General features: G+C 43.2%; 94 protein-coding genes, 7 tRNA genes, 3 rRNA genes and 3 pseudogenes (1 of these 107 running past the window's edge). 51 read left to right on the top strand and 56 right to left on the bottom strand.

The window, feature by feature from the left end; all coding sequences use genetic code 11:
* Positions 1-2,165: the 3' portion of a miniconductance mechanosensitive channel MscM gene (mscM, locus tag PluTT01m_RS23600; RefSeq protein WP_011148671.1), read on the top strand. It extends 1,171 nt beyond the left edge of the window; the window shows 2,165 of its 3,336 coding nt (coding positions 1,172-3,336); its start codon lies beyond the left edge, outside the window; it ends in the stop codon at positions 2,163-2,165.
* Positions 2,166-2,232: 67 nt separating this feature from the next.
* On the opposite strand, the gene PluTT01m_RS23605 is transcribed toward mscM, so the two are convergent.
* Positions 2,233-2,505 (bottom strand): PAAR domain-containing protein, encoded by a 273-nt coding sequence (locus PluTT01m_RS23605; protein WP_011148672.1) that lies wholly within the window; start codon positions 2,503-2,505, stop codon positions 2,233-2,235.
* 268 nt (positions 2,506-2,773) lie between these two features.
* On the opposite strand from PluTT01m_RS23605, the gene PluTT01m_RS23610 reads away from it, so the two are divergent.
* The 12 genes from PluTT01m_RS23610 to PluTT01m_RS23665 all read left to right on the top strand — a co-directional run bounded on the left by PluTT01m_RS23610 (position 2,774) and on the right by PluTT01m_RS23665 (position 12,351).
* On the top strand, positions 2,774-4,507 hold the full coding sequence (locus PluTT01m_RS23610; protein WP_109791898.1) for a type VI secretion system baseplate subunit TssF: 1,734 nt from the start codon (positions 2,774-2,776) through the stop codon (positions 4,505-4,507).
* A gap of 14 nt (positions 4,508-4,521) precedes the next feature.
* Positions 4,522-6,498 (top strand): type VI secretion system Vgr family protein, encoded by a 1,977-nt coding sequence (locus tag PluTT01m_RS23615; RefSeq protein ID WP_011148674.1) that lies wholly within the window; start codon positions 4,522-4,524, stop codon positions 6,496-6,498.
* Positions 6,495-6,986, top strand: a complete 492-nt coding sequence (locus PluTT01m_RS23620) for a DUF4123 domain-containing protein (protein ID WP_011148675.1) — start codon at positions 6,495-6,497, stop codon at positions 6,984-6,986. The genes PluTT01m_RS23615 and PluTT01m_RS23620 overlap by 4 nt, the downstream gene beginning before the upstream one ends.
* A gap of 2 nt (positions 6,987-6,988) precedes the next feature.
* Complete coding sequence (locus PluTT01m_RS23625) at positions 6,989-7,333, top strand: hypothetical protein (protein ID WP_011148676.1); 345 nt, start codon at positions 6,989-6,991, stop codon at positions 7,331-7,333.
* 1 nt (position 7,334) lies between these two features.
* On the top strand, positions 7,335-7,943 hold the full coding sequence (locus PluTT01m_RS23630; protein ID WP_011148677.1) for a restriction endonuclease fold toxin 5 domain-containing protein: 609 nt from the start codon (positions 7,335-7,337) through the stop codon (positions 7,941-7,943).
* Positions 7,944-7,966: 23 nt separating this feature from the next.
* On the top strand, positions 7,967-8,689 hold the full coding sequence (locus PluTT01m_RS23635; RefSeq protein ID WP_011148678.1) for an immunity 52 family protein: 723 nt from the start codon (positions 7,967-7,969) through the stop codon (positions 8,687-8,689).
* A gap of 2 nt (positions 8,690-8,691) precedes the next feature.
* Positions 8,692-8,955, top strand: coding sequence for a PAAR domain-containing protein (locus PluTT01m_RS23640; protein ID WP_011148679.1), 264 nt, complete (start codon positions 8,692-8,694; stop codon positions 8,953-8,955).
* A gap of 163 nt (positions 8,956-9,118) precedes the next feature.
* The gene (locus PluTT01m_RS23645; RefSeq protein WP_011148680.1) at positions 9,119-9,751 is read left to right on the top strand and encodes a restriction endonuclease fold toxin 5 domain-containing protein; all 633 of its coding nucleotides are present in this window, start codon (positions 9,119-9,121) and stop codon (positions 9,749-9,751) included.
* Between the two features lie 48 nt (positions 9,752-9,799).
* A complete protein-coding gene (locus tag PluTT01m_RS23650; protein WP_011148681.1) occupies positions 9,800-10,534 on the top strand; it encodes an immunity 52 family protein in 735 nt (244 codons plus the stop codon).
* A gap of 2 nt (positions 10,535-10,536) precedes the next feature.
* Entirely contained in the window at positions 10,537-10,800 is a 264-nt protein-coding gene (locus PluTT01m_RS23655; RefSeq protein ID WP_011148682.1) for a PAAR domain-containing protein, read from the top strand.
* A 163-nt stretch (positions 10,801-10,963) separates the two neighbouring features.
* A complete protein-coding gene (locus tag PluTT01m_RS23660; RefSeq protein ID WP_011148683.1) occupies positions 10,964-11,590 on the top strand; it encodes a restriction endonuclease fold toxin 5 domain-containing protein in 627 nt (208 codons plus the stop codon).
* A gap of 26 nt (positions 11,591-11,616) precedes the next feature.
* Positions 11,617-12,351 carry an immunity 52 family protein gene (locus tag PluTT01m_RS23665; RefSeq protein ID WP_011148684.1) on the top strand — a complete coding sequence of 245 codons (735 nt, stop codon included), beginning with the start codon at positions 11,617-11,619 and terminating at the stop codon, positions 12,349-12,351.
* 51 nt (positions 12,352-12,402) lie between these two features.
* Here PluTT01m_RS23665 and PluTT01m_RS23670 read toward each other — a convergent pair.
* A pseudogene (locus PluTT01m_RS23670) lies at positions 12,403-13,670 on the bottom strand (IS4 family transposase).
* A gap of 387 nt (positions 13,671-14,057) precedes the next feature.
* Here PluTT01m_RS23670 and ati1 point away from each other — a divergent pair.
* From ati1 to PluTT01m_RS23685, 3 genes and pseudogenes are all read left to right on the top strand, one after another.
* Positions 14,058-14,507 (top strand): Ati1 family type III secretion system chaperone, encoded by a 450-nt coding sequence (gene ati1 / locus PluTT01m_RS23675; RefSeq protein WP_011148685.1) that lies wholly within the window; start codon positions 14,058-14,060, stop codon positions 14,505-14,507.
* 42 nt (positions 14,508-14,549) lie between these two features.
* Positions 14,550-16,043 carry a VPA0450 family T3SS effector inositol phosphatase gene (locus PluTT01m_RS23680; protein ID WP_011148686.1) on the top strand — a complete coding sequence of 498 codons (1,494 nt, stop codon included), beginning with the start codon at positions 14,550-14,552 and terminating at the stop codon, positions 16,041-16,043.
* Positions 16,044-16,223: 180 nt separating this feature from the next.
* Positions 16,224-16,517, top strand: a pseudogene (locus PluTT01m_RS23685) (IS1-like element transposase); the annotation flags it as partial.
* 198 nt (positions 16,518-16,715) lie between these two features.
* Here the strand turns inward: PluTT01m_RS23685 and tnpA are convergent.
* The 4 genes from tnpA to recQ form a co-directional block, all read right to left on the bottom strand.
* A complete protein-coding gene (gene tnpA, locus PluTT01m_RS23690) occupies positions 16,716-17,171 on the bottom strand; it encodes an IS200/IS605-like element ISPlu5 family transposase (RefSeq protein ID WP_011148688.1) in 456 nt (151 codons plus the stop codon).
* 200 nt (positions 17,172-17,371) lie between these two features.
* The gene (gene yigL / locus PluTT01m_RS23695) at positions 17,372-18,172 is read right to left on the bottom strand and encodes a sugar/pyridoxal phosphate phosphatase YigL (protein ID WP_011148689.1); all 801 of its coding nucleotides are present in this window, start codon (positions 18,170-18,172) and stop codon (positions 17,372-17,374) included.
* Between the two features lie 22 nt (positions 18,173-18,194).
* Positions 18,195-19,193: a lysophospholipase L2 gene (gene pldB / locus PluTT01m_RS23700; protein ID WP_011148690.1), complete on the bottom strand. Its 999-nt coding sequence runs from the start codon at positions 19,191-19,193 to the stop codon at positions 18,195-18,197.
* A gap of 14 nt (positions 19,194-19,207) precedes the next feature.
* Positions 19,208-21,034 carry an ATP-dependent DNA helicase RecQ gene (gene recQ / locus PluTT01m_RS23705; RefSeq protein ID WP_011148691.1) on the bottom strand — a complete coding sequence of 609 codons (1,827 nt, stop codon included), beginning with the start codon at positions 21,032-21,034 and terminating at the stop codon, positions 19,208-19,210.
* Positions 21,035-21,482: 448 nt separating this feature from the next.
* Here recQ and PluTT01m_RS23710 point away from each other — a divergent pair, with 448 nt between their 5' ends.
* From PluTT01m_RS23710 to PluTT01m_RS27060, 14 genes are all read left to right on the top strand, one after another.
* The gene (locus tag PluTT01m_RS23710) at positions 21,483-23,306 is read left to right on the top strand and encodes an IucA/IucC family protein (RefSeq protein ID WP_011148692.1); all 1,824 of its coding nucleotides are present in this window, start codon (positions 21,483-21,485) and stop codon (positions 23,304-23,306) included.
* A gap of 50 nt (positions 23,307-23,356) precedes the next feature.
* Entirely contained in the window at positions 23,357-25,600 is a 2,244-nt protein-coding gene (locus PluTT01m_RS23715; RefSeq protein WP_011148693.1) for a TonB-dependent siderophore receptor, read from the top strand.
* A gap of 68 nt (positions 25,601-25,668) precedes the next feature.
* Positions 25,669-26,685, top strand: a complete 1,017-nt coding sequence (locus PluTT01m_RS23720; protein WP_011148694.1) for an iron-siderophore ABC transporter substrate-binding protein — start codon at positions 25,669-25,671, stop codon at positions 26,683-26,685.
* Positions 26,682-27,695, top strand: coding sequence for a FecCD family ABC transporter permease (locus PluTT01m_RS23725; protein WP_011148695.1), 1,014 nt, complete (start codon positions 26,682-26,684; stop codon positions 27,693-27,695). Before PluTT01m_RS23720 ends, PluTT01m_RS23725 begins: the two co-directional genes overlap by 4 nt.
* Complete coding sequence (locus PluTT01m_RS23730) at positions 27,682-28,740, top strand: FecCD family ABC transporter permease (protein WP_011148696.1); 1,059 nt, start codon at positions 27,682-27,684, stop codon at positions 28,738-28,740. The genes PluTT01m_RS23725 and PluTT01m_RS23730 overlap by 14 nt, the downstream gene beginning before the upstream one ends.
* Positions 28,725-29,537 (top strand): ABC transporter ATP-binding protein, encoded by an 813-nt coding sequence (locus PluTT01m_RS23735; RefSeq protein WP_011148697.1) that lies wholly within the window; start codon positions 28,725-28,727, stop codon positions 29,535-29,537. Before PluTT01m_RS23730 ends, PluTT01m_RS23735 begins: the two co-directional genes overlap by 16 nt.
* Before the next feature lie 177 nt (positions 29,538-29,714).
* The gene (fhuF, locus tag PluTT01m_RS23740; RefSeq protein WP_041381229.1) at positions 29,715-30,491 is read left to right on the top strand and encodes a siderophore-iron reductase FhuF; all 777 of its coding nucleotides are present in this window, start codon (positions 29,715-29,717) and stop codon (positions 30,489-30,491) included.
* A gap of 358 nt (positions 30,492-30,849) precedes the next feature.
* Positions 30,850-32,394, top strand: a complete 1,545-nt coding sequence (locus PluTT01m_RS23745) for a pyridoxal phosphate-dependent decarboxylase family protein (RefSeq protein WP_011148699.1) — start codon at positions 30,850-30,852, stop codon at positions 32,392-32,394.
* A 30-nt stretch (positions 32,395-32,424) separates the two neighbouring features.
* Positions 32,425-33,726, top strand: coding sequence for a lysine N(6)-hydroxylase/L-ornithine N(5)-oxygenase family protein (locus PluTT01m_RS23750; RefSeq protein WP_011148700.1), 1,302 nt, complete (start codon positions 32,425-32,427; stop codon positions 33,724-33,726).
* Complete coding sequence (locus PluTT01m_RS23755; RefSeq protein ID WP_011148701.1) at positions 33,726-36,143, top strand: GNAT family N-acetyltransferase; 2,418 nt, start codon at positions 33,726-33,728, stop codon at positions 36,141-36,143. Before PluTT01m_RS23750 ends, PluTT01m_RS23755 begins: the two co-directional genes overlap by 1 nt.
* A 295-nt stretch (positions 36,144-36,438) precedes the next feature.
* The gene (locus PluTT01m_RS23760; protein ID WP_011148702.1) at positions 36,439-36,909 is read left to right on the top strand and encodes a thioesterase family protein; all 471 of its coding nucleotides are present in this window, start codon (positions 36,439-36,441) and stop codon (positions 36,907-36,909) included.
* Positions 36,910-37,020: 111 nt separating this feature from the next.
* Complete coding sequence (gene rarD / locus PluTT01m_RS23765) at positions 37,021-37,911, top strand: EamA family transporter RarD (RefSeq protein WP_011148703.1); 891 nt, start codon at positions 37,021-37,023, stop codon at positions 37,909-37,911.
* Positions 37,912-37,918: 7 nt separating this feature from the next.
* Positions 37,919-38,299: a GNAT family N-acetyltransferase gene (locus PluTT01m_RS23770; RefSeq protein WP_011148704.1), complete on the top strand. Its 381-nt coding sequence runs from the start codon at positions 37,919-37,921 to the stop codon at positions 38,297-38,299.
* A gap of 50 nt (positions 38,300-38,349) precedes the next feature.
* On the top strand, positions 38,350-38,499 hold the full coding sequence (locus PluTT01m_RS27060) for a hypothetical protein (RefSeq protein WP_011148705.1): 150 nt from the start codon (positions 38,350-38,352) through the stop codon (positions 38,497-38,499).
* A 565-nt stretch (positions 38,500-39,064) separates the two neighbouring features.
* Here PluTT01m_RS27060 and corA read toward each other — a convergent pair.
* The 7 genes from corA to lptM all read right to left on the bottom strand — a co-directional run bounded on the left by corA (position 39,065) and on the right by lptM (position 45,759).
* Positions 39,065-40,015, bottom strand: coding sequence for a magnesium/cobalt transporter CorA (gene corA / locus PluTT01m_RS23775; protein WP_011148706.1), 951 nt, complete (start codon positions 40,013-40,015; stop codon positions 39,065-39,067).
* A gap of 95 nt (positions 40,016-40,110) precedes the next feature.
* Positions 40,111-42,273, bottom strand: a complete 2,163-nt coding sequence (uvrD, locus tag PluTT01m_RS23780) for a DNA helicase II (RefSeq protein WP_011148707.1) — start codon at positions 42,271-42,273, stop codon at positions 40,111-40,113.
* Positions 42,274-42,339: 66 nt separating this feature from the next.
* Positions 42,340-43,056 (bottom strand): 5-amino-6-(5-phospho-D-ribitylamino)uracil phosphatase YigB, encoded by a 717-nt coding sequence (gene yigB / locus PluTT01m_RS23785; protein WP_011148708.1) that lies wholly within the window; start codon positions 43,054-43,056, stop codon positions 42,340-42,342.
* Positions 43,056-43,967, bottom strand: a complete 912-nt coding sequence (gene xerC / locus PluTT01m_RS23790; protein ID WP_011148709.1) for a tyrosine recombinase XerC — start codon at positions 43,965-43,967, stop codon at positions 43,056-43,058. Before xerC ends, yigB begins: the two co-directional genes overlap by 1 nt.
* On the bottom strand, positions 43,964-44,668 hold the full coding sequence (locus PluTT01m_RS23795) for a DUF484 domain-containing protein (RefSeq protein WP_011148710.1): 705 nt from the start codon (positions 44,666-44,668) through the stop codon (positions 43,964-43,966). The genes xerC and PluTT01m_RS23795 overlap by 4 nt, the downstream gene beginning before the upstream one ends.
* Before the next feature lie 32 nt (positions 44,669-44,700).
* Positions 44,701-45,525 (bottom strand): diaminopimelate epimerase, encoded by an 825-nt coding sequence (gene dapF, locus PluTT01m_RS23800; RefSeq protein WP_011148711.1) that lies wholly within the window; start codon positions 45,523-45,525, stop codon positions 44,701-44,703.
* A 48-nt stretch (positions 45,526-45,573) separates the two neighbouring features.
* The gene (gene lptM / locus PluTT01m_RS23805; protein ID WP_011148712.1) at positions 45,574-45,759 is read right to left on the bottom strand and encodes an LPS translocon maturation chaperone LptM; all 186 of its coding nucleotides are present in this window, start codon (positions 45,757-45,759) and stop codon (positions 45,574-45,576) included.
* A gap of 78 nt (positions 45,760-45,837) precedes the next feature.
* Here lptM and cyaY point away from each other — a divergent pair, with 78 nt between their 5' ends.
* Complete coding sequence (gene cyaY / locus PluTT01m_RS23810; protein ID WP_011148713.1) at positions 45,838-46,158, top strand: iron donor protein CyaY; 321 nt, start codon at positions 45,838-45,840, stop codon at positions 46,156-46,158.
* A gap of 28 nt (positions 46,159-46,186) precedes the next feature.
* Here cyaY and PluTT01m_RS23815 read toward each other — a convergent pair whose 3' ends face one another.
* Positions 46,187-48,757, bottom strand: coding sequence for a class I adenylate cyclase (locus PluTT01m_RS23815; RefSeq protein ID WP_011148714.1), 2,571 nt, complete (start codon positions 48,755-48,757; stop codon positions 46,187-46,189).
* A 598-nt stretch (positions 48,758-49,355) separates the two neighbouring features.
* On the opposite strand from PluTT01m_RS23815, the gene hemC reads away from it, so the two are divergent.
* Genes hemC through hemY form a run of 4 tightly spaced genes read left to right on the top strand, consistent with a single transcriptional unit; the run spans position 49,356 to position 53,421 of the window.
* On the top strand, positions 49,356-50,297 hold the full coding sequence (gene hemC, locus PluTT01m_RS23820) for a hydroxymethylbilane synthase (protein WP_011148715.1): 942 nt from the start codon (positions 49,356-49,358) through the stop codon (positions 50,295-50,297).
* Complete coding sequence (gene hemD, locus PluTT01m_RS23825) at positions 50,294-51,034, top strand: uroporphyrinogen-III synthase (RefSeq protein ID WP_011148716.1); 741 nt, start codon at positions 50,294-50,296, stop codon at positions 51,032-51,034. The genes hemC and hemD overlap by 4 nt, the downstream gene beginning before the upstream one ends.
* Positions 51,035-51,054: 20 nt before the next feature.
* Positions 51,055-52,179, top strand: a complete 1,125-nt coding sequence (hemX, locus tag PluTT01m_RS23830; RefSeq protein WP_011148717.1) for a uroporphyrinogen-III C-methyltransferase — start codon at positions 51,055-51,057, stop codon at positions 52,177-52,179.
* A gap of 3 nt (positions 52,180-52,182) precedes the next feature.
* Positions 52,183-53,421 (top strand): protoheme IX biogenesis protein HemY, encoded by a 1,239-nt coding sequence (gene hemY, locus PluTT01m_RS23835; RefSeq protein ID WP_011148718.1) that lies wholly within the window; start codon positions 52,183-52,185, stop codon positions 53,419-53,421.
* A 65-nt stretch (positions 53,422-53,486) separates the two neighbouring features.
* Here the strand turns inward: hemY and PluTT01m_RS23840 are convergent.
* The 21 genes and pseudogenes from PluTT01m_RS23840 to trxA form a co-directional block, all read right to left on the bottom strand.
* Positions 53,487-53,690: pseudogene (locus tag PluTT01m_RS23840) on the bottom strand (TM2 domain-containing protein); the annotation flags it as partial.
* A 37-nt stretch (positions 53,691-53,727) separates the two neighbouring features.
* A complete protein-coding gene (locus tag PluTT01m_RS23845) occupies positions 53,728-55,344 on the bottom strand; it encodes an IS1634-like element ISPlu4 family transposase (RefSeq protein WP_011144714.1) in 1,617 nt (538 codons plus the stop codon).
* A gap of 987 nt (positions 55,345-56,331) precedes the next feature.
* A tRNA-Pro gene (locus tag PluTT01m_RS23850) sits at positions 56,332-56,408 on the bottom strand.
* Between the two features lie 42 nt (positions 56,409-56,450).
* Positions 56,451-56,537: transfer RNA gene (locus tag PluTT01m_RS23855), tRNA-Leu, on the bottom strand.
* 15 nt (positions 56,538-56,552) lie between these two features.
* A tRNA-His gene (locus PluTT01m_RS23860) sits at positions 56,553-56,628 on the bottom strand.
* Positions 56,629-56,704: 76 nt separating this feature from the next.
* Positions 56,705-56,781: transfer RNA gene (locus PluTT01m_RS23865), tRNA-Arg, on the bottom strand.
* A gap of 283 nt (positions 56,782-57,064) precedes the next feature.
* Entirely contained in the window at positions 57,065-58,441 is a 1,377-nt protein-coding gene (gene thrP, locus PluTT01m_RS23870) for a bifunctional threonine/serine APC transporter ThrP (protein ID WP_041380423.1), read from the bottom strand.
* Positions 58,442-58,699: 258 nt separating this feature from the next.
* Positions 58,700-59,437 (bottom strand): lipopolysaccharide N-acetylmannosaminouronosyltransferase, encoded by a 738-nt coding sequence (wecG, locus tag PluTT01m_RS23875; protein ID WP_011148721.1) that lies wholly within the window; start codon positions 59,435-59,437, stop codon positions 58,700-58,702.
* The gene (gene wzyE / locus PluTT01m_RS23880; RefSeq protein ID WP_011148722.1) at positions 59,428-60,807 is read right to left on the bottom strand and encodes an ECA oligosaccharide polymerase; all 1,380 of its coding nucleotides are present in this window, start codon (positions 60,805-60,807) and stop codon (positions 59,428-59,430) included. Before wzyE ends, wecG begins: the two co-directional genes overlap by 10 nt.
* Positions 60,804-61,889: a TDP-N-acetylfucosamine:lipid II N-acetylfucosaminyltransferase gene (locus PluTT01m_RS23885; RefSeq protein WP_011148723.1), complete on the bottom strand. Its 1,086-nt coding sequence runs from the start codon at positions 61,887-61,889 to the stop codon at positions 60,804-60,806. The genes wzyE and PluTT01m_RS23885 overlap by 4 nt, the downstream gene beginning before the upstream one ends.
* Positions 61,886-63,136, bottom strand: coding sequence for a lipid III flippase WzxE (wzxE, locus tag PluTT01m_RS23890; RefSeq protein ID WP_011148724.1), 1,251 nt, complete (start codon positions 63,134-63,136; stop codon positions 61,886-61,888). The genes PluTT01m_RS23885 and wzxE overlap by 4 nt, the downstream gene beginning before the upstream one ends.
* 1 nt (position 63,137) lies before the next feature.
* The gene (rffA, locus tag PluTT01m_RS23895) at positions 63,138-64,268 is read right to left on the bottom strand and encodes a dTDP-4-amino-4,6-dideoxygalactose transaminase (RefSeq protein ID WP_011148725.1); all 1,131 of its coding nucleotides are present in this window, start codon (positions 64,266-64,268) and stop codon (positions 63,138-63,140) included.
* Between the two features lies 1 nt (position 64,269).
* The gene (rffC, locus tag PluTT01m_RS23900; RefSeq protein ID WP_041380424.1) at positions 64,270-64,989 is read right to left on the bottom strand and encodes a dTDP-4-amino-4,6-dideoxy-D-galactose acyltransferase; all 720 of its coding nucleotides are present in this window, start codon (positions 64,987-64,989) and stop codon (positions 64,270-64,272) included.
* Entirely contained in the window at positions 64,967-65,848 is an 882-nt protein-coding gene (gene rfbA, locus PluTT01m_RS23905) for a glucose-1-phosphate thymidylyltransferase RfbA (RefSeq protein WP_011148727.1), read from the bottom strand. The genes rffC and rfbA overlap by 23 nt, the downstream gene beginning before the upstream one ends.
* Before the next feature lie 21 nt (positions 65,849-65,869).
* On the bottom strand, positions 65,870-66,940 hold the full coding sequence (rffG, locus tag PluTT01m_RS23910) for a dTDP-glucose 4,6-dehydratase (RefSeq protein ID WP_011148728.1): 1,071 nt from the start codon (positions 66,938-66,940) through the stop codon (positions 65,870-65,872).
* Positions 66,937-68,199, bottom strand: a complete 1,263-nt coding sequence (gene wecC, locus PluTT01m_RS23915; RefSeq protein WP_011148729.1) for a UDP-N-acetyl-D-mannosamine dehydrogenase — start codon at positions 68,197-68,199, stop codon at positions 66,937-66,939. The genes rffG and wecC overlap by 4 nt, the downstream gene beginning before the upstream one ends.
* Positions 68,200-68,218: 19 nt before the next feature.
* A complete protein-coding gene (gene wecB, locus PluTT01m_RS23920) occupies positions 68,219-69,340 on the bottom strand; it encodes a non-hydrolyzing UDP-N-acetylglucosamine 2-epimerase (protein WP_011148730.1) in 1,122 nt (373 codons plus the stop codon).
* A 126-nt stretch (positions 69,341-69,466) separates the two neighbouring features.
* Complete coding sequence (gene wzzE, locus PluTT01m_RS23925; RefSeq protein ID WP_011148731.1) at positions 69,467-70,522, bottom strand: ECA polysaccharide chain length modulation protein; 1,056 nt, start codon at positions 70,520-70,522, stop codon at positions 69,467-69,469.
* A 29-nt stretch (positions 70,523-70,551) separates the two neighbouring features.
* Positions 70,552-71,637, bottom strand: coding sequence for a UDP-N-acetylglucosamine--undecaprenyl-phosphate N-acetylglucosaminephosphotransferase (wecA, locus tag PluTT01m_RS23930; protein WP_011148732.1), 1,086 nt, complete (start codon positions 71,635-71,637; stop codon positions 70,552-70,554).
* A gap of 420 nt (positions 71,638-72,057) precedes the next feature.
* Positions 72,058-73,317 carry a transcription termination factor Rho gene (gene rho, locus PluTT01m_RS23935; protein WP_011148733.1) on the bottom strand — a complete coding sequence of 420 codons (1,260 nt, stop codon included), beginning with the start codon at positions 73,315-73,317 and terminating at the stop codon, positions 72,058-72,060.
* 476 nt (positions 73,318-73,793) lie between these two features.
* Positions 73,794-74,120, bottom strand: a complete 327-nt coding sequence (trxA, locus tag PluTT01m_RS23940) for a thioredoxin TrxA (RefSeq protein ID WP_011148734.1) — start codon at positions 74,118-74,120, stop codon at positions 73,794-73,796.
* A gap of 118 nt (positions 74,121-74,238) precedes the next feature.
* Here trxA and rhlB point away from each other — a divergent pair, with 118 nt between their 5' ends.
* The gene (rhlB, locus tag PluTT01m_RS23945) at positions 74,239-75,525 is read left to right on the top strand and encodes an ATP-dependent RNA helicase RhlB (protein ID WP_011148735.1); all 1,287 of its coding nucleotides are present in this window, start codon (positions 74,239-74,241) and stop codon (positions 75,523-75,525) included.
* Positions 75,526-75,530: 5 nt separating this feature from the next.
* Positions 75,531-77,033 (top strand): guanosine-5'-triphosphate,3'-diphosphate diphosphatase, encoded by a 1,503-nt coding sequence (gene gppA, locus PluTT01m_RS23950; RefSeq protein WP_011148736.1) that lies wholly within the window; start codon positions 75,531-75,533, stop codon positions 77,031-77,033.
* A 50-nt stretch (positions 77,034-77,083) separates the two neighbouring features.
* Here gppA and rep read toward each other — a convergent pair whose 3' ends face one another.
* Positions 77,084-79,111, bottom strand: coding sequence for a DNA helicase Rep (gene rep, locus PluTT01m_RS23955; RefSeq protein WP_011148737.1), 2,028 nt, complete (start codon positions 79,109-79,111; stop codon positions 77,084-77,086).
* Positions 79,112-79,320: 209 nt separating this feature from the next.
* Positions 79,321-80,799, bottom strand: a complete 1,479-nt coding sequence (gene ilvC, locus PluTT01m_RS23960; RefSeq protein WP_011148738.1) for a ketol-acid reductoisomerase — start codon at positions 80,797-80,799, stop codon at positions 79,321-79,323.
* 189 nt (positions 80,800-80,988) lie between these two features.
* Between ilvC and ilvY the strand changes: the two genes are divergently transcribed.
* The gene (gene ilvY / locus PluTT01m_RS23965) at positions 80,989-81,870 is read left to right on the top strand and encodes an HTH-type transcriptional activator IlvY (RefSeq protein ID WP_011148739.1); all 882 of its coding nucleotides are present in this window, start codon (positions 80,989-80,991) and stop codon (positions 81,868-81,870) included.
* A gap of 580 nt (positions 81,871-82,450) precedes the next feature.
* Positions 82,451-83,305 (top strand): AraC family transcriptional regulator, encoded by an 855-nt coding sequence (locus tag PluTT01m_RS23970; protein WP_011148740.1) that lies wholly within the window; start codon positions 82,451-82,453, stop codon positions 83,303-83,305.
* Between the two features lie 380 nt (positions 83,306-83,685).
* Here PluTT01m_RS23970 and PluTT01m_RS23975 read toward each other — a convergent pair whose 3' ends face one another.
* On the bottom strand, positions 83,686-84,804 hold the full coding sequence (locus tag PluTT01m_RS23975; protein ID WP_324251819.1) for a flavin-containing monooxygenase: 1,119 nt from the start codon (positions 84,802-84,804) through the stop codon (positions 83,686-83,688).
* 360 nt (positions 84,805-85,164) lie between these two features.
* On the opposite strand from PluTT01m_RS23975, the gene PluTT01m_RS23980 reads away from it, so the two are divergent.
* From PluTT01m_RS23980 to PluTT01m_RS24020, 9 genes are all read left to right on the top strand, one after another.
* Complete coding sequence (locus PluTT01m_RS23980) at positions 85,165-86,343, top strand: LuxE/PaaK family acyltransferase (protein ID WP_011148742.1); 1,179 nt, start codon at positions 85,165-85,167, stop codon at positions 86,341-86,343.
* A gap of 16 nt (positions 86,344-86,359) precedes the next feature.
* Positions 86,360-86,716, top strand: coding sequence for an iron-sulfur cluster assembly scaffold protein (locus tag PluTT01m_RS23985; protein ID WP_011148743.1), 357 nt, complete (start codon positions 86,360-86,362; stop codon positions 86,714-86,716).
* Entirely contained in the window at positions 86,713-87,903 is a 1,191-nt protein-coding gene (locus PluTT01m_RS23990; RefSeq protein WP_011148744.1) for a cysteine desulfurase family protein, read from the top strand. The genes PluTT01m_RS23985 and PluTT01m_RS23990 overlap by 4 nt, the downstream gene beginning before the upstream one ends.
* A gap of 32 nt (positions 87,904-87,935) precedes the next feature.
* On the top strand, positions 87,936-88,172 hold the full coding sequence (locus PluTT01m_RS23995; RefSeq protein WP_011148745.1) for an acyl carrier protein: 237 nt from the start codon (positions 87,936-87,938) through the stop codon (positions 88,170-88,172).
* A 155-nt stretch (positions 88,173-88,327) separates the two neighbouring features.
* Entirely contained in the window at positions 88,328-89,593 is a 1,266-nt protein-coding gene (locus PluTT01m_RS24000) for a beta-ketoacyl-[acyl-carrier-protein] synthase family protein (protein ID WP_011148746.1), read from the top strand.
* Positions 89,590-90,405: a MaoC/PaaZ C-terminal domain-containing protein gene (locus PluTT01m_RS24005; protein ID WP_011148747.1), complete on the top strand. Its 816-nt coding sequence runs from the start codon at positions 89,590-89,592 to the stop codon at positions 90,403-90,405. The genes PluTT01m_RS24000 and PluTT01m_RS24005 overlap by 4 nt, the downstream gene beginning before the upstream one ends.
* A 56-nt stretch (positions 90,406-90,461) precedes the next feature.
* On the top strand, positions 90,462-91,205 hold the full coding sequence (gene fabG / locus PluTT01m_RS24010) for a 3-oxoacyl-ACP reductase FabG (RefSeq protein ID WP_011148748.1): 744 nt from the start codon (positions 90,462-90,464) through the stop codon (positions 91,203-91,205).
* A 322-nt stretch (positions 91,206-91,527) separates the two neighbouring features.
* A complete protein-coding gene (gene emrA, locus PluTT01m_RS24015; RefSeq protein ID WP_011148749.1) occupies positions 91,528-92,700 on the top strand; it encodes a multidrug efflux MFS transporter periplasmic adaptor subunit EmrA in 1,173 nt (390 codons plus the stop codon).
* A 7-nt stretch (positions 92,701-92,707) separates the two neighbouring features.
* On the top strand, positions 92,708-94,225 hold the full coding sequence (locus PluTT01m_RS24020; RefSeq protein ID WP_011148750.1) for a DHA2 family efflux MFS transporter permease subunit: 1,518 nt from the start codon (positions 92,708-92,710) through the stop codon (positions 94,223-94,225).
* A 179-nt stretch (positions 94,226-94,404) separates the two neighbouring features.
* Here PluTT01m_RS24020 and ilvA read toward each other — a convergent pair whose 3' ends face one another.
* The 6 genes from ilvA to ilvL form a co-directional block, all read right to left on the bottom strand.
* The gene (gene ilvA / locus PluTT01m_RS24025; RefSeq protein WP_011148751.1) at positions 94,405-95,964 is read right to left on the bottom strand and encodes a threonine ammonia-lyase, biosynthetic; all 1,560 of its coding nucleotides are present in this window, start codon (positions 95,962-95,964) and stop codon (positions 94,405-94,407) included.
* A 4-nt stretch (positions 95,965-95,968) separates the two neighbouring features.
* Positions 95,969-97,819, bottom strand: a complete 1,851-nt coding sequence (gene ilvD / locus PluTT01m_RS24030; protein ID WP_011148752.1) for a dihydroxy-acid dehydratase — start codon at positions 97,817-97,819, stop codon at positions 95,969-95,971.
* Between the two features lie 192 nt (positions 97,820-98,011).
* Positions 98,012-98,938, bottom strand: coding sequence for a branched-chain amino acid transaminase (locus tag PluTT01m_RS24035; RefSeq protein ID WP_011148753.1), 927 nt, complete (start codon positions 98,936-98,938; stop codon positions 98,012-98,014).
* Between the two features lie 23 nt (positions 98,939-98,961).
* The gene (ilvM, locus tag PluTT01m_RS24040; protein ID WP_011148754.1) at positions 98,962-99,219 is read right to left on the bottom strand and encodes an acetolactate synthase 2 small subunit; all 258 of its coding nucleotides are present in this window, start codon (positions 99,217-99,219) and stop codon (positions 98,962-98,964) included.
* Positions 99,216-100,862, bottom strand: a complete 1,647-nt coding sequence (ilvG, locus tag PluTT01m_RS24045; RefSeq protein WP_011148755.1) for an acetolactate synthase 2 catalytic subunit — start codon at positions 100,860-100,862, stop codon at positions 99,216-99,218. Before ilvG ends, ilvM begins: the two co-directional genes overlap by 4 nt.
* 138 nt (positions 100,863-101,000) lie before the next feature.
* Entirely contained in the window at positions 101,001-101,099 is a 99-nt protein-coding gene (ilvL, locus tag PluTT01m_RS24050; protein ID WP_109792007.1) for an ilv operon leader peptide, read from the bottom strand.
* Positions 101,100-101,884: 785 nt separating this feature from the next.
* Here ilvL and PluTT01m_RS24055 point away from each other — a divergent pair.
* On the top strand, positions 101,885-103,408 hold the full coding sequence (locus PluTT01m_RS24055) for a YifB family Mg chelatase-like AAA ATPase (RefSeq protein WP_011148756.1): 1,524 nt from the start codon (positions 101,885-101,887) through the stop codon (positions 103,406-103,408).
* Between the two features lie 46 nt (positions 103,409-103,454).
* Here the strand turns inward: PluTT01m_RS24055 and PluTT01m_RS24060 are convergent, their stop codons facing one another.
* Positions 103,455-103,793 (bottom strand): MaoP family protein, encoded by a 339-nt coding sequence (locus PluTT01m_RS24060; RefSeq protein WP_011148757.1) that lies wholly within the window; start codon positions 103,791-103,793, stop codon positions 103,455-103,457.
* A gap of 125 nt (positions 103,794-103,918) precedes the next feature.
* Here PluTT01m_RS24060 and hdfR point away from each other — a divergent pair, with 125 nt between their 5' ends.
* Positions 103,919-104,755 (top strand): HTH-type transcriptional regulator HdfR, encoded by an 837-nt coding sequence (hdfR, locus tag PluTT01m_RS24065; protein WP_011148758.1) that lies wholly within the window; start codon positions 103,919-103,921, stop codon positions 104,753-104,755.
* 686 nt (positions 104,756-105,441) lie between these two features.
* Here the strand turns inward: hdfR and PluTT01m_RS24070 are convergent.
* The 6 genes from PluTT01m_RS24070 to PluTT01m_RS24095 all read right to left on the bottom strand — a co-directional run bounded on the left by PluTT01m_RS24070 (position 105,442) and on the right by PluTT01m_RS24095 (position 110,863).
* Positions 105,442-105,517 (bottom strand) — tRNA-Trp (locus tag PluTT01m_RS24070).
* Positions 105,518-105,526: 9 nt separating this feature from the next.
* Positions 105,527-105,603 (bottom strand) — tRNA-Asp (locus PluTT01m_RS24075).
* Between the two features lie 202 nt (positions 105,604-105,805).
* Positions 105,806-105,921: ribosomal RNA gene (rrf, locus tag PluTT01m_RS24080) — 5S ribosomal RNA — on the bottom strand.
* A gap of 143 nt (positions 105,922-106,064) precedes the next feature.
* A 23S ribosomal RNA gene (locus PluTT01m_RS24085) occupies positions 106,065-108,973 on the bottom strand.
* A 187-nt stretch (positions 108,974-109,160) separates the two neighbouring features.
* Positions 109,161-109,236 (bottom strand) — tRNA-Glu (locus tag PluTT01m_RS24090).
* Between the two features lie 82 nt (positions 109,237-109,318).
* Positions 109,319-110,863: ribosomal RNA gene (locus PluTT01m_RS24095) — 16S ribosomal RNA — on the bottom strand.
* The 16S, 23S and 5S rRNA genes sit together here with 3 tRNA genes alongside, the layout of an rRNA operon.
* Before the next feature lie 479 nt (positions 110,864-111,342).
* Here PluTT01m_RS24095 and PluTT01m_RS24100 point away from each other — a divergent pair.
* A complete protein-coding gene (locus PluTT01m_RS24100; protein WP_011148759.1) occupies positions 111,343-111,888 on the top strand; it encodes a gamma carbonic anhydrase family protein in 546 nt (181 codons plus the stop codon).
* Here PluTT01m_RS24100 and PluTT01m_RS24105 read toward each other — a convergent pair.
* The 5 genes from PluTT01m_RS24105 to dprA all read right to left on the bottom strand — a co-directional run bounded on the left by PluTT01m_RS24105 (position 111,864) and on the right by dprA (position 115,227).
* Entirely contained in the window at positions 111,864-112,127 is a 264-nt protein-coding gene (locus tag PluTT01m_RS24105; protein ID WP_011148760.1) for a DUF1488 family protein, read from the bottom strand. The genes PluTT01m_RS24100 and PluTT01m_RS24105 overlap by 25 nt on opposite strands.
* Positions 112,124-112,942, bottom strand: coding sequence for a shikimate dehydrogenase (gene aroE / locus PluTT01m_RS24110; protein ID WP_011148761.1), 819 nt, complete (start codon positions 112,940-112,942; stop codon positions 112,124-112,126). The genes PluTT01m_RS24105 and aroE overlap by 4 nt, the downstream gene beginning before the upstream one ends.
* Positions 112,943-112,954: 12 nt before the next feature.
* A complete protein-coding gene (gene tsaC / locus PluTT01m_RS24115; RefSeq protein ID WP_011148762.1) occupies positions 112,955-113,524 on the bottom strand; it encodes an L-threonylcarbamoyladenylate synthase type 1 TsaC in 570 nt (189 codons plus the stop codon).
* Positions 113,525-113,537: 13 nt separating this feature from the next.
* A complete protein-coding gene (locus PluTT01m_RS24120) occupies positions 113,538-114,077 on the bottom strand; it encodes a topoisomerase DNA-binding C4 zinc finger domain-containing protein (RefSeq protein WP_041380425.1) in 540 nt (179 codons plus the stop codon).
* Positions 114,078-114,141: 64 nt separating this feature from the next.
* The gene (dprA, locus tag PluTT01m_RS24125) at positions 114,142-115,227 is read right to left on the bottom strand and encodes a DNA-protecting protein DprA (protein WP_011148764.1); all 1,086 of its coding nucleotides are present in this window, start codon (positions 115,225-115,227) and stop codon (positions 114,142-114,144) included.
* Between the last annotated feature and the right edge of the window lie 116 nt (positions 115,228-115,343).

Genomic DNA, 115,343 nt, shown 5'->3' on the forward strand with positions numbered 1-115,343 from the left:
TACTCAATTCATTATTATCTGGTTACGACAGTGAAATCCTTGAATTGACCAAATTGAAAGTCGCTACCAGCCAGCTAAATGATGCACTAACAGAAGTCAAAGAGGCCACACACCGTTACCTTTTCTGGGTCGCGGATGTTAACCCTGTTTCGCTCAATTACCCGATCAATGTTGTGCAGGATCTGACTCGTCTATTATCGCTGGATACTTTCTCTCAATTAAGCGGTGCCCTGATAGTCATGCTGACCACTCAGGATACGCTTCTATATCTGTTTGGCACGCTATTCCTGGTTATATTCAGCATCGGTTCTCTTCGCCATTATCATGCATTCCTTGAACGCGCGAGTAACCGTATTGGCAAAGTTACCCATGATCACTTTTCCCTCACTTTACGTACCGTATTCTGGTCGGTTGTTGTCGCGTTACCTTTGCCCATGCTCTGGTCGGCAATTGGCTATGGGCTACAAAGCGCTTGGCAGTACCCTATGGCAACGGCTATCGGTTATGGCGTCAGTGCTACGACGCCCGTTCTATGGATATTCATGCTGAGTGCCACTTTCGCCCATCCAAACGGATTATTCATTGCCCACTTCCGTTGGCCGGAAGAGCGTGTTAAACGGGCCTTACGATTCTACCAGCTATCTATCTTTGCCATTGTACCGTTGGTCATGGCATTGATAACGTTTGAACATTACAGTGATCGAGAATTTGCTTCCACACTCGGCAGGCTCTGCTTCCTCATCCTGTGCGTCTCCTTAAGCCTGATCACTAACAGCTTGAAACGGGCAAAAGTCCCGCTCTATCTGGATAAAAATGGCTACGGTGAAAATGTTATCAATACCGCTCTCTGGTGGATTTTACTCTCTGCACCGATAGTCGCAGCGCTAGCTTCCATACTCGGGTACTTCAGCACATCACAAGCATTGCTAGGGCGTTTAGAAACTTCCGTTGCTATCTGGTTCTTCCTGCTGGTTATTTACCATATTATCCGTCGTTGGATGCTAATTCAGCGACGCCGTATTGCCTTTGACCGGGCAAAACAACGGCGGGCAGAAATTCTGGCTCAACGAGCCAAAGGCGAAGATGACTCGACGGGTTCAAGCAGTATCGAAGGTGCCATCGAAGTTGAGGAACCCATTATTGATCTAGATGCGATCAGCGCTCAGTCATTGGGATTGGTCCGTTCAATTCTAACTCTGCTTGCCTTGGTTTCACTCATTTGGCTCTGGTCAGAACTTCATTCCGCTTTCTCATTTCTAGAAAATATCCGACTGTGGGATGTCACCACCACAATAAACAATGTAGAAACTGTTCAACCCATCACCGTAGGTTCTGTCTTGATTGCTATCTTGGTGATTATTATCACCGCTCAACTGGTACGTAACCTACCCGCATTACTTGAGTTAGCCTTACTACAGCATTTAGAACTTACACCCGGTACCGGCTTCGCCATTACCACACTCACCAAATACACCATTACTTTGATTGGTGGTTTAGTAGGTTTCTCCCTGATTGGTCTTGAATGGTCAAAATTGCAATGGCTTGTCGCTGCGTTAGGGGTTGGATTAGGTTTTGGCTTACAGGAAATCTTCGCCAACATCGTTTCTGGCCTGATGATATTGTTTGAAAAACCCATTCGTATCGGTGATACCGTGACTATCCGCAACCTGACCGGTAGCATCACCAAGATCAATACACGAGCAACAACCCTGTCAGACTGGGACAGAAAAGAGATCATTGTTCCTAACAAAGCCTTTATTACCGAGCAGTTTATTAACTGGTCATTATCTGACACCATCACTCGTGTTGTACTGACAATCCCTGCACCGGCAGAAGCTAGCTGTGAAGAGGTTACCCAAATCCTGTTAACCGCGGCTAAACGCAGCACTCTTATCCTTGATAACCCGGCACCTGAAGCCTATCTGGTTGATCTTCAACATGGTATTCAGATATTTGAATTACGTATTTATGCCGCGGAAATGGGGCATCGCATGCCTGTTCGTCACGAAGTCCACCAGCTTATTTTGCAAGGATTCCGCGAACACGGCATTACTCTGCCATTCCCACCATTTCAAGCGAGTATCGATGTTATTGGTCGGGATATTCGCAGTGCGACAACAAATAGATCAGGCCGTAATCCACCACGTCAACCGGGTAGTTTGTAAAAAGATAATGAAGCACGGAGCACCCGTACTTGAATCAACTAACCCTATTTCAGGCAGATATGGCCTTTTACCGCCATCCTATGCTTGAAATAGGTTTTGCGAAGCAATCAATGTCGCGCCACAAGAGGTTTTCATTCCCTCCAGTGCATATTTGTCCATTAGAGCTGATTATTCTAGGCGTCCCTTCCACAATGGTTTGATTACCACCATATTTTGGACAGGATACAGCATCCCCAACCCGAGCCGCTTTCTTCCCTAACACATCAAAGCTTCCATCACCGGCTAACACCTTGCCGCCATGCGAAGTCGAATCACCGACCAAAATAATGGGACGTGACATATTTCCCTCCATTAACTAATGATTAAATATTAATTTCAGCTTCCAACATCTGGCTATCATGACGCCATAACTTGATTAAAGAAAACTTATCTAAATAAAACTCATTGAAATAAATTACATAATTATGTTAATCAAACACCTAAAAAATTTACATCATTAACTGTTTGAAACAAAAAATTATACATATTTAAATTATCAACCTTGATATCCATCAGCTCAAAATATAAATTTACATTAATATTTGATCATAAAGAGAGCAAAGGTAAATATGAAAAATTTTGAAGATTTCTATCGGGAAGCACTTTCACAAATAAAGCATGATCTGAGCAACGCAGCGCAAGAGCATCCACACCTTGCTCCATTTACCTCCGAATCCGGTGACCCTGATGTTCTCCGATTACTGGAAGGTTTTGCGCTTACAACTGCCGGTATTAAGCAGAAAATTGATGATGGCTTCCCAGAAGTCATTAACCCTCTTCTACGAAAAGTATGGCCGATACCTTTACATCCGATCCCTTCAACCAGCATTGTCCAGCTAGATATGCAACCGGGCAGCATGACTGAAACCACAAGCATTGCCAAAGGCAGTGAAATTTCCGCCATACAGCAGAATCAATCCATTACATTCAGAACCACTCAAGATATCAGTATTGAGCCTATTACCTTGATCCATAAAACGCTGACACACAGCGGAGACAAAAGCCTGATATCACTGACCTTTCAATATCATGGCCCAACTACCCACTGGAAGACAGGACCAGTCACGCTTTTTCTCGGAGAAGATCAAAAACTGGCGTCTTTATTGACCAAATACATAGATCAGTCGCTGAACAACACTTATCTGAAAACATCCCTGAAAGAGCAAGAAATGTGGCTATCTATTGAGATCGCTCCACGCCTGAAAGAAAATTTGGTCCTGCCGAGACCACATGACTATTTCTGGCCGTTGCAGGTGTTATACGAATACCTCTATCTGCCACATGTTAATGACTTTATGTCATTTGATTTATCGGAAGAAATCGCTGAGCTCCCTTTGGGAGAAGATAAGCAATTTACCATTATTCTAGAATTTGACTGTAATATTCCCATCGAGGACATTACACCCGCATTTATTCCCCATTGCATACCCGTTATTAACCTGGCTCCGGCAAGAACAAAACCGATAACATTTGAAAAGGGCAAATCGCGTTATGTATTAGAAGCGAATGAAATCTTTAGTATTGATAACATTAAACTCCAATCCGATCCTGATGGAACATCTGAAGGATCTGCTCACAGTGTTCCTCTTATCAATAGCGCGCAACTGGCCGCCTGCCATTTTGCCGAACCCGGTGACAACATATTACTTTTTAACCATATACGGGAAGAATCGCCATTTGGTGGCAATCAAATTAATCTCACGTTTTATGATCATCAGGCAAAACCCGTAACAGAACACCACTATCGCGAATTTTACTGCCAATATCACAGATATCATACGCAGGCACGGACATTGGGCATCGGACAAATCTGTATACCCAGCGAGCAGATACCCAGCCATATTCAGGCCAGGAATATCGTGGCGGCGTCAAAAGATCTTCCTGCCGTCGTAAACAGTCACCAGCATTGGCCGATACTATCTTTGTTGTCGATTGGGCCATTTTTTCTCAGTCATATTGAATCAGTCAGATCTCTGGTCAAACAACTTGATACCTTCGCGCATCTGGACGCCCCGCGTAGCCGGCATATTCAGCGCATGGCCGATGGCCTCAGCGCTATCTACCTTGAGCCATACTACCATTTTGACAAAGGCATTCCTGTGAGAGGCCAAGCCATCACACTGCGCATGACACCAGAAAATTATGAACATGAAGGAGAAATGTATGCTTTTGCCAAAACACTACACACCGCTTTTTCCCTCTGTTTTGTTGAAACCAGCTTTCACAGATTAACCGTTATCAATAACGGCACCAATGAATGCTGGGAATTTTACAATATGCCTGGGCATCAGAAGATCATGTAATTGAAGGAAGCATTATGAAAACCGGACTCCGCTTTTCCTGCACCATCGGCAATCTGCCGCCCATGACTTTTGCGGTAGTTAATTTTACATTAGATGAAGCGCTTTCATCGTTATTTACCCTGTCTCTAACACTAGCGGCACACCGTTCAGATATTGATACAGACACCCTGCTGCTCCAAACCGGGCTGTTCACCGTTACCCGTGACGATATTCTGCAACGTGAAGTGAAAGGATTAGTTGAAAGTGCGGTAGTTGGCACCACAAACCGGCATCAAACTCAATATCACCTGACAATCAGACCAGAAATGTGGCTGCTGACACTCGATCAGGACAGCCGTATTTATCACCAGCTCAGTGTCCCCGATATTTTACACAGCATACTGAAACAGAAGAAACTCCGGGCCAATATGCATTTGAATAACCCACACTCAACGCGGGAATACGTCACCATGAAAAGGGAATCATCCTACGATTTCTTTACCCGCCTGGCGGCTGAGGAGGGGATTTTCTTCTGGTTCGCCGATGACGGGCTCTATCTGAGTGATAGCTACCTGAACATGAGAGCGCCGGATACGTTGATTTATAACCCGGACGTCACCAGCGCTGTAGAAGAAAATGTTATCTACAAATGGTCTCTTGGCTCCTACATGCGCCCGGAATCTACCGACCAAAAAGACAGAAATTATCACAACCCCAATTACGCTTTACAGCATAACGCCACGGATTTTGAAGCGGAGAACGGCACGCCATTTCATATTTTCGAAAGTTACGGCCGTTTTCAGAAAGACAAAGAGGGCATTCCGTTGACCCAATATCGGCTGGAAGCTTTGCGTGTTGACAGCAAATCAGGGCAAGCGGACAGTAATTGTATTCGATTAATGCCCGGCAGAATCTTTACACTAACCAACCACCCGATTGACGCCATGAATGACCGCTGGCAAGTCGTCTCTTCCCAACACATAGGGTATGTCCCCGCCGTTTTAGGCGATAACGGAACCGGCACCACTCTGAATTCACACACCCAGTTCATTCCAGGCCGCAACGATTGGCGTCCGCCATACCGCTATAAACCATTGGCCGACGGCGATGAAATTGCAACGGTTGTCGGGCCCGGCACTGAAGAAATTTACGTTAATAAAGATGGCGCGGTTCGCGTTCACTTTCACTGGAACCGTTATGATGCGCCTGATGATCAGGCTTCTTGCTGGGTACGGGTTGCACAAGGGTGGAATGGCAACGGATTTGGTTTTCTGGCAACACCGCGAGTGGGTCAGGAAGTGATTATCTCCTATCTCAACGGCGATATTGACCGGCCTATTATTACCGGATGTACTTACAACGGCCTTAACCGCCCGCCGCTGAATTTACCCGCGGAAAAGACGCGCACCACGTTCAGAACCAAAACGCATAAAGGTAACGGCTTTAACGAATTACGTTTTGAGGACGCAAACGGCAGTGAAGAAGTGTTTATTCATGCTCAACGGGATATGAATACGCAGGTTCTGAATGATGAAACCCATAATATTGGGCATAACCGGACAGATCATATTAAACATGATGCCCATTTACGCATTGATAATGAGTACCGCGTACAGACGGGAAATGACATTTCCCTATCTACGGGGCAAAAACTCCATATCAAAGCAGATGACGCCCTGTTAACTCAAAGTGGCAATGAAATTCACCTAAGTTCCGGTGCTAAAGTCGTGATTGATGCCAGCAGTGAACTGACCCTACAGGCCGCCGGGCACTTCCTTAAAATCGATGCTGGCGGTATTACCAGCAGTGCGAGTATTAACTTTGGCAGTGGAGCACCCGGCAGCGGCTCAGGTTGGGGTGGCAAGCTACCGGATAGGCTGGATAAACTGAAACAGACGAGTGTCGTACAGGTAGAAAAAGCCCTGACGACACCGTTGAAAGAAATCTGTCTGACCTGTCTGCTGAAAGCAGAACAGAATGGCACAGCAATGGTTATCAGGGGGCAGTCATGACACCGGAATTACAGAAAAAATGGAGTGAATACAGAGAAATGCATCCCGAAATGAAATGGTATGCCTTAGTCAGCGGCCTACAGTATGAACGTCATTTTGCTGAGGAGATTAAGTATATCGTCGGCACGAATAATCCCCTGTTCCGGCAATACCCGGATGCCAAAATTGCGTTCGCGGGGCCGTGGTTGTTTGATATGGCTTATGCGAAATCATGGGAAGAAAAGTTATCTGCGCTGGAAAAGGTTGCACCTTCGGTGTCCTGGCTACACACCACGCTATCTTTGGACAAACTAACCCGTCACCTTGAAAACTACCTGAATGTTGAGCTGGAAACGGGGGAAACGGCATTGCTGCGTTTTTACGATCCCCGCATCTTGCATCAAATCCGGGATATTTTCAGCCCAGAGCAATTGTCAGCATTCACTGACGGTATTCATGAGTGGGTGTATTCTTTTGATAATAATGATCATTTCGTAAAAGGGGCCTAACGATGATAAAACTCAGCAAGGAACAGGTCGCTAAATTTATTGATGCGGAAGATGAGGCTTATGTGACCCAGATCCGACAACGTATTCTGGCTGAGCACAGTGGATTAGTCGAAAATGAAAGCGAACATAGCCTGCACGAACGATTAAAGAAGGCTTATCTGGACTTGGTTGAGATGGGGTTCAAGGATGAAGCATTGATCCGCTCTTACTTATATTTCGTTGCGTTTAACCGTGATTTTCACGGCTCGCCAGCAATCCAAAATATGTTGAACGCCGGAGATAACCCGGAACAACAATACCGTGATTATTTGCGGGTTATGGATAATTTATTGAAAAGGAGAAATTAACATGCCATTACCACTTCTTGCGCCAGCGGCTCCCGCTCTTTTAGCTGCGGCTGAATGGACACTGGCTGCTTGTGCAACAGGATTAGCCGCCGTTGGTGTGATGGAAAGCACCAAAGATAAAGAAGGTGAACAAGACAAGGCAAAAGCGGATACACAAACAATTGCTTCGTCCAGTACCGAATGTGAGAAATGTCCGGCAATTGGCAACGTTACAATGGCTTGGGAAAAAACCACATCGTATTCAGAAATAACCATTGCCTACCAAACAAAAATTGCCGGGACGATATACAATCCTGAATTAAACCTAATTGAAACTTGGTTATGCATGGATACAAATTTTGATGGTTGGAAACCTGCACAATGCTTATTTCTTGAAGCTAAAGCTAAATATGATCAATTTTTCAAAGATGGAATGCCTATAAGTTGGTGGAAAATAAGTAAAAGCGGGGATAGATCCATGACGACTCAAGTAGAAAAACAGCAAGAAGTATGCACTACATTAAATGGAACCCCAAATTCTCACTGGCATTTTATGCAACCTATAAGCTATGCCTATTATTTAGAGAAATTTTCTATTTATCCCAACATTAAAGTATTTCACACTATTTAACATCTAAGTAAAGGTGAAAATAAATGACTACATTATCATTAAACATGAAATTATATACAGATTGGAAAGAACCATTAACTCCAACAATAGTTATTACCGATTTATATAAAATCACACAACAAGTAGATATATTTTTTAGACGCCATAAAACTTGGTATTTACCAGGAGATACTCGTCAAGAATCTTTACAACATATTGCTTTTGATCAGCAAGGAGCAACAAAAGAAGCAATAAAAGAGTTTGAAGAAGATTATACAGAAGAAAATCCTATAATTATTAAAGGGATTTGGGATGGTGAAGATGATGACCATTCATGTTCAATTTGTTATATGAATTATCGTCGAGATCGGTTAGGACAAACCCAAATAGATTTTCATATATCTATTGAAGAAAATGAATTTCAGCTATCACGATTAATCAACTTTATTAATTTTCTGATTTCTACTCATAATGCACCTTACATTATGGCAGAAAACAATACATATAGAATAAAAAGAAAACACGTTTTCCCAGATCGTTTAAGTGCTGGCTGGATGCTCTATTTACCAATAGAAATAGACCCGGCTTTAGTTCCAATGGCAGAAGAAATAATATCTATTTCTGATAAAAATAACAAAAAAGGCTCATTAATTATTACAACAAAAGATATCTTTGATATTGAAAACCAGGAGCATATCAATAAAACCAATGATATTGAAATATGTTTACGGGATTTACAAATACTACCATTGATGACAGAGTTATAAATATGACAAACAGAGCCGTAATCCGATTAAACGATCTAACCGATCATGGTGGTAAAGTCATTACCGCCATTGATAATTACGTGTATCAAGGCGTACCTGTTGCCGCTAAAGGTGATTTAGTAAACTGCCCTAAGTGCAAAGGGGTTTTCCCTATTGTAGAAGGGAGCAATGACTTAAAGCATCAGGGAAAACCTATTGCATTGGAAGGTATGCAAACAGCCTGTGGCGCAAAACTGATTGCCAGTCAGAAAGATTTTCTCGCTTAATGAGACGACAATCATTTTGGCCTATTTAAGGCAACACTGACGCGCTGCGCTTGTCTTCTCCATTGTACCGGGCTAATACATTAATCCGGTAAAATAGAGAGCCGAGAAAAATACCGTGATTATTTGCAAGTTATGGATAATTTATTGAAAAGGAAAAATTAATATGCCATTACCACTTCTTGCGCCAGCGGCTCCCGCTCTTTTAGCTGCCGCTGAATGGACACTGGCTGCTTGTGCAGCGGGATTAGCCGCCGTTGGTGTGATGGAAAGCACCAAAGATAAAGAAGGTGAACAAGACAAGGCAAAAGCGGATACACAAACAATTGCTTCGTCCCGTACCGAATGTGAGAAATGTCCGGCAATTGGCAACGTTACGATGGTTTGGGAAAAGACTACATCGTATTCAGAAATAACTATTGCTTATCAAACAAAAATTGCCGGGACAATATACAACCCTGAATTAAACCTAATTGAAACTTGGTTATGCATGGATACAAATTTTGATGGTTGGAAACCTGCACAATGCTTATTTCTTGAGGCCAAAGCTAAATATGATCAGTTTTTTAAGAATGGTGAACCAGATTGGATTTTTGGTGAGTTTAGAAAAACACCTACCAGCAAAACAGGGGCAGAAAGTACAATTTGGCAAGCAGAAAGACAAAATAGGGTATGCATAGGATTGAATAATATTCCAAAGTCTCATTGGCATTTTTTGCAGCCTATATCTTATGAATATTTTTCTGAAATGTTTGTTCCTTTTACTAACATTAAAACATTTCATACGCCAATGAGTTGATCAAAAGCCTATAACTATTGCTGAAAATTTCAAACAGGATTAATGATTATGAGTTTAATACATCCAAGAATAAAATTGTTTCACGACCTTAATGAGCCAATAACACCTGAATTGGCGTTAAGGGATGCATATCAGATAATGCAGAAAATAAATAATATTAGTAGTAACCCAAGTTATTGGCATTTACCAGGATATAGTTTAGAGGAAATAGAGGAAAATAATGTATTTACTGATGCTGGTTTTACTGAATATGCTATAAGCCAGCTTACAGAAAATTATGATAAAGATGCAAAATATCTTATAGCTACTTTATTTGACATCCCAGGTGACATTGAACTTAAAAATAGAATTTTTTATCAAAGCAGTGATGTAATTTACAATAATAGACTAGGAAAAACAAATATATCCATTGATCTTAACTTAGTGAAAGAAAAATTTAAGATTCAAACTATTATAGAGTTTGTTAAAGCTTTAGCATCTACTCGTAATTCTCCAATCGTTATGACTGAAACACGAGGATATAGATTGAAAAAAAAGCAAGTATTCCCAGACCGAATAAGTGCAGGTTGGATGCTCTATTTACCAATAGAAATAGATCCGACTTTAGTTCCAATGGCAGAAGAAATAATATCTATTTCTGATAAAAATAACAAAAAAGGCTCATTGATTATTACGACAAAAGATATTTTTGATATTGAAAATCAAGATCATATCAATAAAGCCAATGATATTGAAATATGTTTACGGGATTTACAAATACTACCATTGATGACAGAGTTATAAATATGACAAACAGAGCCGTAATCCGATTAAACGACCTAACCGATCATGGTGGTAAAGTCATTACCGCCATTGATAATTACATGTATCAAGGCGTGCCTGTTGCCGCTAAAGGTGATTTAGTAAACTGCCCTAAGTGCAAAGAGGTTTTCCCTATTGTAGAAGGTAGCAATGACTTAAAGCATCAGGGAAAACCTATTGCATTGGAAGGTATGCAAACAGCCTGTGGCGCAAAACTGATTGCCAGTCAGAAAGATTTTCTCGCTTAATGAGACGACAATCATTTTGGCCTATTTAAGGCAACACTGACGCGCTGCGCTTATCTTCTCCATTGTACCGGGCTAATACATTAATCCGGTAAAATGGAGAGCCGAGAAAAATACCGTGATTATTTGCGAGTCATGGATCATTTATTGAAAAGGAGAAATTGACATGCCATTACCACTTCTTGCGCCAGCGGCTCCTGCTCTTTTAGCTGCTGCTGAATGGACACTAGCTGCTTGTGCAACAGGATTAGCCGCCGTTGGTGTGATGGAAAGCGCCAAAGATAAAGAAGGTGAACAAGACAAGGCAAAAGCGGATACACAAACAATTGCTTCGTCCCGTACCGAATGTGAGAAATGTCCGGCAATTGGCAACGTTACAATGGTTTGGGAAAAAACCACATCGTATTCAGAAATAACCATTGCCTACCAAACAAAAATTGCCGGGACGATATACAATCCTGAATTAAACATAATTGAAACTTGGTTATGCATGGATACAAATTTCGATGGTTGGAAACCTGCACAATGCTTATTTCTTGAGGCCAAAGCTAAATATGATCAATTTTTCAAAGATGGAGAACCTAATGACTTTTATAAAAATATAAAGTTAAAGGGAAAAATGTCTGGATATGACAGTATGATTAATCAGGCTAGGAGGCAGAACTTAGTGTGCGAGACATTAGATAATATTCCAAAATCCCATTGGCACTTTCTAGAACCAATATCTTATGAATACTTTCTTACGGCATTTTCTATGTTTCCTAACATTACGGTATTTAACACTAAACTTTAATCATTCTCACAAAAGGAGAATTAAAAATGTCAATGATCTTTTCAAGAATAAAATTATTCCATGACTTAAATGAGGCTTTAACTCCTGAAAATGCATTACTTGATTTATATCAAATTACATGCAAGATAAATAAGTTAACAACTAGAAAAAGTGGTTGGTATTTACCTGGTTATACTCAAGAAGAGAGATTAAAAAATAATGCATTTGATGAAAATGGACCTACTAAATATGCTATAGAAGATTTTAAAGAAACTTATGATGAAAACTCTGGATTTATTGTGAAATCATTATCTGATGGAGTAGATGAGAACAACAACAGTATTCTATATATGGGTGAAGATAAAATCCATGTTAATCCTGTTAGATTAGGTAAAACTAATATATCTATAAGCATCAATTTAGATAAAGATAAATTTAATTTTCAAGATATTATTGAGCTTTTAAAAAATTCAATATCGATTCGAAACTCTCCATTTATGTTAGTAGATACAAGAGGTTACTCGTTAAAACAAAAACAAGTTTTTCCAGATAGGGTTTACGCCGGTTGGATGCTCTACTTACCAATTGAAATAGATCCGACTTTAGTTCCAATGGCGGAAGAAATAATATCTATTTCTGATAAAAATAACAAAAAAGGCTCATTGATTATTACGACAAAAGATATTTTTGATATTGAAAATCAAGAACATATCAATAAAGCCAATGATATTGAAATCTGCTTGCGGGATCTACAAATATTACCTCTGATAACAGAGATATAAATATAACAAGCAAAGCAGCTATCCGATTAAAACGACCTCATACACTGAACCTTAAGCATTAAGCCTCTCGACAATACCCTCCAACGTATTGTCTTTATTGGATTTTCTTTGAGGCAACTTCAACGCGTTTTTGGAGAGATATTTCAGGGCCCAATCCAGATGGTGTTCTATTTCCGACCCGGCATGATGAATAATCGCGCCCAATATCGGCAACAACCAGACATCAACATTTTTGGCTGCCTTGAGAAAGGAGACTGAAGGCAAAAACCGTCTCGCCAGACTGCGCCGGACTATCAACGCCAGCAGACTTGCCCAGATGAGTCCTTCCGCTATCGCTTTCTGACCGGTCGCAAAGCCTGTCCGGTTGGTGTGGGATTTTAATTCCTTGAACAGCAGTTCGACCTGCCAGCGACAGCGATAGAGCGCCATGATGTCATCTGCGGTAAAGTCGGATGGCGGCAGGTTGGTGAGCCAAAAACAGAAGCGCTTTTCCTGCGCGAACCAACGCCGGATGACCCGAAATTCGAATCGGCCACGCCGACAGGTGAAATCCAGTACCTCATCGCGGTTATTTTTGCGGCTGATGTCCCTGAGTTTTTTGCCGCCAGTGTCGGTAATTGTCGCCCCTGTCCATTGCGGGCACTGACAATCAGGGGATTAAGCGATTGGCTTCCCCGCACGATAAATGAACCACTGGACAAGGAAAGTTGTTCAAAGTACCCGAAATCCACATAACCGGCATCCGCCAGCAGCAATTTATTGCGTAAGGTATGGGGAGCTGGTAGATAAGCCCGCTCAGATGCCGTGTCTGCGGTCACCGTCATGGCGATGGGTGATTGGCTGAACAAAGACAGGGTCATATGGCACTCAACCGCTGCCTTCAATGGGCTGAAGCGGCAGGGAAAAACCCCCGCTAAATCGGGATGAACGTTGAATGAGCCGCCATCCTGCAAGAGGATATCGTCAAACTGCTCAAATTTTTTGGGTAAGGGCGGCAGAACGTTTTCAATCAATTGAACCATGGCGAATGTCACCAGTTTCTTCATAAAATCGGCGAAGGTGCTTTTACGCAACTGATTATGGAAGGGTTTATAGGCGACAGTGTGTTTTTCACTCAGGCACATGCCGTTAAACTGCCGGTGCAAGTCAGCGATGGAAGTGCAGTTTCCTTTGCTCAACGCGGCTATCAAACTGAGAACCAGAGACTGTGGCCCAATATTTCTGAACCGCTCCATAAAGCCACATCTGCGGGCCGTTTTTTCAAGAAAAGTGTCACTGAAGAATTGCATTAACTGAGGTTTTGTGGAGATAATTGTCATCGGCTTTATTCTCTGATCTCGGTATTTTGTTTGGCGACAATTATCAGATCATAAATAAAGCCTTTTTTCTATCTAAAATAACAGGTTGCCGCTAAAGATCCTGTTTATGAAGATGGCTTATTAAAGCCGAGTGGTTTTTTAGGAACATCAGGCGCGGAACTCATCGAGGCGCGGGCATCCTTGCCTATAGTGACGCCGGATAGATTTAAGCAAGCTCAAAATTCATCAAAATTAGTGTTGCAAAAACGAGGGTGACCATAGATTTAACCTTTCATATGGAAGAATAAAAAAATCCGCCTGTACTTAATATCATACAATTCCCTCGTCTTTATAATCCTTCTTACTAAGAAGAATAACCATCAAAAAATAATATATAGAAGGAACACAATGGATATCTATCAGGAAAGTATCAGATTTTTAGGTAACGGTGCCGATTTCGATGAAAATGGATTATTTCAATGTGAGTTATCATTCGATACTAATGACCATGGTGAGGCGCTTTTCTTAACCATATTTAAGAATGAAACAACCATTAATTTACACATATCTCTGACCAGTCCAGTTGAATTACCAACGCCTCTTCCAGAAGCGATTGCAGTCGCGATCGGTGAACACGCGCTAGAACCTTTTAGAGGTGGCTTTGGTATTGGCTTAATGCCTGATAGCCGTAGATTAACGATTTATAAGATTATTTCTCTATCAAATAAGCCTCAAAATTATGTGCAAAACATCTTTCAGCAACTGTTAGAAAAAATGGAGCAATGGCACCATTTTATTGAACAAACGAATAACGCAGAAACGATCCCAGAAAAACTACCTGTCGGGATTTTTATTTAATCCCTGCAGCGAACACCCCTATTTATAATATGAGGTTAATTTATGTCAACAATTCAAATTAATAGTCAGCACAGAGGTAGTTTAGACTTCGCGGATATTCAAAATATCAAAACCAATGCGAAAGAAGGTGATACGGTTAAGTTTGGCTCTGTATTTGGTAAAGAATACCGCGTTACTAAAAACAGTGATGGTGAAGTTAGCCTAAAACAAAAAGAGAATCGCAGCTTTTTTAACCGCTTCTTTAGCAATACAGATTCATCGAAAAACAGTGATTTAAAACTGAATCTGATGAACCAACAGCTGCACAAAAAAGAGAACAGCGGCAACGTTAAGGTCTTAACATTAACCTACAACCAGGCTAACCAAAAGATGCCGGAAGAGACTAAGAACTACTTCCAGAATCTGATCCAAAAAGGTGATTATGATGTGGTCTTGTTTGCTGAACAAGAGTCTAAATTGCTTGCTAACGACCTAGAACTCGATGGCATGAACCTCCTTAGCCAAAACAAAATGAAAGTAATGACCAAAGGTCTTGGTGAAGGTGTTAGTTATACTTCTATGTCTGTTTTTGCTAAAGATGGCGTCGATATTAACGTGAAAAAAGAGTCTGAGTATCGTCACGGTATCGGTGGACGAAACATGGCATTCTTCATGGGTATCACTGGTAACAAAGGCGGGGTGAAAACCGCTTTAGAGATCAATGGCCAAGCTTTAAACGTGATTTCCGCGCACTTGGATTCTAACAAAGAAGTAAAGCGTGAATTCGAAGGAAACAAGTTGATGGAGGGGATCAAACCGAATGAAGAGGTTCTGATCACCGGCGATCTCAATGAACGTGAGAAGCGTGTTGCTGAAGGCTCTGATGTGCTGTACGACCCAATTGCACACGATGATACGCATTTAGCAAAACATGGCTTTAAGTTCAAACCACTCGATAGCCATACTTACATGCAGCTTGATAAGCACACTGGCAATATTAAACAGAAAGAAGGTCGAGATCGCCCTGATTTCGGTGAGCTCGATAATACTGGTTTAACCAACAAAACGGGTAACTTACAGAACCATGAAACCAGTGTGATCACTGATGGATTTGTGAATGTCAGTGACCACAAACCAGTGCAGTCTACGTTTGAGGTAAGAAGTTTCTCTCAAAAACTCATAGAAAACGCGATGACTCAAAATGCTGGTGACTTCAAAAATGACGCGGCGTACCTAAAGCCTGGTACTGATCCAGCTAACGCGACGTTTGACGATGTCACTTCCGCTAACCAGGCACGTCTGGGTTTAGAAAGCTTAAGTCCCAATGAACAAGAGTTCGTAAAAGAGAACTTTTCGAGTTTTATTATCGGTAAAGATGCACTCTTCAGTCAGTTAACTAGCGGCTTTATGGAAGAGATGGGTCAACTTCACGCATCTGATCTTGTTAAAAACCCAGCTCAACTACAAACGCAGCAAATTGCATTAAGTGAAAAGTACGAACTTCTCAGTGATAAAGTGAATGCTGAATTTAATAAACAATTCGTTGCCAACCTCTAATAGCAATCTAACAATTGCTCTCTGTTAGATATTAAAAGCAAAGAGTGGTCAGTTTTTGAAAGGGCGTTTATCCCGAAAAAAGTATGCTAAATTGAAAAATTGGCATACTAATCAGCTCGAACATAACGAAGGCGATTCTACCTTAATCGGGTGATGCCTCCGATCGGTTGAAGCGGTATGATGGGTGCTTTTGAGACTCAGCACTTCATAGCATCCATCACCGTTCACTGTCCTCGTTGCCACTCCGACCGCGCATATCGCCACGGTAAGACCCCTGCCGGTCACGTTCGCTATCGTTGCCCAGCCTGTCCCCATGTTTTTCAGCTCACCTACACCTATGAAGCTCGCAAACCTGGCGTCAAAGAGAAGATTGTCGATATAGCGTTCAACGGCTCGGGTGTCCGTGACACCGCTCGTGTCCTCAAGATTGGCATTAACACCGTCCTGCACGCCTTAAAAAAATCGCACCAAGGCAAGTAACTACCGATTGGAATGAAGATTTTACGAGCAGCTTTGAGCGATAAAATTTCTATGAATAACATACATCAAACAGCAAATCATAACCACCCGCATAGCGGGTGGTTTGCTCTAGCCCTATAAGGGCATATTACCGACTGCGCCTAAATGACGCCCTTTCTCTTCGTTCAAGCTAAGTGTCTTTGCTTCTTTGGCTTACCCCTTGAAGGGGTCTTCATGCTCTCGTGTACTTAACTTATCCTGCATTAAATCTGACTTTTCTTGCTCTCTGATGTATTTTCGGATTGTGGCTTCATTTAGCCCTACCGTACTCACGTAGTATCCTTCTGACCAAAACTTCCTATTGCCAAACTTGTATTTTAAATTGGCGTGCTTATCAAATATCATTAATGCGCTTTTACCTTTTAGATATCCCATAAAACTTGAAACACTTATTTTAGGTGGGATACTCACCAGTATATGGACGTGATCTGGCATGAGATGCCCTTCGATGATTTCTACTCCTTTATACTGACAAAGGTCTCGTAAAATCTCACCTATCCTCGAACGGATACGGGTAAAAATGACTTTTCGTCTGTATTTCGGCGAAAAGACGATGTGGTATTTGCACAGCCACTTTGTATGTGCTGAGCTTTGTGCTTTAATTCCCATAAACACCTTTCCTTATTTGAGTTACGTATATTAGCTTGAACATCTATATCGTAACGGAAAGGTGTTTTTCTTGGTATAACCCTTGATTTCCACCCGCATAGCGGGTGGTTTTATGTTTAAGAAGCTGACGCTACTTAAACTGGCTAAAGCCATAATAATCTGACAGCGCCAATAGCGCTGCAATTACCGTGGATAATAAATTAAACCCGATACATTTCGCACAAATAGTGGGGAACCGCATCATCAGCGTTTGAGCCAATCACTTCCATATCCGGCAAGATATCTTTCAAACGCTGGTGAGCATCCTGCATAATGCAGCCCTTACCTGCTACCGTCAGCATTTCAAAGTCATTCATGCCATCACCAAAAGCAATACAATCACTCAGTTTATAACCCATAGCTTGGGCTACCTGCTCAAGTGCATGACCTTTCGAAACACCACCCGCCATAACTTCCAGACAATTGCGCAACGAGAAACTTACATTAACGCTATCACCCCAACGCGCTTTGATTTTCTCTTCCAACGCAACCAATAGATCATGATCTTGGCAGGTAAAATAAACTTTACATACGTCATCGGTTTTAAAGTTGTCACGCTCAAAAAGTTGATAATGAAACACCGATTCCTGAAAAAACTCTTTCTGCTCAGGGCATTCACGATTCATATACCAGTGATCATGGCAATAATAATTCGTCAGAATATCAACGTTATCAAACTCCATTAGACACAAGTCATGCACAATCTCAGGATCAACATTGTGACTGAAAACCAGTTCTCCCATAGCATTGTGCACCCGCGCACCATTGGAAGTAATCATGTAGGCATCAATACCAAGAACATCTCGGATTTGCGCAACATCTACATGATGACGACCAGTAGCAAAAATAAAATGAATGCCTTTATTGGTCAGTAAATTAAGAGTTTCCTTGGTGTAAGAAGTTAATTTGTGATCAGGAGACAGCAAAGTGCCATCTAAATCTGAAGCAACAATGTGATACATAGTTATCATTCCTATAATTGAATCAATTCTGGTCAAAAAAATCACAAATGGCGTTGAGTGCCTGGCTACGTAATTTATCTTTTTCAAACAGGATCTCATGATGCGCCCCTTGAATAATCAAAGGTGAACGTTCTTTGATGAAAGCCCTCACTTTATTACGTGATTCACAAAAAGCCCGTAATCGGCAATTATTAACAACCTTATCTTCACTGGCTTTTAAAATTATCAATGGCGTCTCAATTTCTCCGGCTTTTTCTATCAGCATATCGCCAATCCAGATACTTTCCCGCACCCAACGATATGTCGGTCCCCCGATATGTAATTCCGGATAATCCGCGTAATAACGGAGGTAACGGCTATAACGTTCATAACTGTGTGTCAGAAGGTTTATCAAATAAGGCAACGGACGCCATTTCCCAGTAAATACCGCATAATGGTTGCGCATATCCGGCCGCTTTTCAGCCCGATTTACCAGGAAAGTTGCCAACCAACGTGGCATAGGAAAGTTAATACCAAACATAGGAGCACAAAGGGCTGCTGCATCAAATACCTGGCTGTGACGTAATAAAAATCCCCCTAATATTGCCGCTCCCATTGAATGAGCTAACGCATAACAATGAGAATAATGACGAGGAAGAATTTCTCTTTCTATTAATATTTCAACGTCATCAATATAATCATCAAATTTTTCTACATGCCCTTTTTGTGGATCTGCAAGTATCCTGCTGGATCGCCCCTGCCCACGATGATCAATAATAAAAATGTCGTAACCAAGGTGATAAAAATCAAATGCTACTTCCGAGTATTTGACATAACTTTCACTACGGCCAGGAAAGATAACAACCGCTCTATCATTTTTTATTGTTGTGCAAAAACGAACATAACGTATCAGTACATTATCGACGCCGATAAATTCACACTCTTCCCTAGCTTGCCAAAAATCTAACAGAGGCCCATTGGCAAAAACAGAGAACTGCACCTCACGATTGAACCAACTTTCTTTCAACATTTCTGGCGTCATAAGTTGCCCTCTGACTATCCAAACTCCTCTAGATGTTCACGAATTAAGGCCATAAAGACATTACCAAAACGTTCAAGTTTCCGTTGCCCTACCCCGTTGATTAATAACATTTCACCCTCCGTAACCGGGCATTGCTCTGCCATTTCAATCAGCGTGACATCGTTAAATACAACAAAAGGCGGGATATTTTCTTCGTCAGCAATAGATTTCCGTAATTTACGTAGCTTGGCAAATAGTTTGCGATCATAATTACCACTATACGATTTACTTTGCTGACTACGCCCTTTTAGATTCTGTATTCGTGGAACAGCCAGTTTTAGCGAAACTTCACCACGCAATATCGGACGTGCCGCTTCTGTTAATTGTAATGCAGAATAATTGGCAATGTTTTGACTGATAAAGCCTAAATGAATAAGCTGCCGCAATACACTCACCCAGTGTTCCTGACTTTGATCTTTACCAATACCATAAACCGGCAAATGATCATGTCTCATATCACGGATACGCTGATTATTCGCACCTCTGAGCACTTCAACAATATAGCCGATACCAAAGCGCTGCCCAACCCGGTAAATAGAAGAAAGCGCTTTTTGGGCATCCACCAAGCCATCATAATTTTTTGGTGGATCAAGGCAGATATCACAGTTACCGCAAGGGGTTTGTTTGCTTTCACCAAAATAGTTCAATAACACCAGACGGCGGCAAGTTTGCGCTTCGGCAAAAGCCCCCATTGCATTGAGCTTATGTCGCTCAATATCCTGCTGTGTGCCCACCTCTTTCTCTTCCAGACAACGGCGAAGCCATACCATATCCGCGGGATCATAAAACAGCACCGCTTCCGCCGGCAGACCATCACGCCCGGCACGCCCGGTCTCCTGATAATAGGATTCGATATTACGAGGAATATTAAAATGAACCACAAACCGAACATTGGGTTTATTAATTCCCATACCAAATGCCACGGTTGCCACCACCACCTGTAAATCATCACGTTGAAATGCATCCTGCACCCGCGCACGTTGACTGTTATCCAACCCGGCATGGTATGGCGCAACACTCAAGCCACGTTTTTGTAAACGCTCTGATATCTCTTCAACTCTGCTGCGGCTGTTGCAGTACACAATGCCACTTTTACCTTTCTGACCGCGAATAAATAGCCACAGTTGATCTAATGGTTTGTATTTTTCTATCAAGGTATAACGGATATTGGGACGGTCAAAACTGCTGATATGGATAAGTGGATTATTAAGATTCAGTAGTCGGACAATATCATTGCGAGTCGTTTCATCAGCGGTGGCCGTCAACGCAATGACAGGTAATGTCGGAAAGCGTTGCCTGAGCTGCCCCAATGCCCGGTATTCCGGCCGGAAATCATGGCCCCATTGTGAAATACAGTGGGCTTCATCCACAGCCAACATGGCTGGTTGCCATTCCAGAAGTTGCTCAAGGAAGTTATCCATCATCAAACGCTCAGGGGCGATATACAGCAATTTAATCATGCCCTGACGGCAACGCCGGATCACATCAATCTGTTGTTCACGGGCCTGAGTTGAATTCAAGCAATCTGCCGCAACGCCATTTGCCCGCAGTTGATCCACCTGATCTTTCATTAAAGAGATCAACGGGGAAACAACCAAAGTTACCCCTTCCTGTACCAGTGCCGGAATTTGGTAACATAATGATTTACCGCCACCAGTCGGCATAATGACCAGACAGTCACGCCCTTCAAGAATGGTATCGATAACTTGTTGCTGACCAGAACGGAATTGCAAGTAACCAAAGGTTTTCCGCAATACCTGTTCTGCCAGTGATATCGTATTAATGACCTCTGCGGTAGACACGCTTTTCCTCAACCATATTAAAAAATCATAGACGCCATGCAAAACGCCTGAGCATTATGCTATCTCACTCTCGAAATAATTACAGCATGTCATTGAACATCATCTCGGTATAAACGCAGATTTTGTTAAACGTTATAGCCGCTCAAAAATTCTTCCCCAATTCATCTTACTCATCCCAATGCAGCGCCATAACACCACATTTTTGCCTGCTATTTAAACAAAACTAGAGTAAATCCTTACACTTACACAGTTGTTAATGATAATAATTTGTATTAATGTTATCAAAATTGAATACCCCAAAAGTCACCTGTCTAAGAGAACCGGAATGAATACCTGGAAAAGGATGCTTATATTCGAAAATTTCAGAATTAAGCGTACCGATTTGTTTCCAGTGTATAACGACTATGTTGGATGTGATTTTTGATTATGAATAGGGATTGTTATCACCATGAGTTCACTGCATATTAACTCCGATAATCACACTCTGCATCTCAACGCAGAGAACTGGCTCTATGCCAATCGCCATCTGGTGACAAAAATATTACGTGAGCTATGTCACGAAAAATTAATTAACCCTACCTATCATGGACAACAGCAATATTCTCTGACAATAGGTGACTACCAATACCATTTTCAAGCAGAAACTTATCAGCTCGATCATATTGATATTGATGCCGCTTCCGTAACCAAACTCAGGGATAATCAATCTCAGCCACTTGATGCTATTCAACTGATTATTGAGTTGCATCCGCTGTTGGAAATCCCGGAAAAAATGCTGCCGATTTATCTCGACGAGATATCCAGTACGCTCTACGGTCACGCTTTTAAATATCAGTACAACCGACTTACAGCCCAAGATTTAGCTTATGCCGATTATCAAGTCGTTGAAACGACAATGAGTGAAGGCCATCCAGTCTTTATTGCCAATAATGGCCGAATTGGTTTTGATGCCGATGATTATCAGCGTTATGCACCTGAAAGCGCTAGCCCCGTGACTTTAATCTGGATTGCGGTACATAAGGATAAAGCTATTTTCTCTGCACTATCCGATCTTTCATACCAACAATTAATAGAAGAAGAATTGGGGAAATATCTGCCAGCCCAATTTGAACGCCACCTTAATATGTTGGGATTATGCCCGTCAGATTATTATCTGATGCCTCTCCACCCTTGGCAGTGGCAGCACCGTATTGCGATCAGCTTTGCAGCAGATATTGCCAATAATCATATTGTTTATCTTGGAGAAGGGCATGATCGTTACCTTGCTCAGCAATCTATCCGCACTTTCTTCAACATTACTCAACCGAAGAAGAACTACGTTAAGACCGCCCTATCCGTGCTCAACATGGGCTTTATGCGTGGGCTCGATCCACACAGCATGGTCACAACCCCATCAGTCAATGAGTGGCTCAGCAACTTAGTCCATAATGACAGTTTCTTCCAACAGAAGGGTTTTACCGTATTACGGGAACGTGCTGCTCTCGGTTATTTCAATAACTACTTTGAATCAGCCATTAAGAAGGACAGCCCACATAAGAAAATGTTGTCAGCACTGTGGCGCGAAAGCCCAATGACGCTGTTGCAGGATAACCAACGCTTGATGACAATGGCTTCGTTGCTGCATGTCGATTATCAAGGTCATTCCGTCGTCGCAGCTTTGGTAAAGAGTTCTGGTTTAGATGCAGAAGAGTGGATATCACGTTATCTCGATGCTTACCTCTCGCCATTACTGCGCTCTTTCTTCACCTATGATCTGGTATTTATGCCACATGGCGAAAATCTGATGTTGGTATTGGATAATAACAGCCCAACAAACATGTTGATGAAAGATATTGGTGAAGAAATCGCTATTTTGAATGGTGATCTCCAATTGCCTGAAGAGATTAATTTCCTGCACGTCACTATCGAAGACGATATGAAAATTAACTATATCTTCCTTGATATTTTCGATTGTTTCTTCCGCTACCTGATTCCGCTGTTGCAAAAAGATCTTAATCTACCCGAAGAGCGTTTCTGGCTACTGGTTGCACGCTGTGTCCATAATTACCAATCACAACATCTGCATCAGATTGAAAAATTCCGCCAGTTCGATCTGTTTAAGCGGGAATTTATTCGTACCTGTCTGAACCGTCTGCAAATGGCAAACAATCAACAGATGATCGACCTCGACGATCGCGAAAAGAATCTCAAATTCGCCGGAACCTTAGTTAACCCGCTGTACGCTTTACGCCATGAATACTCGGTTATTCTTCATCAAGCCGAACAGCAATAAATAAAAATATCAACATAGATAAATACCAAAAGATTTAATTTGGGGATGGAATGAATAATAAGAAAGTGATGTATCCGTTTTTGCAAAAGGATTCCATGATTAAAAAAACAACTCTTGCAATGACTATACAGTTAGTATTAATGGGAAATAGCTATGCAATCGCGGAAAGTGCACAGAATAAGAGCGATAAAACCGCTGCCCAAAATGACAAGATACTCGTCACCGCTTCACGACCAGAACATGAAGGGGTGACCGAAGACACCGGCATGTACAATACCACGTCGATGGTCACCGCCACCGGTCTAAACCTCTCGGCGCGTGAAACGCCACAGACCGTCAGTGTCGTGACCAAACAACGGATGCTTGACGAAAATCTGGACAGTGTTAATCGCGTCATCGATAGCACAACGGGTATGAACGTACGCCAGTTTGATAGTGATCGTTTCGGGTTTACTTCTCGTGGCATGTCTATCAATAACATCCTGCGTGATGGGGTTGCGACCTACTACGACACTCGCTTTAACTATGGTGACAATCTTTTGGATGCTGACCTGCTTGATCGTATCGAAGTGGTACGTGGAGCAGCCGGTTTGATGGTTGGCCCAGGCAATCCTTCGGCAGCCGTTAACCTGATTCGTAAACGTCCAACCCGCGATTTCCGTGGTGAATTCTCTGCCGGAGCAGGTTCTTGGGATAAATGGCGCACTGGCCTTGATCTCTCTGGCCCATTAAATGACAGCGGCAACCTACGTGGACGTTTCGTTACAGCCTATCAAGCGGCTAACTCTTTTATTGATCGCAATAACAACGAAAGATACCCGTTCTATGGCGTTCTTGAAGCGGATTTGACAGAAAATACCTTGCTGACTATAGGCGTGGATTATCAACGTAATCACACCCGTGGCGGTATGTTTGGTGGTTTGCCGATCTACTTTGCAAACGGCAGCAAAACAGACTATAAACGCAGCGACAGCTATGCACCTGATTGGGCTTTTTCAAAAGTTCGGACCTTCTCTACCTTTACCAGCCTGCAACATAACTTTGACAACGGCTGGAGTGTAAAAGGCACCTTTACTTATGATAATAGCGCTCTGGACCAAAAAGTCCTGTGGGCAACAAGTTTTCCTAACCGTAGCACCAATATTGGTATGGTGCCAGGTAACATGACACTCATCGATGGCAGCCGTCGCCAGAAGAACTACGATCTACAAGTGAACGGTGACTACCGGTTGTTTAACCGTACACATCATGTCAGCTTCGGCTTAAACCATCAGCAACAGGATTTCCAAAACGATTACTTCAACGCAACCTGTATGCTTACACGTCCAAATAGCTGTCCAGGAATAGGTGACTTCACCTCTCCTGGCTGGCAATATCCTGAACCAGAGTGGAGTAATACGCGAACTTATGGCTCGAAAGGCCGTAATGAACAGACCTCAGGTTATGCAGTCACTCAGATTTCTCTGGCAGATCCATTGACCTTGATCCTTGGTGGTCGAGTAACCAGTTGGCAAACACGTGGTGATAATTTCAATACTCCACAAAATGCCAGCTACAGTGACGAATTTGTTCCTTACGGTGGACTTATCTACAACATTACTCAAGACTTGTCGGTTTACACCAGTTATACCGAAATATTCAACCCGGAAAACCAACGTGACCGCAATAACAAATTACTTGCCCCAGTGTCTGGACAAAACTATGAAGTGGGCCTAAAAGGTGTTGCCTTCGATAACAGTCTCGATTATTCACTGGCAGTCTTTGAAATCCGTCAAGATAACCTGCCATTAGTGGATAACAATGCCCCGAGACTACCAGATCTCTCCATTCCTCGTTATACAGTGGATGGCACCAAAACTCGCGGGTTCGAAGCAGAAATCAGTGGTCAACTGACAGATAACTGGCGTCTTTATACTGGTTACACGCAATTCCGGGCAACAGATCCTAATGGTGTGCGAATCAATGCCAATACGCCAAACAGGCTGTTTAAGCTGTTTACCACCTACACCTTGCCAGGTGCGATGAGCAATCTGACCATTGGTGGTGGTGTTAACTGGCAGGATAAAACCTGGTTGACCGTTGATGGGCCTGGAAAAACATCAATGCAAGCGGAACAAAACAGCTTTGCTGTGGTGAACCTGATGAGCCGTTATCAATTCACACCGGATCTCTCTTTGACGGTTAACCTGAATAACGTCTTTGATAAGACCTACTACACCCAGTTCGGCCAATATTCTCAGTATTACTATGGCGCACCTCGCAACATTGAAGCGATCTTGCGTTATAAGTTCTGAGTTTAAAGTCATAATGACACTGCGGACGGCAAACCTTATGTTTCTATTTATTTGAAGGAAAGCAAACAATGAAATTGAAGCGTTGCAAAGGGTTTGCCGTACCGTTGATGCTGTTGGTCAGCCTGTTGGCTGGCTGTGATAAGCCAGCCAGCACAAACAATGCACCGTCAGATAAGCCCGGCTATCCTAAAGAAATAACTACCGCCTTGGGTACCGCGGTGATTCCACATCAACCCCAACGTGTTGTTGCCTTGGGTGCAGGAGCGGAAGATATCGTACTGGATCTTGGCATCGTCCCTGTCGGTATCGAATCCCACCGTTGGGGCGGGGATGAACAGGGCTATCTACCGTGGTTTAAACAAGCGATACAACAGCGTGGCGAGACTTTGCCAACTGTGATAGAGATGTACCCTGAATTAGACATTGAGAAGGTTATTAGTCTTAAGCCTGATCTGATTGTGGCAACCCAATCAGGCCTCACCCAAGAAATTTATGACCATTTATCATATTTCGCCCCAGTGATCGCTTATCCATCTGCCCCTTGGCTCACGACACCACAACAGCAGATTGAATTAATTGCTCGTGCGCTAGATAAACAGCCGCAAGGAGAGCAACTCGCTACTGAACTGAATGTCATATTGCGCGAATCAGGTAATACCATCCCGCATATCAGTGGCTACACTTTCGCCTATATCAAAGCGGGTATCAGCAGTAACATGCTATCGGTATACGTTAGAGGTGATCCTCGTGTCGATACTTTAATACACCTCGGTTTGACGCTACTGCCATCAGTCAGCACATTAGCCGATCCCTTCGGCAGTTTCGCCGCTAATATAGGACTGGAAAATGCCGATTATCTTAATGGCGCGGATATCTTAGTAACTTGGTTCAATAATGAACAAGAACGTAAGGCAGTGGAAGCACAACCACTGTTTCAATCTATCCGTGCCGTACACCTGGGAGGTTATATCCCACTAACTGACCAATCATTGGTCGTTGCCATGTCTTACGGTACACCGCTCAGCTTACGCTGGGGTTTATCACAATTTATGCCCGTGCTGGCAGAGGCAATTAAATCATCATGACAAATCCTAAACGGCGGTTTGTACTGCTACTTGGCTTAGGTCTCATGATACTGCTGACCTTCATTTGTATTATTGCCAGCCTGAGTCTGGGCGCAAAAATGTTACCATTATCAACTATATGGCATCACTATTGGTTAGGTGACAGTGGTAGCTATAGCGATCTGGTCATCAATGCCCGCAAACCACGTACGTTAATTGGCATCATGGCCGGCGCAGCACTCGCGCTTTCCGGTGCTGTAACTCAAGGATTGCTACGTAATCCATTAGCCGAACCGGGTTTACTGGGCGTTAACGCCGGCGCTGCTGCGGTGGTCGTCAGTTTCTCTTTCATACCCATACTGAATGAACTTCCACGTTTCTGGACAGCATTTATTGGCGCAAGTCTAGCTACATTGCTGTTCTACCTGCTCAGTGGAGGACAACGTAATAGCAATCCAGCACGCATGGTATTGACCGGCGCTGCCATTAACGCCTGCCTATTTGCTTTTGTGCAAGGCATTGTATTAATGAATGCCCATGTATTGGATAGCTACCGCTTCTGGACCATTGGATCGCTTAGCGCAATGTCTCTGGCAGAAGCGAGTTCGCTGATACCCTATCTGTTATTTGCCTTAATATTGACCCTTTCACTCAGCTCCTCCCTGAATGTGATGGTGTTTGGTGAAGACATTGCCACCTCACTTGGTGCCAATGTTGCCCGCACCCGCGTGTTGTCGCTTATTACTGCGACCATGCTGGCGGCAGTGGCTACCGCTATGGCAGGCCCTATTGCCTTTATTGGCTTAGCGGCCCCCCACTTGATGCGGGCTTTAGTTGGCAGCGATTTCCGCTGGCTACTACCCTATTGCCTGTTCGCCGGGCCTTGCCTGTTGCTCACTTCCGATATACTGGCACGGTTGGTGATAGCCCCCGGGGAGATCATGGTGGGGATTATCACCGCAGGAATCGGTGGACCGTTGCTCTATCTGGTTATTAAAACCTATCGTGGAGTTAATTATGTCGCAGATTAACCTATCCAGACCGGCAAAAATTCGAACCTTCATGTTGGGAACTGCTGTCTTTCTTGTACCTCCACAACGGACCCAAAGAGCCATCTTATTGATATTGTTACTGCTCTCAGTGCTGTTTTATCTCTCTCTCGCACTGGGTAAGCAAGGTATCGATAATCCCTGGCTAGCAACCTCAACTCCTTATCAAGAATTTATTCTCATACAGCTACGTTTACCCCGCGCATTAGTGGCTATCGGAGCGGGCGCAACACTGGCACTCTCAGGTTCACTTTTTCAACTGACAACCCGTAACGCACTCGGTAGCCCCGATATTATCGGCGTTAATGCCGGCGCTGCTGCTGGCATAGTCGCCACACTGATCATCTGGCCTGGCGTACTGCCGATCCCTTTAGGTGCGCTGCTAGGAGCCAGCTTTGCCGTGCTGTTGGTATACACCGGAAACATTAGTCGCTCTGGGCAGATGCAGACAACCAGAATTGTCATCTCCGGGATTGCTATCGCCGCCCTCTGTATGGCATTTGTTAATTTCGCTATCTCGAATGTGCGTCTTGAGCAAGCACAGCAACTCGCTTCGCTGCTGCACGGTAGCCTCGCCAGCCGAGGTTGGCAAGATGTTGGGTTAATTTATGGAACGTCACTGTTCATCCCCTTTCTACTCTGGTTAGGACGGCAATTAAACTACGTCAATCTGGGCTATGAAGTTGCTAATACGCTCGGTGTACCAGTACGTATCATTCAGCTTATGAGTTTGTCACTGGCGGTCATACTGGCCTCAATGGCGGTACTGGTTGTCGGGCCAGTGGCTTTTATCGCACTTTCTGCTCCACAAATCGCCCGCCGCTTGGTACGGGCCAAAGGCACTGCGCTGTTCTGCTCAGCACTGGTGGGAGCATTACTACTGCTCGCTTCCGATTTAATTACTTTGCTACTTCCTACTTCGGCACGTCTGCCAATAGGCGTTATCACCGCAGGGGTAGGCGGTGTCTATTTGATGTATTTGCTGTACGCTGAATTAAGGAGAACAAAGTCATGTCATCCGATGTGAATTCCTCAACCACCACCTCACGACTAACAGCCCAAGCACTTTCGCTAGCATACGGCAAGAAAACGATTGTTGAGTGTCTGAATATTTCTATTCGTGATGGTGAATTCAGCGTCATCATTGGCCCAAATGGTTGTGGAAAATCGACACTACTACGCGCCATTAGCCGAGGTATAACGCCACAGCACGGTGAAATTCTGCTTGATGGGAACAATATTCAACATTACAAACCGAAAACGGTAGCACGTGAGCTATCTCTGCTAACACAAGGGGCAATCATCACCGAAGCGTTGACCGTATACGATTTGGTTTCACGTGGACGTTACGCTCATCAATCCTTTTTACGACAGTGGTCAGCAGAAGATGAACGAGCAGTTAACGACGCGTTACATGCGGTCGAACTCCAGGAGATGTCGCAACAGTTAGTGAGTGAACTTTCCGGTGGTCAGCGCCAACGCGCCTGGTTTGCTATGACATTGGCACAACAAACACCCATTGTACTGTTAGATGAGCCAACCACTTATCTGGACATCACTCATCAGATTGAAATGCTCGATCTTTGCCAACGTTTACATTTACAGGGAAAAACGTTGGTGCTGGTACTGCACGATATTAACCTGGCACTACGTTACGCTTCACATTTAATTATGATGAAGAATGGCAAAATTTACGCCGAAGGTGTGCCAGAAGAGATTATCAACGAACAGAGTATCGCCGATGTGTTTGGTCTCCCTTGCCGTATTATTTGCGATCCAGAATCAGGTAAGCCATTGATTATTCCAAAATATAATCCCATCTGAATCGTGAATGAGCGGCTTATGATGCTGTATTGACAAGCAATTATAGGTGGCCAAAAGATTTACCACTTGATAATGACAATGATAATAATAATAATTATCATAATTATATTTACAATGATTAGTCATATGTAAGATACTACAATCAGGTAGTAGGAACATGTAAACAGGGAGTTGATGGTGTCAAATACAAACGATTCGGTTACCCCTTTAACCACCGTGGTAATTGAAGATATCATCCAGTTATTTGAACAAACGTTTAGCCATTTTACTGCCACCATGAGAGTAAATGCAGACAATATCCCTGCTACTAGCATGAGTTTTCCTCAATGGTCAGATACAAGAGAATTTCCGGTATTAATTCAACGCTATCAGGATGAATACTACGGTGACAATGATATAAAACCTAACCAAAAAGCGCTGTATTCTTTATGGGCTCAATGGTATTTTGGTTTGGTTATTCCCCCGATGATATTAATGTTGCTGGAATATCCACAAGCAGTGGATACTCATTACAATCTTTTTCGGCTTGAATTCCATGACAGTGGCAGACCAGATATTGTTTACTATCATTTAACCTGGCTAAATGAATCACCTTTATCACTACTTCATCGTCATTATTCTCTGTTGGATCGCCATATTATTCCTGTATGTGAAAAGATCGAATCATATCAGGGGATAAATGGACGGCTTCTATGGAATAATATCGGTTATATTATGCATTGGTATCTTGCTGAGTTCAGCACAAGAATAAATAGCAAGTCATATCAAGAAATTATAAATGGTCTTTTTATGGAACCACAATTACCTAATGGTAGAGATAACCCCCTTTACCGTACTGTTATTTTACGGCATAACAATATGCAACGTCGCAGTTGTTGTCAGAGAAATAAACTACCTGGCGTCGGTAATTGCCATGATTGCCCTTTGGAATCTAAGGTAGAAAGCAAACACTAACATTCTATTCTATAATTTTTAATTCTTATCTGCTTAGGTAGAAATATATTATTTTGATTTAATCGCGCTATTATTCAACAGTTATACCCTATGGATTTCAAAATGGATCGCGACGGCAAGGGAGCGAATCCCCGGGAGCATATACCCTACGGATTTCAAGATGCATCACGACGGCAAGGGAGTGAATCCCCGGGAGCATAGGTAACTATGTGACCGGGGTGAGCGAGTGCAGCCAACAAAGAGGCAACTTGAAAGATAACGGGTATATTTAATCTAACCAAATACTACACATAATAAAATCAATGATGTTGGGCAATAACCAAATCACAACCTATATATGAAATAACAAGGACATATAATGTACGGAGACGCTCTGCTATTAGACAATTCACTCACACAAGATAGTCATATAACGGACGAAGATTTTTCCAGATATTTCTTAAATATGCATAGTGCTGGAGACTATCTTGATGACGCTTATAATGTCATTACCAGAATAAAGAAAATATTACAGCAGGTGGATAAGCCTTTCAGTGGGATATTACCCAATGAGTTATCCCCACTATTTTCTAAAGTGAATTTAGATCTTCCACTCACCTCTTTAAACCAAGCTTTAGATGAGTTACAGCAACTTTATATTAAAGATGCTGTTTATTTTCATCATCCAAAGTATGTGGCGCATCTTAATTGTCCATTAGTATTACCCGCCGTTCTGGCTGAAACCATTATTGGAGCGATTAATTCTTCACTGGATACTTGGGATCAAAGCGCTGGCGGGACACTAATAGAGCAAAAAGTTCTCGACTGGACACGAGATAAAATGGCATTAGGTACAAATGCCGATGGTATCTTTACTAGTGGCGGCACCCAATCAAATCTGATGGCAATGCTACTTGCGCGGGATCATTTTTGTCACCAGCGCAATCCTGAACATAAAAATCAGCTACATGGTCTGCCAGCAGATTTTCATAAACTGCGTATTTTTACCTCGACAGTCAGCCATTTCAGTACACAAAAAGCCGCCGCTATCCTGGGTTTGGGGTACAACGCTGTTGTATCTGTTCCTCACGACAGTGAGTTCCGTATGGACCCTCAAGCATTGGAACAAAGCATTAACCAATGCATCGAACAGGGCAACATTCCTTTTGCCATTGTTGCTACGACGGGTACCACAGATTTCGGCAGTATTGACCCACTTCATCCTATCGCGGCTATCGCCAAGCAATATAGTATCTGGCTACATGTGGATGCGGCATACGGATGCGGTTTACTGGTTTCACCTCGTCGCGCTTATCTACTGGAAGGCATTAATTTAGCGGATTCTGTCACGGTGGATTACCATAAGTCATTTTTCCAGCCAGTCAGTTGCAGTGCTTTCTTCGTCAAAAATAAGAAGCACTTATCCCATTTGACTTATCATGCCGAATATTTAAATCCACTCAGTGCCTCACAAGAGGGTACACCCAATCTGGTCAATAAAAGTATCCAGACAACTCGTCGTTTTGATGCATTGAAAATGTGGCTGACATTACGAATTATGGGTGCAAAACGACTCGGACAAGCTTTTGATAAAGTGGTCGATACTGCTCAGGATGCCTATCGATTAATGGCACAGAATCCCTATTTTGAACTTATTCATTATCCAGAATTAAGTACTTTGGTTTTCCGTTTTATTCCTAAACAAAAATTACCTGATGCGGATATTGATGCCATCAATGCGGCCATTCGTAAGGCACTATTCCGTGAAGGTAATACCGTTATTGCGGGTACCAAAGTCAATGGCAGACAATATCTGAAATTCACTTTCCTCAACCCGGCAACAAGCCAACAACATCTACAAGAAATTGTGCATAGCATCGTAATGCACGGAAACGATTTTCTGGCAACACATAATAACAACTAATGAGATTAATATTATTCACCAGGAGAAATTATGATAACTCGCCCTTATGATTTTATTGCCATTGGAATAGGTCCTTTTAATCTCGGACTGGCTTGTTTAACTCAGCCATTAAAAGATGTTCATAGCCTGTTCATTGATCAAAAACCGGGCTTTGATTGGCATCCGGGAATGATGCTAGAAAATTCCACCATGCAGACCCCTTTTATGTCAGATCTGGTGACCTTAGCATCTCCCACTCATCCACTTAGCTTCCTTAATTACATCAAGCAGAAAGGGAGAATATACTCTTTTTATATCCGGGAAAGTTTTTTCCTGATGCGTAAGGAATATAACCAATATTGTCAGTGGGCGGCAGAACAGTTATCTAATTTACGCTTTAACACACGCGTTGACAGTATCAGCTATGATGAAGACGCTTCGCTATATACACTACATTGTTCAGATACGTTAACTGGGCAGCAACACCAATTTGTTTGTAAAAAATTGGTATTGGGTACCGGACCTGCACCTTATATTCCAAAGTGTTGCCAACCGTTCTCTGAACGGATGGTGACATCTGGTGATTATTTAAATAACAAAGCGACCTTGCAACAAAAACGATCTATTACTGTTCTGGGTAGTGGACAAAGTGCCGCAGAGATTTTCTACGATTTGCTCAGTGATATTGATAAATTCGATTATCAACTTAATTGGCTGACCCGTTCGCCACGTTTTTTCCCGCTGGAATATACCAAGCTGACACTAGAAATGACGTCACCAGAATATATAGATTATTTCTATAGTCTCCCGGGCGACAAGCGTGATGCATTAAATTTGTCCCACAAGCAGCTTTATAAAGGTATCAATAGTTCATTAATCAACGATATTTTCGATTTAATGTACACCAAACGATTAAATGGCAAGTTAAACGTCAACTTATATACCAATAGTGAATTACGACAAGTTAGCCATGCTAATAATGGCCGCGACCTAACATTGGCGTTATTCCAACACGAGCAAGAGCAATCATTTTCTCTCGACACCGAAGGAGTCGTTCTGGCAACCGGCTATCAGTATCAAATCCCGACTTTTATTGAAGGCATACATCACCTTATCCATTGGGATGAAAAAGGACGTTATGGTGTACAGCGTAATTACAGTATCGATCAGAACAATACCATTTTCATACAGAACGTAGAATTACATACCCACGGTTTCGTCACGCCGGATCTGGGAATGGCCTGTTATCGCAACTCTTGTTTGATTTATGAAATTACCGGTATTGAACATTATCCGATTGAGAAAAGTATCGCTTTCCAGCAGTTCAGCGTTGACACCGAAGGAGCATGCTAATGTCCGTCTTTAATCCTACGCTGTTTGAAAAATCCTTGCCTGAAATAGGTACCTTTACATTACGTCCACTGGATCTAGAACGGGATATTCCCATATTAACTGACTGGGTTAACCGGGATTACGCCCATTATTGGGGAATGATAAATAATACCAAACAACAAGTATGGGAATTTTATCAGGACTTAGAATCCCGCCACCCGGGCAGTGTATTTATTGGAATCTATCGGGAGCAACCTGCTTTTCTATTAGAGTGTTATCGTGCACAAGATGATCTGATTGGAAAATATTATCCAGCACACCCAGATGATATGGGAATGCATATTCTGGTTGCACCACCGCAAGCAAAAATAAGGCATTTCACCTGGGGAATTTTCCAAACCATCATGGCCTTTCTGTTTAGTGATCCTACTGTGGCTCGTATTGTGGTTGAGCCCGATATACGTAATGAGAAAATTCACAAACTTAATCTGCGGGCCGGTTTTGTTTATCAGAAGGCATTGGTATTACCAAATAAAACAGCCAAGTTAGCCTTTTGCACCAGAGAACAGCATCAGATTGCGTTACAGCGGGAACATCACGCGACAACACCAACCCACTTAGGTTCATTGATGACAAATGCCATGCACTTGCAACCAGCGGTCTGGCAGAAAGTTAATCGTCTGCACTTGTGTAAAGCTATTGCTGAATTTTCACACGAATGTTTACTCGTGCCTCAACAGTTAACTGAAAAAGCAGATAGTGATGGATATCACCATTACCGTTTGGACAGTTACCGTTTGAATAGTGCTGACCATCTGGTCAGCTATACTTTTCGGGCACGGCGTATGGCACTGGATCACTGGCTGATTGATGCCGATTCGTTACAGAAAAATGCCAACGGAGAAGAAAAAGCACTCGATTCCTTGCTATTCATTATTGAGTTCAAACAACAACTTGGCATCAGCGATGTCGTAATGACTACCTATCTGGAAGAAATTACCAGTACTCTCTATAGCAGTGCTTTTAAGCATAACAGAATCGGTATCAGTGCAATGGATCTCGTGAATACTGATTTTCAGGCGCTGGAAGGGGAGATGATGGAAGGACACCCCTCCTTCGTCGCCAACAATGGCCGGATTGGTTTTGATATTGGTGATTTCCAGAACTTTAGTCCCGAAGCGGCCTCTGCTATACATTTAGTATGGCTGGCCGCACATAAGAGCAAGGCACACTTTGCTTGCATCGAGCAACTCAATTATCAACAGTTGCTGGAACAAGAACTAGGCACCACCACAATGGCTGAATTTGATCAGCGGTTGATCGCGCTTAACCTTAATCCAAAGGATTACTTCCTGATGCCTGTTCACCCCTGGCAATGGCAGAACAAACTGGCATCGGTGTTTGCGCCTGATATTGCTAATCAGAAATTGGTCTACCTTGGTATTGGTGCTGATACCTATCAGGCACAACAGTCAATCCGCACCCTATTCAATCGCAGTCACCCTCAGCGATATTATGTAAAAATGGCGTTGTCTATTCTCAATATGGGATTCATGCGCGGTTTATCACCTTATTACATGGCGACGACACCGGGCATTAACGACTGGTTATTTGATTTGGTAACACAAGATCCCATCCTGCAACGTTATCGTTTTAAAATTTTACGAGAAGTCGCCAGTGTTGGCTTCAAAAACAGCTATTACGAGCAAGCAATCAGTAGTGATACGCCTTATAAAAAAATGATGGCGGCACTATGGCGAGAAAACCCACTGCAACTCATTGAACCTGGGCAACAAGTGATGACTATGGCTGCGTTACTGCACAGTGATCAGCAAGGGAATGCCCTATTGCCCGCATTAATTTCCGCATCCGGCCTGCCTACTCAGGAATGGTTACGTCGCTATTTAGAGAGTTATCTTGCGCCACTGTTACACTGTTTGTACGCTTATGATCTAATGTTTATGCCACACGGCGAAAACATCATTCTGGTATTGGAAAACCATATTCCACAGCACATCTTCATGAAAGATTTAGCGGAAGAGATTCTGGTCATGAATCCCGACGCCGATTTACCGGAAAAAGCGAGTCGAGTCAAAGTAGACATGCCAGAAGATATGAAAACACTCACTATCTTATCTGATGTATTTGACGGTATATTCCGATATCTGGCTGCAATACTGGATGAACAGGGTGACTATTCACAGGATCTTTTCTGGCAGGCTGTAGCAGAGTGTATTTTAAGCTATCAGCACAACCATCCTGAATTGAGTGAGCAATTTGTACGTTATGAGCTGTTTACACCGGAGATTAAACGCTGCTGTCTAAATCGTCTGCAAATAGCGAATAACCGTCAGATGCTTGATTTAGCTGATCCGGCTCAAAGTTTACAGTTTGCTGATAACCTGATTAACCCAATTGCCAAATTTGGTCATTCGTAACAATGAGCATGGAAAACGGTGCCTCATCAGTAATATAGTGACTATTTTATATAAGGCGGTGCTGCTACAGTACCGCCTTCTTTATTTACATATACACATAATTTCAGTAGATTAAATTCCAGCACCAATATTATTTTCCATTTCAACTTACCTATACTGATGTTATTCAGATTATTGCCAAGCATTCCTTAAAGCTGGCAAGATTAGCAATAAAAGCACAACATTAACAAGTCATTAACTATATAAAGTCATATTGATAACACATACCTTTATTTAGATTTAGGAATAAAATTAAATGTCTACAACGCTATTAACCTTGGAAGAAGCCCGGCAAGTGATTGGTCATGCTTTTGTTCACAATATGCCTTTTAACCAATTATTAGGACTTGAACTGATTCGGTTTGAACAAGATTACGTAGAAATACAATTCCGTAATCAAAGTAAATTAGTAGGTAATATCGCACAAAAAATTTTACATGGTGGTGTAATTGCCTCAGTGCTTGACGTATGTGGTGGATTGGTCTGTATCGGTAACGCCTTGACCCGTCTGGTACCCGCATCATTAGAAGAATTAGAAAAACGATTATCCATAATGGGAACGATTGATTTACGGGTGGATTATCTACGCCCCGGTCGTGGTGAATTATTCACCGCCACCAGTAGCATTATCCGCAATGGCAACAAAGTTTCCGTCGCCAGAGCAGAACTACATAATGAGCAGAGAGCCCATATCGCCAGTGTAACGGCGACCTATCTGGTAGGATGACAATATAATTTTAATCGCTTGCGTAATATTCAGCCCGGTGACATATTATTTTCACGTTAACGGGCTAAAAACTCATGACACTCTTTCCACCTTTATTAACATCAGGACAATATGAACAAGCCACAAACTACCAAAGGAGTACTGTACGCCTTCGGTGCCTGTTTTATCTGGGGAATCGCACCAATTTATTTTAAACATATCCAGCAAGTACCTGCTGACGAAATCCTGACCCATCGTATTATTTGGTCATTTTTCTTTATGTTGCTACTGCTAACATTGACTCGTCACTGGTCACAGGTAGTCAAAGTTTTTCATCAACCTAAAAAAGTGCTATTACTGGCAGTGACGGCCACTGTCGTTGCCTGTAACTGGCTGATTTACATCTGGGCGGTAAATCACGGCCATATGCTGGAAGCCAGCCTGGGTTATTTCATTAGTCCACTGGTTAATGTTTTGTTTGGTATGCTGTTTTTGAGTGAGCGTTTCCGCCGCATGCAATGGGCGGCGGTTATTCTGGCCTTCACCGGCGTGTTAATCCAATTATGGCAATTTGGTTCTATACCGGTTATTGGATTAAGTTTGGCTGTTACTTTCGCCCTGTATGCCCTGCTGCGAAAGAAGATGAATGTTGATGCTCAAACAGGCATGACGATTGAAACACTGTGGTTACTGCCGGTTGCCGCCATTTACCTATTTGGTTTTGCCAACAGCCCAACCAGTGATTTAACTGCTAACCCAATGACACTGAATCTATGGCTGATTGCTGCGGGTATTATCACTACTGTACCATTGCTGTTATACACAGAAGCCGCTGCTCACCTGCGCCTATCCACACTAGGGTTCTTTCAGTATGTCGGCCCAACGCTGATGTTCCTGCTAGCAACTTTGGTTTATGGTGAACAAATAGGCATTGACCGTCTGATTACTTTCGGCTTTATCTGGGCTGCATTAGTGCTGTTTACATTGGATGCAGTGTATACACAGCGTAGATCGCAGAGATAGCAAAACAATGAAAATAACCATCAGATTAGCCGGTACAACCGAACAACTCGCCCTTGAAGCTCTGCAATTACGTGCATCTCTTATGTGGGAAGAAGATAGGGAATTACTACTAGCAAATCCCCATATGATAGAACTGCCGATAGAATATATTACAGCAGGATATGTTTATATTGCGGAACAAGCTAATGTAATCTTGGGATTTTGTGTTGTATTACCGCTATCTGATGGAAATGCAGAACTTGATGGAATATTTATTGAACCGGGCTTTTGGCATCAAGGTATTGGCAAGCAATTGGTGCAAATCACATTGAATGATCTTCATATATACCCTATGGATTTCAAGATGCATCGCGGCGGCAAGGGAGCGAATCCCCGGGAGCATAGGTAACTATGTGACCGGGGTGAGTGAGTGCAGCCAACAAAGAGGCAACTTGAAAGATGACGGGTATAAAAGGCAAAGTCTCATTGCAGGTGCTAGCTAATCCTCCGCAAGCAGAAGGGTTTTATATTGCCCTTGGCTTTAAACACTTTGGAAAAGAATATACTCAATTAGGAACAGCGATTCGTATGATTAAGTACATCCTGTAAAATAAGCTAATTCTATTTTATATATTAATGCCTTTCTCGTTACATCTACTTTATCTTTAATAATCAAATACTTTTTTCAAAAAATATTTTTATTTAATTCATCCTGCTTTCAAATTTAATATAAAACTGTAGAATTAAGGTTGATAATATTTCAATTAAACAAATTAAAACTTATATTAAAGATAGAAAACAATAATAAAAACTTCTTTTAAAACGAAAATTACTCCAAGTTATATATTCAATCATAGATTATATAAATCATATAGAACTAGCATTTAAGCATTTTATAATAATGTCAAGGTTGTTTCCATTCAATAATCAATATTTTAAATAATAATAATAAAACCTAATGCCGCACAAAAAGATGATTAAACTATTAATGTACTGTTTTTATGTCTCTATTATAGCCGCCATAATAAAACTATTACGGCGGTCATATATACCCGTCATCTTTCAAGTTGCTTCTTTGTTGGCTGCACTCACTCACCCCGGTCACATCGTTATCTATGCTCCCGGGGATTCGTTCCCTTGCCGCCGCGATGCATCTTGAAATCCATAGGGTATATTAAAGCCAATTCTTCCGCTTAAAATAGAGATACGGTGCAAGACCGGCAGCAATCATTAAACCAATTGCGCCCGGATAACCAAATGTCCAGTGTAACTCCGGCATAAACTCAAAGTTCATACCATAACTGGAAGCCACCAGCGTTGGCGGCAGGAATACCACAGAGACAACCGAGAAGATTTTGATAATTCTGCTCTGCTCAATATTGATAAAACCCATTGCCGCCTGCATCAAGAAATTAACTTTCTGAAACAGAGATTCATTATGTGGCAACAGCGATTCAATATCCCGCAAGATTTCACGGGCCTGCTCTAGTTGAGCCCCCGGCAAACGGGCCCGTCGCACCAAGAAGTTAAGCGCACGCTGAGTATCCATAAGACATAAGCGAACCTTCCAGCTAATATCTTCCTGTTCAGCAAGACTGGACAAGGCAATATCAAACTCATCACCCTGTTTCCCTTCCATAATGACCCGGCTCAGGGATTCCAACACGCTGTAAATATTTTCGATAACATCAGCCAACTGTTCGATCTTGGTTTCAAACAGATCCATCAGCACTTCATAAGCATTACCATCAACTAATGTCTGATTACGAGCACGCATACGATACAATCGAAACGCAGGGAGCTCCCGCTCTCGCAACGTATAGAGACGACCATCACGAATAGTAAATGCAACTGTTGCGTTGCCAGCATGGTCTTCCGCGTCTTCAAAGTAGAAAAATGAGTGGACGTGTATCCCGTCTTCATCTTCAAAAAAACGCGCCGACGCCTCAATGTCATCCAGTTCCGGTCGGGTTGCCAGAATTTGGCCCAATTCATTTTGAACTTGCAGTCTGTCTTGCTCTGCCGGTTCAACCAAATCTACCCATAAGGAATCAGATAACTTTTCTCCCTCTTCAAACTCAAGACGGAGCAGGCGATTATTCTCTAACTTAAATGCGCTCAGCATGTATCATAAGTCTCCTTTACTCCCTACGTGATCGTAAGGCGCGAATGTTACGCTTAGAAGAAAAAGCCTGTCAACATTCAACCTGGATATTATTTTCAGACCATTTCAAGTCTGGCATAAGCAGCAACCAGCCACTTAATCCCTTCTCCTTGAAACGCGATTTGCAATCGGCTATGTTCACCACTTCCCTCCATATTGACAATGGTTCCTTCACCAAATTTAGGATGACGAACACGTTGCCCAAGAGCATAACCGCTATCATTGGCGCTAATTGGTGTACCTAACCGACTATGACTAACCGGACGAGATACTGTCGCACGTAACCGAACTTCTTCAATACATTCTGACGGCAGTTCCCCAATAAAACGAGATGGCCGATGATAAACCTCTTTGCCATATAAACGACGACTTTCGGCATAAGTGATGGTCAGCTTTTCCATTGCACGTGTCAGACCCACATAAGCCAAGCGACGCTCCTCTTCCAAACGTCCACCTTCTTCAATCGACATCTGACTTGGGAACATGCCTTCTTCCATACCAACAATAAATACCTGTGGGAATTCCAGTCCCTTCGCCGAATGTAATGTCATCAGTTGCACCGAATCCTGATAGGCATCGGCCTGCCCTTCTCCCGATTCCAGCGCAGCATGGGAAAGAAACGCCTGCAATGGCGTGAAATTTTCATCCTCATCCTGATAACTAAACTGGCGAGTCGCCGTGACAAGTTCTTCAAGGTTTTCAATACGCGCCTGCGCTTTTTCACCTTTTTCCTGCTGATACATTGCTCGCAGGCCAGAATCACGGATAATCCTGTCAGTCTGAACATGCAATGGCATATCTTCAGTTTCTGTCGATAATGCGTCAATTAGTTCAATAAAACGCTGTAAGGAAGCAGCGGCACGCCCAGCCAACACTTTCTCTTGCAGCAATATCTGACAACAATCCCACAACGTTTGCTGCCGTTCACGCGCCGCCTGGCGCACAATATCTAACGTTCTGTCACCAATACCACGGGTAGGCGTATTCACCACACGTTCAAACGCCGCGTCATCATGACGATTGGCAATCAAACGCAGGTAAGCCAGTGCATCTTTAATTTCCTGACGTTCAAAGAATCGTTGACCACCATAAATACGGTATGGCATTGATGCCTGTAACAGCGCCTCTTCCAGTACACGGGACTGCGCGTTGCTGCGGTAAAGTATGGCACAGTTTTTCAGGGCACCACCATTTTCAAGCCAGTTTTTTATCCGGCTGACCACATAACGGGCTTCATCCAGTTCATTAAATGCACAATAAAGGGAGATGGGCTCACCCTCTACCCCATCAGTCCACAAATTTTTACCCAGACGATCACTGTTATTGGCAATCAGTGTATTGGCAACTTTCAGAATATTACTGGTGGAACGGTAATTCTGCTCCAAACGGATAGTTTCAGCACCGGGAAAATCTTTCAGGAAACGCTGAATATTCTCAACTTGAGCCCCACGCCAACCATAAATAGATTGATCATCATCCCCAACAATCATCACTTTGCCTGTTTCTCCTGCCAACAGATGGATCCAAGCATATTGAATACTGTTAGTGTCCTGAAACTCATCCACTAGAATATTAGTAAAGCGGCCACGGTAATGTTGCAGGATCTGAGGTTTATTCAGCCACAACTCATGAGCTCGCAGTAAAAGCTCAGCAAAATCCACTAGCCCGGCCCGATCACAAGCCTCCTGGTAAGCCTGATAAATTTTCTGCCATGTCGCCTCAACAGGATTGCCATAACTTTCAATATGCTGTGGCCGCAATCCTTCATCTTTTTTACCATTGATGTACCACATGCCTTGACGAGCTGGCCATTGTTTATCATCCAGATTCATCGCTTTGATAATGCGTTTAAGCAGGCGATTTTGATCTTCACTGTCAAGAATCTGAAAATCCTGTGGCAAATTAGCATCCAGATGATGGGCTCGTAATAAACGATGAGCCAAACCGTGAAACGTACCAATCCACATTCCACCTTGACTGGTACCGATCAAGTTTTCAATCCGATGACGCATCTCCGCAGCCGCTTTATTGGTGAAGGTCACAGCCATAACAGAAAATGGCGAAGCCTTCTCCACCGATAGCAACCAAGCAATTCGGTGTACTAGAACCCGGGTTTTACCACTCCCCGCGCCAGCTAATACCAACATATTAGTCCGCGGAGCAGCTACAGCTTCCCGTTGTTTGTCATTCAGACTTTCGAGCAGATAGGAGACGTCCATAGTTACCATCAATTGATTAGACAGCACCCAGAGGTTGCTGTGTTTTTATACAGAATAATTTCTTGATTATATCAATGCTGTCAAAGAAGCCAAATCGTAAATCTCAATGTGAGGCAGTAGGCGGCTTTCCATCGTCTGCAATAATTTTTTATTCTTAGTATTCATCCAGCAAGCTTGCATACCACTACCCAGCGCTCCTGCCACATCAGTATTCAAGTCATCACCAATATGTAAGATTTGCCCAAGCGCTAAACCCAGACGATCCGCGGCCAAACAGTACATATCGCTGCAAGGTTTTGCGCGTCCATCAGGGCCAGCTTGCAGCACAAATTTAAAATAAGGGGCAAGACCACAGGCGGCTGGTTCTGCATTGCCATTAGTAATGGCTACCAGTGGCATTTGTTCAGCAAGTGCCGCCAGAGTTTTATGTGTTGATTCAGGGATATCAATTCGATTACGCCAAAGTGTGAAATGCGCCATGACATCATCTGCCCCCCGATCAGCGTCTTCACGGCTAAAACCGTAATGGCAAAACATCAACTTTGAGGAGTACCAGCGCCATAAAGTCATGTCATGATAAATTTCAGGATGCTGCTCAAGTGTCAATTCACGGAAAGCACATAGATCCTGATGATTAAGGTGGCTGAACCTAGGATCATACTGCCGTACAAAGTTCAGTACTTCCTCTTCTGCCTTATCCATGACTGGATGATTATCATACAGCGTATCATCCAGATCAAATGTCATCGCTAACACTGGCGCAAGAGGCCGGTAAAAACGCATTACGATTTCCCCCGTTTGGCTCTGGGATGGGCGACATCATACACTTTTGTCAAATGCTGGAAATCTAAATGAGTATAGATTTGTGTGGAGGATAGGCTGGCATGACCCAGTAATTCCTGAACTGCGCGCAAATCACCACTGGATTCCAGAATATGAGTGGCAAAAGAGTGACGCAATTTATGAGGATGAATATGACTGCTCATTCCCTGGCGTATTCCCCACTGCGCAAATCGTTTTTGTACATTACGGGTTGATATCCGCCGCCCACGCTTTGAGACAAAAACAGCATTATCCTCCGGCTCGAATAGCTCCCGCATCGCCAACCAACGATTAAGCCATTCAACCGCGGTATGTCCCAAAGGCACCTTCCGCTCTTTACTGCCTTTACCTGAAACCCATACTTCCCCACTTTCAAGATCCAGATGCTGGCAATCAAGACCCACCAACTCCGACAAACGTAATCCAGCACCATACATCACTTCCAACATCGTCCGGTCACGCACCGATAATGGATCATTAAAATTGATATTCAGCAGTTGGTTCACTTCATCCACATCGATATTTTTCGGCAAATGACGCTTGGTTCCCGGCGTGCTGACGGTTTTACTCGGATTAACGGAAATTTCTCCTTGAATTACCTGCCAATCAAGAAAACTGCGCAAGGAAGATAAACGCAACGCCAAGTTAGCTGATTGCAAACCAGCCCGACGACTACGTGTTACCAACATTCTCACTTTCGCGGGATCAAGATCTTGCCATTGGCTGACACCCATTTCTAAAACCATCTCAGCCAATGTAGCAAGATGGCGACGATAATGGGTGATAGTCACGGGACTTAATCGACGCTCTACCCTGAGGTAGCGCAAAAATGCCTCAATCGGCTCCAGTAACTGGTCAATTTCCTGCATCATATGCGTTTAATCCAACGAGACAATATATCCGGCAATAACTTAGCCAGATGCTCAAGCATGTCAGTTCCCATGCCTTCTTGATAATGTTGATGATTCCGACTGTTAAATATCACCATACCCAGTTCGCCCCTCGTTCCCAATAGAGAGACGGCAACCGAACCGACCTGCCGAACTTGCGGCAACAACAATAGAATTTCCGGCCCATTTAGCATACCGAGATAGTGGTTTTTATTACCAAAACGCTGAATACGGATTGGTTCAAAAGCATTGCGAGAAAGCGCTAAATCAGGCGCATCAAGTGGTGCACCAATATGCCATTTATCACTGAAAAGACGGATACTGGCACTATTTAGTCCCATATTCTTAGCCCATAAACTTAACCGACTAAGCATATCTTGCAAACTCTCTGCCGCAACCAAATTAACAAGTAATTTAAGCAACTGCTCAAACAGTTGTTCGTTCACTCTCGCCTGTTCCATGAGCAGAGTTATATCTTCTTCCAGATAAGCAATACGCGTTCTCTGGCGGCTCATATACCATTCAACCAAAGAAATCGTTTCTCTCACCGGGTGAGGAACCCGCATCTGTTCAACGACACATGCATTACGGATAAAGAAATTGGGGTTTTCCAATAAATAATCCACAACAGTCTGATCATCAAGTATGTCATTGATGCTTAACTGCTCTTCTTTTTTCTCCATCTCCGATGCCCCGCAGCTCAAAACAGAATCGATTACAGATGAATTGTGCCATCATAAACGTGCATCGCCGGTCCCGTCATATAGAGCGGTTTTCCCGGCCCATCCCAACAGATAAACAGTGAACCTCCCGGCAAATCTACCCGAACATGGTTGTCGAGCAATTGCTGCTGAATACCTACTGCTACCGCTGCACAAGCACCACTGCCACAAGCTTGGGTTTCCCCAACACCACGTTCATAAACCCGTAAGCGAATATGACCACGGTTTAAAATTTGCATGAAACCAATATTCGCCCGTTCAGGAAATCTTTCGTGGCTTTCCAAAGCTGGCCCCAAAATGTCTACTTCGGCCGTTTCCACATCTGGCACTTGAATCACACAATGAGGATTCCCCATAGAGACAACACCACAAAGAACAGTTCTCTCTGCTACCCGTAAAATATAGGTTTTTTCCGCCCTTAACGCACGAAATGGCACATGATGCGGCTCAAATTCAGGCTCCCCCATATTAACGCAAACCTGATCATCATTGGTGATACTCAACACCATCCGTCCCGATTGCGTGCTGACTTTAATATCACGCTTATTAATTAATCCCTTAAGGCGGACAAAACGGGCAAAACAACGCGCTCCATTGCCACATTGTGCAACTTCACTGCCGTCAGCATTAAAAATACGATAGTGAAAATCCATATCCGGATCATAAGGTGCTTCAACAATTAATAATTGATCAAAGCCCACACCGGTATGCCTATCTGCCAAACGACAGATCAGCTCTGGTGAGAAATAAACATTTTGGGTCACAGCATCAACGACCATAAAGTCATTACCCAGACCATGCATTTTGGAGAACTGCATATCATGCTCCACCGTAAACCGTAGCGACTAACTATCGGCTTATCTCGCTTATTTCTGAGAGGTACTATCCACTTGCTGCCCTTGCTGCTCAGTATTCGCGGGAATCTGAGATGCAGTTGTTGCCTTCTCGGTCGATGGTTGTTCTGGAGGAAAATAGAGAGGACCTTTCAGTCCACAGCCGGAAAGTACAAATAAGGTTATGATAGCCAGAAATCCACGTAATTTTTTCTTCATTGCATTAATGCCTGTAATTCATACGTCAATATTCTCTATAATCGCAGTTAGACCTCGAAAAGCAAATAGGAAATGAAGATGAACGACAGTGAATTTCACCAGTTAGCTGACCAACTGATACTTTATATCGAAGGGCAGTTAGATAATTATGATGGCAATGCTGATATCGACTGTGAAACCAATGGCGGTGTCATGACCCTGAGCTTTGATAATGACAGCAAAATTATTATCAATCGCCAGGAACCTTTCCATCAAATCTGGCTGGCAACAAAAGGCGGTGGTTATCATTTTGACTACAAAGAAGGTCAGTGGATTTGTGACCGCAGCGGGGACAATTTTTTAACCATGCTAGCATACGCCATCACCGAACAAAGTGGCGAACAGTTCAGTTTCCCATAATTGAACCTACCCCGCATCGCGGGGTAAATCAGTAATGTGACACAGAACGATAAAGTTCTGGCTGCTCTTCATTTTCCCCATCATGAGCCACACACAAATGTGAAAAAGATGATCCACTAAATGGAATCACCTGAATCTGGCCTTTCATTTGCACAATCTGATAAAACTGTGGCAAGTTAAAGTTGATAAAACTTGATCCATAGGTAAACCGATCATGAGATGAAGAATAAAACCGACTGACGTCGCGTACCAATTCTTCCTTACTTCCCTCGCAATGAGAATAAATTTCTACCCGGTTGGTTTCATCCAGAATATAAATATTAAAACTTTGATTATCTTGCGTATTTTCGAAGAAAAATTGAATAATACCCTCACTGGCAAAGCCATCAACCACCGCGGGTAAATGTGTCTCTTTGGTATTAATTTTCACCGGCAACCCATGCAATTTGTTATTAGAGATTGCCCCATAGAATTCCACGGCATTTTCCAATTTCTGCACAGATACGTTAAGACGTTCAAAGAACAGCCCCCAAGTCTGGCCGGCAATACGTAATGCTTTAAAACGACCTGGGTCCTGACGATTGCTGGATAAACGTAATTCAATACATTCAGATACCAGTTGCTGGATCCGAGTTCGAATAAGCCCTCGTAAATGTTCGCTGTAACAGAACACTTCAACCGCCGCTGGCGGCGCAGCATCTTGATGCATTTTGCCCAGTATGGTCTTCAACGCTTCCAGCACAGATTGCCCACCACTAAAGTGTAAGGTCCTCACTTCATTCCATGAATTACGATAAAGTAAGTCAATGCTTTCCACCAAACACTGTTGCGATTCACCAAAACTGAATACATCAAGCTTACGGAAATCAAAATGTACAACCTGATTGGAGAACTCAGCGGTCGGATCTTTCTCCAGATTGACAATTATTGCCAAATGACGAATTTCACACGGGCTATAGAGTGCTTTCGGTGTCGGTGATGGCAGGCGGATAGGAAAATGAGTAGAAATATCATTAATCAATTCATGCAGCTTCAGCTCATCACATTGAGTTTCGCCATGATGAATATGGATACACGATTTTTCTGTTAACAAGCCGTTAAAGTAGGTCCACGACACCAGTTTATTGAGATAACGATTATATTCCAGAGGTTGATGACCAATGATCGATCCAATAGCCGGAGCCTGATTGTAGAGATACCAACCGCTACGGTTTGCACGCCCTTGAGGAACATAAATAAATGTTAAATTTTTCTCTGATAGATCTGGCGAAATTTGCGGATTAACCAGCGTTACTTTCCCTGGCAATGCTTCAAATGCAGCATAAAGTTTACGCGTCAGCACACCAATATCCTGTGGACTGGCACTGACACTCAGATTATTACGGCGGGCAAAACGGATAAGATTACGATAGCTCTGCATCATGGTATCGAGCAGTTCATTATGCGCATCACGAACCTGTTCAATTTTCCATAAGTTGCGGTTATCCAAAATTTTCAACCGCTCTGGATCCCACTTCCACTCATAGATCAGTTGGGTCAAAACCTGGCGTCGCCAGCCAATGCAGCCTTTATCATCTTGATTTAGAGAGAGTTTTTCACAAACTTTTAAATAAAAACATCGACGTATTAGATCTAAACGGGTCGTATCATTAATTTCAATCAGATAACGGGTAACACGCTCAAGCATCATGCTGTATGCGTCAAGGCCAAAGGAAACTATTTCACCTGCATGTAGGCGCTGTTTCATCTCCATTGCCAGTAACTTACCATTGGGATATTCCCAAGAATACGCTTCCAGTAACAAGCTTTTTAATACGGCTTTATAAGGGGAATCGATACTTTTGTAGAGTTGCCATAAGCTAGCACCAAAGTACTCTTCAGCAGATAGCTCACCCAATCCACCGAGATCAAGCCACTCATTTGGCGTCAGAACACCTTGCGCATAAAGCGATAAAACATATTCATCATAATGGCGTTCTTCTTCTACAGGCACCATTTCCCATAACAAACGCTTACCCGCCATACGTACAGCGGTACGATAAAATTCATCAAGTAACAGAATATGCTGAGTAGAGCCGCAATCCTCACCACCGAGGCTACCACTCGCATTGTGGCGAAAGCGGTTTTCATCAATAAGAAAAAAATTGACTTCAATACCAAGCGCTGCCGCCCACTGCTCAATAAGCGTACACTTACGTTGCAGCAAAAGGCGCTCATCATTATCAAGCCATGACTGATGACATACCCAGATATCCAAATCAGAACAACCGCTCTGCCCGATTGATGAAGTACTGCCCATTGAGTAAATACCGGTAATAGGAAGTTCACCATTGGCAGGCTGTTCTATGAAGTGATCTAATTTATTTTCTAAATCATTAAGATAAGATTTTTGTGCTTCATCATGCACGAAAAAACATACGCCATAGGGAACATTACCGTTAATGTAACCTGGCATCATCGAATGATGATAGTGCAATAATACTGGCAGTAAACTGTATACCTGTTTAAATTCCGCACTCATGGCGGTAGAGGCGCGTTCTAACCTGAGTTGGTTTATCGCATCCAGTCTCTGCTTCAGTGTTTCGATATAAAGGTACAAGACGTCTCGCCCGATTGAGTTCCAGTGCCCAGATAAATCCCCCGTTTCCGGCTGTTATAGCTCTATGGAATTATTTAGAATGATTTTTACCAATTTATTACCGGAAACGTGATCAATTTAACACCTTGTCGATAAACCGTAAAGTCAGTAAAGCAATTGAATTCGATGTCTTATCGTACGAAAAATCAAATAATACATTGTTATATATAGAAATAATCAAAAAACCCATACCATTTATACCCTCATTATATGAAAGAAATTTTCTCTGCCCATTTTTTCAAGTTAATGTGCGTAATATCTTGTTATCATCAACCCTACAGAAATGACTCCGTTGGCTATATTTTAATTAATGATTTTTTCCATTCGGGATTCTTTAATTACAGAAATAATTTACTGGAAAAGTTAATTCATAATTAAATCAATTTACTTTCATCAATATCAAAATAATTTAAAAAATTAAAATTTATTTTATGCTTTAACATAACCGGCATCTCTTCTTCTCAGCTCCTAACTGGAAAAAAAACAGCCGAAGTGTTAAAACGAGTGTTATGTTTTTTCATTTATTGACGGCTGAAAAGCCTGAGAAATACAACCAGCTATGTCAACTAAAACCATCCGTATCGCAACCCGCCAAAGCCCTTTAGCTATGTGGCAAGCGCTGTATGTTCAGCAAAAACTGCAACAATGTCACCCAGATCTGGAAGTTCAACTGGTTCCAATGGTAACCCAGGGCGATGTCATTCTGGACACGCCTCTGGCAAAAATCGGAGGAAAAGGGCTGTTTGTCAAAGAGTTAGAGTTAGCTCTACTTGAAGGCCGAGCCGATATCGCCGTCCATTCAATGAAAGACGTCCCGATCTCTTTTCCTGAGGGGCTAGGTCTGGTCACTATTTGTGAACGTGATGATCCTCGTGATGCTTTCGTCTCTGTGAAATATCACTCTCTGGATGAATTGCCAACAGGCAGCATCGTTGGCACATCAAGTTTACGCCGCCAGTGTCAACTCCGTGAATTACGTCCTGATCTGATTGTCCGTGACCTTCGGGGCAATGTTGGAACCCGCCTGAACAAGTTGGATAATGGTCACTATGATGCAATCATCCTTGCCGTCGCAGGATTGAAAAGGTTAAAACTGCATGAGCGTATCCGTACGCCGTTGACGGCAGAACAATCATTACCTGCCGTTGGTCAAGGCGCGGTAGGAATTGAATGCCGCCTAGACGACCAACAAACACAAACTCTGTTAGCACCATTAAACCACTATGATACAGAAGTTTGTGTTCTTGCCGAACGTGCGATGAATACCCGACTGGAAGGAGGCTGCCAAGTACCAATAGGTAGCTATGCTATCTGGCAGGACGGGAAAATCTGGTTACGGGCATTAGTTGGCGCACCTGATGGTAGCGTTATTATTCGCGGTGAGAGAACAGCTTTACCAAAAGATGCCTGCCAGGCAGGGGTTGAATTGGCAGAAGAGTTGTTGGAACGGGGAGCACGGGAAATTCTAACCCAAGTTTATCGAGGAAATCCCTCCACATGAGTATTCTGGTGACTCGCCCTGCTCCTGCCGGAGAGGAACTAGTCAGAAGGTTACAGGCTGCGGGAAAAACAGCTTTCAGCGCACCTTTAATCAATATTCACCCAGGTTCAGAGCTGCCACAGCTAGCTGAGAAGCTTAACCCTCTAAATACCCGTGATATGGTATTTCTATTGTCAAAAAATGCAGTTTATTATGCAAACAATCAGTTAAATAAAATTAATCTGTCATGGCCCGACAAGCTGATTTATTATGCTATCGGCAGATCAACCGCTCTGGCTTTTCATCAACTAACAGGTATGAATGTTATCTGGTCATCAGAGGGTGAGACCAGCGAAATCTTGCTAAAACTACCATCGCTACATCAGGTTGAAAATAAACAAGCTTTGCTGCTCAGAGGAAATGGCGGGCGTGAACTTATTGCCCGGACGCTGACAGAAAGAGGTGCCACAGTTGACTATTGTGAATGTTATTTCCGCCAGCCCGTAGACTACCCGGCAGCAGAATTCAGTGCCCACTGGCAAAAGTATGGAGTACAAACTTTAGTTGTAACCAGTGGCGAAATACTGCAACTGTTATATAACTTAATACCCGAAAGTGATCGAAACAGGTGGTTATTGCATTGCCGCCTGATTGTGGTAAGCGAACGTCTTGCACATGCCGCCCGAAATTTGGGCTGGCAGGATGTTAAAGTTGCAAAAAGTGCAGATAACGACGCCTTAATTCAGGCACTAGAATAAACTGACATGGGATGCCCACTATGACGGAGCAAAAACAGTCCTCCGAGACAGTTGAACAAACAAAAACTACGGTTGAAAACTCGCAACAGCTCGAAACCGCGCCTCAAAAGCAAGAACGTTCTGGCACGCTAAAAAACATAATTGCTATTGCAATCATGCTGGCAATCGGTGGCGGTCTTTATTATTACGGACAGCAACAAAGCCATTTACTGAGTACAGAGAACCACGAGCTACGCCAACAACTGGAATCATTGAAACAACAACAATCACAGGATAAACAGCATATTGAAGCGCTGTTTAAAGAACAATCACAGACTTTAAGCCATTTTTCCGCACAAAATGAGCAACTGGGTCATAGTCTACAAGAGTTACAGGCCAAAATCTCTGCGTTATCCAGTTCTGATGTAAAAAGCTGGCTACTAGCACAAGCTGATTTTCTGGTCAAAATGGCAGGCCGGAAATTATGGAATGATCAAGATATAGTCACCGCCGCTGCTCTGCTGAAAAATGCAGATGCCAGTCTCTCTGAAATGAATGATCCAAGCCTGATTGAAATCCGTCGTGCAATTACACAAGACATCAGTACATTATCTGCCATTAGTCAGATTGATTTTGACGGCATTATCCTGCGAGTTAATCAGCTTTCTAACCAAGTAGATAACCTGCGTCTGGCTGACAATACAACCGATGGTTCGCCAATGGACGAAGATAATGATGAATTAACCGGTACATTATCTGAATGGCGCCAGAATCTGAGCAAAAGCTGGAAGAGTTTCATGGATAATTTCATTACCATCCGTCGCCGGGATACCGCAGCAGAGCCATTACTGGCACCAAATCAAGATATCTATCTACGAGAAAATATCCGAGCCCGTCTGTTGATTGCCGCCCAAGCAATACCCCGTCATCAAGGTGAAGTTTTTAAACAATCATTAGAAACAGTTTCAACTTGGGTTAGAGCTTACTTTGATATCAATGATCCCAATACCAAAGCATTCCTGGAAGAAATTGATTCATTAAGCCAGCAGCCTGTTTCCATAACTGCGCCAGACCACCTTTCAAGCCAGCCTTTACTGGAAAAACTGATGCAAACCCGGGTTCGCAGCTTACTTTCCCAATCTTCTGAAACTAATCAGGAGGGTTAAGTTATGCTGAAAGTTCTATTACTGTTTGTGGTACTCATTGTTGGTATTGTGCTCGGTCCGATAATTGCTGGCCATCAGGGATATGTGCTGATTCAAACTGACAATTACAACATTGAAACCAGTGTTACCGGCCTGTTCATTATATTTGTTCTTTTACAACTGGTACTCTGCCTCTTTGGTTGGTGCTACCGCAGAGTTATACGCACAGGCTCACGTACCCGTGGCTGGTTCCTTGGACGCAAACGCAGCCGTGCCCATGCCCAAACAAAAGCAGCGTTGCTCAAACTGGCAGAAGGCGATTTCAAACAAGTTGAGCAATTACTGACCCGTAATGCTGATCATGCGGAACAACCTGTAGTCAACTACTTACTGGCGGCTGAAGCAGCCCAACAACGCGGAGATGAATTTCGTACCAATCAGTATCTGGAACGTGCAGCAGAAGTCGCAGACAATAATCAGTTGCCTGTGGATATTACCCGTGTACGTATTCAACTCACTCAAGGTGAAATTCATGCAGCCCGTCATGGTGTAGATAAGCTACTAAATCAAGCTTCACGCCATCCAGAAGTCTTACGCCTGGCTGAACAAGCCTATATGAAGTCAGGAGCTTACCAGTCACTGATTGATATACTGCCGGTAATGGAAAAAATCCATCTACATGATGAGTTACAAATTCACAAATTGCGCCAGCAAGCCTATATCGGTCTGATGAATCAGTACATGGCAGAACAAGGCAGCGAAGGCTTAAAACGTTGGTGGCATGATCAAAGCCGAAAAATTCGCCATGATGTGGCTTTACAAGTTGCAATATCTGAACATTTAATTGAATGTGATGACCATGAAACTGCACAAAAGATCATCTTGGAAAGTTTAAAACGTCAATACGACGAACGTTTACTCTTATTGATCCCTCGCTTAAAAAGCGAAGATCCAAAGCCGATACAAAACGCATTGGACCATCAGTTAAAACAACATGGTTCGACCCCTCTGTTAAACAGTACACTTGGACAAGTTGCTTTGCGCCACGGAGAATGGGAAAAAGCAGTAAAAGACTTTAAAACTGCATTAGCCCAACGTCCTGATGCACATGATTATGCTTGGTTAGCCGATGCATTGGACAAACTACGTAAACCAGAAGAGGCCGCACAAGTTCGTCGCGAGGGATTAGTACTCACTTTAAAGCGTGAAAGTAATGTCGTGAAGAGTGATCTCGTTAATAGTAATAGTGCTGTAATGTCGTGATCGCTCATCCATTATTAGCAAGTCTTCATGCCGATGATTAAAAATGCCCCGCACGGGGCATTTTTCTAACCATATTTTTTGGCAAAATCTTCATCGGAAGTGCAAAGATAAATAATAAATTCAATAAATGCGATAAGTGCAGGGATAAATGTCCAGCAAAATAACAGATATAAAATCCCCATACCGATTTTGCTCAGATAAAATTTATGAGCGCCAAAGGAACCAAGAAAAAATGCCAACAGTGCAGCAACAATGCGGCTTTTACTACCAGAAGAATAAGCCCTTATCCTTCATTCCGCACCTAATTCAGGAATAAACCGCTTTATATTGTGCACCTAATAAACTCAAAAGCTCATGGTGGTAAGATTGCATTCCTGTCACCATTTTATGTTCTTGAAATTCAAAGGTGCTGATCCCTTCAAAGGCCAGAAATACCCAACGCGCGGTGGGGGATTGTGTCGGTTTGTTCTTCATATCGGGGAAAAACGGCACATTTTGTTTCAATTCATGGCGAATTTTATGTTCCAGCGCCGCATAAACCATGAGACAACATGTCATCACCATTAACAGCGCTTCTATCCGCTCCGGTTTTTTCAGGAAAATGGCAGACGTCAGGAATTCCGGACTTTTCAGGAAGCGAAAACCCCGCTCCACCTTTTGTTGTGCCTTATAATTAGCCAGTAACGCCGCCATATCAAGCCGTCCTTCATCCCGTTCATTGGTCGCTAAAATAAACCTCCCGACCCGCAATCTGGCCTGCTTCACCTTGTCTAACCGGGTATAAGCCTGACCGGCTAATTGATAATGAACCGATTTGGGGGGTTGATGCTTGCCGGGTTTCCCGCGCCCCGCATACGCGGTAATCGCCTGAATTTCCGGCGAGGCGATGCCGATAAACTGGCATTGAGACTCAAAATCATGCAGTGCCTGTAAGGCATCCTCCCGGCAGGCAAAGGGCTTTTTGCCCAGTTTGTCGAACTGTTTAGACTCGTTTTCTGTTTCCCTGAGTGTGTTTTTCCGGAAAGTCTGGTTTTCACGTTTTTCTGCCGCCGTACTGTTCACCAGTAACCAACGCTGAGGAACGCCGCCATATGATGACGTCACCCAGCAGCCTGAATAGCCCTCACTGATGGGGCTGAATTGCTCCGCTGTCACGTTCAGGAGAGACTGTTTAGCTTCCTTGATCGTCAGGGGAACACGCGTAATAAATCGTTGTTTTTGCTGATGAAGCGAAGCGATCGCGGCTTCAGTATAAAGGGCGGCATCGGCCACAAAGTAGCGGCTGTTTTGTGCTGCTTTCAGGCATTGAATATGGGTTTTGATCGTCTGGGCAAAGGCTTTGGCATCATTCGTATTCCCGCTCATAGCCTGCATATAGACAGGGATACCTGCCTGATTTTCGCAAATCAGTTCAAGGACAACCTGGTTCAGTTCAGGCCGGTGATCCCGGCTATAACCCGGCACCAGTGCAATGCGTTTTGTGTCATCTCCCAACGCGCTGTCATAGTCACCATCGACATGAAAACTCGTGATATCCAAATGAACGGAATCGGGATTTAACCCTAATTTATCAACTACTTGCTCAGCAAGCACCTGATAAACTTCCGACACCCCCGCTTCATATAAGGCATCCAGTGTTCGGCCGAGCACATCATCATTAAGGTGTTCAGCTTCAATGTCAGCGCCAATTAAACGCGCAATCGGCTTATGTTGAAAAAAGCCGGAAAACATGTGCAATGTCCGGCTGTGAAACCCCAGCCCGTTAAGGATCATCGCCAGAAAAGCGTCGCCGTGAGAGACGGTATGCGATGAATATTTTGGGATAATGGCATCAATCATGCGGGGTAAACCGGCTTCATGACAAAAAGCGGCGATAAGGCCAAGATGATCGAGACGTTTAATGGCAGGTATAGGTGTGGACATATTCGCTTTCCGGCAAATAAAAGTAATAGATCAAAATTGGCGATTACCGTCAACCCCACCGATGTCATCAATACAAAAAACCTGTGTAAGATCACATTATTTTTAAATCAGAAATACGGTGCGGAATGACGGCCTTATCATCGCACCACAATGTGGGCACGATTGTGCGGATTCATGTAACATTCGGCTACAACCAGGGCATCCCATCATTTTTGACATCAATATTCCCCTTAAGATAAGTTTAGAAATGAAATAACTAAATTAATTTTACAGTAAAAAACTACCTATCATATTTTCAGTTCTGTTTATATTAGACAGTAATACCTAAACAGTATATAAACCTACCAAATATATCTCTTAGAAATAAAAAAACACCTACCTTAAAAATAAAGATAGGTGTACAAATACAATCAGGTCTACAGACGGATAGTGCCTCACTCAACGTTGAGTCCGGTCGGCGATGAAAAGAGGGTTATATCTTACTCATCTGTGACATGGACAATAGGCACCGATAATCGGCTCTGCATCATCCCTGGGTTTATGAAGCATATGCAATCATAAGAAATAGGATGAGCATCTACGTTTATAATAATGCATTTAGTGTGCCAACTTTTATTCAAATGAAAGCTGCCTCGCTTCATCAGCTATTTCTCTATTTATTACAACAACAAATCGAATCATCACAAAATCCATCTCATGCACTGTCTCTTATTTGAGACAAAACATAAGGTATTTATTATTCTCATTATAATTCAATTTGTTATAAGTCTCTTATTTGAGACAGCTAGTATATCGATTGTCGTCAAAATACAAAAAATAAAAAATTATCATATAAAACAAATAGTTATTTTAAAAAAATAATCCACTAAATTTGAATCAACAGAGCACAACTTGAAGGTATATGGATTAGGAAAGGGAACAAAAAGCCAAGGAGATAAAAAGGGATAAAACGTAAAAAGCCCTGCATTGCAGGGTTCTTTTGGAATTTGGTCGGCGAGAGAGGATTCGAACCTCCGACCCACTGGTCCCAAACCAGTTGCGCTACCAAGCTGCGCTACTCGCCGAAATTTTCTACTCTTCGATCTCTAATTCTTTTCTCTTTTTTATGGTGCGAAAGGGGGGACTTGAACCCCCACGTCCGTAAGGACACTAACACCTGAAGCTAGCGCGTCTACCAATTCCGCCACCCTCGCGTGTCACAAAAAAGATGGGGTGGCTAATGGGACTCGAACCCACGACAACTGGAATCACAATCCAGGGCTCTACCAACTGAGCTATAGCCACCATAACAGCTATTTACTGCTAAATACTTAACTTACCAACAGCGTAATACATCACCGCAGCTCTTGCACGCAAATAATGGCGCGCCCGACAGGATTCGAACCTGAGACCTCTGCCTCCGGAGGGCAGCGCTCTATCCAGCTGAGCTACGGGCGCTTAACGCCGTTTCGGGTGGGGATAGTACGGATTTAATGATATACTGTCCAGTGCTTTTTTAAAGAAATGATGCGTTTGATTACACCTTGCTCATTTCGTAGATAAAGCCAGCTCTTAACTTTCCTACTTATCTACTACCATGACAGTAAATCAATCTATACCCGTCATCTTTCAAGTTGCTTCTTTGTTGGCTGCACTCGCTCACCCCGGTCACATAGTTTGCTATGCTCCCGGGGATTCACTCCCTTGCCGCCGCGATGCATCTTGAAATCCATAAGGTATATCAGGCTTTTGGTTTTTTACCGTTAAAAAGCTTCACCAACCAATAAATCAGCGACACTATCAACAAAAATCCCCCACCTACCAGCAATGAAAAACGGGTATCCGGGTTAATTGCCATCCCTACCAACACACAACATAAAAATGCCAATGTCAGGTAATTTACATAGGGGAACAGGATAGATTTAAAACTATGTTGTTTCAGTGCTTGTTGATGATACTGACGAAAACGCAATTGGCTCATCAGAATAACAAACCACGGTACCATTCCTGGTAGCACACTGGCACTGTAAACATAAACAAAAACCGCCTGCGGATTTGGGATCAAATAATTCAAACTAGAGCCCACAATCAAACACAAGATAGTGATAGCAATACCAATTACCGGTACCCCATTCTTTGACAATTTAGTCAATGATGAAGGTAGCTGACGGTTTTGCGCCAGCGCATAAAGCATCCGCCCACCACTGTACATACCGCTGTTACAGCCGGAAAGCGCGGCCGTCAATACCACAAAGTTAATCACGGCTGCCGCTGAGGTGATCCCCACTTTGGTAAATGTCATGACAAACGGGCTGCCCTGTGCACCCACTTCTGTCCATGGAAATAATGTCACTACAATGAAAATCGCACCCACGTAGAAAATCAGGATACGCCAGAGAATATTGTTAATCGCTTTTTTCAATGTCACCTGAGGGTTCTTCGCTTCCCCCGCAGTGATACCAACCAGCTCCACCCCCTGATAAGATGCAACCACAATACAGAGCGCAAACAGAAACCCTTGCCAATCACCCGCAAAGAAACCACCATGCACAGTCAGATTATCCAATCCAATAGGCTGCCATTGATTACCAATACCGAAAAATATCAATCCCAAGCCAATCAGGATCATGACAATAATTGTGGTCACCTTAATCATGGCAAACCAAAATTCCAGCTCACCATAAAGACGTACCGCCGCAAGGTTCGCCAAAGCGACCAACGCCACCGCAATTAATGCTGATACCCACTGAGGAAGTTCAGGGAACCAGAACTCAGCATAAACACCAATAGCCGTTATTTCTGATATCCCTACCGCCACCCACATAAACCAATAGCCCCAAGCGGTGAGGCATCCCCAGTATGGGCTGAGATATTTATGTCCAAAAGAGGCGAAAGAACCCGTGACAGGTTCAAGAAACAGCATTTCTCCCATCGATCGCATAATGAAAAAAACAAAAATTCCGGCAATAATGTAAGCCAGCAAAACGGAAGGACCAGCCCATTTCAGTGTGCTGGCCGAGCCCATAAACAGACCGACACCAATTGTGCCGCCTAGTGCGATCAGCTCTATATGACGGGCTTCTAAACCCCGTTGCAAGCTATGTTGTTGATCTGCCATAAATTCCCTGTCCATTGTTATATGTTGTAATGTGCAATAATAAAAACATACAAGACTGATGTTGATCAGCCATAAAAAGGTCAGGGATCAAAACATGTTTTTCCACTGAGTGGAATAAAAAATTATCCAATAACTAACTATAAATAGTGAAAATCTGGCAGGATCAAACTGTTAGATAAATATTGTGGAATAAATTCATTGTATCGCCTGACGAAAGTATCGCCTGACGAAAATTCACACGACAGGCAAAAAGCGAGTTTACAGACGACCACTGTAATAATATCCAATAAATTTCAATAACTTAAATTGGCGACGAATACGGCTTGGTTGTGATAACAGGCGATAAAGCCATTCAAGCCCCAAATTCTGCCATGCTTTTGGCGCACGTTTCACATGGCCGGTAAATACGTCATAAGTACCGCCAACGCCCATATACAACGCATTCGAATGAATTTTTCGACAGTCACGCATAAAAATCTCCTGTTTAGGCGATCCCATTGCAACTGTCACAATCACCGCACCGCTGGCATGAATCCGTTCAAAAACAGCATTACGTTCTTCTGGCGTGAAATAACCGTTCTGGCTGCCAACAATATTGACGTTCCACTGAGCCCGCAGTTTGCTTTCAGTCTGTTTCAATATCTCTGGTTTACCTCCAACCAGAAAAATAGGTGTGCCTTCTTTACCGGCACGCTCCATGATAGCTTCCCATAAATCAGCACCCGCTACACGAGAAACTTCAGTGTCAGGGTATTTACGGCGAATAGCACGTACAATACTGATACCATCAGCATACAGATATTCTGCGTCACTCAGCAGTGTACTTAAAGCTGTATCTTCCTCTGCCGTCAGAACTTTTTCCGCATTAATCGCCACCATAGTACCCGTCTTTACCTGTTCGCGTTGAAAAATATGGTCAAGAAAGTGCGCCATATCGCGGAAGCCCCAAATATTCAGACCACGAATACTGTATTTAGGAATATTGTTTAGCTCCATTTTCTTTCCTCACATTGCAGCGGACATTTTTGTGATACCACTCGGTTGCCAGTCAGATACATTCTAATAAGCCCTGCACTCTCAAATAGCCAATACAACAACTTAGCAATTACCAGACATAAGCCAAAAATAATACAGAAAAATACCACTCGGGAAACAAATGAATCCACGCCTTCACGAGCTAACACAATCATGTTGAAGATCGCGCCAAAGCAAAATGCCTGCAAGATAGCGGCCTTATAACGATTAGTCTCCTGTTTTCCTAATTCATAAATCCAGTCAAACCACTTAATTATCAATCCAACAACAATCGCACCAACCGGAATAAACAGCACGCCTCCCATCACAACCAGAGAGCCTATCAGAGTCGGAGAAATTGCCAGACCAGAGTGGTTATCCAGTACTTCCCAAGTAAAATAATTCGCAGAATTCAACACAGCATCAGGACGTCCTGGCCAAAGCCAACTTGGAATAAAGACATAGAAATCACGGATAATAGGTGCCAACCCCTGAAAATCAATTTTGTCGTAGTTATTCAGCAGTAATGCAAAATTTTCCCACGGGGAAAAAGTATCCCTCGTAAGGTAGAGAAAAGTATAAAACGCCTCTGCGCCGCTGACATCCAAACTATAGCGTTTGAGTGCCAACCAAAACATGCCAACAATCCCTATTGCGCCCGCCGTTACCAACATCCACAAGGTTATCCAGCCACGCACAATGCCAATAAACAGAAACAACGCGAACGCAATGATAATATTAGCCCGTGTTCCGCCAACAACGACATAAGTCAGTATCCCAAAAGCAACCGTACTAATCAGAAAAAACAGCCAGCGTAACTGGGTCGGCTTCAAGAAATAAACCACCAACATGGCAGGAATAAAGAAGTAAAAGAACCGTTTCAGGGCAACACCGGAAACCTGACTGGAAAAAATTTGACTGTATGACTGTAATTTAAACAGTAGAAAACCGTTTTGCATAAAGAACAGCCCCACTGTCACCACCGCAACTGATGCCAGTAGTAACCATGTAAAGTTAGTTTCTACCCGGTTCATGGTGAATACCGGTGCTTTAGGCTGCATAGATGGCTTTCTTAGCCGTGTTTTATAACTGACGTAATAAATACCATAAAAGCAGGTCGAAGCCAGTAGAGCGTGTAGTAAGGCGTCCACAGGTACCACTTCAACATCAAATTGGAAAACCAACAAACATGTCAGTGGAAAACCAAAATAGAATGTCAGCAAATAAAGCAATGAGAAGAATATATTAAAATTAAAGCGTACACGCCGGAATTCCTGATAAGTCAACGTCAGGATGAAAACCAGTGATATTAAATAAACAACAAATAATCCGCCAAACTGCGTTAAAGTCATTGCTGCTCTCCCGCCGCTTTTGCCAACGCCTGCCGCCAGCCATCAATAAAGTTCGGGCTAAAAAAAGCTATCACATTTCTATCCAAGGAGAGCATCTGCCGTTGTGCTTCTGCAATCAGTTGGCTATCTAAAGGATTACCGGCGAAAAATACCGGCACCTGTTGTTCTATTAAATCTCGCCAAAAAAGATTCTGACGACTAAGTACAAATGGCACACCAAATTGTATCAACAGACAAATTGTTCCAATCCCCTGCTGGCGATTAAACATGAAATACCCTAAATCACAACGGCGCAATAATGCCAGATAATCATCAAACGCCATATTTTGCTTAATAATGTTCAAATTTTCTGGCCGGAACAATGATAAAGCAGCTTGTTCTACCTGATTAATATAAACCTGATTGTTTTCAGGATAACCCATTGGGATAATGATTCGCACCTTATCGCCAAACTGCTTATGAATTACTTTCAATGCCGTAATATGGCGGTTCGATCGATCACCAGAATTCCCCAACAAAATTGTCATCTTGCCATCTTCAACAGGTACTCTTTCTGCAATTGTCAAAGCAGGTTCCATTCTGGTTGGAAAATAGAGCAATGATGTTGGTACGTTTGGATGATGTTGAGAATAAAAATAGAGATCTCCACGAACCGCAAACACATGCCCTACCCGACGCTGCGCCAAACGGCGCAAGAAATAGAATAGACGGAATTTTAACTGCTGGGAGTCTTCATACAGATCAGCTCCCCAAGCATGCCACCAAAACTGATGACGTTTGATTTTTCCTGACAACAGCGCCAACCACAAACTCACATTAAATTGACCATGAAAAAAGAACCGGCAATCTCTATCTGAACACGCTTGAGCAATAACCGCCTGAGCCAGAGATTTTTTACTGTCGAAGAATGCCATATCTAATGCCGGGCAATCATCCAATAAAGCGCGATTCTTCGTCACCACCATAAACTTCGGTTTGGCTAAAAAACCAATTTCTTGTACTAAGACGTCATTAAAAAAGCGCAGTACTGTTCGATTGTGATGTGGGATATCAGATCCCAAAACGTGAATAAGGGTTGTCATGCTCGCCTACGATAAATAAGAAATGCACCACAACAAAGGGTGAAATAAATAATGTAAGTTGCCATATAGGCTTGTGCTGCACCTAACGCTCCATTTACAGGAATAAGCCAGTGGGCAAAACCAGTAAGCAATAAAAACTGGCTAACTTCCGTCAACACATAAAAACGCAACGCAGCCTTGGCAATCACCAGATAACCAAAAACATAAGCGCCTACCTTCAAGACATCACCCACCAACTGCCAGGCAAATAGATCACGCATAGCAGTAAATTTGTCAGAAAACAGTAACCAAATGGCAAAATCACGCAGCAGCCATACAGTAAAACTTGCAATAGCCACCGCAGGCAAAACAAATTTCAGCGCCTTAATTATCTCATTTGATATTTCATTCTTACCCTGCAATCGTGAAAGCGTAGGCAACAGATAAACAGTAAAAGATGCTGTGATAAATTGCAGGTAAGCATCGGAAATACTGCTTACACCTTGCCAGATACCCACATCGCGCCAACTATAATGCGCTGCCAGCAGATTTCGCATCATAATGTAGGCAACCGGTAAGGTAATAGAAGTCAGCAAAGCCATAAGGGTAAACTTGCCAAGCTGGCCAGCCAGTACTTTATCCCACATGGGCTTAAAGCTTGAAATTGATACCGCTTTGAGACGCCAAACCATCAATCCCGCAGGAAATATGATTAATGCTGGCACTAAAGCCAAACCCGCCAAAGCGCCTTCATACCCACCAAGAACAAAACAGAGATAATAGGCCATCACGCCAATCACGCTACCAAAAATAATCGCCAGCGCATTCCTCTGTGCATCTCGGTATCCTTTCAAAATAGCCAAAAAATAGTTGGCAAAAGCAATCCCCATTTGAATAAAGGCGAGTGCCTGCACAACTGACTCATAATCTTGATGGCCGAATAATCCCGTACTGATAGACCCGCTAAACAGCAAAAAAATCACCGCCAACAGCGTGGAAAACCCAAGGATAATGGCAGAAGATGTTCCCAATACCGCACGCAATCTTTCTGGCTGCTGCTGATACTCAGCAACATATTTCGTCACACCATTAAAAATACCGGCACCAGCCAATACCCCAAGCACAGTAATAAGCTGACGGAAATTACCCGCCTGCCCAACCCCGCTGGGGCCAAAAGCAACCGCCAGTAATTTAACGATTAAAAGCCCTACACCGATTTTTATCAGTGTAGAGCCCGCAGTCCATATTGATGCTTTAGCCAACGACATATCAGGCGAAGTATTCCCGAATATGTTTGATGACAATCTGCTGTTCAGCGTCTGTTATGTTGTAAAACATCGGCAAGCGCACTAGACGATCACTTTCACAAGTAGTAAAACAATCTTCCCCATGAAAACGGCCAAATTTTTCACCACCGGGGCTGGTGTGCAGAGAAACATAATGGAATACTGTTAGTACACCTGCGTCCTTCATATAGCTATTGAATGCTGAGCGTTCTTCAACATCTTTCAGCTTGATATAGAACATGTGAGCATTATGCTCCAGCTCTTCCGGTATGACCGGCAATGTCAGGAGACCAGCATCAACCAGCGGTTTTAATGCTTGATAATAGGTATTCCACAAGGCAAGACGACGCTCATTGATTTTCTCAGCCTCTTCCAATTGTGCCCACAAATAAGCAGCCTGAAGTTCCGACATAAGATAACTCGAACCGATATCGCGCCAAGTATATTTATCAACTTGACCACGGAAAAACTGACTACGATTAGTCCCTTTTTCACGGACAATTTCCGCACGAGAAATCAATGATTGATCATTGATAAGTGCTGCACCACCTTCACCACCAGAGGAGTAGTTTTTGGTTTCGTGGAAACTGTAGCAACCAATGTGTCCGATAGTTCCCAATGCACGCCCTTTATAAGTAGACATTACTCCCTGTGCAGCATCTTCCACGACAAACAGATTATATTTCTCTGCCAAGGCCATAATGGTATCCATTTCACAGGCTACACCGGCATAATGCACTGGAACAATCACGCGTGTTTTAGCTGTAATTGCTGCTTCGATTTTGGTTTCATCAATATTCATGGTATCTGGACGGATATCCACAAATACAACAGTTGCTCCACGCAGTACAAACGCGTTAGAACTGGAAACGAAAGTGAAACTCGGCATAATAACTTCATCACCGGGTTGGATATTCAGCAAAATAGCCGCCATTTCCAGTGCAGCGGTACAGGATGGTGTCAATAGAACTTTCGGGCAATTGAAATGTTGTTCCATCCACTCTTCACAACGCTTGGTGAAACCACCATCCCCGCAAAGCTTACCGCTTTCCATGGCTTGCTTCATGTAATCTAATTCAGTGCCAACTACTGGTGGTTTGTTAAATGGAATCATTTCATCCCCTATATAACCAATACGCGGTGCTTTCAACAAACGCACCACTGCGTGTATAAAGGCGCAAAGCAGCAATGTTGCTGGTTTGTGTCGCAATCCTTAACTGATGTATTTGGTGGTGCTGACACCACTGCTGCGCCGCCAACATTAATTTTGAGCCAATCCCACAGCCAATATTTCCTGGGAATACGGCTAGCAAACCTATACGAGCCTCTCCTGCGCCTATATCCCGTAAGGTAACAAACCCTGCGGGTTGCTCATTATCTCCGTTTACCAGTAAACACTGATGATCAAATGTCCCTAATACCGCTTTTTCAACCCAAGTCGCGTAAAAACGACCACTATCCTGTGGTTGATACCACGGGGTTCGGAAACGACTCAAAGGAAATACGTTGGAAGCCACCTCCTTCAACATCGGGATATCTCGCCTCTCAGCCAAAAGTAGGTTACTCTCAGGATTGTCTTTAGCATTTTCAGCATTTTCTATGCCAATCATTAAGGAAAGGTCTACTTCCCCTTCTACTAACGAAAAGCCCAACGCGGATAATCCATCAATAAGATCCAATCGCTGCGCAGGTACTTTAGCCTGCACTAAAGCATACTGATCTAACTGAGATGAGGTTAGCAGACCGGCATCAGGTGTGAAATCAAGGCGAGCGGTGGACAACCCAAAATAGTGGCTATCCCACTCTAATGGTTCAATATTGGCGCGCACGGACATGGAGCAAATCCAGCAGATATTGGCCATAGCCAGTTTTTGACAAGGATTTTACTGTTTCTCTTAACTGTGCATCATCCAGCCAACCATTACGCCAGGCGATCTCTTCAAGACAAGCGATTTTAAAACCTTGACGCTTCTCTACGGTCTGCACAAAAGTGCTGGCTTCAATCAGGCTGTCATGAGTGCCAGTATCCAACCAGGCAAAACCACGCCCTAACAACTCAATGTTTAGTTCACCACGTTCCAAATACATCTGGTTAATACTGGTAATCTCTAGTTCACCCCTGGCAGAAGGCTTGACCTGCTTAGCAAAATCTACCACTTGATTATCGTAGAAATAGAGACCCGTTACCGCCCAGTTGGATTTTGGCTTTTCTGGTTTTTCTTCAATGGAAAGAACGCGGAACACGTCATCAAATTCCACCACCCCAAACCGTTCAGGATCCATCACTTGATAACCAAAAACAGTCGCCCCTTTGCCACGAGAAACAACATTCTTCAGTTTTGGGCTAAATCCTTGTCCAAAGTAGATATTGTCTCCCAATACCAAACAGCAAGGCCCGCCGTTAATGAACTCCTCACCAATCAAAAATGCCTGAGCTAAACCATCCGGTGATGGCTGTTCTTTATAGCTCAAGTGAATACCAAATCTGTTACCATCACCTAACAGCCGGCGGAAAGAAGGTAAATCTTCTGGCGTAGAGATAATTAGAATATCACGTATCCCTGCTAGCATGAGTACTGACAAAGGATAGTAAATCATCGGCTTATCATAAATTGGCAGTAGTTGTTTGGAAACACCTTGTGTTATCGGATGCAACCGAGTTCCCGATCCACCTGCCAGAATGATCCCTTTCATATTTACTGCCCCCATCGTCATTCAGTTTTTACCTAATCCAAGGCGTTCACCGGCATAAGAACCATCTTGAACCTTACGCCACCAGTTTTCATTTTCCAAATACCATTGAACTGTTTTACGAATACCTGATTCAAATGTCTCTTGTGGTCTCCAGCCTAGCTCACGCTCAACTTTCGCCGCATCAATGGCATAGCGCATATCATGGCCTGGGCGATCCGCAACATAAGTAATCAAGTCTCGATAATAAGCAATCCCCACGGGTTTCTCAGGACAAAATTCTTCCAGAAGTTCACAAATCGCACAAACCACATCAATATTTTTGCGTTCATTATGACCTCCAATATTGTAGGTTTTGCCCGGTTCAGCTTCTGTCACAACCAAATAGAGCGCTCTGGCGTGGTCTTCCACATACAACCAATCGCGAATTTGTTTCCCTTCACCATATACCGGTAAAGATTTTCCTGCTAATGCATTTAAGATCATCAGTGGGATCAGTTTTTCCGGGAAATGGTAAGGACCATAGTTATTTGAACAATTAGTGATAATGACCGGTAAACCATAAGTCCGGTGCCATGCTCTTACCAAATGATCGCTGGACGCTTTAGACGCCGAATATGGGCTACTTGGCGCATAAGGTGTTGTTTCGGTAAAGAAGCCCTCCTCACCATGTAAATCACCATACACTTCATCTGTTGAAATGTGGTGAAACCGGAAAACAGCTTGCTTCTCTTCATTGAGTTTCTGCCAGAAAGCACGTGCAGCTTCCAACAAAGTATAAGTACCCACAATGTTGGTTTCGATAAATGCCGTAGGGCCATCAATAGAGCGATCCACATGGCTTTCTGCCGCCAAATGCATCACACAATCCGGCTGATATTGTTCAAAGACCCGATCCAGCGCTCCACGTTGACAGATATCAACCTGTTCAAACGCATAACGAGGGCTATCCGCAACCGGGGCAAGAGACGCCAGATTACCGGCATAAGTCAGGCTATCAACTACAACCACGCTGTCTTCTGTATTATTAATGATATGCCGCACAACCGCGGAGCCAATAAAACCTGCACCACCTGTGATTAGAATACGTCTCAACGCCAGACTCCTTTTGTATCCACAATCCACTTCTGTTTAATTTCATGACTGTTTACAGCTTTAAACTGATTATGATCTACCAGCATCAACAGAATATCTGCTTCTTCCAGCGCTTTTTCCAGATTAACTAATTGAGTTATTTCCTTCAAAGGTGCAGATAATTCATGAATATGAGGTTCTACAGCCAACGTTTCACCTGTATGCCATTGTGCAATCATACCGGTGATATGTGCCGCTGGACTCTCACGCAAATCGTCAATATTTGGTTTAAATGCCAACCCAAAACAGGCAATTTTCACTTCGCTTGCACGTTTTCCACTTTCAGCCAAACAATCCGCAACAGCCGCTTTTACTTGATTCACAACCCACAATGGTTTGTCATCATTAATCATACGTGCTGTATGAATAAGACGTGATTGTTTCGGGTTTTGAGAAACAATGAACCACGGATCAACAGCAATACAATGACCACCCACGCCAGGGCCTGGTTGGAGAATATTTACACGCGGGTGGCGATTTGCCAAACTGATCAGTTCCCACACGTTGATACCTTGATCAGCACAAATCAGAGAAAGTTCGTTGGCAAATGCAATGTTTACATCTCGGAAACTGTTTTCTGTCAGCTTACACATTTCAGCAGTCCTTGAATTAGTGACAACACATTCACCTTCAAGGAAAATTTTATACAACTCGCTAGCTCTGGCCGAAGATTTTAATGTCATACCGCCAACAACGCGGTCATTCTTAATTAATTCAACCATAACTTGTCCTGGCAACACACGTTCAGGACAGTAAGCGATATCAATATCGGACTCTTCTCCAACCTGTTGTGGGAAAGTTAAATCAGGACGCGCTGCGGCCAGCCATTCTGCCATCTGCTCCGTCGCGCCTACTGGTGAGGTAGATTCCAGAATAACCAGATCACCTTTTTTCAGCACCGGCGCCACAGATTCGGCTGCGGAACGGACATACGTCATATCCGGCTCATGATCGCCTTTAAAAGGCGTCGGAACCGCTATCAGAAAAGCATCTGCGGGTAACGGGGCAATCACTGCCTTCAGGTAACCACCTTCTACGGCAACTTTTACCACTTTGTCTAGATCCGGTTCTACAATATGAATTGCACCACGGTTGATGGTTTCTACCGCATGCTGATTAACATCCACGCCAATGACTTTCTTATTACGGGATGCAAACGCTGCTGCCGTTGGCAAGCCAATATAACCAAGACCAATAACAGAAATAGTTTCAAAGCTCACAGTTTCAAAGCTCATAGTGTCACCTGATTTTTTTCAAAGCGTCGAGAATACGTTGACAGGCATCGCCATCCCCGTAAGGATTGTGAGCGCGGCTCATTCGCTGATAGGCAGCATCGTCTGTCAACAATCGAGTCACCTCTTCCACGATAGTTTTTGTTTCTGTCCCAACCAAACGTACTGTTCCAGCATCAACCGCCTCTGGCCGTTCAGTAGTATTACGCATTACCAATACCGGCTTTCCTAAAGAAGGCGCTTCTTCCTGAATACCACCGGAATCTGTCAGGATCATATAGGCATGGTTCATTAGATAAACAAATGGCAAATAATCCTGGGGCTTAATGAGAATAACGTTATCAATATCATGCAAAATGCGCTTTACTGGCTCACTGACATTCGGGTTTAGATGAACCGGATAGACTACTTGCACATCTGGATGAGCGCGGGCTATCTGTGCCAAAGCTTCACAAATTCGCTCAAACCCACCACCAAAACTTTCACGACGATGCCCCGTCACCAGAATCATTTTTTTATTAGTATCAATAAACGGGTAATGCTTCGCTAGCTTACTCCGCATAGCCTCATCATTCATTATTCGATCGCGTACCCACAGCAACGCATCAATTACTGTATTTCCGGTAACAAAAACCCGATTATCTGCAATGGATTCTTTCAATAAATTATTGTGGGAATTTTCCGTCGGAGCGAAATGATACATTGCCAGATGCCCTGCAATCTTACGGTTTGCCTCTTCCGGCCAAGGGGAATAAAGATCACCCGTTCTTAATCCAGCTTCAATGTGACCAACAGGGATACGTTGATAGAACGCTGCCAAACTGGTTGCCATTGTTGTTGTCGTATCTCCGTGAACCAATACAACATCAGGTTTAAATTCTGCTAAAACAGGTTTCAATCCTGCCAAAATACGACAGGTAATATCCGTTAGATCTTGCCCTGATTTCATAATATTGAGATCAAAATCGGGAGTGATCTCAAAAAGGTGTAACACCTGATCCAACATTTCCCGATGTTGGGCGGTGACACATACTTTCGCTTCGAAGGCTTCATCCCTTGCCAACGCGTGTACTAACGGAGCCATCTTGATAGCCTCCGGCCGAGTACCAAACACAGTCAACACTTTCACAGTGACTCTCTTATAGTCAGTAACTTGCAGATTTTCCTGCAAACAATACTCTTAATGCTATTTACTCCTGCTGCTGGAGTTGCAGAAGAGATCCCTCAGAAGCAGTTATCCCTAATAATTATCTGATTACTTACGTGAGCATCTAACCAATGCCACGCCGGCTCCCACTAAAGCGCCAACTGCACCCCACATGATCATCAAAAACATTCTGCGAGGGCTGTCTCTGGTAACAGGCTCCTCTGGTGTTCTCAAATAGCGGTAAGCCTGGAATTGATCCTGTAACGTCGGGTGAACATTCCATGCTGCTAACATTGCAATATTCCGGTCATAGTCCACATCATACTTAGGCCCTATTGCTTCCAAAGTCTCAAGTTGAGCCTGTAACAACGGCGCCCCTAACATAAACATTTTTGAATCGGGCAACTGATCCACCGGTGTATCCGTTTGATTGCGCCGAATCCCTTGTTTTTCCGCAATTTTCAGGGACTGTTGTAATACATTCATTTCGCGGCTATAAACCGCTTTAGCGACCATTTCTTGACGCTTAACCAATGCATCCATAGATTGGGCACGGGTAATCCATGCACCTTTTACTTCATCATTTAAATGAGTACTGGCACGACTATTGGCAAAAGCAATGTACTGGCGCAGGAGTTGATTTGCTTGTCCAGAAGACTCAGCGGTCAGTTTAATGCTGTCATTCAGCACTTTTTTATCATCATGAGGAATAAACTGAATATTATTGACTAATTCATCTAATAAGGCCGCATCAGCTCTGGCATCGCCTTCCTGCTGCTGCTTGTAATAATCAGATTTCAACCAGAATTCACGGCGAGTATCATATGCGGCAACCTGAGTGATGAACTCCTTATAGGCTTCTTCTGAAATAGACGGTAACTGAGTTTCCAATGAAATATTAATGTGAGTATCCAGATTGCGCAAAAACTGCTGCTGAGAGTAATAACTTCCCAACTGATTAGTCGTAGGCAGATCAGTGATTGCGGTGGCACTCCATTTTTGTTGCATCAGATAAGATGCTCCTAGCGCCGCGGTTGCGAAAATTATTGCCAGTACAATGATCCATACCTTTCCATGCCATAGCGCACTGCACAAAGCTCTGATATCCAGCTCATGCTCCAGAGCTTGTTTATCCTGAATAGATTTCGTTTCTGATTTTATCACTGCACAGAACCTCTGCTGATAATAGATGCTTAATGGTTAGCTGAACGGCGCATACGACGCTTTTGCCGTTTAATGAAACGAGCTACCTTCCATACACGCTTGAGGCAATAGCCATACAACACAAATGCAAGCAAGAACAGTGCCAACATTATCCACTCAGGCACAAATTCCAGCCATTCTCCAGTAATGCCGACAGCGGCTAATAAAGTGGCTGCAACAGTGATTAAAATAAAAGCCTGACGTGATGAGAATCCAGACCGCATAACTAGGTGGTGAATATGTTGCCTGTCAGGAGAAAATGGGCTCATTCCCTTCCGTAACCGGCGGTACATAATAGCAACCATATCCATTAATGGAATGGCAACAATCCACAACGCAGTAACTGGATTAACAGGGCGCTCATTCCCCTGAGTAGATTCAATGAGCAACCAGATAATGGTAAAACCAATCAGTGTACTGCCCGCATCCCCCATAAACACTTTGAAACGTTGGCTTAATAAACCAAGATTAAGAACAATATAAGGGAGAATGGCAGCAATAAATGCAAAACACCATAATGCTAGTGCCGTATTACCACTTTGATACAGTAAGATCCCCAAAGCACCGAAGGAGACACAAGATAATCCGCCTAATAATCCATCTATCCCATCAACCATATTAAATGCATTGATAGCAGCCCAGACAGCAAATAGTGTCACAACATAACTAAACGGTCCAAGTGTCATGTCCCAAGGGCCAAAAGCATAACCAAGACTATCTAACTTCAGGCCAGCAAAATACATCATCGCAATACCAACCAGAGCTTGGATGGTTGCCCGGACCTTAACGCTGATATCAAAACGGTCATCCAATGCACCGACAAATACCAATACACCAGCACAAACCAAATATAACCACTTGTGAGGAATAAATTCTTTTGTGATAACAAAAGCAAAACAGATGCCAACAAATATTGATATTCCTCCAACCAGAGGCACTAACCCCTGATGACACTTACGATAATTGGGCTTATCAACAAGGCCAACTTTCTTTGCTATTTTGCGAGCCATAAACAAAAACGCAAAAGAAAACAGAAAAACATAAAAAATTTCAATATTCATGCTGAGAATATTCACGATGATAACTCTCTGTAAAAAGTAAACACACCCTGGTCATTTATCAACCGAAAGCATATGATTTTCTAGCCAGAATCTACCCTCACGAGCGCCTTAGCTTACGAAAACACTGCTTATATGAAAAAATTAATGGCCCTTATGCTCTTACATCATTCTTTTAATATTTATTTCAAATATACCCGTCATCTTTCAAGTTGCCTCTTTGTTGGCTGCACTCACCCACCCCGGTCACATAGTTTGCTATGCTCCCGGGGATTCGCTCCCTTGCCGTCGCGATGCATCTTGAAATCCATAAGGTATATATAGCAGCATATACAGCCTGCAAAATACATGCCATATATAGCTATAACAGCGCGGTGAATACAAAAAACGCCACGAAACTGTGGCGCTAATTAAAATGATCATGAACTGAGTTAAAAACTATGAACGTTTCATCATGTCAAAGAAATCGTCGTTCGTTTTGCTCATAGCCAGTTTGTTGATAAGGAATTCCATCGCATCAATTTCGCCCATCGGATGAATAATTTTGCGCAGAATCCACATTTTCTGTAGCTCTTCAGAGGTGGTGAGTAGTTCTTCTTTACGTGTACCAGAACGGTTGTAATCAATAGCTGGGAAAACACGTTTTTCAGCAATTTTACGGGAGAGATGCAGCTCCATGTTACCAGTGCCTTTGAACTCTTCGTAAATCACTTCATCCATCTTAGAACCCGTATCCACCAACGCAGTCGCAATAATGGTCAGGCTTCCGCCCTCTTCCACATTACGCGCAGCCCCGAAGAAACGTTTCGGACGATGTAACGCGTTAGCATCCACACCACCAGTCAATACCTTACCGGATGCGGGAACAACAGTATTATAGGCACGTGCTAAGCGAGTAATAGAGTCAAGCAGAATAATCACATCTTTTTTGTGTTCAACCAGACGTTTTGCTTTCTCAATAACCATCTCTGCCACCTGAACGTGACGAGAAGCGGGTTCATCAAAAGTAGAAGCAATAACCTCACCTTTTACCAGGCGTTGCATTTCAGTGACTTCTTCTGGACGTTCATCAATCAGAAGTACCATCAATACACAATCTGGATGATTGTGAGCTATGTTAGCGGCAATATTTTGCAGCAACATCGTTTTACCCGCTTTTGGTGGCGCGACGATCAGACCACGTTGTCCACGGCCAATCGGTGCAGCCAGATCCAGAACACGGGCAGTCAGATCCTCAGTGGAACCATTACCACGTTCCATACGCAGGCGGCTATTAGCATGCAGCGGGGTTAAGTTTTCAAAAAGAATTTTACTGCGGGCATTTTCTGGTTTGTCAAAATTAACTTCGTTAACCTTCAACAGGGCAAAATAGCGTTCACCTTCTTTAGGTGGACGAATTTTACCTGAAATTGTGTCACCGGTGCGGAGGTTAAAACGACGGATTTGGCTGGGAGAAACGTAGATATCATCGGGGCCGGCAAGGTAGGAGCTGTCTGCTGAACGGAGGAATCCAAAGCCATCCTGCAATATCTCCAACACGCCATCACCGAAGATATCTTCCCCACTTTTCGCATGCTGCTTAAGGATAGAGAAGATAATATCTTGTTTACGCATACGGGCTAGATTTTCCAGCCCCATATTTTCGCCAAGTGTAATCAGTTCAGATACCGGCGTATTCTTTAATTCGGTAAGATTCATAATGGTGGGTTCTTAAACTCGGGGTATATCTCGAACTATGAACGTGAATAGTATGGCAGCGTCATCGATCGGTGCCTGTTTATTTTGTACAAAAACAAATCAGACCTTTAATACATTATGCATATAAAAAGGTAATAATTTGAAGTACTAAGATTGAGCTCAAATAAGACTGACAGGCTGTCAAAAACGCTGTTGAGATAATGCTGAAACATTACTGATTTCGATAAAAACTATCTCAACGTAACGAGCTATACGCCAGATTATTCCCGTATAACCCATTGGATATTTTAGACTATCCAGAGATAACAGACTTATCAGACACTACAGATTATTCAGTATGCAACATACTTCTAACATGATGTATGTGATACAAGCAGTGGCGCTAACTTATCACGCTTCTTTACGGACGTCTAGCGGTCAATGAAATAAATAATAATATACGCTAAACGCCCGGCATTAATGTGAGCTCACTTCAATCAGAGATTAGCATCCAAAAATTCTTTCAATTGAGTTTTTGACAGTGCTCCCACTTTTGTAGCAGCAACCTGACCATCTTTAAACAGCAACAGTGTAGGAATACCACGGATACCATACTTAGGAGCAGTTGCCGGGTTGTCATCAATGTTCAATTTAGTAATAGTCAGTTTGCCTGAATATTCTGGGGCAATTTCATCTAAAATAGGTGCAATCATTTTACATGGTCCACACCAGGCAGCCCAAAAATCGACAAGAACTGGACCTGCTGCGTTAAGAACGTCAGTATCAAAGCTAGCGTCACTCAAATGAATAATTTTGTCGCTCATTTTTTACTCCAAAGAATAATTTTTTACCATGCTAGTGTAACATTACTGATATAAGGTTGCCTTTATTTCAGCGGATACACTTTCGTAAGACAATGGTTAACTGATATTCTACCACACTATGAGTAAAACACACTTGACAGAAAAGAAGTTTTCCGACTTCGCCTTGCACCCCAAGGTTATAGAAGCTCTTGATAATAAGGGCTTTTCTAATTGTACACCGATACAAGCACTGACATTGCCTTTCACTGTCGAAGGTCGTGATGTCGCGGGGCAAGCGCAAACCGGTACGGGGAAGACGCTAGCATTTTTAGCGTCTGCTTTTCATTATTTACTAACTCATCCCGCAGCGGAGGAGCGTCAAACCAATCAGCCAAGAGCGCTGATTATGGCTCCTACCCGCGAGCTCGCTGTACAGATTTACTCTGACGCAGAAGATCTGGCACAGGCAACAGGTCTAAAGATGGGTCTTGCCTACGGCGGTGATGGTTACGACAAGCAGCTGAAAATACTGGAATCCGGAGTTGACATCCTTATCGGCACTACCGGACGTCTAATCGACTATACCAAACAGGGGCACATTAATCTGAATGCGGTCCAAGTTGTGGTTCTTGATGAAGCTGATCGCATGTACGATCTCGGTTTTATCAAAGATATCCGCTGGCTATTCCGTCGGATGCCACCAGTAAACGAACGCATGAACCTACTGTTTTCTGCCACACTCTCTTACCGAGTCCGAGAACTGGCATTTGAGCAAATGAATCATGCAGAGTATATCGAGGTAGAACCGTTACAGAAAACAGGACACCGCATCCGCGAAGAGCTGTTTTATCCTTCTAATGAAGAAAAGATGCGCCTGCTTCAAACGTTGTTGGAAGAAGAGTGGCCTGATCGATGCATTATTTTCGCCAATACAAAACATCGTTGTGAAGATATCTGGGCGCATCTGGCTGCTGACGGACATCGAGTTGGGTTACTAACCGGTGATGTAGCACAAAAAAAACGGTTACGCATTCTGGAAGAATTCAGCAACGGCAATATTGATATTCTGGTTGCAACTGATGTCGCAGCCCGTGGGTTGCACATTCCTTTAGTCACTCATGTTTTTAATTATGACTTACCAGACGACTGCGAGGATTATGTTCACCGCATTGGCCGTACTGGTCGTGCAGGTGAAAGTGGTCATTCGATCAGCCTGGCCTGTGAAGAATATGCACTAAACCTGCCAGCGATTGAAGATTATATTCAACACTCTATCCCGGTCAGCAAATATAACAGTCAAGCCTTGCTGAAAGATTTACCGGCACCTAAACGCCGATACCGTTCGCGTTCAGGAAATCATCAGCGCCGTAACAATTTGTCGCATCGTAATAATACACCACGTAATAACCGTAAACGTTCAGGCTGAAAATGATGCTGAGTTCTTCTTCGCTCTATGCGGCTATCGACCTGGGTTCAAACAGTTTTCATATGCTGGTTGTGCGTGAAGTATCCGGCAGTATGCAAATACTGGCACGAATCAAACGTAAAGTCAGGCTGGCCGCCGGATTAGATAAAAATAACCGCTTATCTCAACAGGCAATGGAGAGAGGTTGGCAATGTCTCAGGATTTTTTCTGAACGCTTACAAGATATACCACCATCACAAATCCGCGTTGTTGCTACAGCAACTTTACGTATCGCTGAAAATTCAGACGAATTTGTGGGAAAAGCATCAGAAATCCTTGATTGCCCGGTTAAAGTAATCAGTGGCGAAGATGAAGCTCGGCTTATTTATCAAGGCGTTGCCCATACAACTGGCGGCCCTGAAAAACGTCTGGTTGTAGATATTGGTGGTGCAAGTACAGAACTGGTTACGGGGAATGGGGCAAAAGCCTCTCAGTTATCCAGCCTAAGTATGGGTTGTGTTACCTGGCTTGAAGGCTACTTTAATGACCGTAGCCTGACGGAAGAAAATTTCGCCAGAGCCGAAGCTGCCGCACATGAAACGTTGAAACTCATTGCCCCAAAACTGATCGAACAAGGCTGGCAGATTTGTGTAGGCGCTTCCGGTACCGTTCAGGCTCTGCAAGAAATCATGATTGCTCAGGGTATGGATGAACTGATCACTTTGCCGAAACTTCAAGAGCTCAAACATAAAGCGATTGAATGCGGTAAGCTGGAAGAGCTGGAAATAGAAGGATTGACGCTGGAACGGGCTTTAGTTTTCCCAAGTGGCCTTGCTATCCTGATAGCGATTTTCCAGGCATTAAATATTGAAAGTATGATCCTTGCGGGCGGCGCCTTACGGGAAGGTCTTGTTTACGGCATGCTGGATTTACCAATAGAACCAGATATTCGTACCAGAACACTACGTAATATACAGCGACGTTTTCAGCTAGACGTTGAACAGTCTCAACGGGTCAAACAATTGGCTGAACACTTCCTACAACAGGTTGCTAAACCTTGGGAACTTGATAGCCGATGTCATGAATTATTACAAAGTGCCTGTTTGATACATGAAATTGGCCTAAGTATTGATTTCCATCAAGCTCCATCACATGCAGCCTATCTGATCAATTATCTCGCTCTCCCCGGCTATACGCCTGCACAGAAAAAACTCTTAGCCACATTGCTAAAGAACCAGAGCGGCCCTATTGATTTGTTTTCCTTTAATCAACAAAACGCCTTACCTCTGATACAAGCTCAACGTTTATGTCGTCTGTTGCGGTTAGCTATCATCTTCGCCAACCGTCGTCGAAATGACACGCTCCCTGCTCTACGTTTAAAAGTGAGTGATGAAGCGTTAACAATAACGTTACCTCATGGCTGGCTAATGCAACACCCTCTGAGGGCAGAGTCTTTACAGCAGGAAATTCAGTGGCAAAACCATGCTCAATGGTCACTTGTTTTAGGCGAGCAGGATGCTCAAACCTGAATAAAATCACTTTCCCTGTATCTCTGTGATACAGGGAATCTCCAACATATTTATGACTTATTTTTTTGTCCAAGCCCTAAACGCGATTTGATATCCGCAATACGCGATTGCCCTTTTTGCATTCTTTCTTCGGCAGTCACTATTTTTTTATCTTGTGGCCAATGTAAGTCATCCTGTGGCAACTCATGCAAAAAACGGCTTGGTTCTGGACGGATTAACTCGCCATATTGACGACGTTCTTTACATAAAGTAAAGAATAACTCCCGTTGAGCTCGGGTGATCCCTACATAAGCCAATCGTCGCTCTTCATCAATATTTTCTTCATCAATACTGCTCTGATGAGGCAACAGCCCTTCTTCCATGCCAACCAGAAATACATAGGGAAACTCTAACCCTTTGGAAGCATGTAAAGTCATCAATTGCACCTGATCAAACTCCTCACCATCTTCGTCTCGCTCCAGCATATCCCGTAATGTGAAACGCGCGACCACCTGAGATAAAGTCATTGCTTCGTTCAGTTCATCACCTTCCAGCATTTCACTCATCCAAGTGAATAACTGATTAATATTTTTCATCCGCATTTCAGCCGCTTTCGGACTCGGTGATGTTTCGTACAGCCAGCTTTCATAATCCATACCATGAAGTAGATCACGCACCGCTAGCAAAGGATCTCGTTCAACCTGACGAGTTATCTCATCCATCCAGTGAATAAAACGCTGTAATGCCGCCAAACCGCGGCCAGTTAGACTTTGTTCCAAACCGAGATCGAAACTAGCCTGATAGAGACTTTTATTGCGCTGATTCGCCCACTCACCCAGTTTTTGAATGGTAGCAGCACCAATTTCACGTCTTGGCGTATTGACAATTCTTAGGAATGCGCTGTCATCTTCGGGATTAGTCAGCACCCGCAGATAAGCTAGCAAGTCCTTAATTTCAGGGCGGGCAAAGAAAGAAGTACCACCAGAAATCCGGTAAGGAATGCGGTTTTGCATCAGCATCTTTTCAAACACGCGGGATTGATGATTTCCTCGGTAGAGAATAGCGTAATCTTTATATTGGGTCTTATTGATAAAGTGATGTGCCATCAGCTCCCCAATAACCCTTTCCGCCTCATGCTCTTCATTATTAGCTGTAATCACTTTCAATGGATCACCATACCCCAGTTCAGAAAAAAGCCGTTTTTCAAACACGTGAGGGTTATTGGCGATCAAAATATTAGCTGCTTTCAGAATACAGCCAGAGGAACGATAGTTTTGTTCTAATTTGATCACATTAAGCTTAGGGAAATCCTCTTTCAGTAACACCAAATTTTGTGGTCTTGCACCGCGCCATGAATAGATCGACTGGTCATCATCACCCACCACCGTAAAACGAGCCCTTTGCCCCACCAACAATTTAACCAGTTGATATTGACTGGTATTAGTGTCCTGATATTCATCTACCAACAGATAACGAATACGGTTTTGCCAACGCTCCCTGACTTCTTCATCACGCTGCATTAGCAAAGTCGGTTTGGTAATCAAATCGTCAAAATCCAATACATTACAGCTCGCCAGATGTAAATCATAACGGCGATAACATTCAGCAAACTGGTGCTCCTGAGCAGAACGGACCAATGCCAAAACTTGCTGTGGAGAAAGCAGATCATTTTTCCAATTTGAAATGGTGGAGATCAGTTTTTGTAATAGATCTTTATCTTCCTCCAGTAAATCGGCTGTTAAATCTTTCAACAAAGCCATCTGGTCCTGATCATCAAATAACGAGAAATTGCTTTTCATTCCTAACGTTTTGTATTCGCGCTTAATGATTTCCAACCCCAAAGTGTGGAAAGTCGAAATCATCAACCCCTTAGCCTCTTTGCGCCCCAGAGTTTGTGCTACACGCTCTTTCATTTCCCGTGCGGCTTTATTAGTAAACGTCACAGCGGCGATATGGCGAGGCTGATAGCCACAAGTACGGATAAGATGAGCAATTTTATTGGTGATCACTCTAGTTTTACCAGAACCCGCCCCCGCCAGGACCAGACAAGGACCGGTAACAAATTCGACAGCTTGTTGTTGGCTAGGATTTAATCGCATGGTATTTAATAAGTTATGTCAAAGCAGTACTTTAAGAGATGGAATTGTAGCAGAAAGGGGAGAAAGGAAACGCCGTTTTCTTTATGAAGGAAAAACACTCTATTAGTTGGTAAATCGCGACTTATCCCCCAAAACTTTAGCAAACGGTCTCAGAACCATATTCATTAGATTCAAAGAGGGAGGATTTCTCCCCCTTATCTTTATCAATATCAACCACCAACTGCAATACGTTTCATATCTGTCATGTAACCACGTAATACGCGGCCAACAACTTCAATTGGGTGGTGACGAATAGCCTCGTTTACATCGCGCAACTGGGCGTTATCAATACCGTTATCTACAACGGGCTTACCTAAATCACCCGCCTGTAGCGAACCCATAAACTTCTCTTTCAACAGTGGGACCGCAACATGAGAGAACAAATAGTTACCATATTCTGCTGTGTCAGAAATAACGACATTCATTTCGTACAGACGTTTACGAGAGATAGTATTCGCAATCAGCGGTAATTCATGCAGAGACTCATAATAGGCAGATTCAGCAATAATACCGGTATCAACCATAATTTCGAATGCCAGTTCAACCCCCGCTTTCACCATAGCAACCATTAAAACGCCGTGATCAAAATATTCCTGTTCACTGATTTTGCCATCATATTCAGGTGAATTCTCAAACGAAGTGTTACCGGTTTCCTCACGCCAACCTAATAGTTTCTTATCATCATTGGCCCAGTCAGCCATCATACCGGAGGAAAATTCACCAGAAATGATATCATCCATATGTTTCTGGAACAGCGGCGTCATCATTTCTTTCAACTGCTCAGACAGCGCATACGCTCGCAGTTTTGCCGGGTTAGACAGACGGTCCATCATCAGGGTGATACCACCTTGTTTCAGGGCTTCTGTGATGGTTTCCCAGCCAAACTGGATCAATTTTCCTGCATAACCCGGCTCAGCACCATCTGCCACCAGTTTGTCATAACACAGCAGTGAACCAGCCTGTAACATACCGCACAGAATAGTTTGCTCACCCATCAGGTCGGATTTCACTTCAGCCACGAAAGAAGATTCCAGAACACCAGCGCGATGCGCGCCCGTTGCCGCGGCCCATGCCTTAGCGATTGCCATACCTTCACCTTTCGGATCGTTTTCCGGGTGAACTGCGATCAAAGTAGGCACACCAAAACCCCGTTTATATTCTTCACGCACTTCGGTGCCAGGACACTTAGGCGCTACCATCACCACCGTGATGTCTTTACGGATTTGTTCACCGACTTCAACAATATTTAAGCCGTGAGAATAACCCAGTGCAGCGCCTTCTTTCATCAACGGTTGAACTGCGCTAACAACAGAAGAGTGTTGCTTATCTGGTGTCAGGTTAATCACCAAATCAGCCTGCGGTATTAACTCTTCATAAGTACCGACTTGAAAACCATTTTCCGTTGCTTTACGCCATGAAGCGCGTTTTTCTTCAATGGCCTCTTTACGCAGGGCATAAGCGATATCCAGACCGGAGTCACGCATATTCAGGCCCTGATTCAGCCCCTGCGCTCCGCAACCGACGATAACCACTTTTTTACCTTTTAAATATCCTGTCTCATCAACAAACTCTTCCCGCGCCATAAAACGACATTTACCTAACTGCGCCAACTGCTGACGCAAATTCAGCGTATTAAAATAATTAGCCATTAGTGACTCCGTATCATGTTGTGCTCAGCAATGAAGTGCTGCGACTATTTTTTAGATTTCCTCACCCTGTGAGGTGTTTATATATTTTCAATATATGACATGAAAGCCATTGCTTAAATTGATATATTAACAATACTATATTGCATTTTATGCAACACAGACTATTGGACAGGAGAAGGAGAATGGGCTATGGATATACGTGATCTCAAACTGTTTCTACATCTGGCTGAAAGCTGCCATTTTGGCCACACAGCAAAAGCAATGCATGTCAGTCCATCCACATTATCCCGCCAAATTCAGCGTATTGAAGATATTTTGGGACATCCATTATTTTTACGAGATAATCGCACCGTAAAACTGACCTTTGCCGGCGAGCAATTTAAACAATTTGCCCAACAGACACTGTTACAATATCAGCAACTAAAGCATTCCTTGAATCAACAAAGCCCATCTCTAAGTGGTGAGTTACGTCTGTTTTGTTCGGTCACCGCGGCCTACAGTCACTTACCACAGATCCTAGACCGTTTTCGTGCAGAACATCCTATGGTTGAAATTAAACTCACCACAGGTGATGCCGCAGATGCGGTCAATAAGATACAGTCTAATGATGCCGATTTAGGCATCGCCGGTAAGCCGGAAAAACTACCAGATAATGTCAGCTTCACCAAAATGGGTGAAGTCCCACTGGTACTGATTGCGCCTTCCCTCCCTTGCGCTGTACGAGCACTTGTAATGCAAAAGTCCCCTGACTGGAATAACATTCCCTTCATTTTGCCGGAACACGGCCCATCACGTAAGCGCATTGAGCACTGGTTCCGTCACCATAAAATTACCAACCCATCAATTTACGCTACCGTGTCCGGTCATGAAGCCATTGTTTCTATGGTTGCATTGGGTTGTGGAGTAGCATTAATTCCCAATGTCGTTGTAGAAAACAGCCCTGAACCGGTACGCAGTCGCATATCTTTATTGGACAATATTTCTTTAGTAGAGCCGTTTGAATTAGGTATGTGCGTACAGAGAAGACGGCTTAATGAACCCTTGATTAAAGCGTTTTGGGGATTGTTATAACAAACTGCGTTAACAGGTCTTTTTATTCATTACAAGCCTGATGTAACCTATTTTCGGTATTATGCCAACATACTTATAATTTATGTGGCCTAATTCACAAAGAACATAAAAATATAACCATTTTGTTCTCATGATAATATGTTTAATATAAGTTATAACCAATCAAAATAATTATATGAAAATATTGGCTCCTCATTAAATTTTTGGTCATTAATTATGTCGCTAAAGAAAATACTTTTAATTATATCAAGTGGATAGTAGCTATTTAACGTTGAGTTATTCAGATATTGTTAAGATTGGCTAGCAAAAATCGAATATTCCACCAGCGATAAACAGAGTGGAAAATAATTCTCCATGCCATGTCATAACAATATTTCCCAATAGTGAAATTATTTTTTCCCAGATACTATAGGAGGTAACGTCATAATAATTATTTAATAGTATTCCTATGATATAGTAACTAATAATAATTATTTAATCAGTTAATATAATTTAATTAAAAAATAACACCAAAGATTTATAATAATTATATAAAACAATTAATTAAAATACACACAACAATTTAATAAAGGACACCATCATGTTACACAAAATAGACAAATCACCGTATTTTATTAAATTCTATAAATTCCATCTACAAGATCTCGTTTTCTCTTATAATATGCAAACAGAATGGCATCATCATCCTTGCATCCAATTAAGTGTATCACCACATAATTCACTCATGAGGATTGATACTGAAAATGAATCGAGGCAAGCACATGGATTCATTATTTCTTCTAATATTAAACATAAATTACACTCGGAAGGGCAACTCTGTTTTAATCTACTGATAGATCTAGCCAACCCATTATGTCATTTATTACTACATCAGATGAGAGGCTCAGATATAATATATTTAAATCAAGAATCATCTGGTTTGATAGCAAACTATTTTACTAATTGTTTACAATCAGAAACCTCTCCAGATATTTTCATCTTAAATAACCTTTTAGGTAAAATAGAAGATTGCCATTGTTATCAAGATAAACGAATCATAAAAGCAGCCTCTCTTATTACTGAATTACCGGTTAAATGTATATCCTCTCGTGAAATATCAAATCAACTCTATTTATCCGAAAGTCGATTCTTGCATCTCTTTAGAGAAAAAATGGGAACTAATTTCCGCAGCTATCTATTATGGAAACGCCTGCATCATGCTATTGATGAGATACATTCATCAGATTCACTGACTTTATTAGCTTGTAATAGCGGATTTTCCGATGGCGCACACTTCAGTCGTACCTGTATGACGCTATATGGATTAAGGCCCTCTGAATTAAAACATGCCAGTAAGAACAGAATTCAACAAGCACAACAAAAATATTTCAATTTATCATCAACATTAACAGGTCTAAATTTTACAAAGAAAAATATCTGGGTTATGAATAAATAGTATTTTTGATAAATTACCTAAAATAAATAATTTATATTTATAACCATTATTATCAAAATCAATATGTTAGAGATTCTGTATCATTTTATTCCTAATAGAACATTTACTATATTATGCACTCTTAATGCCTATCCCAATAGGCGTAATTGTTGCAGGCAGTTTGAACACGGACAGCGCGGAAAAACCGGAGCGTACACGTAGTACGTGAGGATTTTGAGCACTGCCCAGGTTCAAAATGACAAATAAAATAGCCCTATGGGATAGGCAGTTAGTAATGATACAGAATTCAGAACAACACCATAAAAACACTACCCAATAAACCCTCAATCCACGACAAATAAAATATACAGAGTAAAATATCACTATTCTGTATTAATCATTCATTTTAATGGTACATGCTCTTTCAGATAATTTTCTACCCATTTAGCGACCCGACAAGTGTCTTTATAAGCCCCTAACATCAATTCAGAACCACGGCTACTCAACCATTTCCGCCCAACGATAAATAACCCAGGATAAGGGGTTTTCCCACCTTCTGCATGACCATTTTTACAAACGAATCCATTAGCATCCGCAGCACCGGGAAGCGTTAACCATGCCGTATCATCTTTATACCCCAAACACCAGATAACCGTATCCACCTCATATTGATTGCCGGACGAATCACATAATTTATTGTCTTTTATATCAACTAACCTATTCGCTATTTTTATATCCAAAACAGCTAATCGATGGTTTTTCAGATCACCACAAGGGATAGGATTACGCCGCCGCATAATTTTCCCGACTAAACTGTAATAATTGGCAAATAACAGACCGCTTTTACTTAACCACCAAAAGATATCTTTGCCCAATATTCTATTAGGTAAGAGAGGACGGGAGGAACCACAAAATAATGTCACCTTCGCAGTTGCTGCCAAATCTTTAGCAATCTGACGACCACTCGCACCATCACCAACGACAGCAACTCGGCTGCCCGTTTTAATTTGCTTAGGTTCCCGATATTGATCTGCTGTAATTTGTTGTATATCGGTAGAAAACCGCTCAGCAAGCGCCGGAATATCAACTAATTGATTAGCCCCTGTTGCATTAACCAAACAAGGTGCATGAAATACTTTTCCATCTTTTGTTTTAACACGATAGCCATCTGTATCGTGCTTCACCTCAACCACTTCGGTTTGAGTATGTATCGCAAGGTTATGATGTGAAGCATAGCGCTCAAGGTAATCAGCGACTTCATTTTTATCTGGATAACCTTCTTTAATTCCAGGGAACGGTAAGCCATGAAGTTGAGTCATACCGCGTGAAGTGAATAATAGCATATTATCTGGACGCCTGCGCCACACATCACCAATACGTGCCTCCCGCTCTAATATGCAGACATTAATATTCTTAGCCGCAAGGGTAGCAGCTAAACTTAACCCGGCTTGACCGGCACCCACAATTAAGCAATCCATTTTCATCATGCGTACTCGTTTTTTAATTTGGCATTTATTTATATTTTATTTCTATCATTATCCCAATCTTAGGACAATGAAAAAATTTACAAAAGAACATTCAATAGATCAAAAAACAACGAACTTCACAAAAATATAAAAGACAATTAAAAAATTTACTTGAATTAACTGGTCATATTCGCACTAAAGTGAATATTTTGAATAAATCAGCTATTTTTAGCATAATTTTAACAATATTGACAAATCCATATAATGATCAAAGTAATAATATAGCCAATTTATTCAATAAAAATAAATTATTAATGACTATCATTTTTGCCTACGTAACTTATGCTTTATCGCTATAACTTATAATAAGCAAAGATTAATTTATCTACTCTTTACCCTACCGGAGATGAAAAAATGGAAAATATCAAAAATATATATGACGGTATAAAATCTCGTGGCGGAAATCCGTTGAAGTGGCTAATAGCCGATGTCGACCTTCTCTATAAGTTGTCTAAAGAAGAACAACAGGAATTAAAAACCTGTTTGCTTAAGGACGCTTTTAATTTCCATTATCATAATAACCCTTACTATAAAGATATTTGTGAAAAACAAGGTATTAAACCAGAAGATATCCAGAACTATAATGATTTGGTTCGCATCCCACTCATACCCGTTGCAACTTATAAATCAGCCGAAAGTCACCGTTTATTAAGCAAACCATTATCTGAAATCGAACATGAAATGCGCTCAACGGGTACCAGTGGAATTCCTAGCGTTTATCGTCGTTGCCACGATACGATGGATCATACAGTATTGGCTGTCTATTCCAATTATCGCAGTATGTTCAAAGTATCTGGCGGTGCCGGCCTATGCTTATGCCCGTCAACAGAAGATATTCCAGAAATGGCACTGGTCAAAATCTTTAATTTCCTGACGGGTTTATTAGATACCCGACGCTATATGATTAATCAGGACCACTTCTCCCCAGAAGATGCTTTGAATCAATTAATCCAGTGGAAAGGCAAATTCACCCGGCATTTAATTGGCCCTCCATTCATGATCCATCGTTTTATTACGTTCCTAAAAGAGAATAATACCAAGCTCACTTTAGATCGCGATAGCATGGTAATTACTATGGGCGGCTGGAAACGTTTTACCGGGGATATGATCTCCCGCAGCGAATTGAATGCAGATATCGAAGAATGGATGGGCATTCCAGCTTCCCGGAATCGTGATATGTATGGTCTGGTTGAAGCAAACGTCCTTGCCATCGAAGATGAATATAACCATAAGCATGTTCCTCCTTATATTCATTTCTCCGTCCGTGATCCTAACGATTTAACACGTGAATTACCTGATGGCGAAACCGGACAATTAGTGATCTTAGATCCACTCTCTGTTTCCACTCCCGGCATGTTACTGACAGAAGATTTGGTCTACTTGCGTACCGATCCTAATAAATCCTGGCGTAATTCTCAGCGAATTCAGTTTGTTATGCGTACCGCTGCTGCTAAAGAGTTTGGTTGCTGTGCGGTCAACCTTGAGAGAAAAATGTCAGACGATGAAAGTACCTCAGCTACACCCGCAGTATAAATAGCAAGGTGGAATTATGTTTAACAACATCATTATTGACAACTTTTGCAATCCTGATTGCCAGGGGACGTTATCCGCCCCCACCATTAAACTGGCATTAGGTAACCCTGTATGTGGTGACAAGGTTGATATCGACCTGACATTAGATAACCAAGGGCGGGTAAATAATGCCTGTTTTCGTGCATGGGGATGTACCGCCTCCCTGGCAATGTCTAACCAGTTTTGTCGCCATGCTAAAGGTAAGACTCTCGAAGAATTGAATGCATTATCGCCTGAAGGCATAGATGCATTATTAGGTGAGTTAGAACCCGCACAGCAACACTGCCTTGATATGCTGCATAAGCTATTTGAGCAGCTAAAGGGAAAAATATGACAAGTCTATATTTCGACTACAACGCCACAACACCGCTAAGTGTTAAAGCACAGTTGGCGATTAAAGACGCAATGTCTGTTTTTGCTAATCCATCTAGCCACTACAGCTTAAGTAGCATGGCGAAAAAGTTGCTCACTGACGCTAGAATATCGATGGCTGCATTGATGGGCACAGTCCCAGAGCAAATCCTGTTTACATCAGGGGGAACCGAAAGTAATAACCAAGCCTTATCCAGCTTGTTAGCAACACTTTCCGGTTCGGATCTGTCTGCTCATCATGTTATTAGCTCTTCCATTGAGCATCCGTCTGTTCTGGCACCGTTACTCTGGTATCAGCAACGCGGACTTCAGCTAACACTGATCAACCCCGATAATCAAGGACGGATAAGTGTACAAAGTATCCAGGAAAACTTGCAGCCACAAACCCGTCTGATCACCTTAATGGCGATTAACAACGAAACCGGCGTGATCCAGCCCTATGAAGCGGTCGCCTCTTTAGCAAAAGAGGCCGGTGTTTATCTGCATATCGATGCAGTACAGGCTATTGGTAAACGGCCTTTTAGCTGTGACACACTTTCCGGTGTAACGACCATATCTTTCTCCGGCCATAAGTTTAACGGCCCGAAAGGTATTGGCGGGCTTTACCATGCACCAGGTATTCAATTAAATCCCTTGCTACATGGTGGAGGGCAAGAACAAGGAGTACGCAGCGGCACTGAGAACACCTTAGGACTTGCTGGACTGGCGGCGGCAGCTAAAGAATCACTGAACAGCTTGCAAGGACGCTTCAATACTTACAAAACGCTCAGAACAACCTTGCTATCTCGGTTAGATCAACATCATGTTAACTACCTAATTAATGGTAATACCAATCCAGCGTTTCAGGCACCTTGGACTCTCAATTTAAGTTTCTCGGGTATTCGTGCTGAATCGCTAGCCAGCAGGCTAGATTTACGTCACGGCATCTCTTTATCCTTAGGATCAGCCTGTAGCAATAACAAATCAACCCAACGTTCTCACGTTCTGGCTGCTATGGGATTACCCGATGATCGTATTGATAGTGCGGTACGCATCAGCTTCGGATATGCCACAAGCCAAGATGATATTGAGATATTGGCTAACGCCATCAAACAAGAAACGTATAACTTACTTAAAATTTCAGGGAAATCTTTAATCACCCAGGAATAATAGAAAAATTTAAATTTTTAGGGGACATTAATATGAAACTGTTTGAATTACTTCAATCTCAAATTACTGAATTAACCGATATCGAACCAGAAGATATTACTCTCGACACTCTACTTGATGATATTCATTTAGTGAGTCTGGATTTCGTTTCTATTCAGGTTGCGTTAAAAAGAGAAATGGGAATTCAACTGAATTTCGATAAGTTCCAGCGGGATAATACGACAACAATCGGTGACTTTGTCAATTACGTTAGTGAATTAGCAAAATAATCATCACGAATACACTGGGATGTTAGCTGTCTATGACAATATCACAACACAGCTAACATTCATTTTTATGATGCTTTTATCTACCAATCCTATTATTTGGTTGTGTTAAAAAATAAAGCATGTCACCAGGAAATGAATTTTGGAGATAATGTTTCATGAATATTCAAACAGGCTATCACCGCGTTGCCGTCACAGGCTATGGTTCTATCTGTTCGCTTGGGCAAAATACCCAAGAAATTTGGGATGCAATCCTAAATTATCGTGTAGGCTACAAAAAGGAAGAACACCCAGACGCTTCTGTTGTAGCTAAATTTTTCGGTAATATCCCTTTCTCGCCTGATGTATCACGGTTTTCCAAAAAGTTATTAAAGAACCTGCCCAAATTCAGCAAACTTGGGCTGATTGCGGCGGATGAAGCAATCAAGATGGCATTTGGTAACGATAAAACCGCTCTTGACGAAAATTATTCGCCTTTTGAACGCGGCGTCATTTTTGGCACTGGCTGGGGTGGAGAAGATGCAACCGTTGAAAACAGCCATTCCTATGCTGATCAAGGCATTGCTTCACCGATGACCAATATTATGTCTATGCACAGCGTAGGAACAGCCGCAATTTCAATGAACTGGAACTTACGGGGATATCAAAATACCCCGGTTGCAGCTTGTGCAACCGGCAGTATGGCGATAGGTGATGCGTTTGAACTTATCCGCAGTGGACGCACTAAAATGATGCTGGCAGGGGGTGGTGAAAGCATCAGAGATCCATTCATTGTCTGGAGTATCGACATTCTTGGAGCATTGAGTAAAGAACAGGAATCTGTCGAAAAGGCTTGCTGCCCATTCAGTAAAGATCGTAGTGGTTTTGTTATGTCGGAGGGTGCCGCAATATTATGCCTTGAAGACTATGATTGCGCTGTTGCCAGGGGAGCTAAAATACTGGCGGAAGTGATTGGCTATGGCAATAACTCTGATGCGTCAGATATGACCGCCCCGGCCCCAGATTGCAAAGGACGGGTCATGGCAATTCAGATGGCGCTGGAACAGGCCAAACTCTCCACCTCAGATATTCACTATATTAATGCTCATGGGACATCAACCCCATTAAACGACATTAACGAAACCGATGTTCTAAAAATGAGCCTGGGCGAGCACGCTTATCGTATTCCTATTTCCAGTACAAAATCCTATACAGGCCATCTTATTGCCGGAGCAGGAGCAATTGAATCCATTTTCTGTCTCAAAGCGATAGAGACAGCAACGATTCCCGCAACGATGCACTTGAATAACCCTGATCCGCTATGCGATCTGGATTATGTCCCCAATATCCACCGAACTCACCAACTTATTGACACCGCTTTAAATGTTAACTACGGATTCGGTGGCACAAACTGTGCACTTATTTTCAGGAAGGCCGATAGATGAACGTTCAATTTAGCAAAAAAGATCTCAGTCAATGGGCTAAATTCTCTGGAGACTACAATCCTATCCATTTTGATGAAAAAATCGCAAGAGAAGTTGGGTTAGGTGGTATTGCAGTACACGGCATGCTGGCCATGATCCCGCTCAAAAGCGGATACGATTATCTGTCACAACTAAATCGGGAAATGGGCAGACAGTGGCACGTTAATTTACGCAATCCCGTACCTCTGGATGCCTGCTATTGCGTCAAAACTAAGCACACTAACCGGAATGGGAAAACGACCTTTAATCTGCAAGACGAAACAACCAACCTGAAACCTCTGATTGGTCACTATAGTTGTTTCGATTTTTCACAAAAAACTAGCTTTCCCGAAAAACCACGTTGCCAAGTTCCCATACAAGAGACAATAAAAAAATCCATCGAATTTAAACATACCTTCCCGGAAGTCAATGAATTCTGGATCTTTCTTGATGCTCTGATGTTTTATCTTTTTATGCAGCAAAGTGCCAAAACTGCACTAGCAACAGAATTTAAAACCTATTTTGGCAAACAAGAACATGATGAAACATGCCTCAAAGATCTCATTGTTTTGCATGTTATGCACACCGTGAGTTTCTCTCCAGCGCTGCTTAATCGCCAAATCCCAGATGAAATGCCAAATATCGAATATACGATCGTACCAAAAGATACATTCGACGTTGATGGTTCGTTATACGGTACGCTGGAAATCCCGATCTGGCTGAATGGCGAAATCTCTTTAGTTGTTGAGATGAGTCTGATGGGAACAACAAAAAGAAAGCAGATTGCCAACTAAAATCTGATGAATGCGGTATTGGCAGACGGATGGCATAAATTTAGAGGAATCACTTAATGAATATCAGCACCCCTTGGGTTTTTATTTCAGGTGGATCACGTGGTATCGGCAAAGGCATAGTAAAAATGCTAGCAGCTCAAAACTATCACGTGGTTTTTACCTATAAATCCAGCATAAATGAAGCACAAATATTGTGTCATGACATTGAACAGCAAGGTTATCGCTGTGAGGGCTATCAATGTGACGTCTCAAACGCGAAAGAAGTCACAACATTGTCAGCAGAACTTATCTCACAATATGGCGCTCCTTATGCCATCATCAATAACGCCGGAATTACACAAGATGCATTGCTGATAAATATGAAAGAAGAAGAGTGGCATAATGTCATTTCCACCAATCTTTCTTCTATCTATTTAGTGAATCACTCATTTCTCCCTGAAATGATTACTGCTGGAGAAGGCTGCATTATCCATATGAGCTCAGTCACTGCATTTAAAGCTAACTCAGGGCAAGTTAACTACGCTGCCACCAAAGCCGCCATGATCGGTATTACCCGCTCATTAGCTGTTGAAGTTGGCCGATTTAATGTCCGGGTCAATACCGTTGCGCCAGGCTTGATTGACACTGAAATGCTGGCTCATATCCCCGCGCCACATAGGAAAAAACTGTTATCTAACATCCCACTGGGCCGCTTGGGTTCAGTAGAAGATATTGCTCTGACAGTCAATTTCCTACTCAGCCCTGGAGGACGCTACATTACCGGGCAAACATTCGTTATTGATGGAGGAATGACCGCTTGAGTCAGTTAAACAATTAACATCAATGGATTCGTAGCCCTATCCTGTGGTCATTTGTACCCAGATAAATATTCTGGGTACTGACACAAAATACCGTTAATCATTGCCAGATAAACAATCCAGCCTATCTGGTAAATGTTAATAACGATAATAAACAATTTTAATATTAAATCATGCTCTTGGCGTTAAGTGCTAAATATTAGCAATTTTCATTTTATCAGATGAGAAGGGCTTGACCTTGTAGTCGACTCCAAGGTGTTTAATCAAATATAGGCACATTAATTAAGACGAATTTACTTTTAATCACTGTGATAGGAGAGAACACATGACCGGAGAAATACAATCACCTCCGCTTAATGAGAAAAAGTCAAAACGTAAGTTAGCACTGATCCTCGCAACTCTCTTATTTGCTTTTGTCGGGTTGGGTTACTTCACCTATTGGCTTATTTCATTACGTCATTATCAAGCGACTGATGATGCTTACGTTGTGGGTAATCAGGTACAAGTGATGGCCCAGATCACCGGTAGCGTAACCGCCATTTATGCCGATAATACCGACTTCGTTCAACAAGGCGATATTTTGCTACGTTTAGACTCTATTGATGCGGAACATGCTTTTGAGCGAGCGAAAAATACCTTGGCTAATAATGTCAGGCAAACTCACCAAACCATTATTGATAATGAAAAACTATTGGCTAACATTGATCTCAAACAAACGGCATTACAACAGGCTCAAGACGATTTAAAACGACGTGAACATTTGGGACTCACAGGTGCTATCGCCAAAGAAAATCTGATTCATTCCCGCAATAGCGTACAAATGGCAAAATCTGAGCTGAATGTTGCCCGACAACAATATTATGCCAATAAAGCACTAGTTATAGACACCCCATTAGATCAACAACCTGCGATTAAACTGGCCGCTTCCCAGCTCCGCGATGCATGGTTAACCTTACAGCGCACCCAGATTGTCGCGCCGGTAACAGGCTACGTTTCACGCCGCAGTGTTCAAGTAGGCTCACAAATAAAAAGTGGTGCTCCACTGATGGTTATCGTACCCGCTGACCAACTTTGGGTCGAAGCTAACTTCAAAGAAGTTCAACTTGCCAATGTGCGTATTGGTCAACCCGTAACCCTGATTAGCGATTTCTATGGTAGTGATGTCACTTATAAGGGCCGGATCGTTGGTCTTGATATGGGAACTGGCAGTGCATTTTCTTTATTGCCGGCACAAAACGCCACCGGTAACTGGATCAAAGTAGTTCAACGTTTACCCGTTCGTGTTGAACTAGAAGCACAACAACTTATTGCTCATCCTTTACGCATCGGTTTATCCATGCACGCCGCGGTTGATACCCGAAATCAGGGTGGTCTGGTGCTTGCTGACACGCCTCGTAATGGCATTGTTTATGAAACCAACGTTTTAACTTACAACACCGTAGAAATTGATCGGCTAATTAACGAAATCATTCAAGTTAATACCAGTCAAAATAAGTGAGGTTAACATGCTAAAAGAGCCATTATCAGGAGCCAAACTTGGCTGGCTAACCCTGGCTTTAGCATTAGCCGCTTTTTTACAAATATTGGACCTGACCATTGCTAACGTTGCAATATCAACAATTGCTGGAGATCTGGGTTCATCAGTATCACAAGGAACCTGGGTTATTACCTCATTTGCTGTTGCTAACGCGATCTCTATCCCATTAACTGGCTGGTTAGCAAAGCGGTTCGGGGAAGTCCGGGTTTTCTTAATTTCAATGATCTTATTTGTGATCACTTCCTGGTTATGTGGTATTGCTAATAGCTTGGAAATGTTGATTATTTCCCGCGTCCTGCAAGGTATCTCAGCCGGGCCAATTATGCCCCTTTCTCAAAGTTTGCTACTCAACAACTATCCTCCGCTAAAACGCAATATGGCATTGGCTCTGTGGTCAATGACTATCGTTATCGCTCCAGTTTGTGGTCCGATACTCGGCGGTTGGATCAGCGACAACTACCATTGGGGGTGGATCTTTCTCATCAACGTTCCGGTTGGCTTTGCCGCCATTGCTATCACCTGGATGCTGTTAAAAGATCGGGAAACTGAAATAACGGCGAGGTCAATTGATATCGTAGGACTAATTTTATTGGTCATCGGTGTTGGTTGTTTTCAGCTATTGCTTGATAGAGGAAAAGAGCTTGATTGGTTCAACTCAACAGAAATTATTGCATTAGCCATTATCGCAGTTATTGCCATAACTTTCCTGATCATCTGGGAATTCACCGATGATGATCCGATCATTGATTTATCACTATTTAAATCACGCAATTTTACTATCGGTACTTTATGTATCAGTTTGGCTTTCCTACTCCATATAGGCACTCTGGTTTTGCAGCCTCAACTATTGCAAATGGTATTTGGTTATACGGCCACTTGGGCAGGATTGGTAATGGCTCCATTAGGGATAGTGCCAATAATGCTCGTTCCACTCATTGGTCGTTTTAGTTCAAAAATTGATATGCGTTATTTAGTTATGTTTAGCTTTATCATTTTTGCACTCTGTTTCTTTTGGAGAACTCATACCTTTGAGCTATCAATGGATTTTTCCACTGCTGCCTGGCCACAATTTATTCAGGGCTTTGCTATCGCCTGTTTAATTATGCCACTAACAGCCATTATATTATCTGATGTTGAACCCGCTAAAATCGCTTCTGCGGGCAGTTTATTTAACTTTTTACGCACGCTGGCAACATCCGTGGGTACTTCCATTACCACGACCATGTGGTCCCGTCGCGAAGCTGTCCATCATGTCCAGTTAACTGAATCGATAACTCCCCATAATCCTATTGCCCAACAAGCCTATGAGAAAATGGAACAATTAGGGATGACACACGCTCAAGCCAGTCACTCTCTGGCACGTGAAATCACTAATCAGGGATTGATTATTGCTGCTAACGAGATTTATTGGCTATTTGGCTTTATTTTTCTGATCTTGCTGATCTTGATCTGGCTGGCAAAACCCACCGTCGGAGAAAAGAAATAACACTATGATAAATAAAAAAATAAGCTTAAAAACCAAACTATCGATAAATAACCAAAGAACCCATTTAGCCCCCTTTCCAATGAAACCTAATCAAAATAGCACCTTATCAAGGCGCTATTTTGTCGTTTTATAGAACATGTTTTTTCATCACCAAAACTACCGATCAATCTCCGGCTGTTTTAAATGTTTTGGCACATCAAAAAGAATTTAAACGCAGGGGTATCCGTCTCATCATGATACGCATAGCCTAATGCATCAAGATGACGCTTAAAACGCACTTCCGCTCCTGACAATTCAAATGCGGCTAACACCCGACCATAATCTGTACCATAATTGCGATAATGGAATAACGTAATATTCCAGTGAGTTCCCAAAGTTTGGAGGAACTTTAGCAAAGCCCCCGGTGATTCAGGAAATTCAAAACTAAATAAGCGCTCTTTCAATGGCTTAGATGGACGACCGCCGATCATATAGCGAACATGTAATTTCGCCATCTCATCATCAGAGAGATCGGCAACCTGATATCCTGCGGTACGCAATTCCTCGATAATTTCCCGTCGTTCTACCTCACCACGACTCAGGCGAACACCAACGAAAAGACAAGCCTGATCAGGATCTGCATCCGTATAACGATAATTAAACTCTGTTACCACCCGATCGCCCAATTTCTGGCAAAAACTCAGGAAACTCCCTTTCTGTTCAGGAATAGTCACTGCCAGCAATGCTTCCCGCTGCTCGCCCAATTCACAACGCTCAGAGACATAACGTAACCCGTGGAAGCTTACGTTAGCGCCAGAAAGAATATGTGCCAGTCGCTCACCTCTAAGCTGATGCTGCTGAACATACTTTTTCAATCCAGCAAGTGCCAATGCACCGGATGGCTCAGCAATCGCACGCACATCCTCAAACAGATCTTTTACCGCGGCACAAATAGCATCACTGTCTACCGTGATAACATCATCTACATATTGCTGACACAAACGAAATGTTTCATCACCGATACGCTTAACCGCAACACCTTCAGCAAACAAACCAACTCGTGGTAAATCTACCGGATGTCCAGCCTCCATTGCTGCTTTCAGGCAAGCTGAATCTTCCGCTTCCACCCCAATAATTTTAATTTCTGGCATCAGTTGCTTAATCAACACAGCAACGCCAGCAATCAACCCCCCCCCACCGACAGGTACAAAGATTCGATCCAGACGCACATCCTGTTGCAAAAGTTCCATCGCCAGTGTTGCCTGACCTGCGATTACAGCAGGATGATCAAACGGAGGAACAAAGGTATAGCCCTCCTGTTGTGCCATTTCTATCGCTTTAGCTTTAGCCTCATCAAAATTAGCACCATACAACAGAGCCTTACCACCGAAACTCCGGACCGCATCGACTTTAATATCCGCAGTAGTAACCGGCATAACAATCAAAGAGTTAATTCCCAAACGATTGGCAGAAAGTGCAACCCCCTGAGCATGGTTACCGGCTGACGCGGTAATCACTCCTCGGTTTTTTTGTTCCTCAGTCAAACTCGCAATCATGGCATACGCACCACGGAGCTTGAAACTGTGAACAGGTTGCCGATCTTCCCGCTTTACCAAAATAGTATTTCCCAAGCGGGCAGAAATTTTCTCCATTTCCTGCAAAGGAGTCACCTGAGCAACTTCATAAACAGGCGCGCTTAATGCTGCTTTCAAATACTCTGCACCATTTGGTGAGGAAGTTAAGGGAAGACATGCAGCCATACGATTATCCCCCTAACTTAGATTTATCACGGACAGCACCTTTATCCGCACTGGTCGCCAATGAAGCATAAGCTCTCAAGGCAAGCGATACCTGACGTTCACGGGCTTTCGGCGTCCACGATTTATCACCGCGGGCAAATTCCACTTCTTTACGGGTAGCAAGTATCCTTTCATCTACATCAAGTCGAATTTTCCGCAGTGGAATATCAATATCAATAATATCGCCATCTTGAACCAAACCGATTAGCCCACCATTAGCCGCTTCGGGAGAAACATGGCCGATCGACAAACCCGAGGTACCACCAGAGAAACGGCCATCGGTAATCAATGCACAGCTTTTGCCTAGCCCCACAGATTTTAGATAAGTCGTCGGATACAACATTTCCTGCATGCCTGGCCCACCTTTTGGCCCTTCATAACGAATGACCACCACATCACCAGCAACGACTTTTCCACCCAAGATCGCATCAACCGCATCTTCCTGACTTTCGTAAACTTTGGCTGGCCCACGGAACGTCAGACTGCCCTCATCAACCCCGGCGGTTTTTACAATACAACCATCTATAGCCAAATTACCAAATAGAACAGCAAGACCACCATCCCGACTATAGGCATGTTCAATGTCGCGAATACACCCTTCTACACGGTCAGTATCCAACGAAGGCCAACGACAATCTTGTGAAAATGCCTGAGTAGTACGGATACCCGCAGGGCCTGCCGAATACATTTCCTTCACTGACTCATCTACCGTCTGCATCACATCGTATTGATTAAGCGTTTGTAACAAATCCAGACCCAAAACATTTTTAACCTGACGATTCAACAAACCCGCTCTATCCAGCTCACCTAAAATACCGATCACACCACCAGCACGGTGAACATCTTCCATATGGTATTTTTGTGTACTTGGTGCAACTTTACATAGATGAGGGATCTGACGAGACAAACGATCAATATCCGCCATAGTGAAATCAACTTCCCCTTCCTGCGCCGCAGCCAGTAAGTGAAGCACAGTATTCGTTGATCCCCCCATTGCAATATCCAACATCATCGCATTTTCAAATGCGGCTTTCGTTGCAATACTACGCGGCAGAGCACTGTCATCATTTTGTTCATAATAACGCTTAGTCAACTCAACAATGCGCTTGCCTGCATTCAGAAACAGCGCCTTACGATCTGCATGAGTAGCCAGTAATGAGCCATTCCCCGGTTGCGACAAACCCAGTGCCTCTGTAAGGCAATTCATAGAGTTAGCAGTAAACATGCCTGAGCAGGAACCACAAGTTGGGCAAGCTGAGCGCTCAATCTGATTGCTATCTTCATCACTGACCTTCGGGTTCGCGCCTTGGATCATGGCATCGATCAGATCCAATTTAATAATCTGATCTGACAATTTAGTTTTACCTGCCTCCATAGGGCCACCGGAAACAAAAATCGCCGGAATGTTCAGACGTAGTGCTGCCATCAGCATTCCTGGGGTAATTTTGTCACAATTGGAAATACACACCATAGCGTCCGCACAATGTGCATTCACCATATATTCAACAGAATCAGCGATCAATTCACGTGACGGCAGAGAATAGAGCATACCACCATGCCCCATTGCGATACCGTCATCCACCGCTATCGTATTGAACTCTTTTGCAACACCGCCTGATGCTTCAATCTGTTCCGCAACCAGTTTACCTAAGTCCCGCAAATGAACATGCCCTGGAACAAACTGAGTAAATGAGTTAACTACTGCAATAATCGGTTTACCGAAATCTGCATCGGTCATCCCTGTCGCGCGCCATAAAGCGCGAGCTCCTGCCATATTGCGGCCATGAGTCGTAGTGGCAGAACGGTACTTAGGCATTATCTTCACTCCCGTGTTATCAAAACAGGCGGGGAACGAACCGCCCGTTAAATTATTTATATACCCGTCATCTTTCAAGTTGCCTCTTTGTTGGCTGCACTCACTCACCCCGGTCACATAGTTCTCTATGCTCCCGGGGATTCGCTCCCTTGCCGTCGCGATCCCTCTTGAAATCCATTGGGTATAGTTCTATTAAGGATTGACTGGATCTAACCAGCCCCATTTATCATCTGTCGTGCCATCAAACAAGCCAAAGAAAGCTTGTTGAATTTTTTTGGTAATAGGTCCACATCTACCGATACCAACCTGAATATCATCAACACTACGAACGGGTGTGATTTCAGCCGCTGTGCCAGACATAAAAACTTCATCAGCCAGGTACAATGATTCGCGCGACAATACCTGCTCACGCACTTCCAGCCCTAAATCTTTCGCCAGTTTAATAATGGCATCACGAGTAATTCCTGGTAATGCAGCAGAGGTAAATGGTGGGGTAAATAATATGCCATCTTTTACTTCAAATAGATTTTCACCCGCACCCTCAGAGATATAACCAGAAACATCCAGTGCAATACCTTCCTGATACCCACGACGACGAGCTTCACTACCGACTAAAAGCGAAGACAGGTAGTTACCACCGGCTTTAGCCGCAGTTGGCATTGTGTTTGGTGCCGCACGATTCCATGAAGAAACCATCGCATCAATTCCTTGATCCAATGCGCCTTCTCCCAAATAAGCTCCCCACGGAAAGGCGGCAATAATGACATCAGTTTTATAACCAGCAGGTGGATTAACCCCCATGCCAACATCACCGATAAAGACCAATGGACGTATATAAGCACTGACTAAATTATTTTTACGAAGAGTTGCCCGACACGCCTCCATTAATTCATCGACACTCTGGTTCAACGGCATACGATAAATCTTTGCAGAGTCATGTAAACGCTGCATATGCTCACGATGGCGAAAAACCACTGGCCCTTTATGAGAGTCATAGCAGCGAATTCCCTCAAAAACAGATGTGCCGTAATGTAAAGCATGGGACATTACGTGAACTTTAGCATCTGCCCAAGGAACCATCTCACCATTGAACCAAATGTAATCGGATTGCTTCGTCATTCTCTCATTCCTTTATTTCTACGTTATGCACGTATGAGTTGTGATTTTTGTTGCAGGATCTTGACGCCAGCGACATCCACTAATTTAGTCAGTTGTGAAGACAACAAATTAACCGGTTTTTGGCTGGCAACAATTAATTCGATATTAACATTATCGCCATCCATTGTTTGATCCATATTCATGGAACAGATCTGAAATCCACGATGACGCGTTACCCGTAAGATGCGCTCTAATATTTCAGGACGGAAACGAGCATGGATTGCAAGTTGATGCTGCATCATAATGATTTCTCCAACATAGTTTCATTGCTTGCACCGGGAGGAACTAACGGCCAAACGTTCTCTAATTCCTCAATAGATACCTGTAATAAATAGGGGCCCTTACTGCTGAATAATGCATTCAGCGCTTCATCAATCTGTGATTTATCCGTGATATGTTGCCCCGGAATATCAAAAGCTTTCGCTAATGTGACAAAATCGGGGTTATCTGTTAATGTCGTTTCGCTATATCGCTTATCAAAAAACAACTCCTGCCATTGCCGCACCATTCCCAATCGCTGGTTATCCAACAATAAAATTTTTACGGGTAATTGCTTGCGTTTAATTGTCCCCAGTTCTTGGACATTCATCATGAAAGAACCATCTCCAGAGACACAAATCACCATATCTTCCGGTCGAGCAATCTGAGCACCAATTGCAGCAGGGATACCAAATCCCATCGAGCCCAATCCACTAGATGTAATGAAATTTTCAGGCCCATCAAACGTCATATGCTGAGCTGTCCACATTTGATGTTGTCCAACATCGGTAGTAATAACCGTATTAAATGTTTTACGATCTGAAACCTGCTTCAATAACCAAGGCGCATAGATACTCTCTCCCTGATGGTCATAACACCAAGGATATTCAGCTTTCAGATACTTAACTTCCTGTTGCCAGGGCATAATTGACAATGGCTGTTGCAAACGGGGCAATAATACCTTCACATCCCCCAGCAACGACACATGAGCCTGACGTAATTTACCCAACTCTGCCGGATCGATATCCAGATGAATGATTTTTGCACACGGAGCAAAAGTATTAAGTTTGCCAGTCACACGATCATCAAAACGAGCACCTACAGCAATCAACAAATCACATGACTGAACGGCAAGATTGGCCGCTTTCGAACCATGCATCCCAAGCATTCCCAGATAACATGGATGTTCTGAATCGGCAGCCCCCAAGCCTTTCAACGTAGAAGCAACCGGCATACCTGTTTCCACAACAAAATCTCGCAGAACAGAAACTGCTTGAGACATCCCTACTCCACCACCGACATACAACACTGGCTTTGTCGCAGCCGCAACCATTTTCCGGGCTTGTTCTAATTCACTTTCCGAGCAGGGCTCCTTTTGTTCAACGGGTACCAAATGTGGTACAAAATTCCCCTCTTTCAACTGAATATCTTTAGGAATATCAATCAAAACTGGGCCAGGTCGACCACTAGTGGCAATAGAAAAGGCTTCCGCCATAATTTGAGGTAAATCTTCCAGTGAGTCCACTAAGAAACTGTGTTTGGTACAAGCAAGGGAGAGACCTAAAACATCGACTTCTTGGAAGGCATCAGTTCCAATCAATTCAGAACCAACCTGACCAGTGATAGCAACAATAGGAACAGAATCTAACAATGCATCGGCTAATCCAGTGATTAAGTTTGTTGCTCCCGGTCCCGATGTAGCGATACAAACTCCCGGCTTACCACTGGCTCTCGCATAGCCGATTGCAGCCATAGCTGCCCCCTGTTCATGCCGACAAAGCAAATGCTCCACACCACCATCGTACAAAGCATCATAAACCGGCATGATCGTACCACCAGGGTAGCCAAAAACCTTATCAATCCCCTGCGTTCGTAATGCCTTTACAACCCACTGCGCCCCATTCATTTTTCATATCCCCTGTGTTTACCCTGTGAGACAAGATTTTGTTCTGTTGTATGTTTCCGTCTCTACCGGATTTTGCTTGTCGAAAAAAAACCCCCGCGCCTTTCGGTGCGGGGGTCTTCGAGAGATTTGGCTGTTCTTCTAAGCCTTTCTTCGTCCAAGTGCAGCCCCGCTCGGTGGGATAATAATCACCACCACGCTGACAATAATTAGGCTAATCACTAGGACAAATGTGTTCATAATCTTGGTCATTTAATTCGTTTGTTTAATCTATATTTAAGAGTTATCACGTTCTTCATAGCTTGACAACATTTATTTTGTTTTATTACTCGATATAAAAAAATACCTTTTATTTTCAATTAAATACTTGTCATACGGATTATTTGTTCAGTAAATAGATCGATTTAAGTGATAAAAACTAACTGATTAGATATAAACAAAACAACACATTAATAGATAACATAAAAAACAAATCATCCGACTATAATCAAAAATAAAGAGCTTATTATTAATCACTTAGGTGACAAAAACTTCTCATTAAAAATAAAGCATAGTGATATAACATACGAAATTCATCCACTGTAAAAATATATAAATTTGAATTTAAATTAAATTCAACCAATAAAAAATCAATCTAAAAACACAACCTAAATAATAACAACATCTCAAAACAAGAATATAAAGATAATAGACACAATGATTTAATCACTAAAGCATAAAAAATTATGCCATTAAAATCAACAAAATAGAATAAAAATAATTTAATTTAAATTTCAAAATAAAAATTTTATAGTTGCTTCGAAAAATATTTATCAGAGCCGCTTCGCAAAAAAATAATAGAAAACTATTTATCATCTAATTTCAGTCCATCATATATACCCAATGGATTTCAAGATGGATCGCGACGGCAAGGGAGAGAATCCCCGGGAGCATAGATAACAATGTGACTGGGGTGAGCGAGTGCAGCCAACAAAGAGGCAACTTGAAAGATAACGGGTATACACTTTCTTACTAAGGAGAATAGGATGGCCCTCGCTGTTATTTATACCAGAGCGACTATAGGTATTCATGCCCCTATTGTTACTGTTGAAGCGCATATTAGTAATGGTTTACCTGGATTAACCTTAGTTGGTTTGCCTGAAACAGCCGTAAAAGAAGCAAGAGATCGTGTCAGAAGCGCATTGATCAACAGCGGGTTTACCTATCCGCCTAAAAGAATCACCGTCAATCTTGCACCCGCAGATCTTCCCAAAGAAGGCGGCCGTTATGATTTGCCGATCGCTATCGCTATTCTAGCCGCTTCAGAACAAATACCTACCAATAAACTAAGTCATTACGAATTTCTTGGTGAACTCGCTCTATCCGGGGGTTTACGGAAAGTTAACGGCGCAATTCCAGCCGCACTCAGCGCAGGAAAAGCAGGAAGACAACTTATTCTACCAACAGAAAACGCAATGGAGCTGGCAATTTTATCTCAGAATGAAACGTTAATGACAGAACACCTCTTACATATCTGCCACTTTCTTCAGGGAGAACAACAACTGCTGACAGCACCAATCCAACATGAATCCTTAACAGAACCATCACAACCGGATCTTCAGGATATTATTGGCCAGGAACAAGCAAAACGCGCCCTAGAAATCACAGCAGCAGGCGGACATAATCTTTTGCTACTTGGCCCACCAGGGACAGGAAAAACAATGTTGGCAAGCCGGCTATGTAGTCTATTACCACCATTAACAAACAAAGAGGCCCTTGAGGTTGCCGCCATCAATAGCCTGATGGATACCTACCTTTCACCTCAACAATGGCATACACGCCCATTTAGAGCGCCTCATCACAGTTCTTCAATGGCAGCTCTGGTCGGCGGCGGTGGGCTCCCAAAACCTGGTGAAATTTCACTTGCTCACAACGGCGTGCTATTTCTAGATGAACTACCTGAATTTGAACGCAGAGTCCTTGATGCTCTCAGAGAACCGCTGGAATCAGGGGAAATCATTATCTCCCGAGCCAGAGCAAAAGTTTGTTTTCCTGCCCAAGTTCAATTGATAGCAGCAATGAATCCTAGCCCTACAGGCTATCATCAGGGCATTAACAATCGAAGTAGTCCTCAGCAAATACTTCGATACCTAGCGAAACTTTCTGGTCCTTTCTTAGATCGTTTCGATCTCTCAATTGAAGTTCCCTTGTTACCCATTGGAACATTGAGTAGCTCTGTTAGACCAAGCGAAAGCAGCAAAGATGTAAGATTAAGAGTACTGGCGGCGCGAGAAATACAACTGAAACGTTGTGGAAAAATTAATGCTCATCTGAATAGTAAAGAGACAGAGGCATTTTGTAAGCTCAAACCTAACGACGCTGTATTTCTAGAACAAACTCTAATAAAGCTAGGGCTTTCAATCCGAGCATGGCACCGAATTCTGAAAACATCCCGGACACTTGCCGACTTAGAAGAAAAAAAAGAGATAGAAAAACCACATATCATGGAAGCCTTAAGCTATCGCAGTATGGACAGGTTATTAATACAATTACAAAAACAATCAGGTTAGCAATGAAAAAGGGGCAAAGCCCCTATATTCATAACTTGTGATAATATTAATCATCAGTGTCGGTATAGTCATCAGAAGCATCGATCTGGGGCTTACCGCCTGAAAGAGTATGAAAACGCTTTGGACGCCTAATCCTTGCAAGATATTTGGTCCAGACTTTTTCTTCTATTGTCACAGGCTGCCGCTCACCCCGGCAAACAGCAACAAACAGCTCTTCTACTTCTGTTTGAGGCTCGCGTTTACCAAGATCTAACTCATTGAACGCATAACCATGGCGCTCTAGTAATTGCGCCTCTTTAATGGTGAAATCGCCATGGCGGGAGAACCCGCGAGGGTAATTTTTGTTATCAAAAAAACGATTAGTCGTGATGAAGCTTTCGGCCATCTGACACACTCCTAATTCTAGTACTGTTACTATCATGCTAATTATGGCGCGGAGTATTAGATAGGCCTGGCGTTCTGTAAAACAAAAAATTTAAATCTTAACGATAAATATTATTGGAGATATATGTGGACACTGAATTACTGAAAACCTTCTTGGAAGTCAGTAAAACTCGTCACTTTGGGAGAGCAGCCGAATCACTGTACCTGACGCAATCAGCAGTTAGCTTTCGCATACGCCAACTAGAAAATCAATTAGGTACTCATCTTTTCACTCGCCATCGCAATAACATCCGTCTTACAGCAGCGGGAGAGCGCCTTATTCCCTATGCAGAATCACTGATGAGCACCTGGCAATTGGCTAAAAAAGAGATAATGCATGCTTCTCAACATACTGAATTAACAATTGGTGCCACTGCATCACTATGGGAATCATATTTAACTTCCTGGTTACAAGACTTCTATAAAAAACATCAGGAATTAAGATTGGAATCCCGAGTTTCTACACGGCAATCCCTTGTTAAGCAGCTTCATTCACGTGAGTTAGATCTGTTGATTACTACCGAACCGCCCAAAATGGATGAGTTCCAAAGCCTATTATTAGGAAATATTCGCTTGAAGTTATTAACAACAGAAGAAAATCTGAAATACCAAATTAAAAATTACATCAAACTAGAATGGGGAGCTGATTTCCATCATCAGGAACAACGGATTTTAAAAAGTGATCAGTTACCCACCATCACAACCACTTCAGCACATATAGCCCGCCAACTGCTCAATAGCGTAAGAGGAGCCGCCTTCTTACCAATACACTGGCAAAATGAATATCCAGAGCTGGTCTCTTATCCAAATACTGAACTAATTGAACGCCCATTATATGCCATATGGCTACAAAAAAATGATCAGCAAGCATTCATTCAACAGCTATTAAAAATACCTATCATACATACTTCTACAAGAGGTTAAGAAGCATCCATGTAAATCATTTAAGAAAATAGTAAGGGAGAAAGAAATTTCAAATAGAGCATACGGTGGGATTACTTTTGCTATCTTCCCACATATAGCTCCCTATTTACCAAGTAATCCCTACGTATAGTATAAGCTGAATCAGACGTAGTGTTTCCACCTTATCGTTTTAGGTATCCTTTCCTTCAAACCGAGCTTTTCTTAAGAAAAAAACTTTCACAATCAAAATATTAGTTAAGATCCATTCATACATATCCTCTAGACACTTAGTTCAGAAGGACTTTAACTAGTATGAAAATTGCCAAAAAGTCTAAAAAGTTATCTATAAGAATTCACTTTGACAATAGATAATTAGAAAGAAAGGTTTTATTGCTATAAGATCGAATAACATTGAGAACTGAAAAATGTGTAACAACATCAATGAAATGATGAATTCAAATCAATGGCAACATTAGCTTTACGAACCAGACAATATTTGCGAACAAATTTTCCAAGTGAGATCATTTCTGGAGAAAAGGCTCGCATAAGGGGATTTTTAATGTAACGGCAAATCCGTTTTTCTTACAAAGTTCCATTAAGAAAAAGGCGCTGACCAAAAAGCCAGCGCCTTATCAATAATCTAATCCAAGTAGCATATATGGATCACCAATACTATAAACTACCTTAGTTGCCACTTAGCTTATAACTGGCAGGGGCGGAGAGACTCGAACTCCCAACACCCGGTTTTGGAGACCGGTGCTCTACCAATTGAACTACGCCCCTAAATTAAGGTGGCGGTGCGGACGGGGCTCGAACCCGCGACCCCCGGCGTGACAGGCCGGTATTCTAACCAACTGAACTACCGCACCACCGAATTCTCTTTGATTTATATCGCTGTTACGACATAAAACTTAAATATCAAGCTTGGCAGCTTACAAACGGCTTTCCTGCCGTTTGCTCTTCGGGCCGCCGCCCCTCGCGACGTTCAAATCCGTTCCCGACGGAGTTGTCCTACTCGCTACCACTGGGGTGTTGTATTGCTTTTCTATCGCCATACAACACAAAATTAAAGCCTGGCAGTGTCCTACTCTCACATGGGGAGACCCCACACTACCATCGGCGCTACGGCGTTTCACTGCTGAGTTCGGCATGGGGTCAGGTGGGACCACCGCGCTATCGCCGCCAGGCATATTCGGTTTTCTTCCGGCCGTTGTCGCTCTTCTGCCACAACCACCCGAATCAATCTCTGAACAAGCTGAAAAGTCATCTCTCTGCTGTCAACCGGCTTCTGCCGGCTGCCCTCTGAACACCAAAACACCTTCGGTGTTGTAAGGTTAAGCCTCTCGGTTCATTAGTACTGGTCAGCTCAATGCATCGCTGCACTTACACACCCAGCCTATCCACGTCTTCGTCTTAAACGTTCCTTCCGTGACCTCAGTCAGGGGAAGACTCATCTCAAGGCAAGTTTCCCGCTTAGATGCTTTCAGCGGTTATCTCTCCCGCACTTAGCTACCGGGCTATGCCATTGGCATGACAACCCGTACACCAGCGGTGCGTCCACTCCGGTCCTCTCGTACTAGGAGCAGCCCCTTTCAATCTTCCTGCGCCCACGGCAGATAGGGACCGAACTGTCTCACGACGTTCTAAACCCAGCTCGCGTACCACTTTAAATGGCGAACAGCCATACCCTTGGGACCTACTTCAGCCCCAGGATGTGATGAGCCGACATCGAGGTGCCAAACACCGCCGTCGATATGAACTCTTGGGCGGTATCAGCCTGTTATCCCCGGAGTACCTTTTATCCGTTGAGCGATGGCCCTTCCATTCAGAACCACCGGATCACTAAGACCTACTTTCGTACCTGCTCGAACCGTCACTCTCGCAGTTAAGCTGGCTTATGCCTTTGCACTAACCTCACGATGTCCGACCGTGATTAGCCAACCTTCGTGCTCCTCCGTTACCCTTTGGGAGGAGACCGCCCCAGTCAAACTACCCGCCAGACACTGTCCCCGGCCCGGTTTACGGGCCCAGGTGAGAACATCGAACATTCAAGGGTGGTATTTCAAGGATGGCTCCATGCAGACTGGCGTCCGCACTTCTCAGCCTCCCACCTATCCTACACATCAAGGCTCCATGTTCAGTGTCAAGCTATAGTAAAGGTTCACGGGGTCTTTCCGTCTTGCCGCGGGGACACTGCATCTTCACAGCGAGTTCAATTTCACTGAGTCTCGGGTGGAGACAGCCTGGCCATCATTACGCCATTCGTGCAGGTCGGAACTTACCCGACAAGGAATTTCGCTACCTTAGGACCGTTATAGTTACGGCCGCCGTTTACTGGGGCTTCTGTCAAGAGCCTCGCCTTGCGGCTAACCCCATCAATTAACCTTCCAGCACCGGGCAGGCGTCACACCGTATACGTCCACTTACGTGTTTGCACAGTGCTGTGTTTTTAATAAACAGTTGCAGCCAGCTGGTCTCTGCGACTGGCTTCAGCTCCGGAGGCAAACCCCTTCACCTACCGCCAGCGTGCCTTCTCCCGAAGTTACGGCACCATTTTGCCTAGTTCCTTCACCCGAGTTCTCTCAAGCGCCTGAGTATTCTCTACCTGACCACCTGTGTCGGTTTGGGGTACGATTCAATATGACCTGAGGCTTAGAGGCTTTTCCTGGAAGCCGGGCATCAACCACTTCACCGCCGTAACGGCTCGTCATCACGCCTCAGTGTTCACAGAAGAGCGGATTTACCTGCTCCTCCCACCTACACGCTTAAACCGGGACAACCGTCGCCCGGATGGCCTAGCCTTCTCCGTCCCCCCTTCGCAGTCACATTCAGTACAGGAATATTAACCTGTTTCCCATCAGCTACGCCTCTCGGCCTCACCTTAGGGGTCGACTCACCCTGCCCCGATTAACGTTGGACAGGAACCCTTGGTCTTCCGGCGAGCGGGTTTTTCACCCGCTTTATCGTTACTTATGTCAGCATTCGCACTTCTGATACCTCCAGCAGGCCTCACAGCTCCACCTTCTCCGGCTTACAGAACGCTCCCCTACCCAATAACACTTGCGTGTCACTGCCGCAGCTTCGGTGCATGGTTTAGCCCCGTTACATCTTCCGCGCAGGCCGACTCGACCAGTGAGCTATTACGCTTTCTTTCAATGATGGCTGCTTCTAAGCCAACATCCTGGCTGTCTGGGCCTTCCCACATCGTTTCCCACTTAACCATGACTTCGGGACCTTAGCTGGCGGTCTGGGTTGTTTCCCTCTTCACGACGGACGTTAGCACCCGCCGTGTGTCTCCCGTGATACCATTCTTCGGTATTCGCAGTTTGCATCGGGTTGGTAAGCCGGGATGGCCCCCTAGCCGAAACAGTGCTCTACCCCCGAAGATGAATTCACGAGGCGCTACCTAAATAGCTTTCGGGGAGAACCAGCTATCTCCCGGTTTGATTGGCCTTTCACCCCCAGCCACAGGTCATCCGCTAATTTTTCAACATTAGTCGGTTCGGTCCTCCAGTTAGTGTTACCCAACCTTCAACCTGCCCATGGCTAGCTCACCGGGTTTCGGGTCTATACCCTGCAACTCTTTCGCCCAGTTAAGACTCGGTTTCCCTGCGGCTCCCCTATCCGGTTAACCTTGCTACAGAATATAAGTCGCTGACCCATTATACAAAAGGTACGCAGTCACCCTGATTAATCACGGCTCCCACTGCTTGTACGTACACGGTTTCAGGTTCTCTTTCACTCCCCTCGCCGGGGTTCTTTTCGCCTTTCCCTCACGGTACTGGTTCACTATCGGTCAGTCAGGAGTATTTAGCCTTGGAGGATGGTCCCCCCACCTTCAGACAGGATTTCTCGTGTCCCGCCTTACTCATCGAACTCACAGCCATACCATCTTCGAGTACGGGGCTGTCACCCTCTCTCGCCGGCCTTTCCAGACCGTTCCTCTGATGCTATCGCTGATGCAGGTTCTGGGCTCCTCCCCGTTCGCTCGCCGCTACTGGGGGAATCTCGGTTGATTTCTTTTCCTCGGGGTACTGAGATGTTTCAGTTCCCCCGGTTCGCCTCATTAACCTATGAATTCAGTTAATGATAGTGCAACGCATTGCACTGGGTTTCCCCATTCGGACATCGCCGGCTCTGTCGCTTCATATCAGCTCACCGACGCTTTTCGCAGATTAGCACGTCCTTCATCGCCTCTGACTGCCTAGGCATCCACCGTGTACGCTTAGTCGCTTAACCTCACAACCCGAAACTGTCTCGGACTGTTCAGCTTGAGAGACACCTCAACAATACCTCGGCGATATTATTGAGTATTTCAATTTTTCAGCTTGTTCCAGATTGTTAAAGAGCATCTATCGCTAAACAGATTCACCTAAATCCGCTTAAAGATAACCTGACAACGCCTTTCACCCGTCATCCCGCAATATGGCGTCCCCTAGGGGATTCGAACCCCTGTTACCGCCGTGAAAGGGCGGTGTCCTAGGCCTCTAGACGAAGGGGACCCGCTGGTCAGCTTCGCAGACTCATTTGCACTCTATTTTCATCAGACAATCTGTGTGAGCACTGCACTCAACCTCTCTCAGGTAAGGAGGTGATCCAACCGCAGGTTCCCCTACGGTTACCTTGTTACGACTTCACCCCAGTCATGAGCCACAAAGTGGTCAGCGCCCCCCTTTCGGTTAAGCTACCGACTTCTTTTGCAACCCACTCCCATGGTGTGACGGGCGGTGTGTACAAGGCCCGGGAACGTATTCACCGTAGCATGCTGATCTACGATTACTAGCGATTCCGACTTCATGGAGTCGAGTTGCAGACTCCAATCCGGACTACGACAGACTTTGTGTGTTCCGCTTGCTCTCGCGAGGTCGCTTCACTTTGTATCCGCCATTGTAGCACGTGTGTAGCCCTACTCGTAAGGGCCATGATGACTTGACGTCATCCCCACCTTCCTCCGGTTTATCACCGGCAGTCTCCTTTGAGTTCCCACCTTCACGTGCTGGCAACAAAGGATAAGGGTTGCGCTCGTTGCGGGACTTAACCCAACATTTCACAACACGAGCTGACGACAGCCATGCAGCACCTGTCTCTCAGTTCCCTAAGGCACTTCGCTGTCTCCAGCAAATTCTGAGGATGTCAAGAGTAGGTAAGGTTCTTCGCGTTGCATCGAATTAAACCACATGCTCCACCGCTTGTGCGGGCCCCCGTCAATTCATTTGAGTTTTAACCTTGCGGCCGTACTCCCCAGGCGGTCGATTTAACGCGTTAGCTTCGGAAGCCACCGTTCAAGACCGCAACCTCCAAATCGACATCGTTTACAGCGTGGACTACCAGGGTATCTAATCCTGTTTGCTCCCCACGCTTTCGCACCTGAGCGTCAGTCTTCGTCCAGGGGGCCGCCTTCGCCACCGGTATTCCTCCACATCTCTACGCATTTCACCGCTACACATGGAATTCTACCCCCCTCTACGAGACTCCAGTCAACCAGTCTTAGATGCCATTCCCAGGTTGAGCCCGGGGATTTCACATCTAACTTAATTGACCGCCTGCGTGCGCTTTACGCCCAGTCATTCCGATTAACGCTTGCACCCTCCGTATTACCGCGGCTGCTGGCACGGAGTTAGCCGGTGCTTCTTCTGCGGGTAACGTCAAAGTCCAGCCCTCTTCAGGCTAAACCCTTCCTCCCCGCTGAAAGTACTTTACAACCCGAAGGCCTTCTTCATACACGCGGCATGGCTGCATCAGGCTTGCGCCCATTGTGCAATATTCCCCACTGCTGCCTCCCGTAGGAGTCTGGGCCGTGTCTCAGTCCCAGTGTGGCTGGTCATCCTCTCAGACCAGCTAGAGATCGTCGCCTAGGTAGGCCATTACCCTACCTACCAGCTAATCCCATCTGGGTTCATCCGACGGCGTGAGGCCCTTTCAGGTCCCCCACTTTGGTCTCGCGACATTATGCGGTATTAGCCACCGTTTCCAGTGGTTATCCCCCGCCCTCGGGCAGATCCCCAGACATTACTCACCCGTCCGCCGCTCGTCAGCAAAAGTGCAGGCACTTTCCTGTTACCGCTCGACTTGCATGTGTTAGGCCTGCCGCCAGCGTTCAATCTGAGCCATGATCAAACTCTTCAATTTAAATCAAAGTTTGATGCTCAAAGAATTCCTGACTAATTATTTCGTAATGAATTAACTGTTGTTCACTCTTCAAGACTTTAAAACGTATTTTTTTGTGATACGGTCTTGTGAGTGCCCACACAGATTGTCTGATTAATTGTTAAAGAGCAGGCTGACATAAAAAATAACATTCTCGTTCAGCCGGGCTGCGTATACTACGCTGTTCGCCCGCAGAGTCAAGCACTGATTATCGCTTTCTCTGCCCGACCTCACAATGTTTATCAGCGTTGTGTCGGTCAGTGGTGGCGCATTATAGGGAGCTCAGATTTTTATACAATACTTTTTTTCACATTTACCACCAACAGGCGAATTCTTGTTCTTTTTGGGTGAAATTTCAACCACAATAGCCCTGTTCAACAAGTTTCTTTCATTGCATACTGGTATTTTCCTCACTAAAATCTTATTTAAAGTAAATATCCATTTTTTCATCAGAGGTATACATGTCCGAAACGTTACGCAGTTACCTTGATATTCAGCCCAAAGTTGGTCAGAACGTTATGCTAGATTCATCTAGTGTAATCATTGGTGATGTTAGACTTGCTGATGATGTCAGTATATGGCCTTTAGTTGTCATCCGTGGGGACGTTAATTATGTATCTATTGGTGCACGTACTAACATTCAAGATGGCTCTATATTACATGTGACACACAAAACAACAGACAATCCTGATGGTTTTCCCTTGATTGTGGGGGATGATGTCACTATTGGGCATAAAGTTATACTTCATGGCTGCACTATCGGTAATCAAGTACTTATCGGTATGGGCTCCATCCTACTTGATGGTTCAGTGATTGAAGATAACGTTATTATTGGTGCAGGCAGCCTAGTAGCCCCAGGTAAGATATTAGAAAGTGGGTACCTTTATATTGGTAGTCCTGCCCGCCAGGCCAGAAAACTAAAACCTGAAGAATTAAAAGGGCTATGTTATTCGGCAAGCCATTACGTTAGCTTGAAAAATAACTATTTGCAGGAAGGTAATATGTAACGTCCCAAATGATCATCATCCTCGTTATTAATTACTAATTCGAATTCTTCTTCTATATCCCAACGATTTTGTCGAAAAAGACTTAGTGGATGATGATCTTCCGCCCCATAACGGTATAAAAGCTCCTTGGCACTTATAACACATTGAACCAATAATCCATTTACCAGTGCGGGAAAAATGACTATCTGCTCTTGCTCGCTCCACTCTTCTCTATCAGGAAATTGGATAGATTGATTCACGAACGTAACTCCTGTTCCAATGTTAGTAACACAGGTGAAATTTCAGGCAATACACCATGCCATAATTTAAATGAATGAGCAGCTTGCCCCACTAACATCCCCAGCCCATCCGCATAACGAGAAACACCATGCTTCCTAGCAAAGGAAATAAAGGGCGTCAAATTAGCCTGGTAAAACATATCATAACAGACACAATTCTCATTAAATATGAATGGAGATATAGTAGGAATCTCACCATTAATACCAGATGCAGTCGCATTGATAATGAGATCAAACTCAGGACTATTAAGTACTTTCATCTCAGCAGGCCGAATACTGCCTATTGCCGAAAAATTATTAGCAACCTGTATAGCGCGACTAAACGTGCGGTTTGTAATTGTAATTTTACAACCAAATTCTAATAATGGAAATAAAACACCTCTGGCAGCTCCACCAGCTCCAATGATTAAAATATGCTGCCCTTGAGTAATAAACTCAAGTCGCATCAAGTCTGTTAATAACCCTATACCATCCGTGTTATCACCAAGCAATTGATTATTATTAAGTAATTTCAAAGTATTAACTGCACCGCTGAGTCTTGCCCGTTCAGTCAACTCATTTGCTCGAATAAATGCCTGCTCTTTAAATGGCACAGTAATATTGACTCCTATACCTCCCTGTTTAAGAAATGTATCCAATGCCTCTTGAAATTTACTTATCGGCACCAGAATTTTCCCATAACGATGCTCAATACCTGTCTGTCTAGCAAATAACTGATGGATACGCGGAGATTTACTATGCGCAACAGGATTACCAAAGACAGCAAATTGATCCATATTTATCTCCCCTTACCCTTGACGATAAAGCTCACCAGTTAAAGCATCCCGAATTTCTGAAGGGTTTTTCCGACCTCCAACATCTCCGTTTAATATAGGAAGCTTATCTCCAAACTGTTGTCTAACTTCTTCTGCTGTTCTGCATGGTTCAAGGCCATTCAAATTTGCACTGGTCGACACCAACGGTTTCCCATAAAAAGTACATAACTGTTTCACCAAAGGATGATCACTAACTCTGACAGCCAAGGTAGCGAATTGCCCTGTCAACCACTTAGGTGCACTAAATTTGGCAGGAATCACCCAGGTTACAGGCCCTGGCCAACAAGCAAACATAGCTTTTTTTTGTTCTTCTGTTAGAAGTTTATCATCAAGATACGGTTGTAATTGTTCATAATTATCTGCGATAAGAATCAACCCTTTCTGCCAAGGACGTTTCTTTAATATAAGCAGTTCATTTACTGCTTTTTCACTATCAGGATCACATCCAAGTCCAAAAACAGCTTCAGTCGGATAGGCAATCACTTTTTCTGCTTTTAATGCTGTTAATACACTCTCAAATGCAGGTGATGCTTCATTGCTCATTTTATTACTCTGCTTAATTTATTTGCCGTTTTCCACACAACTTACTAGCACAAAATAACTTTACACCTTGTGATGTACGTTTTTCCACTAGCAACGAATAAGAACAAAACTCACATTTACCCGCAATTGGCTTATTATTTAATACAAACTGGCAATTAGGGTAACGGTTACACGCATGGAAAATTTTTCCGAAACGTGATTTCCTTTGGAGTAGTTGTCCTTGTTTACATTGCGGACAGGCTATTAACGTCTCATCCGGTTTATCAATTAGTTCTGTATGTTCGCATTCAGGATAACGACTACAGCCAATGAACATGCCATAACGTCCTTGGCACAAAATCAAATTGACTCCACACGCGGGACATAGCTGCCCTTCAAGTTCTTTTACCACATGCCCATCACGTTGCCCTTTTAATGGACGAATATATTGACATGATGGATAACCAGAACATCCAAGAAATGGGCCATGGATACCATTACGCATAACCAACGCAGAACCACATTCAGGGCAATATTCAGTTTCATTGGTGGAGAAAGGAACCATTTTTGCCATACTATTTTCACTCAAAAACTCATTCTCATATGACGTTGCACAGGACTCTAAAAATTCAGTCAATTTAATTCACACGCACATAACCACCAGCAACCACAGTCACCTTACCCAGTAATTCCAGCTCAAGGAGCTTTGTCATGACCTCAGTTATAGGTAATGAAGAACGCTGAGCAATAATATCAACAGGCGTTACTTCAGCGCCTACGTTAACTAGCACATCAGTAAATGGCAACTCAGTTTGCTCAAACTGCGGTTTTACTTCTTCCTCCGTTCTTTCCATATTCAACCATTGTAATGAACTGTAAACATGTTCCACAATATCCATTGCATTTGTAGCTAAGTATGCACCTTGTTTTATTAACCAGTGATTGCCTTCGCTCACTGAATTTCCCAAAAGCCCTGGTAATGCAAATACATCCCTTCCTTGTTCAAGGGCACAACGAGCAGTAATTAACGAACCACTATTTTGACCTGCCTCTACAACAATCACTGCTGAGCTTAATCCACTGATAATTCTATTTCTTCTAGGAAAATTTTTTGCGCGTGGCGGAGTATCCGGAAAAAATTCAGAAACAAGAGCACCATTCTCCTCAATTTGCTTTGCTAATAATCCGTGTCTATGAGGATAAATCTGTCCAAGCCCACTACCTAATACAGCTACTGTTTTACCTCCACTATCCAATGCAGCTCGGTGACAAATACCATCAATACCGATAGCTAAACCACTAGCAATAACTAACTCATATCCAACCAGTTCACTTGCAAAAATTCTTCCCCATCTCTCACCATAATAACTTGCTGTCCTGCTCCCTACCATCGCCACCTGCTTCTTTAAAAGAATATCTGGTTTTCCTGCCACAAAAAGCACAAGCGGAGGGGTATGTATCTGCTTTAATAGAGGTGGATACGAAGGGTGAGAATATGTCAATAAATGGTGCTCTGGCTGTTCCAGCCACTTAAGGCATGAAGCTAGTAAGGTTTTATTTACTTTAGTAAATTGCAGACATTGTTCTGGCGATAATCCACTATCTTTCAACACAGTGAGATAACGACTCCCGGAATATAACAATTTTTCTGCAACATTTGCTGCTCTCTCTGTTGCCAAATGAGAAATCATCTTCATTCGCAACCATACTTCCATAGCTTCCATGTTGTCATCCTGGCTAAGATTGACGGACAAAACTAAACTGCTCAATTAGCAATCGATACTGTCAATCTAAACGGGAAATGTCTAGAATAGACATAGAACACCATTAACATTTTGGA

Source organism: Photorhabdus laumondii subsp. laumondii (assembly GCF_003343245.1).
GTDB lineage: Bacteria > Pseudomonadota > Gammaproteobacteria > Enterobacterales > Enterobacteriaceae > Photorhabdus > Photorhabdus laumondii.

What these genes read in the sequence shown, in the direction of transcription:
- PluTT01m_RS23605 (WP_011148672.1), bottom strand. Translation starts at nt 2,505, where the DNA reads ATGTCACGTCCCATTATTTTGGTCGGTGATTCGACTTCGCATGGCGGC.
- PluTT01m_RS23610 (WP_109791898.1), top strand. Translation starts at nt 2,774, where the DNA reads ATGAAAAATTTTGAAGATTTCTATCGGGAAGCACTTTCACAAATAAAG.
- PluTT01m_RS23615 (WP_011148674.1), top strand. Translation starts at nt 4,522, where the DNA reads ATGAAAACCGGACTCCGCTTTTCCTGCACCATCGGCAATCTGCCGCCC.
- PluTT01m_RS23620 (WP_011148675.1), top strand. Translation starts at nt 6,495, where the DNA reads ATGACACCGGAATTACAGAAAAAATGGAGTGAATACAGAGAAATGCAT.
- PluTT01m_RS23625 (WP_011148676.1), top strand. Translation starts at nt 6,989, where the DNA reads ATGATAAAACTCAGCAAGGAACAGGTCGCTAAATTTATTGATGCGGAA.
- PluTT01m_RS23630 (WP_011148677.1), top strand. Translation starts at nt 7,335, where the DNA reads ATGCCATTACCACTTCTTGCGCCAGCGGCTCCCGCTCTTTTAGCTGCG.
- PluTT01m_RS23635 (WP_011148678.1), top strand. Translation starts at nt 7,967, where the DNA reads ATGACTACATTATCATTAAACATGAAATTATATACAGATTGGAAAGAA.
- PluTT01m_RS23640 (WP_011148679.1), top strand. Translation starts at nt 8,692, where the DNA reads ATGACAAACAGAGCCGTAATCCGATTAAACGATCTAACCGATCATGGT.
- PluTT01m_RS23645 (WP_011148680.1), top strand. Translation starts at nt 9,119, where the DNA reads ATGCCATTACCACTTCTTGCGCCAGCGGCTCCCGCTCTTTTAGCTGCC.
- PluTT01m_RS23650 (WP_011148681.1), top strand. Translation starts at nt 9,800, where the DNA reads ATGAGTTTAATACATCCAAGAATAAAATTGTTTCACGACCTTAATGAG.
- PluTT01m_RS23655 (WP_011148682.1), top strand. Translation starts at nt 10,537, where the DNA reads ATGACAAACAGAGCCGTAATCCGATTAAACGACCTAACCGATCATGGT.
- PluTT01m_RS23660 (WP_011148683.1), top strand. Translation starts at nt 10,964, where the DNA reads ATGCCATTACCACTTCTTGCGCCAGCGGCTCCTGCTCTTTTAGCTGCT.
- PluTT01m_RS23665 (WP_011148684.1), top strand. Translation starts at nt 11,617, where the DNA reads ATGTCAATGATCTTTTCAAGAATAAAATTATTCCATGACTTAAATGAG.
- ati1 (WP_011148685.1), top strand. Translation starts at nt 14,058, where the DNA reads ATGGATATCTATCAGGAAAGTATCAGATTTTTAGGTAACGGTGCCGAT.
- PluTT01m_RS23680 (WP_011148686.1), top strand. Translation starts at nt 14,550, where the DNA reads ATGTCAACAATTCAAATTAATAGTCAGCACAGAGGTAGTTTAGACTTC.
- tnpA (WP_011148688.1), bottom strand. Translation starts at nt 17,171, where the DNA reads ATGGGAATTAAAGCACAAAGCTCAGCACATACAAAGTGGCTGTGCAAA.
- yigL (WP_011148689.1), bottom strand. Translation starts at nt 18,172, where the DNA reads ATGTATCACATTGTTGCTTCAGATTTAGATGGCACTTTGCTGTCTCCT.
- pldB (WP_011148690.1), bottom strand. Translation starts at nt 19,193, where the DNA reads ATGACGCCAGAAATGTTGAAAGAAAGTTGGTTCAATCGTGAGGTGCAG.
- PluTT01m_RS23710 (WP_011148692.1), top strand. Translation starts at nt 21,483, where the DNA reads ATGAGTTCACTGCATATTAACTCCGATAATCACACTCTGCATCTCAAC.
- PluTT01m_RS23715 (WP_011148693.1), top strand. Translation starts at nt 23,357, where the DNA reads ATGAATAATAAGAAAGTGATGTATCCGTTTTTGCAAAAGGATTCCATG.
- PluTT01m_RS23720 (WP_011148694.1), top strand. Translation starts at nt 25,669, where the DNA reads ATGAAATTGAAGCGTTGCAAAGGGTTTGCCGTACCGTTGATGCTGTTG.
- PluTT01m_RS23725 (WP_011148695.1), top strand. Translation starts at nt 26,682, where the DNA reads ATGACAAATCCTAAACGGCGGTTTGTACTGCTACTTGGCTTAGGTCTC.
- PluTT01m_RS23730 (WP_011148696.1), top strand. Translation starts at nt 27,682, where the DNA reads ATGTCGCAGATTAACCTATCCAGACCGGCAAAAATTCGAACCTTCATG.
- PluTT01m_RS23735 (WP_011148697.1), top strand. Translation starts at nt 28,725, where the DNA reads ATGTCATCCGATGTGAATTCCTCAACCACCACCTCACGACTAACAGCC.
- PluTT01m_RS23745 (WP_011148699.1), top strand. Translation starts at nt 30,850, where the DNA reads ATGTACGGAGACGCTCTGCTATTAGACAATTCACTCACACAAGATAGT.
- PluTT01m_RS23750 (WP_011148700.1), top strand. Translation starts at nt 32,425, where the DNA reads ATGATAACTCGCCCTTATGATTTTATTGCCATTGGAATAGGTCCTTTT.
- PluTT01m_RS23755 (WP_011148701.1), top strand. Translation starts at nt 33,726, where the DNA reads ATGTCCGTCTTTAATCCTACGCTGTTTGAAAAATCCTTGCCTGAAATA.
- PluTT01m_RS23760 (WP_011148702.1), top strand. Translation starts at nt 36,439, where the DNA reads ATGTCTACAACGCTATTAACCTTGGAAGAAGCCCGGCAAGTGATTGGT.
- rarD (WP_011148703.1), top strand. Translation starts at nt 37,021, where the DNA reads ATGAACAAGCCACAAACTACCAAAGGAGTACTGTACGCCTTCGGTGCC.
- PluTT01m_RS23770 (WP_011148704.1), top strand. Translation starts at nt 37,919, where the DNA reads ATGAAAATAACCATCAGATTAGCCGGTACAACCGAACAACTCGCCCTT.
- PluTT01m_RS27060 (WP_011148705.1), top strand. Translation starts at nt 38,350, where the DNA reads ATGACGGGTATAAAAGGCAAAGTCTCATTGCAGGTGCTAGCTAATCCT.
- corA (WP_011148706.1), bottom strand. Translation starts at nt 40,015, where the DNA reads ATGCTGAGCGCATTTAAGTTAGAGAATAATCGCCTGCTCCGTCTTGAG.
- uvrD (WP_011148707.1), bottom strand. Translation starts at nt 42,273, where the DNA reads ATGGACGTCTCCTATCTGCTCGAAAGTCTGAATGACAAACAACGGGAA.
- yigB (WP_011148708.1), bottom strand. Translation starts at nt 43,056, where the DNA reads ATGCGTTTTTACCGGCCTCTTGCGCCAGTGTTAGCGATGACATTTGAT.
- xerC (WP_011148709.1), bottom strand. Translation starts at nt 43,967, where the DNA reads ATGATGCAGGAAATTGACCAGTTACTGGAGCCGATTGAGGCATTTTTG.
- PluTT01m_RS23795 (WP_011148710.1), bottom strand. Translation starts at nt 44,668, where the DNA reads ATGGAGAAAAAAGAAGAGCAGTTAAGCATCAATGACATACTTGATGAT.
- dapF (WP_011148711.1), bottom strand. Translation starts at nt 45,525, where the DNA reads ATGCAGTTCTCCAAAATGCATGGTCTGGGTAATGACTTTATGGTCGTT.
- lptM (WP_011148712.1), bottom strand. Translation starts at nt 45,759, where the DNA reads ATGAAGAAAAAATTACGTGGATTTCTGGCTATCATAACCTTATTTGTA.
- cyaY (WP_011148713.1), top strand. Translation starts at nt 45,838, where the DNA reads ATGAACGACAGTGAATTTCACCAGTTAGCTGACCAACTGATACTTTAT.
- hemC (WP_011148715.1), top strand. Translation starts at nt 49,356, where the DNA reads ATGTCAACTAAAACCATCCGTATCGCAACCCGCCAAAGCCCTTTAGCT.
- hemD (WP_011148716.1), top strand. Translation starts at nt 50,294, where the DNA reads ATGAGTATTCTGGTGACTCGCCCTGCTCCTGCCGGAGAGGAACTAGTC.
- hemX (WP_011148717.1), top strand. Translation starts at nt 51,055, where the DNA reads ATGACGGAGCAAAAACAGTCCTCCGAGACAGTTGAACAAACAAAAACT.
- hemY (WP_011148718.1), top strand. Translation starts at nt 52,183, where the DNA reads ATGCTGAAAGTTCTATTACTGTTTGTGGTACTCATTGTTGGTATTGTG.
- PluTT01m_RS23845 (WP_011144714.1), bottom strand. Translation starts at nt 55,344, where the DNA reads ATGTCCACACCTATACCTGCCATTAAACGTCTCGATCATCTTGGCCTT.
- thrP (WP_041380423.1), bottom strand. Translation starts at nt 58,441, where the DNA reads ATGGCAGATCAACAACATAGCTTGCAACGGGGTTTAGAAGCCCGTCAT.
- wecG (WP_011148721.1), bottom strand. Translation starts at nt 59,437, where the DNA reads ATGGAGCTAAACAATATTCCTAAATACAGTATTCGTGGTCTGAATATT.
- wzyE (WP_011148722.1), bottom strand. Translation starts at nt 60,807, where the DNA reads ATGACTTTAACGCAGTTTGGCGGATTATTTGTTGTTTATTTAATATCA.
- PluTT01m_RS23885 (WP_011148723.1), bottom strand. Translation starts at nt 61,889, where the DNA reads ATGACAACCCTTATTCACGTTTTGGGATCTGATATCCCACATCACAAT.
- wzxE (WP_011148724.1), bottom strand. Translation starts at nt 63,136, where the DNA reads ATGTCGTTGGCTAAAGCATCAATATGGACTGCGGGCTCTACACTGATA.
- rffA (WP_011148725.1), bottom strand. Translation starts at nt 64,268, where the DNA reads ATGATTCCATTTAACAAACCACCAGTAGTTGGCACTGAATTAGATTAC.
- rffC (WP_041380424.1), bottom strand. Translation starts at nt 64,989, where the DNA reads ATGTCCGTGCGCGCCAATATTGAACCATTAGAGTGGGATAGCCACTAT.
- rfbA (WP_011148727.1), bottom strand. Translation starts at nt 65,848, where the DNA reads ATGAAAGGGATCATTCTGGCAGGTGGATCGGGAACTCGGTTGCATCCG.
- rho (WP_011148733.1), bottom strand. Translation starts at nt 73,317, where the DNA reads ATGAATCTTACCGAATTAAAGAATACGCCGGTATCTGAACTGATTACA.
- trxA (WP_011148734.1), bottom strand. Translation starts at nt 74,120, where the DNA reads ATGAGCGACAAAATTATTCATTTGAGTGACGCTAGCTTTGATACTGAC.
- rhlB (WP_011148735.1), top strand. Translation starts at nt 74,239, where the DNA reads ATGAGTAAAACACACTTGACAGAAAAGAAGTTTTCCGACTTCGCCTTG.
- gppA (WP_011148736.1), top strand. Translation starts at nt 75,531, where the DNA reads ATGCTGAGTTCTTCTTCGCTCTATGCGGCTATCGACCTGGGTTCAAAC.
- rep (WP_011148737.1), bottom strand. Translation starts at nt 79,111, where the DNA reads ATGCGATTAAATCCTAGCCAACAACAAGCTGTCGAATTTGTTACCGGT.
- ilvC (WP_011148738.1), bottom strand. Translation starts at nt 80,799, where the DNA reads ATGGCTAATTATTTTAATACGCTGAATTTGCGTCAGCAGTTGGCGCAG.
- ilvY (WP_011148739.1), top strand. Translation starts at nt 80,989, where the DNA reads ATGGATATACGTGATCTCAAACTGTTTCTACATCTGGCTGAAAGCTGC.
- PluTT01m_RS23970 (WP_011148740.1), top strand. Translation starts at nt 82,451, where the DNA reads ATGTTACACAAAATAGACAAATCACCGTATTTTATTAAATTCTATAAA.
- PluTT01m_RS23980 (WP_011148742.1), top strand. Translation starts at nt 85,165, where the DNA reads ATGGAAAATATCAAAAATATATATGACGGTATAAAATCTCGTGGCGGA.
- PluTT01m_RS23985 (WP_011148743.1), top strand. Translation starts at nt 86,360, where the DNA reads ATGTTTAACAACATCATTATTGACAACTTTTGCAATCCTGATTGCCAG.
- PluTT01m_RS23990 (WP_011148744.1), top strand. Translation starts at nt 86,713, where the DNA reads ATGACAAGTCTATATTTCGACTACAACGCCACAACACCGCTAAGTGTT.
- PluTT01m_RS23995 (WP_011148745.1), top strand. Translation starts at nt 87,936, where the DNA reads ATGAAACTGTTTGAATTACTTCAATCTCAAATTACTGAATTAACCGAT.
- PluTT01m_RS24000 (WP_011148746.1), top strand. Translation starts at nt 88,328, where the DNA reads ATGAATATTCAAACAGGCTATCACCGCGTTGCCGTCACAGGCTATGGT.
- PluTT01m_RS24005 (WP_011148747.1), top strand. Translation starts at nt 89,590, where the DNA reads ATGAACGTTCAATTTAGCAAAAAAGATCTCAGTCAATGGGCTAAATTC.
- fabG (WP_011148748.1), top strand. Translation starts at nt 90,462, where the DNA reads ATGAATATCAGCACCCCTTGGGTTTTTATTTCAGGTGGATCACGTGGT.
- emrA (WP_011148749.1), top strand. Translation starts at nt 91,528, where the DNA reads ATGACCGGAGAAATACAATCACCTCCGCTTAATGAGAAAAAGTCAAAA.
- PluTT01m_RS24020 (WP_011148750.1), top strand. Translation starts at nt 92,708, where the DNA reads ATGCTAAAAGAGCCATTATCAGGAGCCAAACTTGGCTGGCTAACCCTG.
- ilvA (WP_011148751.1), bottom strand. Translation starts at nt 95,964, where the DNA reads ATGGCTGCATGTCTTCCCTTAACTTCCTCACCAAATGGTGCAGAGTAT.
- ilvD (WP_011148752.1), bottom strand. Translation starts at nt 97,819, where the DNA reads ATGCCTAAGTACCGTTCTGCCACTACGACTCATGGCCGCAATATGGCA.
- PluTT01m_RS24035 (WP_011148753.1), bottom strand. Translation starts at nt 98,938, where the DNA reads ATGACGAAGCAATCCGATTACATTTGGTTCAATGGTGAGATGGTTCCT.
- ilvM (WP_011148754.1), bottom strand. Translation starts at nt 99,219, where the DNA reads ATGATGCAGCATCAACTTGCAATCCATGCTCGTTTCCGTCCTGAAATA.
- ilvG (WP_011148755.1), bottom strand. Translation starts at nt 100,862, where the DNA reads ATGAATGGGGCGCAGTGGGTTGTAAAGGCATTACGAACGCAGGGGATT.
- ilvL (WP_109792007.1), bottom strand. Translation starts at nt 101,099, where the DNA reads ATGAACACATTTGTCCTAGTGATTAGCCTAATTATTGTCAGCGTGGTG.
- PluTT01m_RS24055 (WP_011148756.1), top strand. Translation starts at nt 101,885, where the DNA reads ATGGCCCTCGCTGTTATTTATACCAGAGCGACTATAGGTATTCATGCC.
- PluTT01m_RS24060 (WP_011148757.1), bottom strand. Translation starts at nt 103,793, where the DNA reads ATGGCCGAAAGCTTCATCACGACTAATCGTTTTTTTGATAACAAAAAT.
- PluTT01m_RS24100 (WP_011148759.1), top strand. Translation starts at nt 111,343, where the DNA reads ATGTCCGAAACGTTACGCAGTTACCTTGATATTCAGCCCAAAGTTGGT.
- aroE (WP_011148761.1), bottom strand. Translation starts at nt 112,942, where the DNA reads ATGGATCAATTTGCTGTCTTTGGTAATCCTGTTGCGCATAGTAAATCT.
- tsaC (WP_011148762.1), bottom strand. Translation starts at nt 113,524, where the DNA reads ATGAGCAATGAAGCATCACCTGCATTTGAGAGTGTATTAACAGCATTA.
- PluTT01m_RS24120 (WP_041380425.1), bottom strand. Translation starts at nt 114,077, where the DNA reads ATGGCAAAAATGGTTCCTTTCTCCACCAATGAAACTGAATATTGCCCT.
- dprA (WP_011148764.1), bottom strand. Translation starts at nt 115,227, where the DNA reads ATGGAAGCTATGGAAGTATGGTTGCGAATGAAGATGATTTCTCATTTG.